Annotated in this window: 73 protein-coding genes and 4 pseudogenes; 57 read left to right on the forward strand and 20 right to left on the reverse strand. The window is 56.9% G+C overall.

Annotation, left to right across the window (positions count from 1 at the left end; genetic code table 11):
* Positions 1–368: 368 nt before the first annotated feature.
* Positions 369–1,082 (reverse strand): SIMPL domain-containing protein, encoded by a 714-nt coding sequence (locus QN399_RS19825; protein WP_322278198.1) that lies wholly within the window; start codon positions 1,080–1,082, stop codon positions 369–371.
* 263 nt (positions 1,083–1,345) lie between these two features.
* Between QN399_RS19825 and QN399_RS19830 the strand changes: the two genes are divergently transcribed.
* The 8 genes and pseudogenes from QN399_RS19830 (at position 1,346) to garD (ending at position 11,535) form a co-directional block, all read left to right on the forward strand.
* Positions 1,346–2,608, forward strand: a complete 1,263-nt coding sequence (locus QN399_RS19830; RefSeq protein ID WP_322278200.1) for an ATP-binding protein — start codon at positions 1,346–1,348, stop codon at positions 2,606–2,608.
* The gene (locus QN399_RS19835) at positions 2,601–3,161 is read left to right on the forward strand and encodes a response regulator transcription factor (protein ID WP_322177726.1); all 561 of its coding nucleotides are present in this window, start codon (positions 2,601–2,603) and stop codon (positions 3,159–3,161) included. The genes QN399_RS19830 and QN399_RS19835 overlap by 8 nt, the downstream gene beginning before the upstream one ends.
* 98 nt (positions 3,162–3,259) lie before the next feature.
* The gene (locus QN399_RS19840) at positions 3,260–4,996 is read left to right on the forward strand and encodes an ABC transporter ATP-binding protein/permease (protein ID WP_322278202.1); all 1,737 of its coding nucleotides are present in this window, start codon (positions 3,260–3,262) and stop codon (positions 4,994–4,996) included.
* A gap of 98 nt (positions 4,997–5,094) precedes the next feature.
* Positions 5,095–5,844: a FadR/GntR family transcriptional regulator gene (locus QN399_RS19845; protein WP_330201457.1), complete on the forward strand. Its 750-nt coding sequence runs from the start codon at positions 5,095–5,097 to the stop codon at positions 5,842–5,844.
* Positions 5,845–6,072: 228 nt separating this feature from the next.
* Positions 6,073–6,984: a 5-dehydro-4-deoxyglucarate dehydratase gene (kdgD, locus tag QN399_RS19850; RefSeq protein ID WP_330201458.1), complete on the forward strand. Its 912-nt coding sequence runs from the start codon at positions 6,073–6,075 to the stop codon at positions 6,982–6,984.
* Positions 6,985–7,046: 62 nt separating this feature from the next.
* Positions 7,047–8,492 carry an aldehyde dehydrogenase family protein gene (locus tag QN399_RS19855; protein ID WP_322278213.1) on the forward strand — a complete coding sequence of 482 codons (1,446 nt, stop codon included), beginning with the start codon at positions 7,047–7,049 and terminating at the stop codon, positions 8,490–8,492.
* Between the two features lie 105 nt (positions 8,493–8,597).
* A complete protein-coding gene (locus QN399_RS19860) occupies positions 8,598–9,971 on the forward strand; it encodes an MFS transporter (RefSeq protein ID WP_322278215.1) in 1,374 nt (457 codons plus the stop codon).
* Between the two features lie 11 nt (positions 9,972–9,982).
* Positions 9,983–11,535: pseudogene (gene garD, locus QN399_RS19865) on the forward strand (galactarate dehydratase).
* A gap of 108 nt (positions 11,536–11,643) precedes the next feature.
* Here garD and QN399_RS19870 read toward each other — a convergent pair.
* On the reverse strand, positions 11,644–12,525 hold the full coding sequence (locus QN399_RS19870) for a LysR family transcriptional regulator (protein WP_330201459.1): 882 nt from the start codon (positions 12,523–12,525) through the stop codon (positions 11,644–11,646).
* A 139-nt stretch (positions 12,526–12,664) separates the two neighbouring features.
* On the opposite strand from QN399_RS19870, the gene QN399_RS19875 reads away from it, so the two are divergent.
* The 6 genes from QN399_RS19875 (at position 12,665) to QN399_RS19900 (ending at position 21,932) form a co-directional block, all read left to right on the forward strand.
* Positions 12,665–13,813: a muconate cycloisomerase family protein gene (locus QN399_RS19875; protein ID WP_330201517.1), complete on the forward strand. Its 1,149-nt coding sequence runs from the start codon at positions 12,665–12,667 to the stop codon at positions 13,811–13,813.
* 13 nt (positions 13,814–13,826) lie between these two features.
* Positions 13,827–14,117, forward strand: a complete 291-nt coding sequence (gene catC / locus QN399_RS19880; protein ID WP_322177734.1) for a muconolactone Delta-isomerase — start codon at positions 13,827–13,829, stop codon at positions 14,115–14,117.
* A gap of 54 nt (positions 14,118–14,171) precedes the next feature.
* A complete protein-coding gene (catA, locus tag QN399_RS19885; protein ID WP_330201460.1) occupies positions 14,172–15,101 on the forward strand; it encodes a catechol 1,2-dioxygenase in 930 nt (309 codons plus the stop codon).
* A gap of 616 nt (positions 15,102–15,717) precedes the next feature.
* Positions 15,718–19,122: a PAS domain S-box protein gene (locus QN399_RS19890; protein ID WP_322278226.1), complete on the forward strand. Its 3,405-nt coding sequence runs from the start codon at positions 15,718–15,720 to the stop codon at positions 19,120–19,122.
* On the forward strand, positions 19,119–20,186 hold the full coding sequence (locus QN399_RS19895) for an HD domain-containing phosphohydrolase (protein ID WP_322278229.1): 1,068 nt from the start codon (positions 19,119–19,121) through the stop codon (positions 20,184–20,186). The genes QN399_RS19890 and QN399_RS19895 overlap by 4 nt, the downstream gene beginning before the upstream one ends.
* A gap of 60 nt (positions 20,187–20,246) precedes the next feature.
* Positions 20,247–21,932: a methyl-accepting chemotaxis protein gene (locus QN399_RS19900; protein ID WP_330201461.1), complete on the forward strand. Its 1,686-nt coding sequence runs from the start codon at positions 20,247–20,249 to the stop codon at positions 21,930–21,932.
* Between the two features lie 99 nt (positions 21,933–22,031).
* Here QN399_RS19900 and QN399_RS19905 read toward each other — a convergent pair whose 3' ends face one another.
* Together QN399_RS19905 and QN399_RS19910 are read right to left on the reverse strand one after the other, a co-directional pair.
* Entirely contained in the window at positions 22,032–22,304 is a 273-nt protein-coding gene (locus tag QN399_RS19905) for a hypothetical protein (protein ID WP_322278231.1), read from the reverse strand.
* Between the two features lie 194 nt (positions 22,305–22,498).
* Positions 22,499–23,143, reverse strand: a complete 645-nt coding sequence (locus tag QN399_RS19910; protein ID WP_330201462.1) for a metalloregulator ArsR/SmtB family transcription factor — start codon at positions 23,141–23,143, stop codon at positions 22,499–22,501.
* A gap of 98 nt (positions 23,144–23,241) precedes the next feature.
* Here QN399_RS19910 and QN399_RS19915 point away from each other — a divergent pair, with 98 nt between their 5' ends.
* Complete coding sequence (locus QN399_RS19915; protein WP_330201463.1) at positions 23,242–24,654, forward strand: MFS transporter; 1,413 nt, start codon at positions 23,242–23,244, stop codon at positions 24,652–24,654.
* Positions 24,655–24,807: 153 nt separating this feature from the next.
* Here the strand turns inward: QN399_RS19915 and QN399_RS19920 are convergent, their stop codons facing one another.
* The gene (locus tag QN399_RS19920; RefSeq protein ID WP_330201464.1) at positions 24,808–26,970 is read right to left on the reverse strand and encodes a methyl-accepting chemotaxis protein; all 2,163 of its coding nucleotides are present in this window, start codon (positions 26,968–26,970) and stop codon (positions 24,808–24,810) included.
* Positions 26,971–27,794: 824 nt separating this feature from the next.
* Between QN399_RS19920 and mhpB the strand changes: the two genes are divergently transcribed.
* The 29 genes from mhpB to QN399_RS20065 all read left to right on the forward strand — a co-directional run bounded on the left by mhpB (position 27,795) and on the right by QN399_RS20065 (position 60,969).
* A complete protein-coding gene (gene mhpB, locus QN399_RS19925) occupies positions 27,795–28,745 on the forward strand; it encodes a 3-carboxyethylcatechol 2,3-dioxygenase (RefSeq protein ID WP_330201465.1) in 951 nt (316 codons plus the stop codon).
* Between the two features lie 21 nt (positions 28,746–28,766).
* Entirely contained in the window at positions 28,767–29,624 is an 858-nt protein-coding gene (locus tag QN399_RS19930; RefSeq protein WP_330201466.1) for an alpha/beta fold hydrolase, read from the forward strand.
* A gap of 218 nt (positions 29,625–29,842) precedes the next feature.
* Positions 29,843–30,637, forward strand: a complete 795-nt coding sequence (gene mhpD / locus QN399_RS19935) for a 2-keto-4-pentenoate hydratase (RefSeq protein WP_330201467.1) — start codon at positions 29,843–29,845, stop codon at positions 30,635–30,637.
* 31 nt (positions 30,638–30,668) lie between these two features.
* The gene (locus QN399_RS19940) at positions 30,669–31,610 is read left to right on the forward strand and encodes an acetaldehyde dehydrogenase (acetylating) (RefSeq protein WP_330201468.1); all 942 of its coding nucleotides are present in this window, start codon (positions 30,669–30,671) and stop codon (positions 31,608–31,610) included.
* Between the two features lie 10 nt (positions 31,611–31,620).
* Complete coding sequence (gene dmpG, locus QN399_RS19945) at positions 31,621–32,637, forward strand: 4-hydroxy-2-oxovalerate aldolase (RefSeq protein ID WP_330201469.1); 1,017 nt, start codon at positions 31,621–31,623, stop codon at positions 32,635–32,637.
* Positions 32,638–32,737: 100 nt separating this feature from the next.
* Entirely contained in the window at positions 32,738–34,717 is a 1,980-nt protein-coding gene (locus QN399_RS19950) for a methyl-accepting chemotaxis protein (RefSeq protein WP_330201470.1), read from the forward strand.
* 274 nt (positions 34,718–34,991) lie between these two features.
* The gene (locus QN399_RS19955; RefSeq protein ID WP_330201471.1) at positions 34,992–36,032 is read left to right on the forward strand and encodes a YCF48-related protein; all 1,041 of its coding nucleotides are present in this window, start codon (positions 34,992–34,994) and stop codon (positions 36,030–36,032) included.
* Between the two features lie 34 nt (positions 36,033–36,066).
* The gene (locus QN399_RS19960; RefSeq protein ID WP_330201472.1) at positions 36,067–38,442 is read left to right on the forward strand and encodes an MMPL family transporter; all 2,376 of its coding nucleotides are present in this window, start codon (positions 36,067–36,069) and stop codon (positions 38,440–38,442) included.
* A 63-nt stretch (positions 38,443–38,505) separates the two neighbouring features.
* On the forward strand, positions 38,506–40,110 hold the full coding sequence (locus QN399_RS19965; RefSeq protein WP_330201473.1) for a DUF1302 family protein: 1,605 nt from the start codon (positions 38,506–38,508) through the stop codon (positions 40,108–40,110).
* Between the two features lie 17 nt (positions 40,111–40,127).
* The gene (locus tag QN399_RS19970; RefSeq protein WP_330201474.1) at positions 40,128–41,405 is read left to right on the forward strand and encodes a DUF1329 domain-containing protein; all 1,278 of its coding nucleotides are present in this window, start codon (positions 40,128–40,130) and stop codon (positions 41,403–41,405) included.
* Positions 41,406–41,560: 155 nt separating this feature from the next.
* Positions 41,561–42,658, forward strand: a complete 1,098-nt coding sequence (locus QN399_RS19975) for an alcohol dehydrogenase catalytic domain-containing protein (protein ID WP_330201518.1) — start codon at positions 41,561–41,563, stop codon at positions 42,656–42,658.
* 56 nt (positions 42,659–42,714) lie between these two features.
* Positions 42,715–43,254, forward strand: a complete 540-nt coding sequence (locus tag QN399_RS19980; RefSeq protein ID WP_330201475.1) for a cupin domain-containing protein — start codon at positions 42,715–42,717, stop codon at positions 43,252–43,254.
* Between the two features lie 447 nt (positions 43,255–43,701).
* Positions 43,702–44,700: an AraC family transcriptional regulator gene (locus tag QN399_RS19985; protein WP_330201476.1), complete on the forward strand. Its 999-nt coding sequence runs from the start codon at positions 43,702–43,704 to the stop codon at positions 44,698–44,700.
* A gap of 150 nt (positions 44,701–44,850) precedes the next feature.
* Positions 44,851–46,185: a Rieske 2Fe-2S domain-containing protein gene (locus tag QN399_RS19990; protein WP_330201477.1), complete on the forward strand. Its 1,335-nt coding sequence runs from the start codon at positions 44,851–44,853 to the stop codon at positions 46,183–46,185.
* 57 nt (positions 46,186–46,242) lie between these two features.
* Entirely contained in the window at positions 46,243–47,106 is an 864-nt protein-coding gene (locus QN399_RS19995; protein ID WP_330201478.1) for an alpha/beta hydrolase, read from the forward strand.
* Entirely contained in the window at positions 47,103–48,509 is a 1,407-nt protein-coding gene (locus QN399_RS20000) for an amidase (RefSeq protein ID WP_330201479.1), read from the forward strand. Before QN399_RS19995 ends, QN399_RS20000 begins: the two co-directional genes overlap by 4 nt.
* Before the next feature lie 110 nt (positions 48,510–48,619).
* Positions 48,620–49,609 carry an AraC family transcriptional regulator gene (locus tag QN399_RS20005; protein WP_330201480.1) on the forward strand — a complete coding sequence of 330 codons (990 nt, stop codon included), beginning with the start codon at positions 48,620–48,622 and terminating at the stop codon, positions 49,607–49,609.
* Between the two features lie 151 nt (positions 49,610–49,760).
* Complete coding sequence (locus QN399_RS20010) at positions 49,761–50,993, forward strand: styrene monooxygenase/indole monooxygenase family protein (protein ID WP_330201481.1); 1,233 nt, start codon at positions 49,761–49,763, stop codon at positions 50,991–50,993.
* 1 nt (position 50,994) lies between these two features.
* Positions 50,995–52,200: an outer membrane protein transport protein gene (locus QN399_RS20015; protein WP_330201482.1), complete on the forward strand. Its 1,206-nt coding sequence runs from the start codon at positions 50,995–50,997 to the stop codon at positions 52,198–52,200.
* Positions 52,201–52,213: 13 nt separating this feature from the next.
* Positions 52,214–52,705: a flavin reductase family protein gene (locus QN399_RS20020; protein WP_330201483.1), complete on the forward strand. Its 492-nt coding sequence runs from the start codon at positions 52,214–52,216 to the stop codon at positions 52,703–52,705.
* A 226-nt stretch (positions 52,706–52,931) separates the two neighbouring features.
* The gene (locus QN399_RS20025) at positions 52,932–53,960 is read left to right on the forward strand and encodes an FAD-binding oxidoreductase (protein WP_330201484.1); all 1,029 of its coding nucleotides are present in this window, start codon (positions 52,932–52,934) and stop codon (positions 53,958–53,960) included.
* Positions 53,961–53,970: 10 nt separating this feature from the next.
* Positions 53,971–55,293, forward strand: a complete 1,323-nt coding sequence (locus QN399_RS20030) for an acetylornithine deacetylase (RefSeq protein ID WP_330201485.1) — start codon at positions 53,971–53,973, stop codon at positions 55,291–55,293.
* 16 nt (positions 55,294–55,309) lie between these two features.
* The gene (locus QN399_RS20035; RefSeq protein WP_330201486.1) at positions 55,310–56,047 is read left to right on the forward strand and encodes an aspartate/glutamate racemase family protein; all 738 of its coding nucleotides are present in this window, start codon (positions 55,310–55,312) and stop codon (positions 56,045–56,047) included.
* A gap of 23 nt (positions 56,048–56,070) precedes the next feature.
* Positions 56,071–57,519, forward strand: coding sequence for an indoleacetamide hydrolase (gene iaaH, locus QN399_RS20040; protein ID WP_330201487.1), 1,449 nt, complete (start codon positions 56,071–56,073; stop codon positions 57,517–57,519).
* Positions 57,520–57,544: 25 nt separating this feature from the next.
* Positions 57,545–58,303 (forward strand): glucose 1-dehydrogenase, encoded by a 759-nt coding sequence (locus QN399_RS20045; protein ID WP_330201488.1) that lies wholly within the window; start codon positions 57,545–57,547, stop codon positions 58,301–58,303.
* Positions 58,304–58,340: 37 nt separating this feature from the next.
* Positions 58,341–59,300 carry a VOC family protein gene (locus tag QN399_RS20050; protein WP_330201489.1) on the forward strand — a complete coding sequence of 320 codons (960 nt, stop codon included), beginning with the start codon at positions 58,341–58,343 and terminating at the stop codon, positions 59,298–59,300.
* Positions 59,297–60,154, forward strand: coding sequence for an alpha/beta hydrolase (locus tag QN399_RS20055; protein WP_330201490.1), 858 nt, complete (start codon positions 59,297–59,299; stop codon positions 60,152–60,154). The genes QN399_RS20050 and QN399_RS20055 overlap by 4 nt, the downstream gene beginning before the upstream one ends.
* A gap of 2 nt (positions 60,155–60,156) precedes the next feature.
* The gene (locus QN399_RS20060; protein ID WP_330201491.1) at positions 60,157–60,594 is read left to right on the forward strand and encodes a lipocalin-like domain-containing protein; all 438 of its coding nucleotides are present in this window, start codon (positions 60,157–60,159) and stop codon (positions 60,592–60,594) included.
* A gap of 156 nt (positions 60,595–60,750) precedes the next feature.
* Positions 60,751–60,969: a hypothetical protein gene (locus QN399_RS20065; protein WP_330201492.1), complete on the forward strand. Its 219-nt coding sequence runs from the start codon at positions 60,751–60,753 to the stop codon at positions 60,967–60,969.
* A 206-nt stretch (positions 60,970–61,175) separates the two neighbouring features.
* On the opposite strand, the pseudogene QN399_RS20070 reads toward QN399_RS20065, so the two are convergent.
* Positions 61,176–61,510 (reverse strand): annotated as a pseudogene (locus QN399_RS20070) (hypothetical protein); the annotation flags it as partial.
* Positions 61,511–61,749: 239 nt separating this feature from the next.
* On the reverse strand, positions 61,750–62,610 hold the full coding sequence (locus QN399_RS20075; RefSeq protein ID WP_330201493.1) for a hypothetical protein: 861 nt from the start codon (positions 62,608–62,610) through the stop codon (positions 61,750–61,752).
* Between the two features lie 971 nt (positions 62,611–63,581).
* Between QN399_RS20075 and QN399_RS20080 the strand changes: the two genes are divergently transcribed.
* The 7 genes from QN399_RS20080 (at position 63,582) to QN399_RS20110 (ending at position 74,191) form a co-directional block, all read left to right on the forward strand.
* Positions 63,582–64,238 carry an inovirus Gp2 family protein gene (locus tag QN399_RS20080; RefSeq protein WP_330201494.1) on the forward strand — a complete coding sequence of 219 codons (657 nt, stop codon included), beginning with the start codon at positions 63,582–63,584 and terminating at the stop codon, positions 64,236–64,238.
* Between the two features lie 264 nt (positions 64,239–64,502).
* On the forward strand, positions 64,503–64,703 hold the full coding sequence (locus QN399_RS20085) for an AlpA family transcriptional regulator (protein ID WP_330201519.1): 201 nt from the start codon (positions 64,503–64,505) through the stop codon (positions 64,701–64,703).
* Positions 64,704–64,876: 173 nt separating this feature from the next.
* The gene (locus QN399_RS20090) at positions 64,877–66,796 is read left to right on the forward strand and encodes a class I SAM-dependent DNA methyltransferase (RefSeq protein ID WP_330201495.1); all 1,920 of its coding nucleotides are present in this window, start codon (positions 64,877–64,879) and stop codon (positions 66,794–66,796) included.
* The gene (locus QN399_RS20095; RefSeq protein WP_330201496.1) at positions 66,793–68,115 is read left to right on the forward strand and encodes a restriction endonuclease subunit S; all 1,323 of its coding nucleotides are present in this window, start codon (positions 66,793–66,795) and stop codon (positions 68,113–68,115) included. The genes QN399_RS20090 and QN399_RS20095 overlap by 4 nt, the downstream gene beginning before the upstream one ends.
* A 118-nt stretch (positions 68,116–68,233) precedes the next feature.
* Positions 68,234–69,292, forward strand: a complete 1,059-nt coding sequence (locus QN399_RS20100; RefSeq protein WP_330201497.1) for a PDDEXK nuclease domain-containing protein — start codon at positions 68,234–68,236, stop codon at positions 69,290–69,292.
* Between the two features lie 39 nt (positions 69,293–69,331).
* Positions 69,332–70,966, forward strand: coding sequence for an NUDIX domain-containing protein (locus tag QN399_RS20105; protein WP_330201498.1), 1,635 nt, complete (start codon positions 69,332–69,334; stop codon positions 70,964–70,966).
* Positions 70,967–71,008: 42 nt separating this feature from the next.
* Entirely contained in the window at positions 71,009–74,191 is a 3,183-nt protein-coding gene (locus QN399_RS20110) for a type I restriction endonuclease (protein ID WP_330201499.1), read from the forward strand.
* Between the two features lie 172 nt (positions 74,192–74,363).
* Here QN399_RS20110 and QN399_RS20115 read toward each other — a convergent pair whose 3' ends face one another.
* From QN399_RS20115 to QN399_RS20145, 7 genes are all read right to left on the reverse strand, one after another.
* Positions 74,364–74,693 (reverse strand): hypothetical protein, encoded by a 330-nt coding sequence (locus QN399_RS20115; protein ID WP_330201500.1) that lies wholly within the window; start codon positions 74,691–74,693, stop codon positions 74,364–74,366.
* 458 nt (positions 74,694–75,151) lie between these two features.
* Entirely contained in the window at positions 75,152–77,770 is a 2,619-nt protein-coding gene (locus QN399_RS20120; RefSeq protein ID WP_330201501.1) for a hypothetical protein, read from the reverse strand.
* 4 nt (positions 77,771–77,774) lie between these two features.
* Entirely contained in the window at positions 77,775–78,617 is an 843-nt protein-coding gene (locus QN399_RS20125; RefSeq protein WP_330201502.1) for a hypothetical protein, read from the reverse strand.
* Positions 78,614–79,552 (reverse strand): hypothetical protein, encoded by a 939-nt coding sequence (locus tag QN399_RS20130; protein WP_330201503.1) that lies wholly within the window; start codon positions 79,550–79,552, stop codon positions 78,614–78,616. The genes QN399_RS20125 and QN399_RS20130 overlap by 4 nt, the downstream gene beginning before the upstream one ends.
* Before the next feature lie 89 nt (positions 79,553–79,641).
* Complete coding sequence (locus QN399_RS20135; protein WP_330201504.1) at positions 79,642–80,670, reverse strand: GTPase-associated system all-helical protein GASH; 1,029 nt, start codon at positions 80,668–80,670, stop codon at positions 79,642–79,644.
* On the reverse strand, positions 80,670–82,034 hold the full coding sequence (locus QN399_RS20140) for a metallophosphoesterase (RefSeq protein WP_330201505.1): 1,365 nt from the start codon (positions 82,032–82,034) through the stop codon (positions 80,670–80,672). The genes QN399_RS20135 and QN399_RS20140 overlap by 1 nt, the downstream gene beginning before the upstream one ends.
* A gap of 1,194 nt (positions 82,035–83,228) precedes the next feature.
* Positions 83,229–84,104, reverse strand: a complete 876-nt coding sequence (locus tag QN399_RS20145; RefSeq protein WP_330201506.1) for a WYL domain-containing protein — start codon at positions 84,102–84,104, stop codon at positions 83,229–83,231.
* A 117-nt stretch (positions 84,105–84,221) separates the two neighbouring features.
* Between QN399_RS20145 and QN399_RS20150 the strand changes: the two genes are divergently transcribed.
* A complete protein-coding gene (locus tag QN399_RS20150; protein ID WP_330201507.1) occupies positions 84,222–84,476 on the forward strand; it encodes a hypothetical protein in 255 nt (84 codons plus the stop codon).
* Positions 84,477–84,487: 11 nt separating this feature from the next.
* Entirely contained in the window at positions 84,488–85,540 is a 1,053-nt protein-coding gene (locus QN399_RS20155; RefSeq protein ID WP_330201508.1) for an ADP-ribosylglycohydrolase family protein, read from the forward strand.
* Positions 85,541–86,142: 602 nt separating this feature from the next.
* Here the strand turns inward: QN399_RS20155 and radC are convergent.
* The 5 genes and pseudogenes from radC to QN399_RS20180 form a co-directional block, all read right to left on the reverse strand.
* Positions 86,143–86,640 carry a DNA repair protein RadC gene (gene radC, locus QN399_RS20160; protein ID WP_330201509.1) on the reverse strand — a complete coding sequence of 166 codons (498 nt, stop codon included), beginning with the start codon at positions 86,638–86,640 and terminating at the stop codon, positions 86,143–86,145.
* Positions 86,641–86,691: 51 nt separating this feature from the next.
* Positions 86,692–87,612 (reverse strand): annotated as a pseudogene (locus tag QN399_RS20165) (hydrolase or metal-binding protein).
* 95 nt (positions 87,613–87,707) lie between these two features.
* Positions 87,708–88,712, reverse strand: coding sequence for a lambda-exonuclease family protein (locus tag QN399_RS20170; protein ID WP_330201510.1), 1,005 nt, complete (start codon positions 88,710–88,712; stop codon positions 87,708–87,710).
* An 80-nt stretch (positions 88,713–88,792) separates the two neighbouring features.
* Positions 88,793–89,761 (reverse strand): DUF932 domain-containing protein, encoded by a 969-nt coding sequence (locus tag QN399_RS20175; RefSeq protein WP_330201511.1) that lies wholly within the window; start codon positions 89,759–89,761, stop codon positions 88,793–88,795.
* A gap of 55 nt (positions 89,762–89,816) precedes the next feature.
* Complete coding sequence (locus QN399_RS20180; RefSeq protein ID WP_330201512.1) at positions 89,817–90,146, reverse strand: hypothetical protein; 330 nt, start codon at positions 90,144–90,146, stop codon at positions 89,817–89,819.
* A 364-nt stretch (positions 90,147–90,510) separates the two neighbouring features.
* Between QN399_RS20180 and QN399_RS20185 the strand changes: the two genes are divergently transcribed.
* The 4 genes from QN399_RS20185 (at position 90,511) to QN399_RS20200 (ending at position 92,684) form a co-directional block, all read left to right on the forward strand.
* Positions 90,511–91,125 carry a hypothetical protein gene (locus tag QN399_RS20185; RefSeq protein WP_330201513.1) on the forward strand — a complete coding sequence of 205 codons (615 nt, stop codon included), beginning with the start codon at positions 90,511–90,513 and terminating at the stop codon, positions 91,123–91,125.
* Entirely contained in the window at positions 91,082–91,318 is a 237-nt protein-coding gene (locus tag QN399_RS20190; protein ID WP_330201514.1) for a hypothetical protein, read from the forward strand. Before QN399_RS20185 ends, QN399_RS20190 begins: the two co-directional genes overlap by 44 nt.
* Before the next feature lie 142 nt (positions 91,319–91,460).
* The gene (locus tag QN399_RS20195) at positions 91,461–91,694 is read left to right on the forward strand and encodes a WYL domain-containing protein (RefSeq protein ID WP_330201515.1); all 234 of its coding nucleotides are present in this window, start codon (positions 91,461–91,463) and stop codon (positions 91,692–91,694) included.
* A 30-nt stretch (positions 91,695–91,724) separates the two neighbouring features.
* Positions 91,725–92,684: a hypothetical protein gene (locus tag QN399_RS20200; RefSeq protein WP_330201516.1), complete on the forward strand. Its 960-nt coding sequence runs from the start codon at positions 91,725–91,727 to the stop codon at positions 92,682–92,684.
* Positions 92,685–93,173: 489 nt separating this feature from the next.
* On the opposite strand, the pseudogene QN399_RS20205 reads toward QN399_RS20200, so the two are convergent.
* Positions 93,174–93,344, reverse strand: a pseudogene (locus QN399_RS20205) (YkgJ family cysteine cluster protein); the annotation flags it as partial.
* Positions 93,345–93,409: the final 65 nt, after the last annotated feature.

Genomic DNA, 93,409 nt, shown 5'->3' on the forward strand with positions numbered 1-93,409 from the left:
ACGTACCGGCAGCAGGTGAATGGTTGTTTGCATGAGTGGGCAAACCCCGACTTCGCCGAAGGGCGTGGCGCTTTTGGCTTGGGCGACCAGATTGGCCAGATGACCGCGAGGGGTCATGAAATCGGTCATGGCTGGCCCCCGGCACGCTGCCAGAGGAAATCACCCAGTAAAGCAAGTTGTGGCTTTTTTGCCGTGGTCGAACTCATGCGCACAGTTCTTCGCGTTTATCGAAAGCGGCGACTATGGCGGGATTTTAACTTCGGGGATGTCGGCGGCAAGCGCGGCGACCGGTAGGATTTTTCCGGCGCAAAAAGCTCCGCCGGTTCAAGGGCAGGGCTTTTTGCGACCGACCGAGTGTCAGCTTTGCATCACTGCATCAACACTTCGATCACGCCATCGGCGTTGACACTGACCTGGCTGGTACCGGCTTCGACTTCCGGGGTGGGGGCGGACTCTGCGCGGGCGGCTTTCATCATCATGACGGGGGCGCGCTGGTATGGCTGCGGATAACCCGACGTATTGAGGTTCAGGTTGACCAGTTTGTAACCCTTGCCACCCAAGGCATCGGTCACCAGCTGAGCACGGTTTTTGAAAGCGGCGACGGCGTCCTTGAGCAGGGTGTCTTCGCTGGCTTTGCGCGTGGGAGGGGAGATGGCGAAGTCCATGCCGCCCATTTTCAAATCTTCCAACAGTTCGCCGGTCAGTTTGGAGAGTGCGGCAAAGTCCGCGCTCTCGAGGCGCAATTCGGAGCGTTCGCGCCAGCCGGTGATTTTCTGGCCTTTGTCATCATAGATCGGGTAGCTGTTGCGGCTGCCCTGACGAATCGTGATGTCTTTGACCTGGCGCGCCTGGCCGAGGGCTTTGTTCATGGTTTCGGTGATTTGTGCAGCCAGTTTGGCCGGATCCGTGTCCTGCGCTTCGCTGTACAGCGTGACCATCATCAAGTCGCGTTGGACTTCCTGGCTGACTTCGGCACGTACAGAAACCTGGTTGTAACGAACCTCTTCAGCCAACGCAGGCAGACTGGCAAGCGTTGTGGCGCCAAGGGCGAAGAGGGCGGCAGTGGGGCGAAGGCTGAACATAAAAACTCCTTGTTAACGAACCGGCTGCGACAGGTAACCGTCAGACGGAAAACTATAAGACTGTAGACGAACCATTCAGGTTCCGGCAGCCGTTTCCCTGTGGGAGAATTCATTCGTGAATGAGTCCGCTCCCACGCGGCCTTTTGTATAGAGGCGTTTGCGTCTTTTCAGCGTATGTGGCGCTTTGACGCAGTTTTCGCTGTTTTCACCTTTGCTTGGTTATACTCGCTGCGATTCGCCTGCAGCGCTCATCAGGAGAGCTCATGCTCGCCCCCGTTCAACTGCTTTCAGCTACCCGCCAGAACCTGTGGCGCCTGACCGTTATCCGTACTTTGGTACTGGCCGCGCAAGCGGGTTCGGTGGGTATTGCCTATTTGTTCGACTTGCTGCCTTTGCCGTGGCTGCCCTTGGCTGTCACCCTCGGGGTCTCCATGGTGCTGTGCGTGATGACGGCCATTCGCCTGCGCACGTCGTGGCCGGTTACCGAGCTGGAATACGCCGTACAGCTGGCGCTCGACATGCTGATCCACAGTGTGCTGCTGTATTTCTCCGGCGGTTCGACCAACCCGTTTGTCTCTTATTATCTGGTGCCGTTGACCATTGCTGCGGTGACCCTGCCGTGGCTGTATTCACTGACGCTCTCGGGCCTGGCGCTGGTCAGCTACACGCTGTTGCTGGTGCAGTTCTATCCGATGGGCACCTTTCCCATCGCCCGCGAAAACATGCAGATCTATGGCATGTGGCTGAGCTTTGCTCTGGCGGCGGCGGTCATTACTTTCTTCGCGGCGAAGATGGCCGAGGAGCTGCGGCGCCAGGAGCAGCTGCGTGCAGAGCGTCGGGAGGAGGGCCTGCATGATCAACAATTGTTGGCGGTCGCGACCCAGGCAGCTGGCGCGGCCCACGAATTGGGTACACCCTTGGCGACCATGAGCGTGCTGATCAAGGAAATGCGCCAGGACCATAGCGATCCGCTGTTACAGGAAGACCTCGGCGTGCTGCAAGAGCAGGTCCAACAGTGCAAGCAAACCCTGCAACAGCTGGTGCGCGCGGCTGAGGCTAACCGGCGATTGGTGATCGATGAACAAGACGTCACCGATTGGCTGGACCAAGCCCTGAACCGCTGGCACCTGATGCGCCCCGAAGCCAGCTATCGCTTCCAGCGCCTGGGCCAAGGCACAGTGCCAAGCCTGGCGCCGCCGCCGGACTTGACCCAGGCATTGCTCAATCTGCTGAACAACGCCGCCGATGCCTGCCCGGAAGGGCTGGAAGTACATCTGGGCTGGGACGCCGAAGAAATCTGCATCAGTATTCGTGACCATGGGGCGGGTGTGCCGCCGGCAATCGCCGAACAAATTGGCAAACCGTTTTTTACCACCAAAGGCAAAGGCTTCGGCCTCGGCCTATTTTTGAGCAAGGCCAGCGTGACCCGCGCAGGTGGCTCGGTAAAACTCTACAGTCATGAGGAAGGCGGGACGCTCACTGAGCTTCGCCTGCCCCGTGGCGCCCGAGGAGACAAACATGAGTGACGAGATCCAAGTGGAAGGCGAAGAGCTGCCGCATTTATTGCTGGTAGACGATGACGCCACCTTCACCCGCGTGATGGCGCGGGCTATGAGCCGCCGTGGTTTCCGCGTCAGCACCGCAGGTTCGGCAGAAGAGGGGCTGGCCCTGGCCTTGAATGACGTGCCTGAATACGCTGCGCTCGACCTGAAAATGAATGGCGACTCCGGTTTGGTTCTGCTGCCCAAGCTGCTGGAAATCGACCCGGAAATGCGCGTGGTGATCCTCACCGGTTATTCGAGCATCGCCACTGCTGTCGAAGCAATCAAGCGTGGCGCCTGCAACTACCTGTGCAAGCCGGCCGACGCTGATGATGTGCTGGCGGCCTTGCTGTCCGAGCACGCTGATCTGGATACGCTGGTGCCAGACAACCCGATGTCGGTGGATCGCCTGCAGTGGGAGCACATTCAACGTGTGCTCACTGAGCACGAAGGCAATATTTCCGCGACGGCGCGGGCGCTGGGCATGCATCGCAGGACCTTGCAGCGTAAATTGCAGAAGCGGCCGGTTCGGCGCTGAACGGGGACTGAACGAATGCCTCAGGACTTCGCGAAGCAGCAAGCCGATCATCTATGATCGGCCCGACGCGAGTTCTCTATCCCAATCGAGCCTGAATAATGAATCGCAACGCCGAGTATTCTGCGGTCAATGACGCCGTACGCGGAGAGTTCTTTCGCCGCGTCTGGAAGCTGATAACGCCGTACTGGCGCAGTGAAGAAAAGGGTATGGCCTGGCTACTGCTGGTCTCCGTGATCGCGCTTTCGCTGTTCAGCGTGGCGATCTCGGTGATGATCAACAGCTGGTACAAAGACTTTTATAACGCGCTGCAAGAGAAAGACCTGGCAGCGTTTACCCACCTGATTCTGTATTTCTGTGGCATCGCCACGGTGGCGATTCTGGGGGCGGTATACCGTCTCTATCTGACGCAGATGCTGACCATCCGCTGGCGTCGCTGGCTGACCGAACAGCACTTTACCAAATGGCTCAGCCACAAGAACTACTACCAGTTGGAGCAACACGGCTACACCGATAACCCTGACCAACGGCTGTCCGAAGACCTCAACAGTTTCACCACCAGCACCCTGAGTCTGGCACTGGGTTTGATCCGGACGGTGGTCAGTCTGGTATCGTTCTCGATCATTCTGTGGGGTGTGTCGGGCAGTATCGACCTCTTCGGCATCACGATTCCCGGCTACATGTTTTGGGCCGCGTTTCTGTATGCGGTAGTGGGCAGCTGGCTGACCCACAAAATTGGGCAGCGTCTGATCAAGCTGAGCAACCAGCAAGAGCGCTACGAAGCCGATTTGCGTTTCGCCCTGGTGCGGGTTCGCGAAAATGCTGAAAGCATCGCGTTCTCCAACGGTGAGCCTAATGAAAACAAGCGCTTGAGCGCACGCTTCGGCATGATCTGGAGCAACTACTGGAACGTCATGAAGGTCTCCAAACGCCTGACCTTCTTCACCGCGGGTTATTCGCAGATTGCCACCGTATTTGCTTTCGTCGTGGCGTCACCGCGTTATTTCTCCGGCGCGATCGAGCTGGGCGGTCTGATGCAGATCAACTCTGCATTCGGCAACGTGCAAGAAAACTTCAGCTGGTTCATTGATGCGTACACCACGCTCGCCTCGTGGCGCGCCACGTGTGACCGGTTGCTGAGCTTCCGGCAGGGCATGGCGGACAATGAAGCGCGCACCTCAACCATCAATTTGGACCGAGACGGTGATGGCCTGCATTTTGACAATCTGGCGCTGAACCTGGCGGATGGTCGTGAGCTGCTGGCTGGCGCCAACCTGAACATCGTTCGCGGTGACCGGGTCATGCTCAGCGGTCGTTCCGGCAGCGGCAAAAGTACCTTGCTGCGAGCGTTGGGCGGGTTGTGGAGCGATGGGCAGGGCAACGTGAAGCTGCCCGCCGAGCGTTATCTGTTTTTGCCGCAAAGGCCTTATTTGCCAATCGGCACACTGCGCGAAGCCTTAAGTTATCCACAGGCACCCGAAGCGTATCCCGTCGAGCGCTTTGCTCAGGTGCTTGAAATCTGCCGTTTGATGCACCTGGTACCGCGTCTGGATGAAAGCGATCACTGGCAGCGCATGTTGTCCCCAGGCGAGCAACAGCGTGTGGCCTTCTCCCGGGCGTTGCTCTATGCACCCAGCTGGCTGTACCTGGATGAAGCGACTTCAGCCATGGACGAGGAAGACGAGGCGGTTCTGTACCAGGCGCTGATCGACGAGTTACCGGACGTGACCTTGCTTAGTATCGGCCATCGCAGCAGTCTCAAACGCTTCCATCGACGGCATCTGCGGATTGACGGTGGGCAACTGCGCGAGCAATCTCATCCTGAATTGGTTGTTTGAAACCAATAATCTGAAACCGGCCGAGTTGTTACGAGTGTTGTCGTACAACTCGGTTGAGCTATCATGTGTTTTTTATCGCCTTGGGACAAATGTTCGACATGGATAATCAGAGTCCTGCGCCCCGCGTTCGCAGAAAGCACCGCAGCCTCGCTCAGGAATTGGTCACTGAACTGTCTGAACGGATTCGCGACGGCCAATTGAAGCGCGGAGACAAGTTGCCGACCGAGTCGGCGATCATGCAAGAGCAGGGCGTCAGCCGGACAGTGGTGCGCGAGGCGATCTCGCGTTTGCAGGCGTCCGGGCTGGTGGAAACCCGGCATGGCATCGGCACTTTCGTGCTGGATACGCCGAGCCCGAGCGGCTTTCGAATCGATCCGGCGACCATTGTCACCTTGCGTGATGTGCTGGCGATTCTTGAGTTGCGCATCAGCCTTGAGGTGGAATCCGCAGGATTGGCCGCGCAACGTCGCACCCCCGAGCAACTGGCCGCCATGCGTGCTGCGCTGGATGCCCTGATTGAAAGTGCGTCCCAGGCCGGTGATGCGGTGGCGTCAGACTTTCAGTTCCACTTGCAGATCGCCTTGTCCACCGGCAACCGCTACTTCGTCGACATCATGACCCATCTGGGTACCAGCATCATTCCGCGTACCCGAATCAATTCGGCGCGTCTGGCTCATGATGATCAACAGCACTACTTGAACCGCCTGAGCCGCGAGCACGAAGAAATCTTCGAGGCCATCGCCCGCCAGGACTCCGACGCTGCCCGCGCGGCCATGCGCCTGCACCTGACCAACAGCCGTGAACGCCTGCGTCATGCCCATGAACTGGCGGAACAGCAGCAGGCTTAATTCCTGTAGGAGCTGCCGAAGGCTGCGATAAGGCCGGAACGGCCTTCACACGATCAACCGTCGCAACCGGATGCAGTTTCCCTGGCCGCTGATCGGCCCTCACGCCCCCAAACCAAATTCCCGCACATTCCTGTTGAGTGATCTTATCTTAAGTTGTACGATGACGTACGACATCGGTTTGGAGCTGATGTGCTTCCTCCACATTTTGCTATCCAGGGTGTTCAAATAATGAGTCCACAAGAACTGAAGTCCATCCTCTCTTCCGGCCTGTTGTCCTTCCCGGTCACCGATTTCAATGCTCAGGGCGATTTCCATCGCGCGGGCTATATCAAGCGTCTTGAGTGGCTGGCCCCTTACGGCGCCACGGCCTTGTTCGCCGCTGGCGGCACCGGTGAGTTCTTCTCCCTGGCGGCCAGCGAATACTCCGAAGTGATCAAGACGGCTGTAGACACCTGCGCCACCAGTGTGCCGATCCTGGCCGGTGTCGGTGGCTCTACCCGTCAAGCCATCGAATACGCTCAAGAAGCCGAGCGCCTGGGCGCCAAAGGCTTGCTGTTGCTGCCGCACTACTTGACCGAGGCCAGCCAGGACGGGGTTGCCGCGCACGTTGAAGCCGTGTGCAAATCGGTCAATATCGGCGTGATTGTTTACAACCGTAACGTCTGCCGCCTGACTGCGCCGCTGCTGGAGCGTCTGGCTGAGACTTGCCCGAACCTGATCGGTTACAAAGACGGTCTGGGTGACATCGAACTGATGGTGTCGATCCGCCGTCGTCTGGGTGATCGTTTCAGCTACCTGGGTGGCTTGCCGACCGCCGAAGTCTACGCCGCGGCTTACAAGGCGCTGGGCGTTCCGGTCTACTCCTCGGCGGTGTTCAACTTCCTGCCGAAAATGGCGATGGACTTCTACCACGCCATTGCCCGTGACGATCACGCCACCGTCGGCAAGCTGATTGATGACTTCTTCCTGCCTTACCTGGACATCCGTAATCGCAAATCGGGTTACGCGGTCAGTATCGTCAAGGCAGGCGCGAAAATCGCCGGTTACGACGCAGGTCCCGTACGGACCCCACTGACCGACCTGACCCCTGAAGAGTTCGAAATGCTGGCTGCGCTGATCGACAAGCAGGGCGCGCAGTAAAAGTCGTATGAATCAAGGCCGCTGATCCGTCAGCGGTTTTTTGCCTTTTCAGGAGAATGTCCGTGTCTGATTCAAAGCGTTTCGATAACTACATGGGTGGTGAGTGGGTTGCCGGTGCGACCTACTCTTCCAACATCAACCCGTCCGATCTGTCGGATGTGATCGGTGAATACGCCCAAGCCGACGTGGCGCAGGTCAATGCCGCCATTGATGCAGCCCGCAGCGCATTCCCTGCGTGGTCGACGTCCGGTATTCAGGCGCGTAGCGACTCGCTGGACAAAGTGGGTAGCGAAATCCTCGCCCGTCGCGAAGAGCTCGGCACCTTGCTTGCCCGTGAAGAAGGCAAAACCTTGCCTGAAGCAATTGGCGAAGTGACCCGCGCGGGCAACATCTTCAAATTTTTCGCCGGTGAATGCCTACGCATTTCTGGCGATTACATCCCGTCAGTGCGTCCGGGCGTCAACGTTGAAGTGACTCGCGAAGCGCTGGGTGTGGTCGGACTGATCACGCCGTGGAACTTCCCGATTGCCATTCCGGCCTGGAAAATCGCTCCAGCGCTGGCCTACGGCAACTGTGTGGTGATCAAGCCTGCGGACCTGGTTCCGGGTTGTGCTTGGGCGCTGGCTGAAATCATCTCCCGTGCAGGCTTCCCGGCGGGTGTGTTTAACCTGGTGATGGGCAGTGGGCGTGTGGTCGGTGACGTGATGGTCAAAAGCCGCAAGGTTGATGGCATCAGCTTCACCGGTTCGGTCGGCGTTGGTCGCCAGATCGCGGTCGATTGCATTGCGCGTCAAGCCAAAGTACAGCTGGAAATGGGTGGCAAGAACCCGCAGGTCATTCTCGATGACGCTGACCTCAAACAAGCGGTCGAGCTGTCGGTCCAGAGCGCGTTCTACTCCACCGGTCAACGTTGCACCGCTTCCAGCCGCTTTATCGTAACGGCTGGCATTCACGACAAATTCGTTGAAGCCATGGCCGAGCGCATGCGTTCGATCAAGGTTGGCCATGCGCTGAAGTCAGGCATCGATATCGGTCCAGTTGTATCCAAGGCCCAGCTTGATCAAGACATGAGCTACGTCGCCATCGCGCAGGATGAAGGCGCACGTCTGGTAACCGGCGGTGAGTTGGTCACTTGCGACACCGAAGGTTACTTCCTGGCACCGACCCTGTTCGCTGACAGCACCGCAGAGATGCGCATCAGCAAGGAAGAAGTTTTTGGTCCGGTTGCGAACATTGTTCGCGTCGCGGATTACGAAGCAGCGCTGGCCATGGCCAACGACACCGAGTTCGGTCTGTCGGCGGGCATCGCGACGACGTCGCTGAAGTACGCCAACCACTTCAAACGTCATTCTCAGGCCGGGATGGTGATGATCAACCTGCCAACGGCCGGTGTTGATTACCACGTGCCGTTCGGTGGTCGTAAGGGTTCGTCCTACGGTTCGCGTGAGCAGGGTCGCTATGCGCAAGAGTTCTATACCGTCGTAAAAACCAGCTACATCGGTTCGTAAGTCGACGATCTGTAGACGCTGCCGCAGCCTTCGGCAGCGTCTACATGAGCCACACATAAAAATGTTTTACCCGCACAAAAAAATAATTAGTGGGAGTACATGCACATGCAACAGGCCAAGCCGACTCACGTCCGCTATTTGATTTTGCTCATGCTTTTTCTGGTGACCACGATCAACTATGCCGACCGTGCAACCATCGCGATCGCGGGCTCCAGCCTGCAAAAAGACCTCGGCATCGACGCGGTTACCCTCGGTTATATCTTCTCTGCGTTCGGCTGGGCCTATGTGGCTGGTCAGATCCCTGGCGGCTGGCTGCTCGACCGTTTCGGTTCGAAAAGAGTCTATGCCTTGAGTATCTTCACGTGGTCGCTGTTCACCGTGCTGCAAGGTTATGTCGGTGAGTTCGGGGTCTCGACCGCCATCGTTGCGCTGTTTATGCTGCGCTTCCTGGTCGGGCTGGCTGAAGCGCCATCCTTCCCCGGCAACGCCCGCATTGTGGCCGCCTGGTTCCCGACCGCCGAACGCGGCACGGCCTCGGCCATCTTCAACTCTGCGCAATACTTCGCCACCGTGTTGTTCGCGCCGCTGATGGGATGGATCGTCTACACCTACGGCTGGCAGCATGTATTCGTGGTCATGGGCGGCGTCGGTGTCGTGTTCTCGCTGATCTGGCTGAACGTTATCCACAGCCCGCGCAATCACCCAAAGATCAACGAAGCCGAGTTCAACCATATCGCTAACAATGGCGGCATGGTCGACATGGATCAAGACAAAGGCAAAGGCGCCAGCGGCGGTCCGAAGTGGGATTTCGTGCGTCAGCTGTTGACCAATCGCATGATGCTTGGCGTTTACCTGGGCCAATACTGCATCAATGGCATCACTTACTTCTTCCTGACCTGGTTCCCGGTGTATCTGGTTCAGGAGCGTGGAATGACTATCCTCAAGGCGGGCATTATTGCTTCGCTGCCTGCCATCTGCGGCTTTATCGGTGGGGTGCTGGGCGGGATCATTTCCGACTACCTGTTGCGTAAAGGTCACTCCCTGACCTTTGCTCGCAAGGCGCCGATTATCGGTGGTCTGCTGTTGTCGACCACTATCGTGGCCTGTAACTACGTTGATATCGAATGGATGGTGGTCGGCTTCATGGCGCTGGCCTTCTTCGGCAAAGGCGTTGGTGCGCTGGGTTGGGCAGTGGTGTCCGACACCTCGCCGAAACAGATCGCCGGTTTGAGCGGTGGCCTGTTCAATATGTTCGGCAACATCGCTTCAATCACTACCCCGATCGTGATTGGCTACATCATCAGCGCCACCGGCTCATTCAAATGGGCTTTGGTGTTCGTCGGCGCCAATGCGCTGGTGGCGGTGTTCAGCTACCTGGTGATCGTCGGGCCAATCAAGCGTGTCGTCTTGACCGAGCCGCCAGCCAAGGGGCCTTTGACCGGTGACAACGCCGGCACACTTTCTCAAGCAAAATCCTGAGGAAAACCGTGATGAACCTGATTCAACATGCCGACTCGCCGCGCTACATCCGCTTGCATGAACTGGATAATGTGGCGGTTGTGGTCAATGACCAAGGCGTCCCGGCCGGTACACGGTTCGATAACGGCCTGGTGACCCTCGATAACGTGCCGCAAAGCCACAAGGTCAATCTGGTGGACATCGCCGAAGGCCAACCGGTGATCCGTTACGGACAAACCATCGGTTATGCCTTACAAGCGATTCCGCGTGGTAGCTGGGTGAGAGAAGACCAACTGCGCATGCCCACCGCGCCACCGCTGGACAGCTTGCCACTGTCTACCGAGGTGCCTGAAAAACAGGCGCCGCTGGAAGGCTTCACGTTTGAAGGTTATCGCAACGCCGACGGTACCGTCGGTACGCGCAATATCCTCGGCATCACCACCACCGTGCAGTGCGTGACGGGGGTGCTCGATCACGCAGTCAAACGTATCCGTGATGAGTTGCTGCCCAAGTACCCGAACGTCGATGACGTGGTGGCGCTGACTCACAGCTATGGCTGCGGGGTGGCGATCACCGCGACTGATGCTTATATCCCGATTCGCACCGTGCGCAATCTGGCGCGCAACCCGAACCTGGGGGGGAGGCGCTGGTGATCAGTCTGGGCTGCGAGAAATTGCAGCCGGGGCAGGTGATGCACGAAAACGACAGTTCGGTGGATCTCGATGACCCCTGGCTGTATCGCCTGCAGGACTCCAGCCATGGCTTCGTTGAAATGATCGAGGAGATCATGGACATGGCTGAAGCCCGTCTGAAAAAGCTCGACCAGCGTCGTCGCGAAACCGTGCCGGCGTCCGAACTGATTCTGGGCATGCAGTGCGGCGGCAGCGATGCGTTCAGTGGTATCACCGCCAACCCGGCGCTGGGCTTTGCTTCGGATCTGTTACTGCGGGCCGGGGCGACGGTGATGTTCTCCGAAGTCACGGAAGTGCGCGACGCCATTTACCTGCTGACTTCCAGGGCCGAAACCAAAGAAGTCGCGCAAGAACTGGTTCGTGAAATGGACTGGTACGACCGTTACCTCGCTAAGGGTGAAGCGGATCGCAGCGCCAATACCACGCCAGGCAACAAGAAGGGCGGGTTGTCGAACATCGTCGAGAAGTCCTTGGGCTCCATCGTCAAGTCCGGCAGCAGCGCAATCAACGGCGTGCTCGGCCCTGGCGAACGGTTCAAGCGCAAAGGACTGATTTTCTGTGCGACACCGGCCAGCGATTTCGTCTGCGGTACGTTGCAACTGGCAGCAGGGATGAACCTGCATGTGTTCACCACGGGACGCGGCACGCCCTATGGTTTGGCCATGGCGCCGGTGGTGAAAGTGTCTACTCGCACCGAGCTGGCCCAGCGCTGGCCGGACCTGATCGACATTGATGCCGGGCGCATCGCCACGGGGCGCGCGAGCATCGAAGACCTGGGTTGGGAGTTGTTCCACTTCTACCTGGACGTTGCCAGCGGCAAGAAAAAAACCTGCGCCGAAGCGCTCCGGCTGCACAACGACATCACTTTGTTCAACCCTGCACCGATTACGTGATATCGCATCAACCCTTTCGCGAATAAATGCGCCCACGGAGGCTGTGCAGGGGCCTGGTGGGGCGGGGTTATTCGCGATATAGAACTTCCCACAGGGGCAGCGGCAGACTCACTTCACCAACAACTCATCAATCAAACTCAAACAATGAGTCAGGCTGGGGGTTACATCACCCATGCGTCGGCTGAGGATGATGGGTGAGGTGGCGTTTGATTCGAGCAGGGTGGTGTAGCCAATGTCTACCCGGTGCAGCAATTGCACTGAGGCGGGCACCAGGGTGATGCCGATGCCGGCGCCTACCAGACCAATCGCCGTCTGCATTTCGTTGGTCCACTGCGCGACGTTGATGCTCAGGCCATGAGCGGCGAACAGCGCCAGGATGTGGTCAGCATAGCTGGGTCGCGGGTTGCCGGGATACAGCACAAAAGGCTCGCGTGCCAGTTGCGCGAGTGTAGCGGGCCCCGCGAGCAGCGGATGGCCTGCGGGGAGGACGGCGACAAGCCGGTCTTCGGTGAGGATGCGTTGATGGATCGCCGGATCGTCGATGTGAATTCGACCAAAACCGATGTCGATGCGTCCGGCTTTCAAGGCCTGCACTTGCTGCAGAGTGGTCATTTCCGACAGCCCCAGTTCCAGATCAAGCTGCTCATCGCTGCGCAGTCGACGAATCAACTCTGGCAACACGCCATACAGGGTCGAAGGGGCGAAGCCGATGCCCATCCAGGTCTTCTGGCCAGCGCCAATGCGTCGAGTGTTGTCGCAAACGGTGCCAAGTTGATTGAGCAGGGTATGAGAGTGTTCGTAGAAATAACGCCCGGCCTCGGTCAGGCGCAACGGGCGACCGCGCTCCAGCAATACAACCCCGAGTTCATCTTCGAGCTGTTGGATTTGCCGGCTCAACGGTGGCTGGGCGATGTGCAACCGCTCTGCGGCACGGGTGAAGTTCAGGGTCTCGGCGAGTACCTGAAAGTAACGCAGATGACGAAGCTCCATAGGGACTCCTTGGGCAGCGCCGCGAGAAGGGCTTCTGCATACCTTTAAAGTATCGAACGAGACTAATTCTATATTGGAAAGGGTAAAAAGGTCGGCTCAATATCAAGTTCGAAAACAAAAGAACCTGATGGGTATTGAAATGACCGTTACCGTGATCACGTCGCTGGAGACGATTATCGTCGACCTGCCGACCATCCGCCCGCACAAGCTGGCCATGCACACGATGCAGAATCAGACACTGGTGGTGATTCGGGTGCGCTGTTCCGACGGTGTTGAAGGCGTCGGCGAGTCCACCACTATAGGTGGCCTGAGCTACGGCAACGAAAGTCCGGAAAGCATTAAAACCAACATCGACACCCACTTGGCACCCCTGCTGGTGGGCCAGGATGCGGGCAATATCAACGCCGCCATGCTGCGCCTTGATCGCGCCGCCAAGGGCAACACTTTCGCCAAATCCGGGATTGAAAGTGCACTGCTCGATGCGCAAGGCAAGCGTTTGGGGATGCCCGTCAGCGAACTGCTCGGTGGCCGGGTCCGCGATGCGTTGCAAGTGGCCTGGACCCTGGCCAGTGGCGACACTGTGCGTGACATTGCCGAAGCCGAAAAAATGCTCGATATCCGCCGCCACCGGATCTTCAAATTGAAAATCGGTGCCGGAGAAGTACACAAGGATCTGGCCCACGTTATCGCGATCAAACACGCCTTGGGCGACCGCGCCAGTGTGCGGGTCGACGTCAATCAGGCGTGGGATGAAGCCGTGGCAATCCGTGCTTGTCAGGTATTGGCCGACAATGGCATCGACCTGATCGAACAACCTATTTCGCGCAATAACCGTGCGGGCATGGCCCGCCTGAATGCGCGCAGCCCGGCACCGATCATGGCCGATGAATCCATCGAATGTGTTGAAGATGCCTTCAACCTGGCTCGCGAAGGCGCAGCCTCGGTGTTCGCCCTGAAAATCGCCAAGAACGGCGGCCCACGTGCGGTGTTGCGTACAGCTGCAATCGCCGAAGCGGCAGGTATCGGTCTGTATGGCGGTACCATGCTCGAGGGCGGCATCGGCACGCTGGCTTCTGCTCACGCGTTCCTGACCCTTGCCAAACTGACCTGGGACACCGAGCTGTTCGGGCCACTGTTACTGACCGAAGATATTTTGACCCAACCGCTGGTGTATCGCGATTTCCAACTGCACGTTCCACGCACGCCTGGCCTGGGTTTGAGCCTGGATGAAGAGCGCTTGGCGTTCTTCCGCCGTGACAAGACGTCCACTGCTATCAGCCTTGCCTGAGGAGGCCATCAACATGTTGTTCCACGTAAAAATGACCGTGAATATCCCCCTCGACGAGGACCCGGAAAAGGTCGTCCGGCTCAAGGCTGAAGAAAAAGCGCTCTCCCAGCGTCTGCAGGAATCCGGCAAGTGGCGACACATCTGGCGCATCGCCGGGTTGTACGCCAACTACAGCGTGTTCGACGTCGACAGCGTTCAGGAGCTGCACGACCTGCTGATGCAATTGCCGTTGTATCCGTACATGGCCATCGAAGTGAATGCCTTGTGCCGTCACCCTTCATCCATTCGCGAAGACGACCGATAGCCGACTCCCGTGCTTGCGTGCTTCCTAATAAATACAAAATTTGAGGCTCTGATAATGACTGTAAAAATTGCTCAAACCGAAGGCGTCCAGCAGTTCCTCAAGGAAGCCAGTGGTCAGCTCAATGACGCGGGTAATCCGAGGGTCAAGACGCTGGTGCATCGCATCCTGAAAGACACGGTAAACATCATCGAAGAGCTGAGTGTGACCCCGGAAGAATTCTGGAAAGCGGTCAACTACCTGAATGAACTCGGTGCTCGCCAGGAAGCAGGCTTGTTGGTTGCAGGTCTTGGCCTGGAGCACTACCTCGACTTGGTGATGGACGCCCAAGACGAAGAGGCCGGCAAGTCAGGTGGCACGCCGCGCACCATCGAAGGTCCGTTGTATGTGGCTGGTGCTCCCCTGAGCAAAGTCGAAGCGCGACTGGACGATGGCACTGATGCCGGTACCGTGTTGTTCATGAAAGGCCAGGTCAAGGATCTGGACGGCAAGCCAGTCGCTAACACCATTGTCGATGTCTGGCATGCCAATACCGGGGGTACGTACTCGTACTTCGACGGCACGCAATCGGAATTCAACCTGCGTCGCCGTATCGAGACCGATGCCCAAGGCAACTATCGTTTTCGCAGCATCGTGCCGTCGGGTTACGGCTGCCCACCGGACGGTCCAACGCAAAAGCTGCTCGACCAATTGGGGCGCCACGGGCAGCGTCCGGCGCATATCCACTTCTTCATCTCGGCCCCCGGTCATCGCCACCTGACGACCCAGATCAACCTGTCAGGTGAGCAGTACCTGCACGACGACTTCGCCTACGCCACACGTGACGAGCTGATCGCCGACATTCGCTTCAGTGAAGACCCGGCTGCCGCGCGAGCCCATGGTGTCGAAGGCCGCTTTGCCGAAATCGCCTTCGACTTCACCGTGCAATCCTCCGACACGACCCAAGAGCAGGGGCGAATGGAGCGGGTGCGCGCGCTGGAAAGTTGACAGGCGGGTTTAAACTGTAAAAAAACAGGTGCTTCGGCGCCTGTTTTTGTAGGTGCCAGGTATGTGCACTTAGGCATTGGATTGCACATGACATACTTCATGGCAATAGGCATAGCTTGCTGGCAAAGTTGCCGTATCACAGGGTCGATTATCAAGGCGGCCAAGTGCGGAACCGGAGGAAACGGTATGACTTTATTCGGGCAACGTTACATTGATAAATGCTCTTGATAGGCAGCTATCGGTTAGAGGAGGCGTCAAGGCTTAATTTGATTAGATCAAAGTACTATAGACGAAAGGTGTGCCCCCAGAAAGGTGTCAATGCTACACGCATTCTTCAAGGATATTTTTAATTAAGTTGATATTTTTCAATGGGTTGTGTAGATCTTATTTTAACTCGATTTTACGCAACGAGACCGGTGACTGCCCATATGAGTGAAGGCGGTGGCACGTTTAGCGATGGACACAATAGCGAATAGCCCTTCTAATGACCTGACATTGTACAGGGGGAATGTATTGGCTAATCCGTCTAGCCCCTCCTGGTGTGGTTCGACGAATTGATGTTGGTACCCAGTCATTGATAATAATAACGCTCGGTGAATTCTCTACGGAGATGTCGTTGCTTGTAACGCGCCTCGATTTAAAAGGATTCGAGGTTAGTGAGTGTCGCAGTCTCAAATTACTCCCCGCTCCATCGGGCCGCCAAGAGGTGCTGCTGACAGAGCAGTCGTGGCTCAGTACACGCTCATTAACCGAGCGAGGGGAGTTAAGTGAACGCGCACGCGATGCAGCCGAGTGGATTGTGTTATCCGACGCAGCGGATAGCGTCCCGGATCAAATTGAGTGGCTGCGACTCGGGGTCAGTCTTTTTTTCCAGTGCCCGCTGGATGTCGATGGTGTCGTTTCTCTCATCGAAGCCGCTCAGGCTCGATGCAACGCACAGCCATTGCGCGTCATTTTGCTTGACTGCGATCAGTCAAGCTTGACCTCCAAGTCAGAAGCCTTAAGAGATGTCGGTGTTAATGTTTTCTCCACCTCCGACCCGCTGGCGGCGTTAGACGCCGTTAATCATTTCAAACCGGACGTTTTGGTGGCGAGCGCTCATTTGCCCTCCCTATCAGCCGGGGAACTCTTGGTCATTGCACGGCAACGACCTGACAACGCTTTATTGCCCATCATCTTTTTAACGAGAAGCGCTGACGTTGAGGCGATGCCGCAGGCCAAGGTGTCGAGCGGCGTTTGTTTTCTGACCGAGCCTGTCGGCTTAGCGTTATTGGTGGCGACCCTCACCTCGCAAGCGTTGGGTTATCGTTCTGTAAAAAGTGCTTTTGTTCGCGTACGCGAGGATGCACTTCGAGCGCGTGTCCGTCTTAAAGCGTTGCGTTCCGCGATCGATCAACATGCCATCATTAGCGTCGCGGATGGCGCTGGCAATATTGTGCATGTGAATGATCGCTTCTGTCAGATCAGTGGTTACAGCCGGAAGGAGTTGCTGGGAAAAAATCACCGGCTGATTAAGTCAACTGTTCACGACTCAACCTATTATCAAGCGTTGTGGGGAACCATCAGTGCCGGTAAAACATGGCGCGGCGAACTGTGCAATAGAGCCAAAAATGGTGATGCCTATTGGGTTGAGGCAACGATCATCCCTTTTTTAGATGCTGCCGGAAAACCCGTTCAATACATGTCCGTTCGCACGGACATTACCGCATTGAAATGCAGTGAAAACGCGCTGCGCTTAAGCCACGAAAGGCTTCGCTTAAGTCAGGAAGTCACCCATATCGGTACCTGGGACATGAACCTGGCGAACGGTGATGTCTCCTGTTCGGACCGAACCTTACAACTTTTTGGCTATCCGGCAGGGATACTAAAGAGGGACTACGGTGACTTTCTCATCGCGGTGCATATTGATGATCGTCAAAACCTGACCCGCATCATTAACGCCAGCATTGAAAACCGCTCATCCTATGAAGTTGAGTTTCGAGTCGTGTGGCCAGACAACACGGTGCATTGGCTGCAAGAAAAAGGGGCTGTTGTCAGTGACGAGACCGATGGCGCTCTTCACATGCTGGGTGTTGTGCAAGATGTTCACGTGCGCAAGATGGCCGAAATTGCGTTAGCAGAAAGTGAAGTTCGCTTTCGCGGGGCGTTCGAAGCTTCTGGTATCGGCATGGCCTTGATCTCATTGTCAGGCGCTTGGTTGTTGGTCAACAGCGCCTTGTGCTCAATGCTCGGTTTTAGCGAGGATGAACTACTCGCCACCGATTTCAAAACCTTGACCCACCCGGATGATATCGCGGTCGATCAAGCTTTTTTAAGCCAGTTTCTCAGTAGCGAAATGTCAAACTGGCAGCACGAAAAGCGTTACTACGCCAAGGGTGGCCGGGTTGTTTGGGTGTTGCTCAATATTTCGGTAGTGCATAACGACGACGGGCAGTACGTCCATTTCGTCTATCAAGTGCAGGACATTACGGCGCGCAAAATTGCCGAGCAACGCTTGGCCCTGTTTCGCAATGTGTTTGACGCCAGTGGTCAATGCGTCAGTATCACCGACGGTCAAGGGCTGATTATTTACCAGAATAAGCGGCATGCTCAAGAATTAGGCTATTCAGACAAAGAGTGTATCGGGCAACCGTTTACTTTTTTTCTGCCCGAGAAGACTGCAGGGACCTACATCACTGAGCTGTTAAGTTCAGCGGCTGAGGGTAAAGACTGGGTGGGGTATATTCCCATTCGCCGCAAGGATGGCAGTGTCTATATCTCCGCCAGCAGCATTGGTTTCGTCAGAGGCGAGCGAGGGGAACTGCAGAATTTATTTAACATCTTCACCGACTTTAGTGAAGAACTGGCCCGTCGCAGTGAACTCGCCGACGCCAGGAAAGCGGCGGATCAAGCGAACCAGGCTAAATCTGATTTTCTCTCGAGCATGAGCCACGAGCTGCGCACGCCAATGAACGCCGTCCTCGGTTTTGCGCAAATGCTCGAATGCGACAGTGACCTGAACGCTGATCAGAAAGACAGTGTCCAGGAGATTCTAAAAGGCGGTAAACACCTACTGGAACTCATCAATGAAGTGCTTGATTTAGCCAGCATTGAATCGGGGCATGTCAGCCTCTCACTCGAGACAATAGAGCTGGGCAGCCTGTTCAAGGAGTGTTGGAGTTTTATCCAAATTCTGGCGGAAGCAAAGCACATTACCTTGCATTTCAATGTACCCGCGGGGAGCGTCGTGTGTGCGGATCGAGTGCGGTTGAAACAGGTCCTTTTGAACCTGCTTTCAAACGCCGTTAAGTATAACCGTGAGGGCGGTGATATTAGCGTCGGTGTACAGTCTGTTGACGATGACACACTTAGAGTCACGCTGACGGACACGGGAATTGGCATTCCATCTGACCGTATCCACGAACTTTTTCAACCCTTCAATCGACTGGGCGCAGAACACAGTGATATTGAAGGTACCGGTATCGGGCTCACTATTTCTCGTCGTTTGATAGCGTTGATGCGTGGGACGGTCGGTGTTGTCAGCGAGGAGGGGGTTGGTACGACCTTCTGGGTTGAGCTGCCTACTCAATCCACAGAAGAGAGGCCCGATTCGAATAACAACGTCGGCAATACAATGCCCGTTGGCAATGAGCCCTCGCGCCAAGAGTGTGTGCTGTACCTTGATGATAACCCAGTCAATATAAAGTTGATGGCGGGCGCGTTTGCAAGGCACAGTCATATACACTTGGTGACCGCAGCCACACCACAGTCAGGTCTTGAGTTGGCGTTAGCCTATCGGCCTGATGCGATACTTTTAGACCTGAACATGCAGAACATGGACGGCTATAAAGTATTCAACGTACTGGAAGGGCGCTTTGAGAAAACGCCCATTATCGCGTTGACGGCTAATGCCATGCCCCATGACATCGAAAAAGCCCTTTCCGCCGGCTTCGCCAAATGTCTCACCAAACCCATCGACTTCGGCCTGCTCATGAGCACGGTAGAAGGCTGTTTGGCTGACAGTAAGGAGGCTCAGACATGAGCGTACAGCCCACGAACCATTCCTGCATTTTTGTCATTGACGATGAGACGACCAACCTCAAACTGCTGCACAAAATGCTAGTCAGTGAGGGGTATTCCAACCCGGTCTTGATACAGGATTCGCGCCTGGTTCTTGACCGCTATAAGGCGTTACAGCCCGATCTGATTTTGCTCGACATCAATATGCCCCACCTGGACGGTTATCAGGTGATGGAGCAGCTTAAAGCGCTTGATGATCCCTTGTTGCCGCCCATCATCATGTTGACCGCTCAGTGCGGCCAGGACTATCTGCTGAAAGCGCTTGCGGCGGGGGCGCGGGATTTTGTCATCAAGCCCTTTATGCGTGTCGAGCTACTGATGCGTGTGCGTAATTTGCTGGATGCTCATTTGGCTCATCGATTAGTGCACGGGCAGAAAGCAACGTTGGAACGCATGGTGCAGCACCGTACGGATGCTCTGTACCAGGCACGGATACAGGTTGTGCATTGTCTTGGTCGTGCCGCGGAATACCGCGACAACGAAACGGGACTGCACATTGTCCGAATGAGTCTGTATTCGGCACTGCTGGCCAAGAGCATGGGATGGTCTGACAGCGAGTGTGAGCTATTGCTGCACGCCAGCCCGATGCACGATGTCGGCAAGATTGGTATTCCGGATTCGATTCTGCTCAAGGCCGGCAAGTTTGAACCCGAAGAATGGGAGGTGATGAAAACCCACGCGGCGATTGGTGCGGAAATTCTGGAACATGGAGATTCAGAGTTACTGTGCCTGGCACGTGTTATCGCGTTAAGCCATCACGAAAAATGGGACGGTAGTGGCTACCCCAACGGGCTGGCGGGTGAAGCCATTCCTGAAGCAGGGCGTATCGTTGCGGTGGCCGATGTCTTCGATGCCTTGGCTTCAGCACGTCCCTATAAGAAAGCCTGGCCGGTGGAGGACGCGGCCGCGTACATCGGAGACAATGCCGGCAAGCACTTTGATCCGACAGTGGCCGAGCACTTTTATAAAAACTGGCCCGCTATTCTGGCGATTAATAACAGTCATATGGAGCCACAGGAGCCCTAGGCATTTGCGTTAACAGATTCGATTACGTGCGCCATTATTAATAACTAGAAGGGGTCTTCCATGCTCACTAATTTGCGGTTGAGAAGTAAGCTGTTGCTGCTAACGCTGGTGCCCATTTGTGCGCTGGCTTTTATCGTTTGCGCGATCGTCGTCCAGGCGTTGCAGACGCTGGCGGATCAACAAGAAACCCAGACCCGCGAGCGTCTGATTGAAGATCATCGCGTCGAAATAAAGCAATATGTAGAGTTGGCGATGAATGCCATCGCACCTATTTATGACCGGTCGGATAATAACGACATAACGGCGCGTGACGAGGCAGTCACCCTACTGAAACGTTTAAACTACGGTAAAAGTGGTTATTTCTGGGGATATGACAGTCATGCTGTACGTATTTTTCAAGGCAACACCAATGATAAAATTGGTCAAAGTTTCTATGAGTTCAAAGATCCCAATGGCGTGTATGCAATTCGCGAGTTGGTGAGTGCGGGGCGAGACAATAGTCACTATGTCAGCTACAGTTTTCTCTTGGGTGATAGCAATGTGTTAGTGCCGAAAGTGGGGTACTCCCTGTCCCTCCCCAAGTGGGACATGGTCATCGGCACGTCCGTCAATCTTGATGATGTAGAGGTGCAAGTAAAAGCCGCGCGCAGTAAATTTGATACCAGCTTTCACAACCTCTTGATGGTGATGATCGGCTCTGCGGTGGGTCTACTTGTCTTCATGGCGGTGCTGGCCGTCATGATGAGCAGCACCTTGCTCAAGCCACTGTTACGGATTAAACGCAATCTGGACGATATGGCTTCTGGCGAGGGCGATTTGACTCAGCGCTTGCTGGTGACAAGCCAGGATGAGCTGGGGGAACTGGCCAACTCCTTTAACCTGTTCGTTGCAAAGATTCATGTGTTGGTACAACAGGTCGCGGGCACTACCGGCAAACTCTCCACGCTCGTCACGGCCGTGACCAATCAGGCGCATCGTTCCGAGCAGGCGATCAGTGCTCAGCGCCATGAAACTGACCAGGTTGCCACTGCCATCAATGAAATGTCCGCAGCCGCCCATGAAGTTGCTCACAGCGCTCAGCAAGCTGCCGACGCAGCGAGCGAGACTGACAAGGAAGGGCAGACGGCCAAGCAAGTCGTGGATAAAAGTATCGCCCAAATCCATCAGTTGGTGACCGAGGTTCGAGGCTCCAGCGATACCATGGAAACATTACGTCAGGATGTGCAAAGCATCGTGAGCGTTCTGGACGTGATCCGTTCGATTGCCGAGCAGACCAATTTGTTGGCGCTCAACGCGGCGATCGAAGCGGCGCGAGCGGGTGAAGCGGGACGTGGCTTCGCGGTGGTTGCTGACGAAGTACGCGCCTTGGCAAGCAGGACCCAGCACAGCACGGGTGAAATCCAGGTAATGATTGATCGTTTGCAAACGGCCACCAGCAAAGCTGTTGCGGCCATGCAGCATGCCAGTCAGATGGGAGAGGACACTCAGGAGCACTCCAATCTTGCCGGTACGTCGCTGGACGCCATGGCTCATTTGATCACAACGATTAACTCGATGAATGCCCAAATTGCCAGTGCTGCGGAAGAGCAGACCGCAGTCGCTGAGGAGATCAATCGTAGCGTTCACCAGATAGCTGTCGCCGTGGACAGTGTCGCAATCGACGCTGTAGAAGGCGCGCAGACAGCCCGTGAGCTGAGTAGTCTGGGTGCTCAACTGCAAGGGTTGGTGGGGCAGTTCAAAGTTTAAGCAAGGGGTGCAACAACACGCGGCCAGTTATCGTGGCGAGCCCCATCACCTGCTGCCTGGAGCAGAGTTGATGGGGCTCGCCGCGACTTGCTGTTCGCCTTAATGGCTCTGGGCTTTTTGCAGTGCCTGGGTCGTTAGAGAAATGCATTCTCGCGCGCCTTCATCGTTGTTCCTGGCGAGGGCTGCTTCGGCTCTATGGATGGTGGTCTCGACATCGCCCTTCAGTTGCTCGTTCAATTGGGGATTGCTCACCAGAGCGTCTCTGACTTTTTGCAGGTTTATCTGGCACAGGCTGCTTTCGTTCCCGGCAAACACCGGGGCCACCAATAGTGCAGTGGTAAGGAACAATCCAGTCATTACTACGCGCTTCATGGACATCTCCTTGAGCATGGGGGCTCGGCGGACGCGGCGTAATCTGCGCGGGTCGCCGGGATTGGATACAGGCTCTGATCCATTGGACCGAAGCGCATCGATTATAGCGATACGCAATTATTTCCGCTTGAACTCAATCCCTACCAGTTTGCCATCTATGAATTTAAGGTATCGGTAACCGTTCATAGAAAACGTCACGACGTGGTCGTTCGAATGCAGGCAATGCGGTAGACGCAGCGTCGTGCGTCGCTGAGTAGATGCTCTTCCCGGATAACCGTCGCGCCCTGTCCGGCGATTTCCTGAAACAGCTGCAACTCGGAACGGCAGAAGCCTTGGCATGTGCGGGCGGCTGCACAAATCGGGCAGTGGTCTTCAACCAGCAACCAATCCTTGCCGTCGCGCTCGACGCGCGCCATATATCCTTCCTGTGTGCGAATCATCGCTAACTGCTCCAGTCGCTCCTGCAAGGAGTCGCCAGTACAGACTTGTTGATAGCTCGCTCGCGCTTCCACTTCGCGTTGCGCAATCAAGCGATCCAGACCTTCGTCCCCAAAAATCTGGCGCACCGAACCAATCAACTGCACGGTCAATTGGGCATGCGTATCAGGGAAGCGGCCGTTACCGGCCTCGGTGAGCACCCAGTTCTGGTGGGGGCGACCGACGCCGGATGCTGCTTCCAGTCGACCTTCGATCAAGCCCGCTGCTACCAGCTTTTGCACCTGCTGACGCGCCGCCTCGGCAGTCATGTCCAGGGCTTTGGCAATGGCTGCGTTTGAAACGGAGCCCTTGGTTTTGATGAAGAACAGGATGCGATCCGACGTTGGCAGTGAATCCGACATATCAAAGCTTTCACTTGTGTAATTCAATGTAGCCACCTAATATCCAAGCCAATGCTTGGATATTAGGCGTTGGTTGTCCACTTGTCGAGGGAATGAGAATGCACACAGATTCACTGACTGTCACCGCTTGGGGTGACTTGCTGCGAGGCAGAAATGGTGTGCTGGCGCTGGCACTGATGGGGGGCGTGGCGCTGCATGCGATCAACGTACACATTGTCACTACGGTGTTGCCATCAGTGGTGCAGGACATTGGAGGACTCGACTGGTACGCCTGGAACACCACGCTCTTCGTGGTGGCCTCCATTGTCGGTGCGGCGCTGTCTGTCTGGCTGCTGGCGGTGTTGGGTCAACGGGGAGCCTGTGTTACGGCGCTGGCGGTGTTCTCCGTGGGGTCGGCCGGTTGCGCACTCGCCACTTCAATGCCCTGGATGCTGGCAGGTCGCAGCGTGCAGGGTCTTGGTGGCGGCACCTTGGCTGCGCTCAGTTATGCGTTGATTCGGGTCGTGTTCGAGCCGCGGCTATGGCCACGGGCTGTGGCACTGGTCTCTGGTATGTGGGGGGTGGCCACGCTATGCGGACCGGCATTGGGCGGGCTGTTCGCCGAGTCGGGACATTGGCGCTGGGCGTTCTGGACGCTGTTGCCGGTGGCGCTGTTGCAAGGGATGCTGGTGATCGGGCAATTGCGCCCGATGGGTGAGCGGGAATCCTCCGTGGATAGCACGCCTCGCATTCCTTTCATGCAGATCGGGCTGCTGGCAACCTCCGTGCTGGCCATCGCTGCGGGCAGCTTGTCGGCGGCCCTGATTTGGCAGTGCTTTGGTATCGTCGCGGGTCTGGCCTTGGGTATGAGTGCCGTCGTGTGTGATCGGTGTGCCACGGTGCGCTTGCTGCCTGTCGGCGCGACCGCTATCGGCACGCCGCTGGGCGCCGTCTATGCGAGCGTGGCCCTGCTGTTGATCGGTACCACGACGGAAATCTTCGTGCCCTATTTCCTGCAGAAACTGCAGGGTCTGACACCGCTGGCGGCAGGCTATCTGACTGCGGCGATGGCGGCTGGCTGGAGCATGGCGTCGCTGTTTTCGTCAGGCCACGGCGGTGTTACTGCAGCGCGTCTATTGCGCGCCGGTCCAATGCTTTGTGCCGCCAGCTTACTGGTGCTGGCAATACTGATGCCGGCGGTCGACGACCTGCCTGCAGGTATACGCACACTTTTCTGCGGTCTGGCGCTGGCCGGTTTGGGTGCGGGGGTCGGCATTTGCTGGCCTCATCTGCTGACCCGCGTTTTGACCCTGGCGCCACCCGGTGAAGGCGGCATGGCGTCTGCCGCAATCACCACGGTTCAACTGTACGGCATGGCCATGGGCGCGGCTGTCGCAGGATTGGTTGCGAATGCGGCAGGGCTCGGCGGGCAGGACGGCATCGCGGGCACGCAGTCGGCTGCCGTGTGGTTGTTTGCCAGTTTCGCTTTGGCACCGGTGTTGGCCATGCTGCTGGCTCGTCGGATAGGTTAGCGCGTCGACAGGCATGGAAGGTTCGAGCCTGTGCCGCGACTGAAAAATGGGGGCTAAAATCGGCCCCCGAAAATACAGACTAAGACCGGCAAGTCTAAAAAACCGGTTTGAAAGTGGGCAAGGTGTGTACGGGTGAATTGTTCAGCGTCGCCCCTAAGTGTTTTTTATTTTGAAACGGTTTAATACACGTTGCATCACTGACGCTCGCTCCGAAAGATCTTTGGCAGCCAAAGCGCACTCGTGTGAGTTGGATTGGTTTTGCTGGGTCACTTCATCGATCTGCTCAAGGCCGATACTGGCCTGCCGCAGACCGGAAGCCTGCTCGCTCGACGCCTGGTAAATCAGCGACACCAGACTGGACACCGCGCTGGTGCCGCTGACGATATTTTTCAGCGACTCGGCGGTGCGCCCCGCGATAATCATGCCGCGCTGAGTCTTGGTGGAGGAGTCGGCAATCAGCGCCGCTGTTTGCTGGGCCGCCTCAGCGCTACGTGCTGCCAGGCTGCGCACCTCATCGGCCACCACGGCAAAACCGCGTCCAAGTTCTCCGGCTCTGGCGGCTTCGATCGCCGCATTCAATGCCAATAGATTGGTTTGTGCAGCGATGTTGTCGATAGTTGTGATGATCGCAGTGATGTCTTTGCCTGAGTTGTCGATCTCGGCCATGGCGGCGATCAACTCACTCATCAGTTTGTCGCTTTCGCCTGCGTCGGCCCGTGAAGCCTGGGATTGCTCATCGGCTTTTTTGGCGTTGGCGGCGTTGTCTGTGGTCTGCGCCGCCATCTGCGTCATCACGGCGCTGATCTCGGTAATGGACGATGCGGAATTGGACGCGCCATCGGACAACGACTGGCTCAAGTCGGTGACCTGTGAGGAGCTGCCGGTAATCCGGGTCGCACTGACCTGTACTTCGGAAATCAGGTTGTTGAGATTGCTGACCATTTTCTCCAATGACTTGCCCAAGGTATCGTGCGGGGACGACAGCCTGACTTCCAGATCCAGGTCCCCTTCGGAAATACGTTCGGCCACCCGAACCTGGCGCTGCAGGCTTTCCGACATTTCGTTCAAGGCAGAAGACAGATGTCCCACTTCATCCTCGGATTGCTGAACCAGCCGACGCGAGAAATCCCCCAGGCTGATGTTGGCGGCCAGTGCTGCGGCCTCGCGGATCGGCCCAACGATTTTCGCCGCGGCAAACCACAGCGCCACCAGGGCCAGCAGCGAAATGGCCAACCCCACTGACACCTGCCAGACACTGCTGTTGGCACTGCGCGATTGCAGCTCTTGCTCAAGGGCAATCGCCTGACTCATGACCACCGCTTTGGGCAGCCGAATCAGGACCGCCCAGGGTTTGCCCGTGCGTCCCAGCTGGATCGGCATCAGCACTTCGATGTCCTGAGTCTCCTTGTTGAGCTGGCCGTCACCGCGACCGCTCTGGATATCGCCCAAGGTCTTTTCCCAGCTCTTGGGTAACAGCGACTTGATGGACTGGCCGATAAGTTCCGTGCGTTGACTGTCTGCAACCACCAACCCCTGGTTACTCAATATCGACACCGAGCCTTTGCCGCCATACAGGTCTGCGGACATCTGCTCGCTGAGCTTCTGAATGAAGGCAATGTCGAAGTCGGCGCCGACCACACCGTAGAATTTGCCATTGGCCACGATCGGCACCGACAGGGTGGTCAGCCAGACATTCTTGCCCTGCACCACATAAGGGATCGGGTCCAGCACGCTCTCCTTTAGGGTGTCGCGAGGGCCGGAGTACCAGCCGCCCTTGGGCACACCATTGGGGTGACGTTCCTGGGAGTCATACTCGACCAGCGGCTGCACCGCGACATGGCCGTCGGAACTGCGTGTCCAGTAAGGTGTGAAGCGGCCGGTCAGGGGGTTGTTACCCTCTTGCCCATTGCGAAAAGCCTGATCCTGCCCGTCCAGCGCATCAGGCTCCCAGCATGAATAGGTACCGTTAAAGTCAGGATTATCCTTGAGGACACTGAGCAATACGTTATTGATCTGCTCTCGCCCGAGTGAAAGCGGGCTTTGCAAGGTCTTGCTGGCAGCAAAGGTATTGGCCATGGTCCGTGCCGAATCCAATGCATTTTGCAACTTGGCCTGAATGGCGTTAGCCCTGGACTCGGCAAGGTTCTGCACTTCACGGATGGTCGACGTTTCAATAAGTGCCGACACTTCGCTCGCGACGAATTGGTCATTGGCCCTGGAAGAAAAAAGCCCGTATACAACCAGGCTTGCCGACGAAACAAGCAGGCATATACCTGCGGTGGTGCAAATCCTGGCTTGCAGTGATGTGAATTTCATGGTTTCCCCAGCTCGCTTTTGTTGTGACTAACGTCAAAGATGAAAGTGCCGAATGCACTTGCTCGCCCTGGCAGATAACGCTCAATCATTTGCTGCTTACACCCGACCTCCGGCGAAAGAGAAACACTCAGCGCAGGCGGTTCGCAGCGTGGCAGCTAAGTAGTCAGGGTCCATTGACTTTAGTTTTACGGTGTTGGGAAATTTGATAAATAAGCATTGCCCGAATACGCTCTACACCCTGTCCAGGCAGATCGCCGGAAAGACATTATTTAATAACATGTAAAAAGATTGTGAAAGCATTATCTGTATCGCTAGTTATCTTTTGCTGCAACCTTGTATCGATTCAGATTAATACGGGAATGTTAGTCAGCTAACCTATAGGGGGCTCGGTTTTTAGTATTAGTGAGGTCTTGTACTTTGGTGCAGGTCTAACGTTTTATCATGAACAGGCGGGGTCTGAATAAACGGCGACTTTTCGACGAAAGTTAAGGTTCGAATGCAGTTGGGTGATTATTAAATCTGTACTTAAGTACGGTATTCGCTTGTTCGAAGTTGCGCTCTGTCCTCCCCTTGGGATTCTCTGAATAATGGTTGTCATTTCGACTGGCGGCGCGGTGACAATGAAATAGCCGATAGATACGTCATTTCCCCCCACGGGCATCAAACCCTCAGCGCGCCCTTTGTGCAGTTTCGTGCGCTGATGGGATAACGCGGTGCTTCAATGGACTGCTGGTTTTTTACCTCGGACCTATGCTCAGGCTCCAGTCAATCACGGGCATTCCAGTGATTCCCGCGGATCAGTTGAGCGTGAAAGTGAGAGTGAAATGAGCGCCTATCTACATTGCCTGTCGCATACACCATTGATGGGACATGTGGACCCTGCTGCCGCTGTTCTGGATGAGGTTGCCAGCGTTGTCGAGGCGGCCCGGCAGCGCATCGCGGCCTTCAACCCGGAACTGGTCATTTTGTTCAGTGCGGATCACTACAACGGTTTTTTCTACGACGTGATGCCGTCGTTCTGCATTGGCATGGTCGCCCATGCCATCGGTGATTTTGGCACTCTGGCCGGACCGCTTGCTGTCCCCCAGGCGTTGGCGGAGAGCTGTGCTGAATCAGTTCTGTGTGACGGTGTTGATGTCGCTGTGTCGTACCGAATGCAGCTTGATCATGGTTTTGCTCAGCCGCTAGAGATGTTGTTTGGTGGCTTGCAGGAAGTGCCGGTGATCCCGGTCTTCATCAACTCGGTGGCAACCCCGCTGCCAAGTTTTCAACGTGCCCGGCTGTTGGGCGAAGCCTTGGGCCGGTGGGCGCAATCACTCAATAAACGCGTGCTGTTTCTGGGCTCGGGCGGACTGTCTCATCAGCCTCCGGTTCCGGAGCTGGCGAAGGTTGAGGGGTTAATGGCCGATCGGCTCAAAGGCAGTGGCCGCTATCTGCCGGCCGATGAGCGCGTTGCTCGTACGCAGCGAGTGATCCTTGCGGCACAGCGTTTCGTAGAGGACCCGACTTCGCTGCACCCGCTCAATCCCGAGTGGGATCAGGGTTTTCTTACGTTGCTTGAGCAAGGTCGGCTGAGTGAGTTGGACGCTATGACCAATGCCGAGCTGTCGGTCCTGGCCGGCAAGTCTTCCCATGAAATCAAAACCTGGGTTGCCGCCTTCGCGGCCCTGGCGTGCTTCGGCCCGTATCAGGCGAGCGACCGTTATTATCGTCCTGTTCCAGAGTGGATCGCCGGGTTTGGCTCGCTGAGCGCCAAGCCCGTTGTCCACGTCTGAGAACCATTCAGAGAGTACCCCATGAGTCAGTACAGCGAAGGTGAAACCAGTCGCTTTGCCATGATCAACGACGAAGGCCTGAGCCTGAATATTCACTATCACGACTGTGGTGATGGGCAGGAGGTGGTGGTCATGCTGCATGGATCCGGACCTGGAGCCAGCGGCTGGTCGAATTTCAGTCGTAACGTCGAGCCTCTGGTGCGGGCTGGCTACCGAGTGTTGCTGATGGACTGCCCCGGCTGGAGCAAGAGTGACACTATTGTTTGCACCGGGTCACGTTCAGCGCTCAACGCGCGGGTGCTCAAAGGGCTGCTGGACAAGTTGGGTGTGTCGCGTGCTCATTTGATCGGCAACTCCATGGGTGGGCACAGTGTGGTGGCTTTCACTCTGGCTTATCCCGAGCAGGTCGGCCGTCTAGTGCTGATGGGCGGTGGTACGGGGGGAGCCAGCCCATTCGTGCCGATGCCGACCGAGGGCATCAAGTTGTTGCAGAAGGTTTACCGTGAACCGACCCTGGCCAACTTGCAGCAGATGATGGACGTCTTTGTCCATGACAGCGGTGACCTGACACCCGAACTGGTGACGGGACGCCTGGAAAATATTCTGCAGCACCGCTACCACCTGGAGAGCTTCACCAGGAGTCTGGACTTGAACCCGCGTCAGTTCCCCGATGTGTCCATGCATTTGGGTGAGATCCGCGCACCGACCCTGATTATCTGGGGGCGTAACGACCGTTTCGTGCCGATGGACACCGGGCTGCGCCTAGTCGCCGGTATCCCCAACAGCGAATTGCACCTGTTCAACAACTGCGGTCACTGGGTGCAGTGGGAGCATGCCGAGCGCTTCAATCGCTTGGTGTTGGACTTCCTCTCTAGCTGAGGATGATGAGCACTTTACCTGGCCGTTGCCCAAGATGAATGGCAGGCGAACAGCCTCAACTACACCTCGGGCACCACCGTGGCGCACACCTCAACAGGCGTGGCAACTGGCTGCCAATCGGTAATTTCAGCGCTGGTGGGATAACGGCGTAACTCACGGGATCGCTGACCCGCTGGCGTATTCCTAACATCATCCCGACAACTAAGCGCGAGGTGAATATGAGCGTGACCCAACAAACCCTGGAGCAACTGGCTGGTGCCTTGCGCGATGCCGAACGCACGGGTGAGGCGATTGCCCCGTTGCGTGAGCGGATCGGTGAAGACTCTGGTGAGGCGGCCTACGCTATTCAGCGCCTGAACGTCGCCCATGCAGTGGCCGCAGGTCGGCGTGTGGTGGGGCGAAAAATCGGCCTGACCAACCCCAAAGTACAGGTTCAACTGGGAGTTAATCAGCCGGACTTCGGCACCTTGTTTGCCGACATGTGCTATGGCGACAACGAAACCGTATCTATTGGCGCTGTACTGCAGCCGAAGATCGAGGCGGAAATTGCCTTTATTCTGGACAAGGCTCTACCACGTGCCGACACCACTTTTGCCGATGTGCTCGATGCCGCCGCCTGGGTACTGCCCGCGTTGGAGATTGTAGGTTCCCGAGTGCAGGACTGGAACATTCGCTTTGTCGACACCGTTGCCGACAACGCCTCCAGCGGTTGCTTTGTATTAGGTGGCCCGGCCGTGCGCCTGGCAGGCGTCGATCTGCGCAAAGCAGTGATGAACATGACCCGCAACGGTGAGCTGGCCTCCAGTGGCAGTGGGGCCGAATGCCTGGGGCATCCGCTTAATGCCGCAGTGTGGCTGGCCCGTACCATGGCGAGTCTGGGCGAGCCGTTGCAAGCCGGCGACATCATCCTCACTGGCGCCCTCGGGCCGATGGTGGGGGTCAGCGCGGGTGATCGTTTCGAGGCCGTGATCGAAGGTATAGGCCAGGTCGCAGTCAACTTTTCGGCCGAGTGATCGGCAGGCTCAACGTTAAGAGCACATCACCATGAAGAAACTCAAGGTTGCCATTATCGGCTCGGGAAACATTGGTACCGACCTGATGATCAAGATTATGCGCCACGGCAAGCGCTTGGAAATGGCCGCGATGGTCGGCATCGATCCCAACTCCGATGGTCTGGCACGTGCTGCGCGTCTGGGGATTGCCACGACCCACCAAGGTGTAGTCGGGTTGACCCAAATGGACGAGTTCAAGGACATTGACTTTGTCTTCGATGCCACCTCCGCCTCGGCCCACGTGAAGAACGACGCAATCCTGCGTTCGATAAAACCAGGCATTCGCCTGATCGACCTGACGCCAGCGGCCATTGGTCCGTATTGCGTGCCAGTGGTCAACGGCGCTGAGCATGTCGACAAGCTCAACGTGAACATGGTCACCTGTGGTGGCCAAGCGACCATTCCGATGGTGGCGGCCGTCTCCCGCGTGGCCAAGGTGCATTACGCCGAAATTATCGCCTCCATTGCCTCGAAATCCGCCGGCCCAGGAACCCGTGCCAATATCGACGAGTTCACCGAAACCACCAGCAAGGCCATCGAAGTGATCGGCGGTGCCGCCAAGGGTAAGGCGATCATCATCATGAATCCGGCCGAGCCGCCGCTGATCATGCGCGACACCGTGTTCGTGCTGTCCGAGGCTGCTGATCAGGCGGCCGTGCAAGCCTCCATCCTGGCGATGGAACAGGCAGTCAACGCTTACGTACCGGGTTACCGTCTTAAGCAGCAGGTGCAGTTCGACGTGATCCCCGAAGACGCGCCGCTGAACATTCCGGGCCTGGGCCAGTTCTCGGGTCTGAAGACTTCCATCTTCCTGGAAGTCGAAGGGGCTGCCCACTATCTGCCGGCGTATGCGGGCAACCTCGACATCATGACCTCCGCCGGCATGGCTACGGCCGAGCGCATGGCTGAAAGAATGCTGAGCGGTGAGGCCTGAGGACATGAGCATGACAGACAAGAAACTTTATATTTCCGATGTGACCCTGCGCGATGGCAGTCACGCCATTCGTCATCAGTACTCAATCCAGAACGTGCAGGACATCGCTCGCGCACTGGATCAAGCCAATGTCGATGCTATTGAAGTCACTCACGGCGACGGGCTGCAGGGTTCGAGCTTCAACTACGGCTTCGGCGCCCACAGCGACCTGGAATGGATCGAAGCGGCGGCGGACGTGATCGAAAACGCCAGAATTACCGTGCTGTTGATTCCCGGCATTGGCACTGTGCACGACCTCAAGGAAGCCTACAAAGCCGGCGCGCGTTCAGTACGTGTAGCCACGCACTGCACCGAGGCGGATGTCTCCAGGCAACATATCGAATTTGCCCGGGAACTGGGCATGGACACTGTGGGCTTTCTGATGATGAGCCACATGATCGAGCCTGAGCAGTTGGCCGCTCAAGGCAAGCTGATGGAGTCCTACGGCGCGCAATGCATCTATATGGCTGACTCCGGTGGCGCGATGAACATGCAGGATATTCGTGCCCGCATGCGTGCCTTCAAGGCCACGTTAAATCCCGAGACTCAAACCGGCATGCACGCCCACCACAACCTCAGCCTCGGTGTGGCCAACTCCATCACTGCGGTGGAGGAGGGTTGCGACCGCATTGACGCAAGTCTGGCGGGCATGGGGGCGGGTGCTGGTAATGCACCGCTGGAAGTTTTCATCGCCGCTGCCGAGCGTCTGGGCTGGAATCACGGCACCGACCTGTACCGTCTGATGGACGCCGCCGATGATTTGGTGCGTCCGTTGCAGGACCGCCCGGTGCGGGTCGATCGCGAAACCCTGGCGTTGGGCTATGCCGGTGTGTACTCCAGCTTTCTGCGTCATGCCGAAGTGGTGGCCGCGAAGTACGGCCTGAAAACCCTCGACATCCTTGTTGAGTTGGGACGTCGACGCATGGTCGGTGGTCAGGAAGACATGATCGTTGATGTCGCTCTGGATCTTCTCAAGCAGCGTGCTTGATCCCTAGCTCCTTTATGCCGTGCCTGTCACGGCTTTTTTTTGCGAAGAAACTTCATAGGCACTCGCAGTGGTTCAGCCCCGGCCGAGAAGAGGTGTCCCGATGCTGTCCAACTTGTCGATGACGAAAAAGCTTTTACTAACGGTCCTGCCCATCACGCTGTTGATTTACGTGGCCACCGTGTTGCTGGTCTATCAGTCGAGCAAAGGTTCCACCGAAAAGCTTGCCGAAGTGGCTGTGGAGGCGATTGCTCAGCGCCAGGCGACGGATATCAGCGGCTATTTCAATGCTTCGCTGTACTCGGCGCGTAACACCGCCCAACTGTTGGGCTATGAGTTGATCGACGGCCAGTTGCAGGATCGACGCATCGCTGACCAAATGATCGAATCCTTGCTTCGCAGCACGCCTCAGGCCACTGCCATCTGGTGGGTGCCGAGTGGCTCGTCGCAAGATCAGGCGGTGCTCTGGCTGCGCGACGGCCAAACGCTCAACCCTGGTTTGGATGATCAGCGCCAGGCCCTGCTCAGCGCCCTCGGGCAGAACGCTGGCGAGCGGGAAAGTGTGATCCCGCTGCTGCACCTGAGCAGCGCCGGTGGTGACAGGGTGGTGATCGCCGTGCTGGTTCCGGTGCGTGACAATGGTCGGGTAGTTGGCAGCTTTGGCATCGGCCTGGATGCGGCACAGTTGCAGAAGCGGGTTGCCGAACTGCGTCCGCTGGAGGTCGGACTGGCGGTGTTGATTGCCCATGATACTACCCTGGTTGCCCACCCGGACCCGAGCAGGGTGGGTCGCACGCAAGCTGAAAGCGAGGGTGACTTCCTGGGTGATCATCTTAAAGTCGTCACCGACGCGGTACGTGGCGGCGTCGCAATGACGCTGCGTTTTATCTCGCCGGCGATGGCCGAAGAGGTGTTTATGCTGGTGACGCCGGTGACTATCGGGGATACCGGTACGCCGTGGTCGCTGGGGCTCGCTTTTCCCAGTTCGGCGCTGCTCGGAGGGGTCAAGGCGCTGGCCTTGCAGCTTATTCTGCTCGGTGGATTTGCCGCATTGGCGTTGGGCGCTACCGTGCTTCTGCTGGGGCGTGCCTTGTCGCGGCCGCTGGAAGCCGTGGTGCAGGCCATCCAGCAGCTGGCATCCGGTGAGGCTGACCTGTGCTTGCGCCTGCCGGCCAGGGGCGATGATGAACTGGCGACGCTGGCACGCGAGTTCAATCACTTTCTCAGTGCAATGGCTGATCTGGTGTTGGAGATCAAGGGCACCAGTCTCGCGCTGCAGAAAACCTCCTCCGAGTTGCAGGAAGAGAGCTGCGCGTCTGGACTGACGGTGGATGCACAGCGCGATGAAGTGGGGCAGTTGGCGACCGCTATGCAGCAGATGGCGGCGACTATCGAGGAGGTTGCCGGCAACGCCGGGCAGGCGGCTCAGGCCAGCGGCGAGGGCGATCAGGCCGTCGCACGGGGGCAAGCCACGGTGTCCAGCCTGGTGGAGGCGATCAACCTGGATGCGCAAACCCTCGAGCACGTTTCCGGCTTGGCCACGCAGCTGGATGAGGCCAGCCAGTCGATTGGCACCATCGTTGCGGTGATCAGCAATATTGCCGATCAGACCAACTTGCTGGCGCTCAACGCGGCCATCGAGTCTGCGCGAGCTGGCGAGCAAGGCCGCGGTTTTGCCGTGGTGGCGGGCGAAGTACGGGCATTGGCGCAGCGTACCCACATCTCAACCGAGCAAGTGAACCGCAGCGTCAATTTGATTCAGGCGCGCACACGCACGGTGGTCGACATCATCGTTCAGAGCCGTAGCGCCTCGCAGGCCAATGTCGTCAGCGCGCGAGAGGCCAGCGATGCCTTGCAGACGCTGTCGCAGGTGATCGGCCATATGCGTCATATGAGTCAGCAGATCGCCACGGCCACCGAAGAGCAGGCGACCACCAGTGAGCTCCTGTCGCGCAGCCTGGTGAGTATCGCCGACTCGGCTGAAAGTGCTTCGCAGAGCGCTCGCCTGGTCAATCAGCGCAGTGGGGATCTGGATAAAAGCGCCACACGGCTCAACGCTTTGGTCAGTCGTTTCAAACTCTGAATCCGCCCGGTGGTGCGGTGTTTCACACCGCCGTGGCCGCTCTCGTAATCATATTCAAGCTATTGATTTAAAACGAAAAAATAAATAAATACGAGCGGCTTTTAATGGCGCTCGTACGCCCCTGTGCAGCGATGAAAATTGACTCGGATCATTAACTTGCACTGGGCGGATAAGCCAAGCAGTAGACGGATAGTCCGTGGGGGCATGGACACCTAATGTAACCGCTAGCTTCGTTATCAGCTTCCGGATAGCGATTTACGTATGGATCAGTCCCATGTCGAACCTTTCTACCAGTGAACACATCCTCACGCAGGTTCCTGCGTCGCACATCGGTGCGCGTCTGCTGAAGCTCATCATGATGCTTCTTCCGTGGACCATCATCGCCGCGCTGTTGGGGGCTGGGCTCTTTATCCGTCCACAGCCGGTGGGCGGTACTGTCGCTGCGTCCGCACTTGAGCGTCGCGATCAGTTCTATGGACTGGCAGAGCTGCCGGGGGGAGTCGTACTGGCCAGTGGTTCCTACGGCAAGATCCTGTCGATCAGCCGGGATGGCCAGATCCGCCGCTTGAGCACTCCAACCCGCAACACCCTGCAGGACATAGCCGTCTGGGATGCCGAGCATGCCGTGGCGGTAGGTAATGACGGGGTAGTCCTGTTCAGTCTTGACGGTGGGCTGCACTGGAATCAGGCGGCCGATGTACCGCGCTCGGCAACCGCCAACAAGCTCAACCGTGTTCGCATCGGTGCCGGGGGACTGGCCATCGCCACTGGCGAGATGGGGGCGGTGTTGATCAGTCGCGACTTTGGCCGCAGCTGGCAGCGTCTGCGTGATGAGGAAGATGTGGCGTGGAACGACGTAGCAATTCTTGGCAGCGGCCAACTGGTGTTGGTGGGCGAGTTCGGGCGCGTGCTGCTCGGCAACCTAGAGACCGGGGAATGGCGAGGGGTTGAGTCGCCACTGTCCAGCTCGCTGATGGCGTTGACGTTTCGTGATGCGCAGCACGGCATGGCCGTCGGCCTGGAGGGCGCCGTCATGGAAACTCGCGACGGTGGGCAGCACTGGGAAGTGATAGACGTCGGTCTGCGCGATCACCTGTTTGATGTGGCCTGGCTGCAGGAGCAGGGCGTTTGGTTTGTCACCGGTGCTCTGGGGCGTTGGGCCAGTGGCGATGCCAAGGATTGGCAATCCGGGACCCTCGATGCACAGAACCTGTCCTGGCATGTACGGGCGCTGCCCGTGGCCGACGGCATTTGGCTGGCGGGTGCCGACATCGGTCGCTGGCACGGCAAGGTCTGGTCCCTGCTGAAGCCCTGAACCCCTAGTTGCCTAATCCAAGCGAGAGCATTCCATGATCGAACGTATAGCCGAGTTCTGCATCCGGCGCGGTGCCTGGGTTGCCAGTGGCCTGTTGTGTATGACTTTGGTGTTGGGTTGGTTCGCCCTGCACATTGAGGTTCGCACTGTATTTGAAGACATGCTGCCGTCACGGCACGAATACGTGCAGACACACGAGAAGTTCAAAGACACATTCGGCGGCTCAAACATAGTCACCATCATGTTTGAGGTCGATGAGGGCGATATTTTCCAGACTCCGGTATTGGAAAAAGTCCGTGAAGTGACGTTGGGGCTGCGTGAAGTCTCGGCGGTCAACCCGTACCAGATCACCTCACTGGCCTCGAAGAAACTCAAGGAAGTGCGGGCGTCCACTGCCGGTATCGAAAGCCTGCCGCTGATGTGGCCGGATCTGCCAGCCAACGCCGACGCCATGGCCGCGCTCAAGCAGGCTGTGCTGCGCAACCCGTTGGTCTACGGGCCTTATGTGTCCAAGGATATGCAGGCGACGCTGATCACGGTCGACTTCATCGACGATCAGGTCAACTACAGCAAAGTGTTCCAGGAGATTCGCACCCTGATTGCCAGCGTCGATGATGGCAAGGTGCATATCCGCGTGGTCGGCGACCCAATGCTTTATGGCTGGGTGGGCCACTACCTTTCGGAAACTTTCCTGCTGGTCGGCATAGCTCTGCTGGTCACTCTGGTCATGCTGTTCGTCCTTCTGCGTACGTGGCGCGGGATGCTGTTGCCGCTGCTCGCCGGTGCCGTCAGTGCCTCTTGGGCATTGGGCATCTGCCACCTGCTGAACATCAGTTTCGAGCCACTGGTGATCGTGGTGGCGATGCTGATCACTTCGCGGGCCGTGTCGCACTCAGTGCAGATCGTCAACCGTTTCGATGATGAGTTGCAGCTTTTGCCTGCTAACGCGGACACGGCCAAAATCGCGGCTCGCGTAGCGTTGTCCGACTTGTTCAGGCCAGGCATGCTGGGGGTCATTGCTGATGCGGCGTGCATGGCGGTGGTCGCCCTGAGCCCGATTCCGATGCTGCAGAAACTCACTGTTCTTGCGGTGGTGTGGGTGCTGACCCTGACCGTCAGCGCCGTGATTCTGACCCCAGTGATGCTCTCGTTTATCCGCAGGCCGCACGGGATGGTGCATCCGCTCAACTGCATTCCAGTGCTGAGTAAGGTGCTTGACCTGGCGACCCGCGTGAGCTTGTCACGCGCTCGTTACGTGGTGTTGGCCAGCACCTTCGTGGTGGTGGTGTGTGCTGGTCTTTATTCGCTGAACCTGAAAATCGGTGACGCCAATCCTGGTTCACCGATTCTCTGGCCGCAATCGGAATACAACGTCGATTCGGCGGCAATCAACAAGCGCTTCGAAGGCGTGGACCGTATGTTTGTGGTGCTGGGTGAAGACGGTAACCAAGGGCTGATGAAGAGCAACGAAGCCCTGCACGCGATGAACAGCTTTCAGCGTTTTATCGAGGCACAGCCTGAGATCGGCGGCTCGATTTCGCTGGCCGATGTGCTGCCACAAGTTAATGTCAGCCTGCGCGAAGGTAACCCGCGTTATCTGGAGTTGGGCGATACCAGCGCGATCAACGGCAGCCTGGTTGCCATGCTCGACTCGGTATCCGAGCCAGGAGATATCTCGCGCTTTGCTGACGAGCAGTATGCCAACGGCGCCGTAACCCTGATGTTCCGGGACCGTCAGGGCGAGACCATCCGCACCGCCATGGCTCGGATCAAGGAGTTCATCGCGCAAAACCCGCTTGCCCAGGGCCAGTGGCACCTGGCCGGTGGCCTGATCGGAGTCATGGCAGCGGTCAACGAAATCATCCTCGCCAGCCAGATCGAAGCCATTGCGCTGGCCCTGATGGTGCTGGCTCTGATCTGCACTGTGGTGTACCGCTCCTCGATGGCCGGCATGGTGTTCATGGTGCCGGTGATCATTTCCAACATGCTGACCTTCGCCTTTATGACCTGGAAGGGGATCGGCATGAGCATCAATACCGTACCGGTCGCGGCCTTGGGGATTGGGCTTGGTGTGGATTACGCCTTCTACATCGCCGATCGCATCAAGGAAGAAATCGCCATCGGCAAAAGCGCCGAGGAGGCCGTGCGTATTTCTCTGCACTCGTCCGGTATGGGCGTGATCGTGACCGCCAGCGTGCTGATCCTGGCCACCCTGTTGTGGTGGGCTTCGTCGCTGCGCTTCCAGGCTGAGATGGGCCTGCTGATGGCGATCTGGCTAAGCGCTTCAGCATTCTCCGCGCTGTTCGTCATGCCTTCGCTGATCTACGTGTTCCGCCCTCACTTCATATTTGGTGAGCACAAACAGACGCCAGTCGCCAGTCAGCCGAACGCAAGGATTGAGCTGGGTTGAGGCGAAAAACAATAACAAGAGCACTCATTCAATCGCTGCCATCACTTATTGGGGAGTACATCCATGAGCAAACTGATCCGGGGCATGCAACCGCTTACCTCGTTCAACAGCATCGCGACGGCTATCGCACTGGGCGTGGTTGCCACTCCAGCGCTCGCTGACGATACCTTCACTTACGACGGTTACCTGCGCCAGGAAATGTCGTGGAACATGAAGAACTGGGAAGACACCCCTGGTTATAACGACCGCGGCAAGCTGTCGATGATGCGCAGTACTGCGCGCCTGAACTTGCAGTGGAAACCCAGCGACGACTTATCTTTCGTCGCCAAGTTGCGCGGGGTGCGGGAGGTAGAGACCAGCTTCCTCAAGCACCTGGAGAAAATGGGCGCCAATAACTATCACGAGGCTGACGGTCGCGGTGATATCACCGACCTCTACGACAAAACCGAAATCCGTGAGCTGTACGTGGATTTGCCACTGGGCGAACGCACCAGGCTGCGCTTCGGTAAACAGCAGATTGCCTGGGGCGAGACTGATTTCTTTGCTGCCAACGACCTGGTGCACGGCTTCGACGATACCTGGCGCTCGTTTTTGGAGCCTGCCAACGAAGAGTTGCGAAAAACCAACATCATGGCCAAGTTCAACATCGATGTGCCGGAGTACAACGGCGGCGTTGAACTGTTTGTGCGTCCGGGTTGGGACCGCAAGAATGACATCGGTACCGAAATCGACATCTACGGTGGTCGCTGGTCGAGTCAGCCATATGCGGGCGTGGATTTTCGCAATATCGACCCGTACAACTACAAAAGCAGTGAAGGCAGTGTAAATGACGTAACCGGTGGTATTCGTTGGAGCGGCCTCTACGGTGATACAAATTACTCGTTGTCGTACCTGAAAACTTACTACAACGCGCCGATTCTAAACCCTTCGAACAACCTGGCGTTGTTCGGTATGCCAGGGGTTCCCTCCGGCGCGACCTCAACGGGCACTGACCAGACACTTGGTCTGGCCGGTGAAATCATCTACCCGCTTGTTGATATCTTCGGCTTCACCGCCAGCCGTTACTCTGATTTGGCTGATGCGGTGTTCAGTACCGAGGTGGCCTATATCAAGGATGCGCCGTATCAGTTTGAAGCCAAGACCCCGACCATGCTTAGCCAGTACATCGCGCCAGGCTTCGATGGCTATACCAAGAAGGATGTCGTTGCGCTGATGCTGCGCATGGACAAGAACATCGCCGCCACCCAAACCTGGCTGGGCACTGAAAAACCCATGTTTTTCTCCGTGCAGCTGTTCGACAAGTGGGTGCAGAACTTCGATAAAAACGACCAACTGCTGTACAGCGTGGGCTGGGGTGGCAAGGTCAAGGAACATTCGGCCATGGGGACCACGATCTTTGACCTGAGCTACGCAAACGGGCGTGTTCGACCACAGCTGGTTCTCGGTGCCGACCTGAGCAACGGTGGTGGTTTTGCGGTGCCGTCAGTGACCTTTGAGCTGTCCAGCAAAGTTCGCTGGAAAGTTGAATACGACGCTTTCTGGGATAACGGGTCTCACGATTCCAAGAACTGTCAGCCGGGCAATCTGGCGACGTGTGACACCACCACCCTGTTTGGCTACTTCCATAACCGCGATCAGCTGTACACCAGCCTGACCTACCTCTTTTAAGTCCAATCGGAGATTACATGATGGCTATGTTTTGTCATGCTCTACGCACCCCGTTTCTGGCGGGCCTGATCACTGCCATCGGCAGCCTGGCTAGCCTGACCATGGCTGCCGAGGTACCGGTGGGCATGGTTATATCGGCTGCCAACCTCGACCAGATCAAGGGCAATACCTTCGAAGGTCACACCATCGCCAGTCTGTTGACCGAGAGGATGGAATGGCGCATCCGCAACGATGGCTGGAAACTGCCGCTGGCCGCTTCCAAGGAAGTACCGCTGGACCCCCGCTGGGTCAAAGCGTCCAATGCCAACGCAGGCAAGACCTCTATCAACCGGCAGGAATGCCGTATCGACGGTTGGGGGGCAGGCGCACCGTTCCCGAACATAGACATGAAGGACCCTGAGGCGGCCGAGAAGATCGTCTGGAACTGGCACTTGGGTCAACTGGTAGGCGATGTCTCGCAAGTACCGGGTTACACCCAAGTACTGATCGATGGCAAGAAAGGCGTACATGCCGAGCCGGTGGCTGAGTTCACCCGTTACGCCATGAAGGGGCGCCTGACGGGTGGCAGCACTGTTGAAGGTGATGGCAGTGAGCGCGGTCGTCAGCTGCTGTACTTCAAGTCTCCGTCCGATATGAAGGGGCTGGGCACTTACACCGTGATGTATGACTCGGCGAAAGTGAACAGCGTGTGGGCCTATATCCCGGCTGTTCGCCGCGTGCGCCAGCTGTCTGGAGGAGCCTGGATGGACCCGGTGGGTTCATCCGACCAGTTGCAGGATGATCTGGAAATCTTCAACGCCCGTCCATGCTGGTACCCGGAATACAAACTACTGGGTAAGCGCAGCATTCTGGCGGTGACCGCGAGCAAGACCGGAACCGATATCTGGAACAAGGAAGGTAAAACGTTTGCCGAACGTTATCCGATTCTGCAGAACGAGCCACCTTACTGGAACATGAACGGCAACAACTACGAAGTGCGTGAAGTCTACGTCATCGAAGCCATTACTCCGTCCATCCACCCCTACAGCAAAAAGGTGCTCTACATCGATGTGAAATACCCGCGTATTCACTACGGTGAGGCCTACAACCGCAAGGGCGAGTTCTGGAAGTTTATGGAGTTTCACTCCTATGCCAACGTCACCGATGGCGATATCCGTACCACCGCAGGGGCGGTCATTGATTACCAGCGCAACCACGCGACTGTCTCGCTGATCGACACCTCCAGTTGGCGTACCAACTTCGTCGCCAAGCCTACCGACTTTTCGTTACAGGCATTGCAGGGCGCGGGTCATTAACGCCTGACGGTCCATCTTTATGTGCGTCCGTTGCCCGGACCCTTAGTGGTTCGGGTAATGGATGAAGCCCCGGTTCAGTACTAACAGAACAATAATAAAGCGGTCGCCCCGGCCTTGCGCCGTTTCTGCGACCTGAGGAGTGTTGTGTGTCGTTGATGCAAGCAGCCCGTCTTCACGAAATAGGCGGTCGATTTATTGTCGACCATATCCCTGTCCCCACTCCCGGCCCTCACGATGTGCTGATCAAGGTCGCGGCCAGTGGGATCATTCCTAACCTGAAAAACGTCACCACCCATTTCCCTGAGTGGTATCCCTTTTTGCCGTTGCCCGAGCTGCCAGCCATTTTTGGCCTGGACTCGGCCGGTACGGTGGCGGCGGTCGGGTCCGCAGTCACTGTGTTCAAACCTGGAGATCGGGTCTACGTCAATCCGGGCATCGGTTGTGGCGAGTGTCGCTGGTGCCGTGAAGGTGAAACGCCGCGTTGCCAGGCCTATACCTTCATGGGTTACTTCGGCTTTGGGCCAGGCTCGCAGCAGGTATTCAAGCGTTATCCCTACGCCGGTTATGGCCAATACATGACGGCCCATGGCAACAACCTGGTGCGTCTGCCTGAGTGTCTGAGCTTTGCCCTCGCCACCCGTTTTGGTTATCTGGGTACGGCTTATTCGGCAATCCGCAAGGCGGCCCTGCGCCCTTCGCAGAGCGTTCTTATTCTTGGCGCAAGCGGAACCCTCGGCGTCGGTGCGACCCTTCTTGCCCTGGCATTCGGTGCTGCGCGGGTCGTGGTAGTCGCCCGCGATGCTGACGCCCTGAAACGGCTCAAGGCCCTTGATCCTGGGCGTGTCGTCCCGGTGCTGATAGGGGACGGCGTGATTCATGAACAAGTGCTGGCGCAGGTGCCGGGCGGCGTTGATGTGATGCTCGATACTCTGGGTGCCAAGGCTCCCGCGCACTTGTCGGTGGATGCCATGCAGGCAGTCGGCCGTGGCGGCCGGATTGTACAGATTGGTGGCGTGGCCGGTCCTATCCCGATTGATCCGCACCCCTTTATGTGTGCGCAACTGCAATACATTGGCTCACTGTGGTTCACCACCGCAGAGGCAGAGGAAATGGCCCGCATGGTCGAGTCCGGTATCCTCGATCTGTCGCTGCTCGAGTCGCACGCTTATCCGCTGGAGCGCCTAAATGACGCGCTGGATGATATCCAGACTCAGGGTAATGGCTTCAGCAATTTCCACATCGCCCACCAATAATCGAGTGCTGGCGGCGGCACAGCGGTGCGCGTCGCCCAGCCACAGTGGAGAACCCCATGATGCGTGCACAACGTGTAGTGACCGGGCATGACGCCCAGGGTCGTTCCTGCATAGTCAGTTCCGGTCCGGTTGCAGGCGATGAGTCCTTCACCCATATCCCGGGTTTTAGTGCAGCCCTGTTCTGGAAGACCGATGCGCAACCGCAAGTCGGTGGCGGGGCGCCAGATCCCTTGAGCCATGTGACCTCGGTGTTGCCTGTTGTGGCGGGCACCAGCGTCATGCTGGTGAGCTTCCCGCCGGAATCGACCGAGGTGCCGGTGGATGCCGATCCACTGGCCGCAGATGAGATGAATGCACGCGTTCCGGGTCTGGCGCAGACCTTTGAAGCTGATGCGCCGGGCTTTCACCGCACCGATACCATTGATTACGGCGTCATTGTCGACGGCGAGTTGACTTTGCTACTTGATGACGGGGAAAGCGCCTTGCTCAAAGCCGGTGACGTGGTTGTGCAAATGGGTACTCGACACGCCTGGCGTAACACCGGTAACAGTCCTGCACGGGTGATGTTCGTCATGGTCGGTGCCACGCGTCGTTGATGTTATCTCCGGTCATTTTCAAGGAGGAGCTGTGAGGGTTGGCCAATTGTCCAAGCGGCCAATAAGCACTTGATTCGAGTGGGTTATTTGCAGGGGGGGCCGCGGATAGCGTGACGTTCTAAAGTGGGTGTCTCATCGGTCGTTTTAAATACCTATTTTTGAGCGGTCAGGCACGTTAAATGCTTGGTTCAGGGGGTAGTTATCCATACCTGAGCCAGGTGATACCAAATGGTGAGGCGCGCAGGGTTTTTGCGAGGTGATTGCCTCGTTCCTTGCGGTGATTGCACCTCGCTGCGCACTGAAACTGTGCGTATTTGCTCTGGGATGGTGGCAAGAGGTTCAGCCAGCGACTGCGATAACAAGAATGATCTGCGGCACGTACTGTGGATCTTATAAATCGTGTGATATCGCGATCTGGATGCCTGGCCAGGTCGTAGGGGGTTGTACATGGAACAGCTTAGTTTCCGTCCGGTCACTGCTCCTGAGGCTGTACTGGCGCGTTACGAAATTTGTCGAACCCGTGACCTTGAGGAGGCCCGCCAATGCGGAGAAAAAATATTCTGCGAAAACCACCTCTGTAATCTGGATTCAAAAAGCTCGCTAAACGCCAGCATTTTTTACCGTCGGGCGGGTGGTATCGGTATTGGCCGAATGAGTTACGGAGGTGCGTTGACCATCAAACCGGGGGTACTCGATACCTTTGCCTTGATCCAGATGCCGATTCGCGGTGAGGAGCAGATTCAGCTAGGCGAACAGAAAGTGCTGTGCAACCCAAGCATGGGCACGGTGATCAACGCCCACACGAAATCACTGATCAACCACCGTCCCAACACAGAAAAACTGATCATCCGTATTGAACGCAGCTTGATCGAGCAGCATTGCCAGCAGTTGCTGGGCCGCACCCTGGCCAAAAACATTGAATTTGAGTCTGCCATCCCGATCGCTACCGAATCGGGCGCACGCTGGTTGCGTATGGTGAGCTGGGTGTATGACTGCCTTTCGCTGGATGACGAGCTCTCGCCTTTGATGTCTGCCCAATTGGAAAGTGGCCTGGTTCACATGCTACTGACCAATCAACCACACAACTATTCGGCGGAGATTTTGGCCGACGTCCCCTCGCTTGCGCCTTCGTTCGTCAAGCGTGTCGAACGCTACATCGAGGACCACGCGCACGAACCGATTACCATCGTCGACATGGCTGAACACGCTGGCGTCAGCAGTCGTTCGTTGTTCACGGGATTTCGGCGTTACCGCGATACATCACCCATGCTGTACCTCAAGGAAATACGTCTGCGTCGTGTCCATGAAGAGCTGCTGCGGCTGAGTTCGGGCGGCGAAACGGTAACAGCGGTCGCCTTCCGCTGGGGGTTCAATCACCTAGGGCACTTCACCACTGATTACAAACGTCGCTTCGGCGAAAGCCCTTCTGCAACCCTGGCGCGCTGAGCGCGCCGTCATATCTGCAGGCCTTGCATCTTTTTGCGCTGGAAGGATAAGCGAAACGGTATCGGGATCGTCAGCCCTCCTGGAGGTTCTTAGGATGACTGCAACAGCGCCGCACGGGGCGGCGCCGATCCTGTTAGCAAGGGAATCAGTATGTCCGAGCAACCTATCATTCGTCGGCGCATCGTCAAAACGGGTATCAGCGATGCCCGTGTCAACAACTCCAAAACACAAAGCCAATACCAACCTTACAAAGATGCGGCCTGGGGCTTTATCAATCACTGGTATCCAGCCCTGTTCACCCATGAACTGGCCGAGGACCAGGTTGAAGGTATCCAGATTTGTGGCGTGCCAATTGTCCTGCGTCGCGTCAATGGCAAGGTCTATGCGCTCAAGGACCAGTGCTTACACCGTGGTGTGCGTCTTTCCGAAAAACCTATGTGCTTCACCAAGAGCACTATTTCTTGCTGGTACCACGGTTTTACCTTCGATCTGGAGAGTGGCACCCTGGTGACCATCGTCGCCAACCCGGACGACAAACTGATTGGCACCACCGGTCTCACTACTTACCCGGTGCAAGAAATCAACGGCATGATTTTCGTATTCGTGCGAGAAGACAGCTTCCCCAATGAAGATGTGCCGCCGCTGGCAGACGACTTGCCGTTCCGTTTCCCGGAAAATAGCGAAGCCTTCCCGCACCCGCTGTGGCCTGCCTCGCCGAGCGTACTGGATGAAAATGCCGTGGCTCTGGGCATGCACCGCACCGGCTACGGTAACTGGCGTATTGCATGTGAAAACGGCTTCGACAACGCTCACATCCTGGTGCACAAGGACAACACCATTGTTCACGCCATGGATTGGGTGCTACCGCTGGGCCTGTTGCCGGCCTCCGACGACTGCATTGCCGTGGTCGAAAATGAAACCGGACCTAAAGGTCTGATGCAATGGATGTTCACCGAGAAGTGGAAGCCGGTGCTGGAGAACGACCTTCTGGGGCTGAAAGTGGATGGCCTCAAAGGACGCTTCTACCGGACCTCCGTTGTTCTGCCGGGCGTGCTGATGGTGGAAAACTGGCCAAGCGAGCACATGACCCAGTACGAGTGGTATGTGCCGATTACCGACGACACCCACGAGTATTGGGAAATCCTTGTGCGAGTGTGCAACACCGATGAAGAGCGTGAGAAAAACCAGTATCGCTACGACCGCGTTTACAAGCCACTTTGCCTGCACGGTTTCAACGATTGCGATTTGTACGCCCGCGAAGCCATGCAGAATTTCTACACCGACGGTACCGGTTGGGACGATGAGCAACTGGTGGCGACCGATATCTCCCCGATCACTTGGCGCAAGCTGGCTTCGCGCTGGAATCGCGGTATCGCTAAACCGGGACGTGGTGTTGCTGGTTCGGTGAAGGATTCCAGCCTGATCTTCAAGGACACCGCCGACGGTCATCGCCCAGGCTACAAAGTCCGTCAGATCGAGGACTGAGGTGACCGAGCCAGCGTTTTTCACCAAGCGCTGGCTCACTTTTTGGTGGAGCCCCCTATGCCCAAGTTAACCCCTCCAGTCAGTCAGTTTGTGTCGGTCGATGGCGTTCGTCTGCATTATCAGGTCGTTGGCCAGGACACCCCTCGATTGCCGATCATATTTACCCATGGTGGTGGTCCGGGCAGCACAGCCTGGAGCAATTTCCGCCTGAGTGCTGAGACGTTCGCGACTCGGCACCGTTGCTACTTCCTCGATTTTGCCCAGTTCGGCCGCTCGGATATGGTTCCGGTTCACGGGCCTCTGTTAGGTTGGCATGCACGCAAATTGTTGGGTTTCATGGACGCTCTTGGCTTGGAGCGCGTGCATCTGATCAACCAGTCTCTTGGTGGCGCGGTGGCTTTGCGCCTGGCCGCGGACTCTCCGCAGCGCGTTGGCCGGTTGATCAGTATCGGCGCGCAGCCCGTCGATCGCGGTGTACTGCAGCCGCTGCCGCTGTTCAGCAAGCACGCCGCGACTTTGATGAGTGACTACTACCTCTCTGATGGGGGGCCGAGCATCAGCAAGATGCGTGTGCTGCTGGGACGTTATGAGCTACACAACGATGAGCTGCTGGACGACGAAAACCTGCGCCTGCGTTTCGAGGCCAGTGATAACGCCAGCTTTATCCAGCTGCTGCAAACCCCTGGTGCATTTGGCGAGTGGGAAAGTCTGCTGCCAGTGCTTGATCGGGTTCAGGCACCCACCTTGCTGTGCTGGGGCCTTCATGACTGGTTTGGCAGCGTCGATGTGCCGATGATGATGCTCAATCGCCTGCCCGACGCCCGTCTGCACGTATTCGGCAACGCTGCCCACCACCTGCAGAGCGAGTGCCCTGATGAGTTCAACCGCCTGGCCTTGAGCTTTATCGGAGCACACGAATGAACCTGCCAAGCGATCTGCATTACCTCGAGATGCACGAGCTGTCGCTGCTGATCCGCAGTCGCAAGCTGTCGCCGGTGGAGGTTACCGAGGCGCAGCTGGCCCGCATCGCCGAACTGGACCCAGGTCTGCACAGCTACGCCAGGGTCACCCCGGAGCTGGCCTTGCAGCAAGCGCGAGAAGCCGAGCAAGAGTTGGCTAATGGCACCTGCCGCAGCCCACTGCATGGCATTCCGGTGGCGTACAAGGATCTGTTCGACACGGCCGGTGTGGTGACCGCAGCAGGCATGCCCTTGCACGCTTCGCGTATCCCTGATCAGGATGCCACCGTTGTCTCCCGTTTACGTGAAGCCGGCGCGGTAATGCTGGGCAAGCTGCAAATGACTGAGGGTGCTTTCGCTATCCACCACCCGAACATAACCGCGCCGAACAACCCTTGGCACCCAGGGCATTGGACCGGTGCGTCGTCCAGCGGCTGCGGCGTAGCCACCGCTGCGGGACTGTGTTACGCCTCAATCGGTAGCGATTCCGGCGGCTCGATTCGCTTCCCCTGTGCCGCCAACGGCCTGACCGGGTTGAAGCCGACCTGGGGGCGAGTCAGCCGTCATGGTGCCTTTGAACTGGCCGCAAGCCTCGACCACGTGGGGCCAATTACCCGTAGTGCGCGTGATGCGCTGTTCCTGCTTTCTACTATCGCCGGCCATGACCTGCTTGATCCCACCTCCCAGCCCAGCGTGTGCCTGGAGGTTCCCGGGATCGATGACAGCTTTCGCGGGTTGCGCGTTGGCATTGACGAAAGTTGGCTCAGCGATGGCGTGGACCCGGTGATTCAGCAGGCGTTGCAGCAGATCATGGCGATGATCCATGCCGGTGGCGGTAAGTTGCTGAGCATTCGGATGCCCGACACCCGCGCCGTCAGCCAGAATTGGGAGGCACACTGCGGCGTACAGACCGCTGTGGCGCATGCCGATACCTACCCGCTGCACGCCAGCCAGTACGGCCCGGCGTTGCGGCGGCTGATCGACGGCGGGCGCGAGCTGAGCGGCATGGACTATCAGCGAATTTTGTTGGAAGCACAGCGATTCACCGGGCAGGTCGAGATGCTGTTGTATGAGCTGGACCTGCTGCTGGCTCCGGTGCAGCCCTATGCCGCGCCGACTCACGAGCAACTGTCCAGCCTGGCATTGGACCCTGAGGCCAACCGCCGCCTGATCCAGTTCACTGCACCCTTTAACGTCAGTGGCCACCCCTGTATCAGCCTGCCGATTGGCCTGACCGAAGGCGGTCTGCCGATGGGTGGTCAGTTCATCGGTCGTAAAGGGGGCGAAGCCACGCTGTGCCGCGCGGGTATGGCGGTGCAGCGGGTCAGCGATTGGCATCGGCTGCGGCCGCAGTGCCTAAAGTGAGGTTGCGTCGATGATTATGCCCGCTCCGTCTGTCCAGCCGCTGAACTGTTCGGATCAGCGCTACGCCATGGGCGTTCGCGAGGAGTGGGTATGAGCGAAGGCTTATCGATGTGACCCTCGCGACCGAGCGGCTTGAGTACCAGCACCTGCAGGCGCTGCGTTCGCACGATCTCGACGAGGTGCGCGATAGGGTGTCGTCGATGTTTTGCGAACATCAACTGCTGGTCAAGGGTGGGGAGCGGCTCAATTACCGCCACGCGCACCTGCGCACTGGACGGCTGAGTTTCAGCCAGATGAGCTACGGTGCCCAAGTGAGTGTAGCTCCCGGTAACTTGGGGGAGTTCTACCTCGTGCAGTTGCCGCTGGCTGGCAGCGACCTGCAGTGTATTGGCGGCCGTGAGCTTTACAGCAACCATCGCTACGGCTCCGTGCATGCGCCGCACGAAGTCCTGGAAATGAACTGGAGCCGTGACTGCCGTAAGTTGGTGGTGCGTTTCGATCGCGAGGCGCTGGAGCAGCACGCGGCCAGCATGTTCGGACGCAGCCTGTACAAGCCCTTGGAATTTCATCCCACCATGAGCCTGGATCACCCGGCCTGCGCTGCCTGGAGCAGCAGCGCGCAACATATCTTTGCCGAGATGCAACGCTCGCCGCAGTTATTTGACCTGCCTTTGATCCGTACCCAGTTCGAACAGACGTTGATGACGACGCTCCTGAGCTGGCAGCCGCACAGTTTACGTTGCGAGCTGGAGCAGACCATGCCGCGTCTGTTGCCTCGTCATGTCAAAGCTGCAGTCGATTACATGCAAGCTTACCCGGAACAGCCCATCACCATCGAGACCCTGGCGGCCGTCAGTGCAGTCAGCGGACGCACGCTGTTTGCCGGGTTTGAAAAGTTTCTCGGTTTGAGTCCCATGCGCTATCTGCGTGACATTCGTCTGGAGCGCGTGCGCCAAGATCTGCTCGACCCCGGGCAGCCGTACAGCGTCACCGAAATCGCCACACGCTGGGGTTTCTTCCAGCTTGGGCGACTGGCCGCCGAGTATCGTCGGCGTTACTCCGAGACACCCAGGGAAACGCTGGTTCGTTCGCGAGGGTAGGGGGCATGTCGGGCAGGGACCCTCTGCGTTAATTCCCGCACTTTATGCATACCCTCTGCGCAATGCGCATATTGCCTATGCCTGCACTGCTCCACATTGGCTGCACGGACTGCATCGCGTTGTCCGGACTACCACAATGGAGCGAAATCCCATGAGAACGATCACAATCGTCGGTGCCGGGCAGGCAGGTCTACAACTTGGTATTGGTTTGCTGCAACAAGGCTACACCGTCAACCTTATTTCCAACCGTACCGGTGAGCAAATCGCGGCGGGCAGGGTGCTGTCCAGTCAGTCAATGTATGACATGGCGCTGGGTTTTGAGCGTGAGCTGGGCCTGGCGCTGTGGGACGACATCTGCCCACCCACTGTGGGTGTGCACTTGCGTGCGGGTAACGGCGAAGGTCTGGGAGTGGACTGGCGGGCCCGTATGCAGGCGCCTGGTCAGTCGGTAGATCAGCGTATCAAGATGCCACGCTGGATGGACGAATTTCAAAGCCAGGGCGGCAACCTGATTATCGAAGAAGCCGGTCTGGCCGAACTTGAGCGTTATGCCGACAGCAGCGATCTGGTCATCGTGGCCAGTGGCAAAGGCGAGATCGGCAAGTTGTTTGAGCGTGACGCCGAACGCAGCGTGTTTGATCGTCCGCAGCGCACCATTTCATTGACCTACGTGCACGGGATGCTTCCACGTAGCGACTACAGCGCACTCAATATCAGCATCAATCCGGGCATTGGCGAATACGTCAATTTCCCCTGCATTACCCATACCGGCCCCGGCGATATCATCAACCTGGAATGTATCGAAGGTGGCCCGATGGATCGCTGGGGCGAGGTCAGCACCCCGGCCGAACACCTCGAACTGGCGGTGGAATTGATCCACGAATTCTTCCCCTGGGAGGCTCCGCGCTGTGAAAACCTGCGCCTGACCGACGAACTCGGCACGCTGGTAGGCCGCCTGACGCCCACTGTACGCAAGCCGATCGGTGTACTGCCCTCTGGGCGCACCGTACTCGGCATGGCCGACGTGCTGGTGCTCAACGACCCCATTACCGGACAGGGCTCAAACAACGCCAGCAAGTGCGCCAATGTGTACATGAAGGCCATTCTCGAACACAGCGAACTGAACTTTGACGACAACTGGAAGCAGGCAACCTTCGAAAGGTACTGGGACTATGCCCAGTGGGTAGCGCGCTTCACCAATACTCACCTGTTACCTCCACCGGAATCCATCATGCGGGTGTTCGCAGCCTGTGCGCAAAACCCGCAGATTGCCTCAACCGTGGCCAACGCATTCGACGATCCAAAGACCCTCCGGCCCTGGTACTACGATGTGCAGGAAGCCGAGCGCTTCATCGAAAGTTTTCCAGTGGCAGAGGGCGTCTGAGATGGGGGCTTTCATCTCTGGCCGCTGGCGTTTCTCCGGCATCGCTACAACGCTGCTTTTAGCGGGCGCACCCTGTCACTTTGCTCAGGCCACTCAGGGCACTTTCCCTCATGGTTACGGGGTTAAATCCGAGGGCATGGGCGGCGTGGTGCTGGCCCTGCCTCAGGACGCGCTGGTTGGCGCGTCGAACCCGGCCGGCATGGCTTGGGTCGGTGATCGAGTGGATGCCGGGGTCGCCTTTCTGAAGGTCGACAACGGCGTGGAGTTTGCCGGCAATACCATCAGCGGTAGCGCAGACAATGATCTGTACATCATTCCCCAGCTGGGTGTGAACCACATGCTCGATGAGGTCAGCAGTGTTGGCCTTTCGGTGGTGGGTAACGGTGTTGGCACGGACTATAGCCGTGAAAGCAACGTGGGCGGCCTGCAGAGTCCAGGCTCAACGCTCCAGCAGATGGTTGCGACCCTTAGCTATGCACGCAAGATTTCCGAGCGACACAGCCTAGGCGTGGGCCTGTTATTGATCCGACAGCAGCTTGATATCGACGGCACCAGCAGTATCGGCTTGCCGGAAGGGAGCGACGAGTCCTACGGCGGCGGTTTGCGCGTGGGCTATCTGGCGCGCATCACCGATGAGTTGAGCTTCGGTGCCAGCTATGCGACGCGTGGCTACATGTCAAAAATGAAGCATTTTGACAAGCTGTTGGCCGAGGGTGGAGGCCTCGATATGCCCTCCACCTATGGCGTCGGGCTGAGCTACAAACGCGGTGACTGGACGCTGGCTGCCGACCTGCAAAAAATTCTCTGGAGCGATGTGAAGGCTTATGGAAACCCCGGCGTAGGCCGTGCCACGGGGGCTCCGGGCGAGAGCGATGGTCCTGGTTTCGGCTGGCGCGACCAGACGGTGTACCGCGTGGGTGTGGCGTACGAAGCCACGCGTGATCTGACCCTGCGCGTGGGCTACAACGACGCGAACCAACTGCTCGATAGCCGCGACGGTTACCTCGGCACGCTGGCGCCCGCCGCCAACCATCGCCACGTCACGCTGGGTACCACCTACCGTCTGGGCGGCGGCAACGAGGTCTCGTTCGCCTATGCGCGATCGTTCATGGACAAGGTTAATGGCGATGGCCAGGGACCGGATGCAGTGAGCTCGCCTTACATGAGCCAACACTGGTTTTCGCTCAGCTACGGCCTGGCGTTCTAAGGGGGATGTTTGAATGATTGATACCACCGCTTTACGTCAGGCCCTCGGCCACTTTGCCACCGGCGTCACTGTCGTGACGACCCGGGATGTCCGGGGGGAGCCCATCGGTGTGACGGCCAGCAGCTTCAACACGGTTTCGCTGGACCCACCGCTGGTGCTCTGGAGTATCGGCCGCAACGCCTTGAGTTATCCGGTGTTCTCGGAGGCCGAACACTTCGCCATACATGTGCTGGGTGACGAGCAGGAGGCGTGGTCGAACCGTTTCGGGCGGGCATCAGAGGCCAAGTTCAGTGGCCTGGACGTCGGCGAAGGCGTTGGTGGTGTGCCGCTGCTGAGCGGCTGTCCAGCGCGTTTCGAGTGCCGTATCGAGCACCGCTATGAAGGCGGCGACCACCAGATTCTGGTCGGGCGAGTGCTGCGGATGGAGCTGGGGGCGGAGGATGCCCGTCCGCTGTTGTTCCATCGTGGGCGGTACGCCGGGCTGGACTCATTACCGAGGGGGTGACGCTATTCAGCCCTTTTCACGGCAGCCAGCGATGGCTGCCTTTTTTACAAGAAACTGCGCTCTTGGGATAACCGCGTAGCTCAAAGGAGCGCAGTCAGCTGCTGCTACTTCCTAATATCGAGAGCATGACCAGCCCCCTCCGGAGCGCTGGTGGTTTGCTACCACCACGCTCCAGCACGGCTTCGCCAGAACCACGCAATTCCCGTACTCCGGTGGAATCCTGTTTATGAATGAACCAGTGCATCAAGTCACCCTGAACTTCGCCGATGGCGTCACCCGCAGCTTCAGCGTCGCATCGAACAGCAATATTCTCGATGCCGCCATCGAAGCGCAAATGCCGGTGCTCTTCCAGTGCCGCTCCGGCAGTTGCTCAAGCTGCATCAGCACCCTGACAGAGGGCGAGGCGCTAACCCGCCCGGGTGCCAGCTCGACCTTGCTGGCCAGCGAGTTCGCTGCCGGCCAGCGCCTGCTATGTGTCTGCCAGGCCGAGTCCGATTGTACCTTCGACCTCGGCTACGGCAGTGAAGTTGGGTCCAGTGCGGCGCATGAAGTACACGCCTTTATCGACTCGGTCGAACGTATCGCCAGTAATGTGATGCGCGTGACTCTGGAATTGGCCGAAGGCGAATGGATGGAGTTCCGCCCGGGCCAGTTCATGCAAATTGTTGTGCCAGGCCTTGGCGTGTTGCGCAGCTACTCGCCGGCGAGTACCCAGCAGAGCTTGCCAAAGATGGAGTTCCTGATCCGCCTGATCCCCGGTGGGGCGATGTCCGAGTTTCTGGAGTCCGCGGCCGAGTCCGATCAGGTCTTGAACCTGAGCGGTCCTTACGGTGCGTTCTTCCTGCGTGAGGAGCACAAACGTGCGCCGCATATTTTCGTCGCGGGCGGCACTGGCCTGGCGCCGATCCTGTCAATGATCGACGCGCTGCGTCAGGGCAGCGGGCGCAAGCCACCGATGCTTCTGACCTTCGGCTGCGCGGTGCCCGAAGCGCTGTTCTCGCTTGAGGACATTGAGTTGCGTCAGCAATGGTTGCCGTCCCTCGAGACGCGCATCTGTGTCGATCGCGAAGCCACTGAAGGCCTGCATCAGGGCAGCCCAGTCAGCGCATTGCGAGAAGGTGACATCAATCATCCTGACGCCGTGGCTTACCTGTGCGGCCCGCAGCCCATGATCGACGCCGCCACCAAGCGCCTGATCGAGCTGGGCATGAAGTCGCAAAATATTTTTGCCGAACAGTTTGTCGCCAGTAATTGAGGAAGTGCGCATGAAACCTACGACTTCACTCCCGTTTTCTGCCCAGCAGGATCAGTGGTACGAGCAGGCCCGCGCCAGACTCAACCCGCGGCGTCTCAAGCAGCTTTTGTTTGATATCAGCAATATCCACAGCCCGACGGGTGCGACCCGTCAGGCCAGCGAGTTCATGAGTCGCCACCTGCAAGGCATCGGCATGAAGTCGCGCTACTACCCGATGAGCGACATTACGGGCAACGTGGTAGGTGAACGCCGTGGCAGTGGTGGTGGCGCAACCGTGTTGCTGTATGCGCCCATCGACACCCACCTGGACCGTACTCCCGGTGAGGAAATGCTCACCGGCGAAGGCCAGGAAGCCGACCTGCAACCCTTCGCGCAGATGGTCGATGACTGGGTGTTTGGACTCGGCTCATCGAACCCCAAGGCGATGATTGCGACCTTGACCGAAGTGGCCACCGCGCTGATTGAAGCGGAAGTACCGCTGCGGGGTGACTTGCTGCTGGGTATGGCCGACGGCGGTATGCCGGTGGACATCAGTGCGCGTCACGCGGGTATGTCCAATGGCGTGATTCATCTGCTCAATCGCGGCATGTACCCGGACTTCGCCATCATCATGAAGCCATGGAACTGGGTCTACCACGAGGAACCGGGCATGGCCTGGTTCAAGCTCAAGGTCTACGGCACTCTCGGCTATGCCGGTGTGCCGCACGACATTCCGGGTTTCCGCAGCTCCGTGGTGCCTTCAGCCACGGTTATCCAGGAGCTGCAGCAGTGGATTCTGGCTTATACCAAACGCAACACCAGCGGTGTCATCGAGCCACACGGCTGGATCAGCGGTGTACGCGGAGGCGATGTCGAACGCCCGGCGTTCCCGAGCGCGGTCACTGAAATCTTTTTCGACGTGCGTATTAATCCGCGCGTCAGTCCCGGTGACGTCAAGGCGCAGTTTGCTGAATTCGTCGACGACCTCAAGGTGCGCTTTCCTGCGCTGGATCTGGGCTGGGAAATGTACGGCTCGGTACCTGGCGGTACCACTGATCCGCAGAACTGGATCATCCAGTCATGCAAGCGGGGTTGGGAGTTCATTGAGCAACGTCCACATGGCATGCCCGACATGCTCGCCGGTCAAACGGATGGTGCAGCGCTACGCCGTTATGGCGTGCCGACCGCGCGTATCGGTTGGCCGTGGCCCGCGACCGGCGCACCGTTGCCGGTGGCCGAGGGTTTGGGCGGCATGGGCGCGACCTATGTCCCTGATCTGATGCCCTGCGCCGAGAAGATTCTCTACGCGTTGATCGACACCCTGACGCGTCCCCGCCACGAACTGGGCCTGTGAGCACGAGGAGCCAATGATGAAAAAGCGCATCAAGATGATTTTCCCGGTTCCGATGAGCGAGGCCACGCGTCCGCTGGTGGAATCTCAGCTGCCAGCTTCGCTGATGCGGCCCGACATTGACGTGAGCTTTGTAGGCGCGGGCCAGGTGATGACCCTGGCCGACAGCTATTACGACATGGCGCTGATGGAGCTGGCGGTGATCGAAGCCGGGATCAAGGCTGAGGAAGAAGGCTACGACGCGGTGTGCGTGAATACCGTCAGTGATTCAGGCCTGTCTGCGCTGCGTTCGCGCTTGTCGATCCCGGTACTGGCACCGGGTATCGCCGCGTTCCATACCGCCTGCATGCTCGGACAGAAGTTCAGCATCCTGACCATGTGGCCGCGTTGGTACCCGCTGTATCGCAAGACACTCAAGGAATACGGCTTGGAATCGCGTCTGGCCTCGATCCGCTCGATCGATGTGCGCCCCGACACTGAGGCGTTGCTGGAAGGTAAGGAGGAGGTGGTCTTCGCCAAACTACTGGAAGCGGGACGGCTTGCCATTGAGCAAGACGGTGCCGATGTGATTGTGCTCGGCTCGACCACCATGCACCAGTCACATGCCTATCTCGCCCAACATCTGCCGGTGCCAGTGCTCAACCCCGGGCTGATTGCTTACAAGATGTGCGAAGTGCTGCTCGACCTGGGTCTGTGCCACAGCAAGGTCGCCTACCCAAGCCCGGAACAGAACAAGGACGCAGCCTTCAGTCGCTGAAGCCTGCGCCAAGGAGTGCTGACATGACAGTGTTTGAATCTGCAAAAGTTCACGTTTCGACCGATCTGACCATCGCCGAGGCGTCTGAGGCTTTTCGCAACGGCGTGCTGAGTAGCGTCGAGCTGGTCCAGGCGTGCCTGAAGCGTTCTGAGGAAGGCAAGTCGCTCAATGTGTATGTGACCCTCGACAGCGCGGGAGCTTTGCAGGCCGCCCAGGCCGCCGATACTGCACGCAAGGCGGGCGAGCCGCTTAAGCCGCTCAGTGGCATCCCAATTGTCATCAAGGACAACATACACGTCGCGGGGCTGCAGTGCACCGCAGGCTCGCCGGCTTTCGCAGGCTTTGTGCCGAGTGAAGATTCGCCCTGCGTGCAAAAACTGCGTGAAGCCGGGGCGATCATTCTCGGCAAGACCAACATGCATGAGCTGGCTTTCGGTGCCACGGGCTATAACGGTGCGTACAACACTGGCGTTGAGGTGGGCGTGCGCAATCCCTACGATGGCACGCGTATCGCTGGTGGCTCATCCTCTGGCAGCGCCGCAGCATTAGGTGCACGTATGGCCCTGGCGGCATTGGGCACCGACACCGGTGGCTCGATGCGCATTCCGCCAGCCCTCAATGGCTGCGCTTCGTTGCGCCCAAGCGCAGGGCGCTACTCCGACCGTGGTGTTATCCCGATTGCCCGCAGCCGCGACACGGTCGGACCGATGGCGCTGTGCATGGCCGACGTAGCGCTGCTCGATGGATTGATCACAGGTGAGTACGCAATGCCATCGGTGGTGCTGGGCGAGTTGCGCTTAGGCGTACCGAGCGAGTTTTGGGAAAACCTCGATGAGGACACCTATGAGCAAGCCGTGGCCGCAGCAGAAAAGCTGAGCGGCCACGGCGTGACCCTGGTGCCCATCAAAGATGCCGGCCTGCATGCACTGAACGAGCCGGTGGGTTTTCCCGTGGTGATCCATGAGGCCTACGACTGCATGGTCGACTACCTGCGCGACTACGGTCATGCCATGACCATCGAGCAGCTCGCCGAGAAAATTCACAGCCCCGATGTGCGCTGGATTTATGACCACTGGGTACTGCCACGCAAAATGCCGGTCGGCGATCAGTTGGTGGATGTTGCACCGGCTTATCAGGCTGCGCAGAACGGTGGCCGTCAGGCGCTGCTTGAGCGTTACCAGATGCTGTTTGAGCTGCACCAGCTCGACGCGCTGCTGTTTCCCACTACGGCAGTAGTGGCTCCATTGGCCAACGACGAGGTCAACCAGCCAAGCATCTTCGAGCGCCTGATCCAGAACACCGAGCCGGCCGCCAGCGCGGGTCTGCCGTGTATTCAGTTGCCGGTAGGGCTGGGTAGCCGAAGCGGTTTGCCTGTGGGCATGGAGTTGGACGGTCCACCCGGTTGCGACCGCCGCCTGCTGGCTATCGGTCAGATGCTGGAAGGCCTGTTTGGCCGAGTACCACGCGCTTGAACCGTGTGGTCCGAGAGGAGGCGTTATGAGTCAGGGCAGTCTATGGCGTGACAAGGTGGTGATTGTGACCGGGGGCGGCAGCGGGATAGGCCGCGATGTTTGCCTGGCGCTGGCACATGAAGGCGCACGCGTGGTGATTGGCAATCGCACTGCACAGACTGGTCAGGCGGTGCTCGAGAAAATCCTAGCTGACGGTGGTCAGGCGTTGTTCCGTGCCACGGATGTGTCCTGCGCGGCGGATTGCCAAGCCTTGGTAGCGCTGGCCATGAACACCTACGGCCGCCTCGATGGCGCATTCAATAATGCGGGTCTGCAGCGCGACTTCAACGCTGTGCATGAGACCCCGGTGGAAGACCTGTCCGAGGTCATCGACATCAACCTCAAGGGCGTGCTGTACATGATGAAGTATGAGGCGGCCGCGATGCTCAACGGCCATGGCGGCGCCATCGTTAACAACGCCTCGATCTTCGGCCTTAAGGCGATGTCCAGGACCGCCTATTACGTTGCCGCCAAGCACGGAGTTGTCGGGGCAACCCGCGCCGTAGCGCTGGATTACGCGACTCGCGGCATCCGCGTCAATGCCATCTGCCCCGGCCCGATCAAAACGCCAAGTTTCGACCGTGTCACCGGTGGCGACGAACACATGTATGACGAAGGCGTTCCCATGCACCGCATTGGCCGTCCCGAGGAAGTGACCACGGCGGTGCTATGGCTGCTGTCGGAACAATCTTCTTATGTAACGGGCACGACCCTCTCGGTAGATGGCGGCATGTCGGCCGAATGAATCGTCCTGATCAGCAACGGTCAAAGGAGAACAATAAATGATCAATGCTTTGAGCTACGTGGTGGTGCAAACCCCGCACCTCGACGCCTGGATAGAACAGGCCCGGCACCACATTGGCTTGCATGTCGACGTGGTCGAACCTGATGTCTGTGTGCGCTTGCGTGCAGATGAGAAGGTTCAGCGCTTGCTGGTCAGCGCCTGCAAGGGGGAGGCGACCATGGGCATGGGGTTCGGAGTGCTCGATGCCGCCGCTCTGGAGAGCACCCGGCAGGCCCTTGAGGATGCAGGTTATCCGACCACCGAGGGTACCGCTGAAGAGCTACGCCTGCGGGGTGTGGCGGGCATGGTGCACTTCACCGATCCAGACGGTCTGCGCCTGGAAGTTGCCTACGGTCTCGCCGATGCCACGACTCCGTTTGTACCGGGGCGCCCTCTGGGTGGCTTCCGTACCGGCGACATGGGCTTGGGGCATGTTGCATTGATCACCGCGCACTTCGATAAGCTCAGTCACCTGTACCGCAACGTATTGGGTTTCAAGGTGAGCGACCACACCCATGCCCCCTTTCGCGTCGAGTTCCTGCACTGCAATCCGCGCCATCACACCCTCGGTCTGGCACACACCGGTGGTCCGGCGAAGATCTACCACCTAATGCTCGAGTACAACGATTTCGACGACGTTGGGCGCGCCTACGACATGGCCCTGGTCAACCCCGAATGCATCGGGGTCACGCTGGGTCGTCATATCAATGACCACGTCACCTCCTTCTACTTGAAGAACCCGGACGGCTGGATGTTCGAGCTGGGTTGGGCCAGCCGCACCGTCGGCCCGGACTGGGAAGTCGAGGAGCTGCAAGGCATGAGTCTGTGGGGCCATGACCGCTCATGGCTGCCGGACGACAAGCGCGAAGAAGCGCGACAAATCCTCAAGCGTCTGGCCGATCAGGGCGTGCGTGCCCCAGTCGTGACCACTGCGCAAACCGCTAAGGCCAAACAATGACTGCACACTCTCAAGCCGCCTCGCCGGAAATTGCCAACCGTATTCAAATTGGCGAATGCACCCTCAACTATCACGACCAGGGCGAGGGCGACGTCATTCTGTTGATCCACGGCTCCGGACCAGGCGTGACCGGCTGGGCTAACTGGCGCGGGGTGATTCCAACCCTGTCGCAGCGGGCGCGGGTCATCGCTCCCGATATGCTCGGCTTCGGTTACACCCGTTGTCCGTCGGAGTGGAAACTGGACCCTGCCATTTGGGTGCAGTCGCTGATCGGCTTGCTCGATGCGCTGGACATCAAGCAAGTGTCCATTGTCGGCAACTCCTTCGGCGGTGCCATTGCCCTGGCGTTAGCCAAGGCCTATCCGCAGCGCGTACAGCGCTTGGTGCTAATGGGCGCTGCTGGCCTGTCGTTCCCGATTACCGACGGACTGGACAAGGTCTGGGGTTATCAGCCGTCGTTGCAGGCGATGCGCGGGCTGATGGAGGTGTTTGCCTACGACCATGGCCTGATAAACGACGACCTGGTCAGCATGCGCTATCAGGCGAGCATTCGCGACGACGTGCAAAGCCGTTTCGCCCAACTGTTCCCCGCCCCGCGCCAGCAAGGCGTGGAGATGCTTGCCCTGGCCGAAGATGATTTACGCGCGTTGCCACACCAAACGCTGCTGATCCACGGTCGTGACGACAAGGTCATTCCGCTGGAGTTGTCCGAGCGCATGTTGCGCCTGATTCCCCATTCCCAGATGCACGTGTTCGGCGAATGCGGGCACTGGGTTCAGATCGAAAAGGCCCAGGCCTTCAACCGCCTACTGGTCGACTTTCTGGTCGACCAATCGGCCAGTGCAGGAGCATGACCATGAATCGAGAAACTATTAAGGGCCGCTGGTCCATCCAATCCTGGGAGCAGCTGTACGACGATGGCCGGGTGGTGTGCCCAATGGGTACTGAGCTGGAAGGCTTTATTGAGTACAGCGACTTCGGCATGTTTTGCGTGGTGGCCAAGAAAGGCCGCGAGCTATTCCTGACAGGTGGCCAGTGGTCGGCCGAGGACGCCGAGAAGGCAGCTGCCTACAGCAGTTACCTGACTTACGCAGGTGACTTCGACGTTGCAGGCAACACGATCACCCACAAAGTGCGCTACAGCATCTTCCCCAATTGGGTCGGTGGCAACCAGCTCCGTACCGCCGAACTTAATGGCGATACCCTGTCGCTTACCGCACGTCTTGAAGAGGGAAGCAGCGAAGCCCGTACCGCGCGCTTGATGTGGACGCGTGCCACGGTTGTGCCAAGCTGATATATGTTCGGCGCGCAGCGTGTTTGCGTGCCGAATTTTCTGCTTCCGCCCATCCCAAAAGCCCACCAGATCATCTCTACCCCGGAGATCTTTCAGGAAAGCTACAAGACCACTTGTTGTCGGCATGACTCCGCGTAAGGATTGCTCTGCAGACTCATGGGCAAGCAGTTATCTAGCTTTGACCGTTTTTCTGCTTGGCTTGCGCAAGTGAGAGCTATGGGTAGGGGGAATACCAATGGGAATACCAAACCGCCTGAAACTCAAAAAATATGGAAAGCCCCCAAAAGCCTTGAAACTGCCGTATTCACTGAATTTCAGGCACAAAAAAAGACGTCCGTGGACGTCTTTTTTTGTGGATTTGGTGGGCCGGGGTAATCTGAACTGTTTGTGTAAACTACTGATTTAAAATAACAATATCGGTTTTGTTTTTATTGTGGAATACCATTTGGAATACCGTTTTTCCTGGCATAGCCCAGTCGATGGCCTACGACTAAACTGGTCTTATTATGGCCCTTGCCTCGATCGTGCAGGATTCGAACCTGCGACCCGCAGCAGATGCAGGCGCTGCGGGCACACGGCTGCTGAATTGATGCCGGGGCATTATGCCAGGCCGCTATGATTTCAATTGGACATTTATATCGAAGCGCTTTACGTGGGGGCATGTTCAGTTGCGTGCTATCGCATCGAGCTGATTTGGCTGTGTACTGACGTGTCAGTCCCTGGGCAAGCACTGGCGGACCAGCTCGTTGATATTTCTCGTGACTATCGCGCTGCTGTGGGCTGTGCGGCTCACAGAAATAGATAGCCACACCGGTCTTCAATCTCGGGTGGTGCTGATCATCTCGGCACGCTGGGTGCGCTTATCCAATGTGCCTGAGCGTGGCCTACGGACCATCTTGCCTTGGCGTAAGCAGATACAGCTCCTTTAAGCGAGATCGTAGATCGCAGTGAGGATCGTCTCGCGGCTGCCAATGAGCTTCTGCTTGATTAGCGACTTGGCTTTTCAGTCGTGGGAAAACATTTGGCGTGGTTTGGCGTTGGTCTCGGAGCACTGCGCAGTAAGGCTTTAAATCCTAAAGGTGAGCGGGGGAAGGGCATGTGAAGAATAGAGCATTGACTAGGATGCGTTATTCTCGGAGTGGCTGTGGCGATGGGTTAAGAGCCGTCTTTTAGTCGTTTCAGCATTTCTGGAATATAGAGATTTTTCTCGGTTTCCATTTTTAACAGTATGTCTAAAATTCTGGCGCGGCTTAACTCGTGATCGTCGGCAAATTTGTCTAGGCGTCTTATTGCTTTGTCTGAGAGGATAAAGTTGTATTGACCTTTGTCAGTTAAGCCTTGGCGATATTTTTGCTGGCTCCAGCTTTTTTTAATTTTGTCAATGTACAAAATTGTCTGGTGGTGATTGAATTTTGAGTGGTCGAAATAAATCAAGAGATCTTCGTAGTTTTCAATGGGAAGATACATCGACATTTCGATCGAAAGAAGTGTTTCTAGTTGAATGTTTTTATTTAACCACTTCCCTGCTAATAAGCATTTTTGGTTCTCATCTTCGAACCATTTAAATTGCTTGTCTCCCTTTTTGTGGTCGGTCCAGTCGTGCTTTAGAGTATGTAAAAGTGCTTCTTTTTGTAGGCGGCTGACATCCCATACGTCAATGCGTGCAATTAATAAGGCTGCGTCAGGCAAGTATGATAGGCATAGGTCAAACTGTTGATCTATATAGTTTTTGGTTTTTGAGTTTAGCCATATTATTTGTCGTTTTCCTTCGTCTATCCAATCAAAGTATTTTGCTGGAAGAAACTCTTCGCTTTTTCTCTTACTAATGAACTCGGCAAGATCGGGGTCGTTGGACATGATGCTCGCCATTTCGGCCCGCGCTCCCGGCTGATCTATATGGCCGAGTGATTGCTTGTGACGATTTACTAGTCGATGCCACAACCAAATATCATATCTACGGCCGTAGTTTGTTTGATTAAGTATGTATGCTAAATCATAGTCGGAATTTATTGCCATGTCGCCTCCATTCTCTAGAGGTTTTCTATATCATTTTTTGAATGGTTTTGGAAGTGTTTATTTGTGTTTTAATTGGTTTTGTAGCGGTTCTCTAGTAGATAATTTTTATGATAATCCTCAGTTGTAATGGGTTTTGTATAGGTTTAGCGAACGGTATGGCACGAAGGAGCGCGGATCTTAAGGGGGAAGCATTAGAGCGGCATGCTCAGTTTGAAGTCGTGCTATGTACGTATCAATTGCCGGCTTGTCCGCCAAAACGGTCGATTAATCCTTAGGGGCTCCTGCGCGTAGACAGGTCGAAGTGCATCCGGATTAGGGTGGAAAGGCTAGAGGCGGTAGGTGAGGCTGGTTAAGTTTTACCGCGCTGACCATGCTTTGAATGAATAAGAAAAGCCTGATGCATTAGAGCTGTTCACAGCCAGGGCAGTCATCGACTTGACTGGCCTATCTCAATCAGCCATTTACGAATCCATATCGAAGGATGTTATTCAATCCGATACCGTTGGCCGGCGGGCGTACAGGATGACTGGAGAGTCAGAAATAGGGAGGTTAAAAGAACGTGGCTGTGAACTGGAAAGTCGCTATCGGTAGTCTTGGTGGCAAGAGATTCAATGGTTTTTTACCAGAGCGTTAATTCTCTTAGCTCTGATGTGTTATGGGTTATTTTCGTAGGTGTTTCAGTGGCGTAGATGTGGGCGTGTTTTCGGTATTGGTAATATGCTTTATATGCATATCTATTTATGAAAGGCTCTAGTATCTATTTCTAGTGTGCCAATAGTCTACGCTTTTTTGTGTTATTGCTTCTTGTTAGGTTAACTGACTTTAAGTGCTGACTGTCGTCAGTATATGGCGATGTGCGAAGGGTGCAGGGTGATTGCTTAACGTGCCGCAGTCATAGTGCTCGGTCTGCTAGGAAGTAAAAATGCACTGGATGTGCTCATGGTATGAACCCACATACCTGGAGCACCAACATGATGCGTCATCCTAAGAATACTAACCTTATCCTCCACAGAGATACGACATATCAAGGCTTGGCTGTGCAGGGGGGAAAAGGTCCTTTCATCAGTCAATACCTGGACCGCCTCTACCGGACGATGGAGCGAGCGCTCACCCAATATCCCCGCGTGTTTACATTCAGGGTTGATCTACGACTTCCTAATGATACTCGGCTACCTGATTACGTTTTTACCAACGAAGTGATCGATCGTTTCATTGAGTCGTTCAAGGCCAAGATTAAGCATAACCGTGGTCAAGCTCGACAGCTGAACAAGTACGCTCATGATAGCAAGGTCCGCTACGTGTGGGCACGGGAGCTGGGGCAGCATGGTAAGCCTCACTATCACTTGGCAATCCTGCTCAACCGAGATGCCTTCACGGCCTTGGGTAAGTTTGAGGTCGGCAGGGACAACATGTTCAATCGCCTCGTAGAGGCTTGGGCCAGCTCCTTGGCGTTATCTGTAGAAGCTGTCAAAGGATTGGTCGAGATTCCTACTAATCCGTCCTATCACCTGAATCGTGGTGAGCCGGAAGGGCAGGCTGCGTTCTTCCACCGTGCGAGCTACCTATGCAAGTCCGCGACGAAAGCCTTTGGTGATGGCAGTCATGGTTTTGGGTGCAGCAGGAGCTGAGTGCTGCAGATGGTGTACGCGAGTGTTCATCGTGTCGTTGACTGCCTTGGTGCGAGCCAAAGGCGGTCTATCGGCCAGTGCGTGCCTATGACTGGCAGCTATATCTGTTCGGCCAGTCACAGGCCGCCATGACGGCTCACGGGCAAATGATTCGAAAGGATGATTAATCACTTGTCGAACTGGAGCACGCCGCGGGCTGGAAGGTTAAACCAGTATTTCTCTACCAGCCCCTCAATCCTCTGGACGCATAAGAGGATCCAGTTCATGAGAATCATTCGCCTACAAGACGTTAAATATTCCACCGGCCTAGGTCGGTCCACAATCTACAAGTACATCAGCGAGGGGAGCTTTCCGAAGCCAGTGTCATTGGGCGATAGGGCTGTCGGCTGGGTTGAAAGTGAAGTGATAGGTTGGGTCATGGCCAGAATTGAGGCGCGAGATGTTCACGAGTCTCTCACGGCGTGATCAACTGATTGGCTAAGATTCTTTTCGCGGGTCAGGGCCATCGCGCTGGCTCTGATTTGCTCAAGCAGTTAAGGTTCGGCTATTCGTAATAAAGCATTGCAGAGAAGCTATTGGTAGCCAGTCATTTGCTGGCTAAGCCTTCGTGCAATCCCCCTAGACAAGGATTCTCCCGCGTGAACCAGCAAAACCTAGCCGACTTCATTTGGAGCGTGGCCGATGTGCTGCGTGGCGATTTCAAGCAGTCGGAGTTCGGGCGCATCATCTTGCCGTTCACCGTGCTACGCCGTTTGGAGTGTGTGCTGGAGCCAACCCGTGACAAGGTACGCAGTCAGTATCAGGCCATGCAGGCCAGCGGTGTGGACATGGACCTGATTCTACCTGCAAGTGCTGGCGCCACCTTCTATAACGTCTCCCAGTTCGCCCTAGCCAGTGTCGGTTCCACCAGCACCCGCGCGAACCTGGAGGACTACATTGCCAAGTTTTCCGCCAACGCCCGTCAGGTGTTCGAGCACTTCGCCTTCGATGGTTGGCTGGAGAAACTGGAGAAAGCCAATCTGCTGTACCTGGTGACGCAGAAGTTCGCCAGTATCGACTTGCACCCTAACGTCGTCAGCAACCACGAAATGGGCTTGGTGTTTGAACACTTGATCCGCAAGTTTGCAGAGTCGGCCAATGACACCGCCGGGGAGTTTTTTACCCCGCGTGATGTGGTGCGCCTGGCCACCACCCTGATCTTCGCACCTGACCATCAGGCCCTGAATGGCGATGGTGTGGTGCGCACCATTTACGACTGCGCCGCCGGTACGGGTGGCTTTCTGTCGTCAGCCATCGAGCAGGTTATCGAGTGGAATCCCAACGCTCGCTTGGTCCCCTATGCTCAGGAATTGAATCCCGAGACTTACGCCATCTCGGTGGCAGACAAATTGATTCAGGGTTATGACACCAAGAACATCAAGCTTGGCAACACCCTGTCCAACGACCAACTGCCCCATGAGCAATTTGACTACTGCCTGGCCAACCCGCCGTTCGGCGTGAAATGGGAGAAGGTGCAAAAGCAGGTGCAGGATGAGCAAACCAGCCTCGGTTTCGCTGGGCGCTTCGGTGCTGGCCTGCCACGGGTGGGTGATGGTTCGCTGCTTTTCCTGATGCACCTATTATCCAAACGTAAGCCCACTGACCAAGGCGGCACTCGCATCGGTATCGTGCTGTCTGGCTCACCGCTGTTCAATGGCGGTGCCGGTTCGGGCGAGTCGGAGATACGTCGTTGGATTCTGGAGAATGACTGGCTGGAGGCGATTATCGCACTGCCCAATGACCTGTTCTACAACACTGGCATCGGCACCTATATCTGGGTGCTGTCCAACCACAAGCCCGCCTCACGCAAGGGGCAGGTGCAACTGATCGACGCGACGGCCATGCACGTACCCATGCGCAAGAGCCTGGGAAGCAAGCGCAAATTTCTCTCTGAACAGCAGATTGCCGAAATCGCCAAACTGCACGAGGCCGGTGAAAACGCAACGCACAGCAAGGTGTTTGCCACTACCGACTTCGGCTATCGCCGCATCACTGTCGAGCGTCCGTTGCGCCTGCGTTTCTCGGTGACACCTGAAAAGCTCGCGACGTACCAAAACACCAAAGGTGCTGATCAAGCCGACGCTTTCGCCAAGGTCGAAGGCAGCGTCGACAATCTGCCAGCCTTTCTCAAGGTTGCGGGAATCAAGAAGCTCGGTAAGGCCGCACTGAAAGCGGCGCTGGCCTGCTTTGGCGAGCGTGATGCCGAGGCCCAGCCGGTGCTGGACGACAAGGGCAATGTGCAGGCCGATAGCGACTTGCGTGAAAACGAGAATGTGCCGCTCAATCAGTCCATCGACGATTACTTCGCTCGCGAAGTGCTGCCCCATGTGCCGGATGCCTGGATCGACACCAGCAAGGTGGATGCGAAGGATGGGCTGGTCGGCATCGTTGGTTACGAAATGAACTTCAACCGCTACTTCTACGTTTACCAGCCGCCGCGCGCGTTGGCTGAGATTGATGCAGATTTGGAGGCCGTGGAGGCCGAGATCGCCGCGCTGCTGGGCGAGGTGACAGCGTGAGTGATTACAAACCGTATTCGGCGTACAAGGATTCCGGGGTGGAGTGGTTGGGGCGGGTGCCGGAGCATTGGCAAGTTAAGCAGTTTAAATATGTGGCCCCCCATATCGGTAGCGGCAAAACACCTTCAGGTGGTGCCGAGGTTTACCAGGACACTGGAGTGCAGTTCCTGCGCAGTCAGAATGTTTACGAAGATGGTCTGCGATTGGATGACGTTGCTTTCATTACCTGTGAAACAGATGAGGAAATGAAGGGGTCACGGGTTAGACCTGGCGATGTACTACTTAACATCACAGGTGCTTCAATTGGTCGTTCCTGCCTCGTGCCACAGTTTTTTGAGCCAGCTAACGTGAACCAACATGTTTGCATTATTCGGACGGCGAAGGCTTTAGATTCGAAATGGATATCGCTTTGTCTTCCAAGCAAGGCTGTTCAGTCACAGATTGACTCCTCTCAAAATGGAGCTGGTCGAGAAGGACTCAATTTCGAGCAAATCGGCAACATGAGCTTTGCCCTACCTCCCAATAATGAAATCGAAAAAATTTCAAGCAGCGTCGACCGCGAAACTGCCCGTATTGATGGGCTGGTAGCGAAAAAAAACCGCTTTATCGAACTACTGCGTGAAAAGCGTCAGGCGCTGATCACCCATACAGTCACCAAGGGCCTTGACCCGAACGTGAAGATGAAAAACTCTGGTGTGGAGTGGTTGGGGGAAGTGCCGCTGCATTGGGATGTACTCGGCTTCCAGCGGTGTGTTTTTATCGCCGAGGGACAGGTTGATCCGGAGGCCCCGCCCTATCGCGAGATGGTGTTGATCGCACCGAACCACATTGAGTCCGGCTCAGGCCAAATCCTCTATACGGAGACGGCAGAAGAACAAAGCGCCGAGAGTGGGAAGTATCTCTGCCAGGAAGGTGATGTTGTTTACAGCAAGATTCGCCCTGCTCTAAGAAAAGTATGCATAGCTCCAGAGATAGGCTTGTGCAGCGCTGACATGTACCCAATGCGCGGTCACTCTGGGATGAGCAATCAGTTTCTTTTCTGGTTCCTACTCTCAGAACCATTTTCTGCATTTGCTGTTCTAGAAGCTGATCGTGTCGCAATGCCGAAGATCAACCGTGAGTCACTAAATGGCGTCCAGCTACCTAGGCCACCTCTCAACGAGCAGACAGATATAGTGGCTCATCTGGCGCTTGAAACCGCAAGGCTCGATAATTTGCGAAGCACAACGGAGCGCAGCATCACCCTCCTCAAAGAGCGCCGCTCCGCCCTGATCACCGCCGCCGTCACCGGCCAAATCGACTTACGGGAGGCAGTATGAGCCAAGGGTACAGCCTCCGCTTGTTTCTGATGGACGGCGCGCTTACTGGTCTTGGCCATACATACGCGGCCTGGCAGGAGCAGCAGTTGAACAATGTGAACCCCATGCCGGAGGTGCCATGAGTCAAGCCCCGCCGCTCCATCTGGACACGCAGCTACAACCGTTGCTCGGCAGTCTGGCCGGGCTGATTCGACAGGCCCGTCAACAAGCGTTGCGTGCCGTGGATGTGTTGCAGGTACAAACCTGCTGGGAGATTGGCCGTTATATCGTCGAGTTCGAGCAGGGCGGTGAGGCGCGTGCGGTCTATGGCAAGAAACTGTTGCCGACCCTGGCCAAGGTGCTGAGTGCTGAGTTCGGCAAGGGCTTTGACGTCACCAATCTGCGCCATATGCGTGGTTTCTTCCTGGTTTTTCCAAAGTACGACGCACTGCGTCGCGAATTGAGCTGGACGCATTACCGCACGTTACTCAAGGTAGACAGCGACACAGCCCGGCAGTGGTACATGACCGAAGCGGCCACGCAGAATTGGAGTACCCGTGCACTGGAGCGGCAGATCGGTACGCTGTACTACGAGCGCTTGCTGGCCAGTCAGGACCGTACCGCTGTAGAGCTGGAGGCCGTGAGCAACGTGCAGGCACTGGGTAAAAGCCCCCGTGAATTTGTGCGTGACCCGGTACTGTTGGAGTTTCTCGGTTTGCCGAATGCGGGTGCTTTGCTGGAGAGCGACCTGGAGCAGGCGCTGATCGACCAATTGCAGGGGTTCTTGCTGGAGCTGGGCAAGGGCTTCGCCTTCGTTGCGCGGCAGCAGCGCATCAGTACCGAAAGCAAAGACTTCTATATCGACCTGGTGTTCTACAACTATCTGCTCAAGTGCTTCGTCATCTTTGATCTCAAGCGCGGTGAGCTGACCCATCAGGACATTGGCCAGATGGACATGTACGTGCGTATGTATGACGACCTCAAGCGCGGCCCGGAAGATGGCCCCACGGTCGGTATCATTCTTTGTGCCCAGAAGGATGCCTCGGTGGTGCGCTATTCAGTCTTACAGGGCAATGAGCAACTGTTCGCCAGCAAGTACAAGCTGGTGCTGCCTACCGAGGAAGAGTTGCGTGCCGAGCTGGATCGCGAGCGGGCCTTGCTGGTTGGGAACCCATCTTTGGAATTGGATCAAGATTGAAGCAGCGGCTCTTTGAGCCATCTGAGTGGGCGATCATATATGTCATTGAGCATTGCAAAGGCCGGCGCCTATGGTGGCGTCTTGCTGACCCACACCGGGCAGATCTTGCTGCGTGAACCTTCGAATCATTTCGACGGTTATGTTTGGACGTTCGCTAAGGGAAAGGCAGAGCTGGGCGACTCTCCTGAGCAGACTGCATTGCGCGAGGTTAGGGAGGAAACCGGCTATGAGGGCGAAGTTATCGATGTGCTTCCCGGCGTCTTCAAGGGCGGTACGTCCACAAATGCCTACTTCGTCATGCGTCATATCGGGTCGCAAGGGCCTCTGGATTGGGAAACCTGGAGTACCCGGTGGGTGAGTTTTGAGGAGGCTCAGCGGCTTATCGAGCAGACCACCAATAGCATTGGCCGCATGCGCGATCTGGCCGTGCTGGTAGCTGCGAAGGTGTGGTTCGATGCCAATCGGAGGGAGGTGCTACCGAATACCGATACTTGCAAGCCAGCGACCAAAAATGACTGGAACTCTCAGGAGATGCCTGCTCGTTACTCCACGCTGGCCTTGGAATTCACGCTAAATACCGAGGACGCCATCGCCATTCGACTGGGATTTATTCCGAGCAAGATGGAAGAGAAGTGGTTCGCCTATTTTGCCGACAACACGTTGTATCAGCACCGCAGTTGGACGGGCTATTGCATCGACCAGATCCACTTTGTGACGTATGCCGGAGGTCTTCGGGCGACTCACGCCGAGGTGAATCGTGATCCGGAGCAGTACGAGAGTACCGATGATGCGGAGGACCTCCGACGTATCGAGATGATGGTGCGTGGGTTGGCAGAGCTCAACCAGATGCCGCCCCAGCCATCCAGTGTCCCGTCGGCTATCCAGCTGGCCAGCCAGCCTAACTACCTCGGCAAACCCGAAGTGGTTCATCAGCTCTTGGCAGGCTGGTTTGAGGTCGTGTTGAAATGCATTGTCAAGGAAGCAACACCTGCAGACAGGCATGAGCTGATGATATCTCTGGTGCGTATCATGACCGAAGACAATACCGGCTATGTGAGGATGCCCGGCTGGCACACTGCGGATCAGTTGGGTAAGAGCCTTGTGAAGTGCTTAGGTTTGGATGAGGACTACTGTGCTGGCGAAAGCCTCGCCATGATCGTCTCCGAAGGGCTGGCTGCGGTCGATCTGGCGGTCCGGAAATTGAGCGAAACCATGTTTCTGCAGGTGATTGACGAGGCTACTTGGCAGCAACGGCACACGGAGCTTCTGTCCTACGTGGTATCGGTGTTTCTTGGCACGGAATCCGTGCTGTTTCCCGGCAAGATTTTACAGCAGATGGCTGAACCGCATGGGAAAGCTACGTCGAAGTCGTTCGATGAGCTGCTGGCCGAGTTGAACGGGATAGGCAAGCGACTACCGGCCTTCAAGTTTGTGGATATCGCAGTGCAGGCAGGAACGGTCTTGACCTTCAAGCTGAACGCGGCCGTGCAGTGTGTAGTTGCTCAGGGTAACAAGGTCGAGTTCCAAGGCCAGGTTGTCAGCTTGTCCAGAGCGGCTGTGCTTGCGTTGCAGCAGGCAGGGCGAAAAGTTAAGGCGGCACGCGGACCAGATTTTTGGTTATACATGGGCATCTCTCTGACGGATTACCGAACGATGATGCAGGAAGAGAGCTGAGGCGCTTTCGCTGTTCGCTCTCCACATTCTCAAGGATCAGACATGTCACACATCCACCACGAATGCGAACTTGAACGCCACATCGTCGAGCAACTGACGGCCAGCGGTTGGCTGGTCGGCAAGTCCGCTGATTATGACGCGGCGCGTGCGCTATTTTCTGAGGATGTGCTCGGTTGGCTAGAGGACAGCCAGCCCGAGGCAATGGCTAAGCTGCGTGCCATGAATGGCGCAGGCACCGAAAACGTCGTGCTGGATCGCTTGGTCAAACAGCTGGAGAACAAGATCGAGGGCGGCACTATTAATGTGCTGCGCTACGGCTTTGCTGTCGCGGGTGGTGGAACATTGGCCATGAGCCAGGGCCTGCCAGAGGATGGTCGCAACGAAACTGTGATTGCGCGCTATGCCGCTAATCGCCTGCGCGTGGTGCCACAGCTGCGCTATTCGCTTGACAAAGCTGACGAGATCGACCTGGCTTTCTGCATCAACGGCATTCCCGTGGCGACCGTGGAGCTGAAGACCGACTTCACCCAGTCAGTAGAGGCCGCGATGCAGCAGTACCGCATGGACCGCAGGCCTGAGCGCAAGAGTGGTGGTCTGGAGCCGTTGCTGACCTTCAAACGAGGGGCGGTGGTGCATTTCGCCATGAGCGACAGCGACATCCGCATGACCACCAAGCTGGCAGGTGACTCGACGTTCTTTCTGCCATTCAACCAAGGCAATGATGGTGCTGCTGGAAACCCGCCAGGCGACAACGGCAGCTATCCGGTGAGCTACCTCTGGGAACGTGTGCTCCAGAAAGACAACTGGCTGCACATTTTCCATCGCTTCGTGTTGCAGGAGCGCAAGGAAGCCCAGGACGTCAACGGTAAGACTTACTTCAAGGAAGGCCTGATCTTCCCGCGCTTTCACCAGTGGGAAGGTGTGACCAAGATGATTGACGCCGTGCGCATCGAAGGGGCGGGACAACCCTACCTGATCCAGCACAGTGCTGGCTCGGGCAAAACCAACACCATCGCCTGGACCGCGCATTCACTGATCCGTGTGCGCCGTCCGGATGGCGAACCGTATTTTCATAGCGTGATCGTGGTGACGGACCGCCAGGTGCTGGACCAGCAACTGCAGGAGGCTATCCAGCAGATTGAGCATCAGGCTGGTGTGGTGTGTGCCATCGACCGCCAGCAATCCAGCTTGCCCAAGAGCCAGCAGTTGGCCAAGGCGATGCTGGAGGGCGTGCCGATCATTGTCTGCACCCTGCAAACCTTTCCCCATGCGCAAAAAATTATTCTCGGTGAACAGAGCCTGCGCGACCGTCGCTTCGCCATCATCATTGATGAGGCGCACAGCTCGACGGGGGGCAGTACCGCCGATGATCTGCGTTATGTACTGACCGGCCAGAGCGAGGCAGAGTGGGAAAAGCTCTCCAAGGAAGAGCGTCTATCCGTGTGGCAGACCTCGCGCAGCCGCCCCGGTAACGCCAGCTACTTTGCCTTTACCGCTACGCCCAAGCATTCAACCCTGAGCTTGTTCGGTCGCCCGCGCAACTCGGCGCTGCCGGTGGGGCAGGATAATCCTCCGGCACCGTTCCATCTCTACACCATGCAGCAGGCCATTGATGAAGGCTTCATCCTCGATGTGTTGAAGAACTACACCAGTTACAACGTGGCGTTCAAAATCGGCAGCGAGTTTGTCGATGACACGCGGGTGGACGAAAAGAGCGCCCGGCGCAAGCTGGCCAAGTGGCTGGCGCTCAACCCGGTGAATGTCGGGCAGAAGGTCGAGTTGATTGCCGAGCACTTTCGCAAGAACGTTGCGCACCTGCTCGGTGGTCAGGCCAAGGCCATGATTGTGACCAGCTCCCGTGCCGCAGCGGTCAAGTATCACTTGGCGTTGCAGGACTACTGTCATCGCAAGGGCTACAACAACGTGCAGGCCATGGTGGCCTTCTCTGGCGAAGTGCCCAACAGTGACGTAGAAGAAAGCGGCCTGCCGACGGATCATCAGTTCAGCGAAACCAACCTGAACCCAGGCCTCCATGGCCGCGATATGCGCAAGGTGTTCGATACACCGGATTACCGGGTGATGATTGTCGCTAACAAGTACCAAACCGGCTTCGACCAGCCCAAGCTGGTCGCCATGTACCTGGACAAAAAAATCTCCGGCGTCGAGGCGGTGCAGACACTTTCACGCCTGAACCGTACCTTCCCCGGTAAGGACAAGACCTACGCCATCGACTTTGCCAACGAGGCCGAGGAAATCCTCGCGGGGTTCAAAACCTTCTACCGTGATGCCCAGGTGACGGACATTCAGGACCCGAACATCGTTTACGACATCAAACAGCGGCTGGATGGCATGTTCATTTATGAGCAGGCCGAGGTTGAGGCGTTCGGCAATGCCATCGTCGATCTGAGTGTCACGCACCAGAAACTCTACTCACTGACTCAGTCGGCCACCGACCGCTTTAATGGCAAGTTGAAGACACTTAACGATGCCATCGATCAGTGGGAAAAGGCGTGGGAGTCCGCCCATGACAGCGGCGACGACAAGGGCATGCAGTACGCCGACGTGCAGCGCGCTGAATACTGCAAGGCGCGTGACGAGCTGATGGTCTTCAGTGAGAGCCTGACTGCGTTTGTGCGTGCCTATGAGTACATCGCGCAACTGGTGGACTTTGGAGACCCTGCTTTAGAAGCCTTCGCCAGCTATGCACGACTGCTGCGCAAGCGCCTGAAAGGGATCAGTGCCGAGCAGGTCGACTTGGGTGATCTGAAACTCACCCACTACAAGATCAAGAAAGGCGATGATCTGACCGGCGTTGGCGTGCTGGCTGAGGTTCCTGGTTTGTATGGCATGACCGACAACGGCCTGCGCGAAGCACGCGACCGCGAGAAAAAATACCTCACCGAGCTCATCGAGAAGCTCAACAATGCCTTTGGCAAGGACATCACCGACACTGATCAGGTGGCCTTTGCCGTGCATGTATCAGAAAAGCTGCGCAGCGACAGCGTGGTCATGGCCCAGGTGCAGAACAACACCATGGATCAGGCCATGAAGGCCGACCTGCCGACGAAAGCCATTCAAGCGATTGCCGGTGCCATGAGTAGCCACGCCAGCATGGCCACCAAGCTGCTGAGCGACGAGGCGACGCGGGATGTGTTCCTGACGGTGGTGTATGAGTTGCTGAAGAAGGATGCTGGGGCAGACTTGCTGAGTTCGAGCAGGGTCTAAGCTTTCAGCAGCCCAGACCAAAAAAAGAAAATAGCATTTAGGCAGACAGGAGGCACTTCAGCCTCCTGTCTGCCTTATGCCGTTTATCCGACTCGGGGAGGGCGCCCTCAGCATGGCTCGTTCCGAAGAGTGCTGATCTTGTCCTGTGGGCTGCTCCTTGCTGGTTTTTTATTTAGAAGCCACGCGCGATATGACTTCGCGTCCATTTGTGCCGACAATCCATGCAAGCGAAATCCTGCGTCACCTCATGGTCCGTGACTGTTACCTGCCGCGATTTTCGGTTGCCCGTCAGGCGATTGTTCACAATCTGCTCCACGGATCGCACTTGATAGATATCTTCCCGGTAGCCGGTGAGCTTTATCGCACGATGATGACAGTGCGGGCACTCTTTGTTTTTCTGTAGTTCTATCCAGAGAATTTGCACATGTGGCACAAGCCAACTCAATGAACTCAGCAGCCCGGCCATGATCGCCAGATCGGTCGCACTGCTTGAAAAACTCACTTTCCAGAACACCGGAATTAGGTGCGAAATTGCACTCCACTTGACCGACTGATTGCATCGGTACTGACCACTCGTTTGCATTGCACTTGACCAAGCGTTTGCATTCGATCTGACCACCGATTGCATCGGATTTGACCAGCACGCTTAGTAACCATGATCGGCTGAGACCTGCGCATTGCTGCCGGTGGCGCAGACAGGCAGAAATCGGCCCAGAGTGTGTAAAAACGCTTCGCCAAAATTGAAGTGTGCGCGTCTACGTTAAATCTGAAATTTATCGGCACGTCAGCAGATGTGGATTTCGCGTAGGAGCGCGATTTTCAGTCCGGTTTTGAGTACCTGTCGCGCTCAAAAACGTTTTTACACAGCCTCGGCCAGAAGCAGCCGGTCGTGACCGGCATAGAACGACCAAAGGCGGACACTCACGGAACACCCGTTAACTCATTCTCCTAGCGGTCGAACTAGTAGCCTCTGTCTGACTTGATATCCGAGATTTTCCGCTCGACCATCCGCCGATCATTATCATTTAGGCGGCCTAGATCATTCTCGATCAGCACAAGATATTTCTCGCCACCATATGACTTGGCTACTTGCTCTAGGATTCTGGCCACGTCGCTGCATCGATGCGCAGTCAGAGCTAGATCACCGGCTTTCCATGAAGACGACATGAATGCGTCAACTAGCTCACGGCGCGCCGTCCTGCAGCGATCCCAATCGAGGAAGGGGACAAATTTTAAGAGATCAGGCACGTCGTCAGAGTTTGCTAGCTCCCTATAAAGCAATGGGTATAAGGCTGCGACCAGCAGCGAGACAGGTTGGTGCCGGGCACGAAGCAACAATGGCATCAGCAATCCAGCTGCAGTCAGTAAAGTCTTACGCGATGCTTTTTCCGCATCGAACATGAGATTTGCACAGGCTTCGCTGGACGCCTCATCCAAATCGATGCCTTGCCGCGCCTGCAGCGCAAAGGCAACCTCATCAACAGCCTCAACGATACGTTGACGTGCAGCCGGAGGGGCCTTCTCGTAGACGATAAGATTCCGGCGCGCGACCTCCATATCGATGCTACGCCCTAATCCCGCGTTTGCTACCCATCTGCCATCAAGTCGTGCGCCAAGAATGCCGAGCAGCATAGGTAGGATATCGCTTTCGTCACCATCGAAACGGTTACGCAAACATCTTCCTATTACGCGTTCGGCGACCTCAAACTTCCGGGCATCGTTGATCCTGGGAATCACTGAACTAATGACGCGAGTGTGCGTGTTCATTGGAAGGCTATCCTGCATTGCCATCCGCACTAACACGTCGGCAGAATCTTCAGGAGGGAGATCTAGAACTCGTTCAACAATCGTCGGGGCAGAGAGCAGCTCTGCAAACTGTCCACTGTCGGCGCGCTCAAGCACCTTCAAAAGCATCTTCGTAGACGTAGTTTTGGACAGACGCTTCTCCCCCATAAGCCAAAGCACATCAGTCTCGACGGGATCGATCGACTGGGAGAGCAGTGCGTCCCTTTGCACTGAGGCTTCTGAGGACATCAGAACATCGCGGATGAGTGGCAGTCCTCGGACCTTGCGTGCGTGTTCGATAAGCATGGAGCAGAGTCGCTTGGCTTTGAAGCCGTTGGCCTGTCCCAACCAATGTAGTTCGGCGGCTACGGCCAGGGAGTCCAGTCTTGTGATTATCTGCTTGGCAGCAACAAGCTGCCAATCATCGATCAGAAAGGGAAGCAGCATCTTGCCTGCCTCATCTGCCAGTTCCCGGTCGACCGCGGTTAGGACTTCTCCCATCCTCTTGAGAAGCCCATCATCCTTCGCGACCCGACCGGCCAAGTCACCACCCTGAGCGACAAGTCTCGCAAGAATGTCCATGGGCGCATTGAGCAGCGCCTGTTCGACGTATGCGTCCGATCCCTGGCCAAGACCTGCTGCAATGCTGGGGATCAGACCGACGATAATCCCCTTAGGATCGGGCTGGCTCAAAAACGTTATAGCACCATCGGGAGCTTGCCCAGCGAGCTGCCCGGCGAGCTGCTCCACCGCGACCTTGCTCGCTTGCATGTAATGTCCCTGCATCTTTCGTGCGATCGCTCCGACGAACTCCCAAGCGTCGTTGGTGGGTAGAGTACTTGCAGCCCGATGAGCGGCCTCGGCCAGCAGAGGTTCCAGTACCTTGACTGCTACTTCATTGCTGACCATCCCCGAATTGGCAATATCCAATAGCCCTAGTACAGCGGTGGGAGTTTGATGCAATTTTTCGAGAAGTTCGTCCCAAAGCAGTGCAATACGCAAAGCTGCTGCGCTGTCCGCATCACTGCCACTCAGCAGGTTGATTTCCCGATCGGATAGTAGCTTGGGCAGAGGCTCCTCAAAGACACGGCGTACTAGCGCTCTTGTCCACCTATGTCGGTTTTTCTGAAACGATCGGCCATCCACACGACGGCCTGGCCAGTCACTGAACTTGGCCTTGGCAGTCATCGGTGCAAAGACGAGATCGAGGTCGCGACCTCCAATCTTTCGGGGAGAAAGTGCGAATGTCGACAGTGCGAACCGTCGCCGCATGTCGGGCCAAAGCGCAGTGAGTAAGCGCAAGGCGATCAACTCGGGATCTGGTGCATCGAATACCACTACCGGCTTCGCATCTTCAAGAAAAAGTGCCTCGAGCAATTCTCCTGCATTAACAGGAGAAGCGGAAGGAAGGCACTCCTCAAATGATTCTTCCAACTCAATACGCGCCGCATCTTGCTCGGTAGGCAACTCGGCGGAGCTGAGAAGACGAAGGATGGGTAGGAGCGGCGGTTTGAGTGACCAGAACTGCGCATCAATCAATACGCTCATGGTACGGACGCAGCCCGCCCGGGAAACGGTGTGATCCTGCCATGTTCTGGCGATAACGTAATAGCTTCCGCTAGGCAGCGGGTAGGCCGACAGATAAGGCGGGAACAGCTCTTTGGGGCGTAGGGGGCCGGCCACGTCCGAAAGGCGATCTATAACCGCCTGATCGTCCTTTGACAATATGGCTGACGAAGCAAGCAACTGGTGCCCCTTTCGATAGCCGTGGATTTGGACTTCCGCAGTAATCACAGGATTAGAGGCCTACTGCCCAAGCGATGGGAAGTGTGATATCGGGGTCCTTCCTCCAGCCATTTTGCTCATTTACCGCGACCCACCCATGACCATCGGGCCCTGCCTTAAGAAAGGCTTCCCGGTAGGCAGCGTCGTGCTCCAGGTCGCCACCAACGCTACTTAGACCAAAGATCCGAACATCTAGGCTCTCCAAGTCGGTCAACTTACCTGCGACGAGAGGGTACTCTCGTTCAATATAAGCGAAGGGACCCCGTTGAAATTTTTCGGCATCAACTAAATCCCACGCGGAGACGACTACGGACAGGCGGGGGCGTGCGCCATCCTCGCGGTTGGTGAGCGAAACCTCCAGGAAGCGGATTAGCTCGCAAAGCATTACTTGCGTGGGAAGGCTCGGCTCCTCCTCGCCTCCGAACCTCTCTAACAGAGTACGTGACGTCACCCAATCGAGAGGCCGAACGTCTTGGTCCGAGCCGACCCTCACGAAGAGCAAAGCACCATCGGCTCGCTTCAGTTCGGTCATCCAGTCTGAGTCGATCTCGCTATTGATAACTGCGTTTCGCCATAGTTCGCCTGAGATATCTGGCACAACGATCCTGGCTTGGGGTCCCTCTTCCGTCGCAGCGACAACGACCTCGAAGTCTCGCCGTGCATCGCTGTGCTCCGTGCGCGGCGCGAACTCTCCCGCAAAGATATGATCGGTGATGTCGAGCACGAAGTTGATATCATCAGGCTGGTCCGCAGCATGCAAGATTCCACTTCCTGCATCGAGCACCCGCCATAGAGAGCCGATGTAATTGGTCTTTCCTGAGTCAGGACCGCCAAGCAGTACAATTGAACGGCTCATTGGCTGCTCCTGTAGCTTAGATATGCACGACCACCCTCAACCGGTTTGGTCGAACGCCAGAAGGGAGGGCGGTCAGGCACTGTGCCGACGGTCAGGTTGATTAGTTCGGCTAGGCCAAATCCTGCTGGCACATTTTCCGGCTGATCAGAGAAGGGGGCGACGCCCACGATCTCGACCTCTGCACCGCGTCGGTTGAGTTCGGTCCGCAATCGCCCAGCAACATTATCTTCGAGGACATGCAAATCGCGATGAGTTACCGCCACAATCAATCGTGGCGTGCGACCTTCGAGCATGGTTTTCAAACGTGCAGCGAGCTGCCCCACCCGAGCTATAAGTCCATGACGCTTCTCGATGTCCGCGAGCGAACGGCCATCTAGAACGATCCAGATAGCTCCTGCCGACTTCAAGAACTCCAGCCGATCTGATCTTGCCGTACTAACGAGCATCTGCGTCCATTCCCCTGGCACGTCGGGAAGCGCCAAGTCGACGCGCCGCCCGTCCGAGCGTCTGATGAGGCGAAGATGCAGGAAACCTGGGCCATGATCGTCCGCTAATTCGGTATGAACCGTCATCTGTTCTGGCGCCCTGCCATCGTTCCAGTCTCGGGCGCCGCGCGCAATCTCCTCAAAAGCCGTCAGACTCTTGCTGTCGGCGAATGACCAACCTTCTAACTTGGCGTGCGATATCAGCAGGTACAGACTGGCCAGACATGCCGTTTTGCCGGACTCCGGATCGCCTAGGATGCCAACCACGTTGACATACCGGGTGCCCATCATCGCATTCAAATCTTCTAGTCCTAGCGCACGGCTGGAGGGAAACGCGCTGGCACGGTCTGGCTGTTCAAGCACCGCTGCGCCCAACCGATCACCGAACTGCGATGAGATTTCGCCGTTGCTTCCAACATCCGCTGACGGCAGGTTAGCTGCTTCGTTCACGGAACGGTTGTCGCAGGTTAATGGGTCCCGCTCGAGCGCACAGGTCCCTGTCTCGTCAACAGTGCATCCCTCGAATGTGCACGATCCGCTCATAGCTTGGCCGGGCCATGCGATATCAATTTGGCGAACCCGGCCTCCAGCAACGCCCGCTCGCCCCACTCCGAAACTGGCCGTTTCACGGTCGCACCCGCGCCGTTCGCCTCACCTGTAGCCAACGCATGAAGGAAAGGGAAAACGGCAGGATAGCTGGCGACACTGCCCTCAATGAAAGCCGCGCCGAGTAGCTCTCGATCATCACCAATGGCCGCGAGTAATTCCGGCAGATCAATTTCTGTATTTTGGTCCAGCGTCCGTAAGACGATCTCACGATGCACCTCGCAGGGAAGGCGGCGAAGCATCCTTGCGCCTTCGATGCCGGCGGCAACAATCCGTGTCGGTTCGGCGATCGCGGATAGCTGTCTATTTAGTAACCGACTGCGACCAAGTTGAGCCCACCACAGGAAATCCAGTTCTTCACGATCCAGGGCCGCATTGCGACGGAGCGCCTCAATCGTCTTGGCCAATGCATCAGCAATATTGTGGGTCGGTAAACCATCTTCACCAATTGCAATATTTACGATGGAGGGATCGGGGACGTCCGCTCGCTCTCTCGCTGCCTCAGCCGACGTCGTGCTCCACTTAATAGCCGCGTCCAGAACCTCGCGACGGAGCTTTTCGCGTCGGTCGGCTTCCAGTACCGGTTGATACGCAAGGACGGACCACAGCGCTGCAGCATAGAAATCGACGCTCGAGTATCCCCTAGTACCTGGGGTGGCACCAAGTATGGAAATCATCGCCATGCCAGCACATACGCTCACATCGAGTGGGCGCTCCTCATACAGGTACGAGGCGGACTTCTTTTGGATTGCTTTTTGGACTTCCTCGCCCAGTGCGGCCGATGGCTTGCCGTCGCCGTTCAGAGCTACGGCAGCATCCGCCGCCTTGGACAGTATTTTGGAAACGGATGACTCTTTTCCCCAAGCTGTTGCAAGGTTAGTTGCTGCAGTGCGGCGAGAATTCACATCGTCATCACTCACGCTGACGCTGGCAATCCGCATGTGAACCGCAATATTCTCCATCACTGTACTCCGTCCTTTCTCTCGTCAATAACCTGATTGATCATCTTCTCGACTTCACCCAGCTTTCCATCCCGCACAACCCGGTCCAACAGTCTTCTTTCCAGACCCTGCGACATTGGCTCATCGAACTTTTCCGGAATAGCTTCCAGCGCTACGAGGATGCGTAGACGCTCCCCTTCGAGTAGGTCTCGGAAGAACCTGAGCCGGGCGATCTCGTAACCTTCTACCGACGGTGGCATGAGCATTGGCTCCCCATCCGAAGATTCCATTGGGACCATCTCGATAGTCGGCTCCACGGAGAGTGCGTTTCCTTCCGCGGGCGGGACATCTCCAGGTTGAGCCGTTGTAGGCGCGCCCTGGCGATCCACCTCGCGAAAGGATGGGCAGCCCAACCGATAGTTGGGACTCCCACCACCCAGACGCTGGTTATCAGCCTCGAAGCAAGTTCGCTGCGCGCTCCATGCCCTGGGATGAATCGTCACCGACAAACCATCTATTTCCTCGTCCCAGTCGAATTCAATTATGTTGTAAGTGAAGGTGTAGACGGAGTCAGACTTAAAGGGAACGGTAGCGCCGGCGGCGAGCATCATTAGGTCGCAACCTTGTTCAACATTGTCGACAGATACCCTCGGGTTGTGCTCATGGCCCGAAATAAAAACCCGTGCCCGGCTTCGGATGTAATCCCGAACCTGATCTTGATCCTTGTACCAGCTCAGAGGGTGGTGAACGAGGACAACATTCTCCACTCCATCTGCGCGGGGGATGGTGAACTGCCGAGCACCAATCATCAGCTCTGGATGCTCATCGCGCTCTTTACCATGACAGAGGAGAGAGGAATTGAACCGGATGAAGCGGATTGCTCGTCCAGGTGCAAGCGTCACTACCATCTCGGAGGCATAGGCAGCCTCGTCATTGAGGGGGCAATCATAGCCGAAACTGAAGCTGCCATAGTCCTTGAAACGGGCGAAGAGTGCAGCCCGGGTCAATGGGTCACTCAAGTACGCCTCGTACTCCGAAGGCCCGCCAGTTCGAATGTGATCGAGAATGCTTCTCACAGCCGGCGATAGCATTGTCCGGTCGAGATCATGGTTGCCCGGCACCATCTGAACACAGCTAATTTTTACGCCTATGCTCGCTGCCAGTTCATCCAACCATTTGCCAGCCTCATCGTATTCGGCCTTTGTTCCCGATTGGGCAATGTCGCCGGTTACCAAGATGCCGTGGGCAGCCCCTCCCGCAATCTTCGAGACTACCTCCCTGGCATCCGCGATCAATTGCTGCTTCACGTCAGCATGAATGTGTACTCGATCATCCCTTTCTTGACCGAAATGGATATCGGACACATGAACAAAGACTGCTGACATTTGCGCTCCTTACTCTGCCGCCTGTAAATACAACGGCAATTTCTAACATTTTCAGCGGCTTCTTGCGACGAATTACAGGCTAGGCCCCTGCATTTTCCTCAAAGCTGCTGATAGTGATTCTCGCGGATGGGCAAACATTGGCAAGGAGAGCCAGTCATAACTGGAAGTTTCGGATGCAGGGTGATGACGTGACAGTCGACTTGCATTAGCACGGGTTAAGTATGAGCGAGAGCTTGGGGCGCATCACTCATTCCGATAGCTCACTCCTGAGTAAATTAAGGCGTTGCTCCGCTCGTCCGTAATGGGTGATTGCGGCCCTTTGTGACAGTCCGGTTTTGGCCGATCTCTGCCAGTCGCCAACGGCAGCTATGGGTCGATTGTGTTGAAAAAGTCGACCCCGCCTGGCCGCCCATGCATTGAGCGGTGAAAAAGCTTTTTTTGCGCGCTGCTACATGAAATCTGAGCTCAGAACCCTCTGCGCAAAGCAAGGATTTCAATCTAAAGCGCATACTTTTCTGCCGTGGAAACCGAAGCCGACTTTTTCAACAGAATCGGTCGTTCTCAGCCGGTCGTCACTACGGCGTGTGCTGGTCAAGTCGAATGCAAACGGTTGGTCAGCACGGATACAATTGACTGGTCAGTGGCAATGCAAATGGGTGGTCAAGTCCATGCAATTACGCATCAGGCACAACCCACCGAGGATAGGCGCCAACCTGCATAACCGACTCAAAGAGAATCGGCCGTCAGATAACCAATCCGTGGTGCAATCGTCCGACGGTAAATGGGATCTGAATTGCCCCTTGCGCGATACTCAAGGTTTGAGATTGTTTCTGCTCAGCAACGCGGACTAGATCGAAGTGCTTGGGCCGCCCGTTATCCGCGCACATGTACGAGATGCGCTCCGTCGTGCAGTGAGTTTTTACGCTGATGATTGATCCTGTGTACTGAGCGGGAGATGCAACTGCTCAGTCATACAGCAAGTGTTCAACGCCTCAGATTCTCCACCCAGATCTTCTGCGCCTCAGGCTGGGAATCTCCAGCCTACCACCCAGCATCCCGAAGTGAGTCTCGATGATCGCCTCCTGAGCCGACATAAGACGCTCGTCCGGAATAATCATCACCGGCACTCCGGTGTTTCACTGGTAATCGAGCGATCGACTCGGGGCAACACGCCTTCGACCAGATGCTTGAGGATTAGTCATGCATGAGCCAGGGTCGCAGCTCCTTTAGGTTGGTTACCACGATTTGCTGTGCCTCGGGGTTGGTGGCCTGGTTTCTCGGGTCGATCTGATAGCGTTGCAATACATACTTCACCAGCGCCCTGCGACTGGGCACCACTAGCTGACCATCAATCATGCCGAAGTCGGTCTCGATGATTGACTTCTGAGCCGCGTTCAATCGCCCATCGGCTGCAAAGATGACCGGTATCTCGGTGTTCCAGTCTTCATCCAGCTCACGAGTGTTTGGCGATTCGTCGAGCAAATCCGGCTGGCCTCGTAGGCGGCTGAGTACAAAGTCGCGGTACTGGCCGTTCCTCTCGCAGTAAGCCCGCACATGCCAGCGCATACCAGTGTAGACCAGCGTGTGAGGGGCGATGAGGCGAATTTCCACGTTAGGGGTGTTGAGCGACACGTACTCGGTTTCCAGGCGCAGGCCATCGCGACAGGCCTTGAGCAAAGGGCGCAGGACCTCCGGCCGAATCGGCCGATCCGGTACTTCCAACACCTTGGTGTGGGCATAGGCTAGTGCCAGGCCTTCGATGTGCGGAGCCCGCTCGTTGTTCTGATAAAGCAGGTGCAGATAAGCGCTGGCGCTGTCATCGATGAATAGCGGTTTAAACGCCTTGCTCGGCACATAGCCTTTTATTTGTTTGTCATATGTAAGGTTTTTAGGCGCATGTTCATTGATGTAGGTGTTGATGTCTTTCGACGCCTGCTGCCGGCTGATACCGAAGCTCTGGATCAGGTGGCCCGTGGTCAGCCGACCTTCCCACCAGACGACCGTTTCGATCAAACGATAGCGAAGTGCCAGGTCCCAGCGGACTTGTTCGATGGATTGCTTACGTTTCATGTCCCCTCCATGTGCGCGAATTCTTTACCTGTATAAGTCTACATTGTAGACCTGTCGTCAGATGCTACATATCTTGTTCCTGTCTTCGAGACTTCTCGAACTCATCAAGGAAACAAAATGGACGCGTTGGACGTGGTTTCTACAGGTGCTTTGATGTTACTGGGAGTGATCCTGCTAGTGCTGGTAATGCAGATCCTGAGGTTACGCGAGATCTGTCAGATGATGCTCGGCTGCCAAAAGATTGAACGCTGGGCGAGCATCTGGGAAATGGAGAATAAAGAGCTGCGTTCGGCTTTGCGAGCGGAGAAAGCACATGTCGAACAGCTCAAGGGGAAGGTGGTGATTTTGCAGGCACTGGTACCGGCAGCGTGAAGAGTAATGACGTGAACCGACTCGACAGAATCAAAGGTTGTTTGCTCGGTGGCGCCGTTGGCGATGCATTAGGCGCTCCGGTGGAGTTCCTTGAATGGCCTGCCATCGAAGCGAAATTCGGCCCAGGCGGTATCGTCGATTTTGCTCCGGCTTATGGCCATATCGGCGCAATTACTGATGACACCCAAATGATGCTGTTCACCGCCGAAGGCCTGCTGCGTGCTTTTGTGCGAGGTAGTCTGGGGCATACCTGCCACGTGCCCAGCGTCATTCATCATGCACTGCTGCGCTGGCTGATGACCCAGGACTGCCAGTCTGCAATGCAAGTGAGCAGAGACGGCTGGCTGATCGCCGAACTCCCCCTCTGGTCCCGTCGTGCCCCTGGCACTACCTGTCTGAGCGCCCTCAAGGCCAGCCCCCGACTTGGCATGCTGGCAGACAATGACAGCAAAGGTTGCGGCGCAGTCATGCGCGTCGCGCCCTGCGCCTTCTTCGCCAACGCCTTTGAATATGCCTCCGAATCCGGCCGCCTGACTCACGGGCATCCTACGGGGTACATGGCGGCAGGACTGTTCGCTGACATTCTCCAGCACATGGTTGATCGTCAAGGCAGCCTGGAACATGCGGTGACGGAAAGCCTGGCCAAGCATGGTCAGAAAGCGGGAATGGAAGAAACCCGCAGCATGCTCGAACGTGTGTTGTTCTTTTTCTACGAAGGCTATCGGCCTACACCGCAACGCATAGCACATTTCGGAGCGGGATGGGTGGCGGAAGAAGCACTGGCCATCGGGTTGTGGTGTGCCCTCAGCGCTGGCTCCTTCGAACAAGGTGTGATCAACGCTGTGAACCACAGCGGGGACAGTGACAGTACCGGGCTGATCGCCGGGCATCTACTGGGTATTCAATATGGCCCCGCCGCGATCCCTGCACGCTGGTATGAAAAGCTGGAATTGCGCGACGTCATCGAACAAGTCGCTAAGGATATCGAAAGAGTGCCTCGGGATTTTTGTGGGTATGGCGGGGAGTTTGATCAGCAGATCGAGTACGCCTATCCCGGTCACTGAGAGGACTGATGGTAATGAATTGTGAGCACGTACTCGGAGATTAGCGATGCCAATGCCGCCTAGGCCTTTTGCGTTTGTGTGTGTGTCGCGGGCCATCAAGGCATAGCGCACCAGTTTTTGATCTGGGATGTCGACAATTGCATAGGCGCCGCTCGGACTTGGCACAAAATGAGTGCTTGGCTGAAGTGAATGTTGCCTAAGTAGGCGCTGATTTATTCGGTTTTTTACCCCTGAAATGCTCTGGAGGCCTTGATTTGTCAGGGGGCAACAACAGGTTTTTTGAATAAATCAGCGCCTCCCTAAACGGAAGTCGCGAAGAGCTTCGCCTCACCGGTTGGAAGCTAGAGTTGACCCGGTAGCTTACTCGTAGGTTTACGGCTATTAGACAGAGGCACTCTGATTGAGTGTTCTCGGCACGACTAAAGAAAAAAGCTAGGCCGACTGCGGGCGCCCTTAGGCGTCGGGAGGTCATAGTTTCGATTGCAGCAGAAGCTGAGTACAACCGCTGGATCACGACAAAAAATAAGTGAGGGGAGTTACCCTGCCGATGACCGCCCTAGCATCAGCAAAGGGCAGTCTATCGGGTGGTGTGAGCCTAGGAGCTACAGGTAACCTCGTTCGGCCAACGACACGCAACCTTCATGGCCCACAACCACATGATCCAATATTTGGGTGCCGACCATGTTCAGAGCGTTCTTGAGGGTGGTGGTCAGCGTGCGATCGGCTTGGCTGGGCTCCGGGTCGCCGGAGGGATGATTGTGAACCATAATTACGGCGGCGGCGTTGTGCTCTAGGGCGATCTTGACCACTTCCCGTGGGTACACGCTGGCACCATCCAGCGTGCCCCGGAATAGCTCCCTGAAGCCTATTACCCGGTGCTTGGTGTCGAGCAGTAGCAAAGCAAAGACTTCGTACTCGTGGTACTGCAGCAGTGTTTGCAGGTGACTAAAAACCTGCTTGGGCTCAGTCAGTGCCCGGCCTTTAGACAGACGACTCATCGCCAGTTGTTGAGCCATCTGCAGGATGTCAGCCTCGGTGACCGGGGATTCCATGACATAGGTACCGGTCGTTTCACCGGCTCTGAGCTTGTGATATTTCATGTGGGTATTCCTGTACGAATGCGTGAGAACGGAGGGATTTGAGAAACCCGGTTACTGGACGGTGGGCTTGCCGTTGTGCCGCGTGGCTTGCGACACCAGCTTTTGGGCGAGTGAGGGTTTGGCAGGCGCTGCCAGTTGGGCTTAGTGTTCTATACGGCTGGGCTGATCTTCAATGACGGGGAAGAGCTCCTCGACGATGGCGCCGGTGTCCTCCTCGCTGTCTTCAAAGGCCCCATTGTTAAAGCCCTGCCGGGCCGCGTGATCCAAGGCGCTCTGGTCAAAGCCCGCGGCTTGCCGGGTTTCCTCCAGTTGCTTGGCTTCCAGTAAGGCATCTTCTAGGCTCAGCCCGCTGCGTACCGTGATGTCCACGTAGAAGATCGGAGTGCCATGACTTTGGCGGGTGGATTTACCGCGCAGACGCAAGTCCAGCGGCAGACAGGCCAGGCGATCGCCGGAGATGGCTTGCAGGTAATGCAGGCGTGCAGCCAGAGTGCGAATGCTGTTAAAGCCGGTGGTGCGAAAGACAAAGCTGCCCAGCGGATCGTCATCGCCAATTACGACGTTCAGCCGGCCATAAGGCTTGCAGGCATTGCCTTGAGCCAGTGAACAGCCATCCGGTGAAGGGCAGGGCAACGACTGGATGCCGTCCTTGGTCAAACGCTTGCAGGTCTCGCCATTGCCGACGCACAGTGGTCGTCCTGTAGTGCGGTCGAACAGGCTGTAGTCAGCCCGAAAGTTGAGGTCGGGCTCGTTGAACAGCAGCCGGATCGGAATGCTGCGCAGCTTGCCTTCCTGGCCATTGCGCAGCTCCTCGTTGAGTGGATGCAGTAACCAGCCGTCGCGGCTCTGTACTTGGGAGGTGAGGGTGAATTGATCATCCTTTTCCGGCAGACGCTTGCCGTTCTTTTCGACGACCTTGCCGATGGAAATGCGACCGAGTACGGGCGGTGTTATCGCCAAGCCTTTGAGCATGATGTGACTCCTGCGTCTGAAAAAAAGCCACCGAGGCCGCGTGAACGGGCAGGGTGGCATTGAGGGGAGGGGATATCTGAATAACCGGCACGCGTTCACGTCAGCAGAAAACGCCGACTGCCGGTTTTGCTGGTCGAATAGCGCACATTCAGATAGGGCTTGTCTTTCAGCAAGCGCGGTATGTCCAGTGCCACGCTGTCCTTGGCTTTCTTCCAGGTAACTCCACCGGTTTCGAACAGCGCACGACTGGCATCGCCCATGGCTTGCTGCAAGGTCTGCTTGAGCTGGGCTTCCTGGGTTTCCTGCTGAGCAATCGAGTCGCGCACCTTTTGTAAGTCGGCAAAGGTGGCACTGAGTCGAACATCCTGACTGAAGTCCAAGGTGTGTCCGGCGTCCTGCGGGTACAGGCAGCGCAACGCCTGATCCGCTGAGGTAGAACCATCAGCCGGTGGCGGCGTGTCGCTGACGACGTAATCCCAGAACAACCGCTCCAGGTCGATCAGTCGGGCAATCATGGAATCATCCCGTTCAATCCGATGGATTTCCAGGTGTTGCCCGCCTAGGAGTGCCGCCACATCCGCCGCCTGCTTACCGGTGACTGCGAGTTGGTGCATGACCTGTAACTGCACATATTCCGGCACGCCCTCTTTCCAGAGGCGTGCACCGTTGATGCCGGCAGTTTTGCATTCAAGGATTTGTACATCGTCGGCGCCGATGACCTCGCGGTCGATGTTGGCCAGCATCCAGGGTAGTTTAGGATCAGGATGCTGCAGCACGGCATTGATGCGTCGTACCCGATGACCACTGCGCTTGGTGTAATGCGATGCGACAATCGGCTCCAAGATGTTGCCCCAGTAAGCAGGGCTTTCCTCATCATGCGGGTCTAGCTTTGGTAGTAATCCATCACGCCCGGTTTTTTCCATCCACAGCTCAAGCTGGGACTTGTAGGGGTTAAGGCCCACGGCAGCGGCGGCATCCGAGCTGCCTATACCTTGTTTGCGCACGGCCAACCAGTCCTCGCGCGGCAGTTGTTTTGTGCCCACCAGGCGCAATGCCGGACGGGGTTTGCTGCTGGGTTGTTGTAGAGTTTGCGTGCCCATGATGTTTTCCTGTGCTGCATAAAAACGCCCAGCCAGCAGAAGCTGACTAGGTGCTTTAATAGTTGAGTAGGTGAGTTGAGCTAGGCGGCGAGTTGTAGTGCTGCCTGCAGGGCGCGTTGTTTGATGACAGCACCTTGGCCAAACCAGGCAGAGTCCATGCGGTATTCAGTACTTCGGGCACGTCGTTCATGATCGACATATTCGGTCACGGCGTTGAGCAAGCCCCACGCAGTTCCTTGAGCTGATTCAAGCGTCGCTCCACGACCTTGGCCTTCATACAATCCTTGGACTTTGCGCAGCGCCCGCTCGTTGGGAAGTACTGCCGGTAGCGGACTGTTAGGACTGGCATCACACAGCACGTTCATGAAAAAGCCCATTGCTTCATGCCACTGCACCTTGCGTTCAGCCAGTGCGCGCATGCGGTATATGAAGGAATCCCATTGCGAGACAGCAATACCCAGCTGCTTTTTCACTGCCTGCGGATCGAAGCACGTATTGTGCGGCACCTTGATCGCGCGGGTAGTGCCATCCAGGGCGATGGTCAGAGTGTTATTGCAGACCACCCGCACAGTGGTTGGGGTCGCGGTGGTGGCCAAGGTACCGTCACAGGAGGTGGCCAGCAGCAGGTAGCCATTCACCTGGTCGTTGCCCTTCAACGCCATGCCTTGTCCAGTACGGGCCAGTGCCCAGAACTTGCGACCGCCTTTGAGCACTCCAGCGGTTTCCAACTCGTAGCCCGAAACCTCAGTCAGATCCCGGTAGAACTCCAGCACTTCACGCGGCTGCACAACTTGGTAGCGGTTGGAGACCACCGACAACGGGGCCTTAGTGTCGGAGCGATACAGCACCTTCTGTTCAGGGAAAGAGTGAATCGATCCAAGAGCACCGATGCTCTCGGATTTGAAATGCACCGGGCTGTCCTGGATCTTCCAGTCCATACCCGCTTCACGCTGCCAGACTTCCAGCGGTTGTTTCGGGGAGAGGCGACTGCCCAGGCCGTGCCAGGGAGTAGCGCCAACGTAAGCCATTTGTTCAATGAGATGAGCCATGAGAAAGATTCCTGCGGAATGAATGGAAAAGAGCGTGGCTTCAACAAAGAACGACTTAACGGTTGATGCTGAAGCTGTAACCGCATTCCAGGCACTGATAGTTATCCAGCACCTTCTTATCAATCTGTTCACCCAGCGTGGCCCCGGCGATCCCGCCGGCAGCACCACCAAACAGCCCTCCAAGTATGACGCCAGCGATACTGCCCACAGCGATCCCAATAGGCCCGCCGACTATGCCGAGTATTGCACCGGCTTCCGCACCCGACAGGGCTCCGGCGGCCCCACTGACTGCACCACCTGCAGCGCCAATCAAACCACCCGTTTGCTTACCAATATTTTTCGTGACGACTCGTCCAGAGTTGCAGCTTGGGCAAGGGGTATACATATGCAGATCCTCAAGTGATGAGCGTTTCGAGTAAAACGCAGGCATGCCAAAGCCCCTACCGCAGTTGATTCCGGTAGGGCATTCACAGAGGTGATATAGGTTTGAAAGAAACTGTAAGTTAAAAAATAGGCTGGTAGCCTGCGGATTCAGGCCACCAGTGCGAGCTATTTGAACATAGCGCCTTGGCCGGACCAGACGTAGTCCATTCAGTATTCCGGGCATGTCGCTTGGTCGATGGTAGTTATTAAATCCTGCGTGGCTGCCAGCCTGAGAAATGATCCTCAAAAAAAGACAAAGTCCAATTGCCGCTAGGTTCAATCGAAACGATGCTGATGCGGTATCTCATAACGTACATCGCTCCGAAATGGAGTTCCTCGGTGAGTTGCTAAACGCGTTCGGTCGGCTGGATTTTGTGCCGGTAGCGGATGGGCAGATTCACCGCTTCGACGTTCCGGGTGACCGACACGGCAGCAAAAACGGCGCCTATCAGCTTTTCCTTGACGGCATCGTCTCGGGTTGGTATGGCACCTGGAAAGATGGCGGCAACTGGCAGAGCTGGAGCAGCCGCGCGCCGGCCGGCCCACTAGAGGCCGAGCAGGTGCGCCAGCGCGTTGAGCGGGCCAGGCGCCACCAAGAGGCCGCCGAAACTGCCCTGCGGCTATGGCGTGATGCTTGGCCCGCCGACCCCAATCATCCTTACTTGGTCGCCAAAGGCTGCCTCCCCCACCGCTTGCACCAGCTTGATAACAAGTTGCTGGTGCCGCTGTACTACGCGAAGCAGTTGGTGAACCTGCAACGCATCTTCGCGGACGGCACCAAGTGGTTCCTTAGTGGTGGCAAGGTCAAGGGCTGCTATTCGCCCCCTCGGCCAGCCGCTGACCATCTGCGAAGGCTGGGCAACCGGAGCCACCCTCTACGAGGAAACCGGCACCGCCGTGGCCTGTGCCATGAATTGCCACAACCTGCTGCCATTGGGTAGGCATCTACACCAGCGCTATCCGGATGCCGTGCTGATTATTGCCGGCGACGACGACCGCCAGAAAGAAGGCAACCCTGGCAGAACGGCAGCCACCGCCGTGCTCGGCTGTGATCTGGTGTTCCCGCCCTTGCCGGATGATGTGCCGCTGGAACTGAGTGATTTCAACGACCTGCGAAACTGGAGGGCAAGGTAATGAAAGTCGTGAACATTACTGGTTCAGTAGGCAACAGACGGGCCCTGAAACTCAAAATGTAATGGCCATCTGCTATTGAATTGCCGTTAGGCAATCCCAATCAATACATGGTGCTCCTCAGTCAGACGGAAAATTCTGCACCATGCCTCCAGCGAACAATTCGCCTCAAGGTAGCGCGGCGTCCTTTACCATTAACTTCGCAGACACGGATCTGGTCGAGCAACTGGACGACGGGCAGTTAATCGTGCGTTGCCAGGTCAACCATGCCAACCAGCTACTGCCACTTGTTCGCTACTGGATTCCCCATGTACATATTCTTGAGCCCGTCTGGCTACAGCAGAAGCTGCGCGATGAGCTGACTGATTATTTGCCTTGAAAGCCCGACACAACAAACAGGATGAACGTTATGAACCAATACGTGAAAAAAACCACCGACGACGAGGATTTGCTGGCGCTGATTTCCGACGACGAGGATGTGCGTTTGGCAATGGTCAGGCGCGAAATCCTTGGCGCCCATGCGCAATTATTACTTGCCCGCGACGAATCCTGGAAGGTGCGTGAAGCTCTGGCCAGTCGGGAAAACTTGGGCGAAGCGGCACAACTGAACCTGAGCAGTGACGACGAATCCTGGAAGGTGCGTGAAGCCCTCGCCGGCAGGGATAACTTGGCCGAATCGGTACAACTGAAGCTGACCTTCGACGGGGAGGAGGATGTGCGCCTGATACTGGCTAAGAACGAAAACCTTGGTACCCCTGCGCAACTACTGCTTGCCAGCGACGAGTCCTGGAAGGTTCGTGAAGCTCTGGCCAATCGGGAAAACATGGCCGAAGCGGTACAACTGGAGCTGAGCTGCGATGACGACTACGATGTGTGCGTAGCCTTGGCCGGCCGGGATGACTTGGGCGAAGCGGCACAACTGAACCTGACCCACGATGACAACTCGAATGTGCGCGAAGCCCTGGCCGGCCGGGATAACTTGGTCGAAGCGGTACAACTGAACCTGGCCCGCGACGACGACTCCGATGTGCGTCTGGCACTGGCCAGGAACGAAAACCTCGGTGTCCTTGCGCAACTACAGCTTGTCAGCGACGAATCCTGGGGGGTGCGCGAAGCCCTGGCCGGCCGGGATAACTTGGCGGAAGCGGTACAACTGAAGCTGACTCGCGACGACGACTCGGATGTGCGCGAAGCCCTGGCCGGCAGGGATAACCTGGCCGAAGCGGTACAACTGAACCTGGCCTGCGACGACGACTCGGATGTGCGTCTGGCACTGGCTAGAAACAAAAGCCTTGGCGCCCCTGCGCGACGACTGCTTGCCCAGGACTCAGACGCGGATGTGCGCGAAGCCCTGGCCAAGAAAGTATGACTGGGCGTGCCCATGGTGATGCCTTAAACGCTACTCACTGAAACAGTACTTGCTCATACAGCGGTAGAAGCTTGGATGGAACACCAATTGGCTGGGCGGAAGCCAGTGTTGAGCGCAAACAGTTGCGCAATCTGCTGGAGAGAGTCGCCTTTCTGCCAGCGCTCCCACATCAGCGTTTTCTGGGTTTCGGTGTAATGAATCCGAGGTCATTGCTTCATCTGCAACACTTCTCCTCCTGCTGGCGCAGTATCTAGTGTGTTGCATCCACAGGTTGAATCCACAGTCCAGGCTGTGTGAAAACGTTTTAGAGCAAGTTTGACAGTCAGAGCCGAAACGAAAATAGCATTCCTACGTAAATTTCAGGTCTGTTGACTAAACAAGCGCCGACAGATTTTACGTAGCAACGCAGACTACAAAACGGCGCATGCGTTTTCACGCAGCCTGGACCCGAAGCGGTTTTTCAGCACGTCTAAGCGATCTGTGGCAGAGCTACCCCTCTGCCTGGCTCTGCAGTAGCCGACAAACCTCGACATTCACTTCCACGAACACCTCCCAGCTGTATCGCTGCGCGTAGTGCATCCGGTACTGCCGGTCCACCCGGCAGATATCCGGCCGCGTCTCGTAGATCAGACAGCGCTTGTCGGCATCACTGTAGTGCCGACAAGCGCCGGCCCCCCCATCAAGATACCCTGTTTGTTACGCCAGAAGAACCTTGCGGCAACAAA

The sequence above is a fragment of the Pseudomonas sp. 10C3 genome, assembly GCF_036346185.1.
Lineage (GTDB): Bacteria > Pseudomonadota > Gammaproteobacteria > Pseudomonadales > Pseudomonadaceae > Aquipseudomonas.

Bases quoted from the DNA above. Each gene is read 5' to 3' on its own strand.
- QN399_RS19920 (WP_330201464.1), bottom strand. From the start codon at position 26,970: ATGAAATTCACATCACTGCAAGCCAGGATTTGCACCACCGCAGGTATA.
- QN399_RS20055 (WP_330201490.1), top strand. From the start codon at position 59,297: ATGACTGCACACTCTCAAGCCGCCTCGCCGGAAATTGCCAACCGTATT.
- QN399_RS20180 (WP_330201512.1), bottom strand. From the start codon at position 90,146: ATGTATACCCCTTGCCCAAGCTGCAACTCTGGACGAGTCGTCACGAAA.
- QN399_RS19975 (WP_330201518.1), top strand. From the start codon at position 41,561: ATGCAAGCAGCCCGTCTTCACGAAATAGGCGGTCGATTTATTGTCGAC.
- QN399_RS20050 (WP_330201489.1), top strand. From the start codon at position 58,341: ATGATCAATGCTTTGAGCTACGTGGTGGTGCAAACCCCGCACCTCGAC.
- QN399_RS20140 (WP_330201505.1), bottom strand. From the start codon at position 82,034: ATGTCAGCAGTCTTTGTTCATGTGTCCGATATCCATTTCGGTCAAGAA.
- QN399_RS19980 (WP_330201475.1), top strand. From the start codon at position 42,715: ATGATGCGTGCACAACGTGTAGTGACCGGGCATGACGCCCAGGGTCGT.
- QN399_RS20100 (WP_330201497.1), top strand. From the start codon at position 68,234: ATGAGTCAAGCCCCGCCGCTCCATCTGGACACGCAGCTACAACCGTTG.
- QN399_RS20150 (WP_330201507.1), top strand. From the start codon at position 84,222: ATGGACGCGTTGGACGTGGTTTCTACAGGTGCTTTGATGTTACTGGGA.
- QN399_RS19955 (WP_330201471.1), top strand. From the start codon at position 34,992: ATGTCGAACCTTTCTACCAGTGAACACATCCTCACGCAGGTTCCTGCG.
- catC (WP_322177734.1), top strand. From the start codon at position 13,827: ATGTTGTTCCACGTAAAAATGACCGTGAATATCCCCCTCGACGAGGAC.
- catA (WP_330201460.1), top strand. From the start codon at position 14,172: ATGACTGTAAAAATTGCTCAAACCGAAGGCGTCCAGCAGTTCCTCAAG.
- QN399_RS20000 (WP_330201479.1), top strand. From the start codon at position 47,103: ATGAACCTGCCAAGCGATCTGCATTACCTCGAGATGCACGAGCTGTCG.
- QN399_RS20110 (WP_330201499.1), top strand. From the start codon at position 71,009: ATGTCACACATCCACCACGAATGCGAACTTGAACGCCACATCGTCGAG.
- QN399_RS19990 (WP_330201477.1), top strand. From the start codon at position 44,851: ATGTCCGAGCAACCTATCATTCGTCGGCGCATCGTCAAAACGGGTATC.
- QN399_RS20030 (WP_330201485.1), top strand. From the start codon at position 53,971: ATGAAACCTACGACTTCACTCCCGTTTTCTGCCCAGCAGGATCAGTGG.
- QN399_RS20170 (WP_330201510.1), bottom strand. From the start codon at position 88,712: ATGGGCACGCAAACTCTACAACAACCCAGCAGCAAACCCCGTCCGGCA.
- QN399_RS20185 (WP_330201513.1), top strand. From the start codon at position 90,511: ATGGAGTTCCTCGGTGAGTTGCTAAACGCGTTCGGTCGGCTGGATTTT.
- QN399_RS20020 (WP_330201483.1), top strand. From the start codon at position 52,214: ATGATTGATACCACCGCTTTACGTCAGGCCCTCGGCCACTTTGCCACC.
- dmpG (WP_330201469.1), top strand. From the start codon at position 31,621: ATGACAGACAAGAAACTTTATATTTCCGATGTGACCCTGCGCGATGGC.
- QN399_RS19970 (WP_330201474.1), top strand. From the start codon at position 40,128: ATGATGGCTATGTTTTGTCATGCTCTACGCACCCCGTTTCTGGCGGGC.
- QN399_RS20060 (WP_330201491.1), top strand. From the start codon at position 60,157: ATGAATCGAGAAACTATTAAGGGCCGCTGGTCCATCCAATCCTGGGAG.
- QN399_RS19870 (WP_330201459.1), bottom strand. From the start codon at position 12,525: ATGGAGCTTCGTCATCTGCGTTACTTTCAGGTACTCGCCGAGACCCTG.
- QN399_RS19825 (WP_322278198.1), bottom strand. From the start codon at position 1,082: ATGTTCAGCCTTCGCCCCACTGCCGCCCTCTTCGCCCTTGGCGCCACA.
- QN399_RS19840 (WP_322278202.1), top strand. From the start codon at position 3,260: ATGAATCGCAACGCCGAGTATTCTGCGGTCAATGACGCCGTACGCGGA.
- QN399_RS19900 (WP_330201461.1), top strand. From the start codon at position 20,247: ATGCTCACTAATTTGCGGTTGAGAAGTAAGCTGTTGCTGCTAACGCTG.
- mhpD (WP_330201467.1), top strand. From the start codon at position 29,843: ATGAGCGTGACCCAACAAACCCTGGAGCAACTGGCTGGTGCCTTGCGC.
- QN399_RS20085 (WP_330201519.1), top strand. From the start codon at position 64,503: ATGAGAATCATTCGCCTACAAGACGTTAAATATTCCACCGGCCTAGGT.
- QN399_RS20125 (WP_330201502.1), bottom strand. From the start codon at position 78,617: ATGAGCCGTTCAATTGTACTGCTTGGCGGTCCTGACTCAGGAAAGACC.
- QN399_RS20195 (WP_330201515.1), top strand. From the start codon at position 91,461: ATGCCTCCAGCGAACAATTCGCCTCAAGGTAGCGCGGCGTCCTTTACC.
- kdgD (WP_330201458.1), top strand. From the start codon at position 6,073: ATGAGTCCACAAGAACTGAAGTCCATCCTCTCTTCCGGCCTGTTGTCC.
- mhpB (WP_330201465.1), top strand. From the start codon at position 27,795: ATGAGCGCCTATCTACATTGCCTGTCGCATACACCATTGATGGGACAT.
- QN399_RS19915 (WP_330201463.1), top strand. From the start codon at position 23,242: ATGCACACAGATTCACTGACTGTCACCGCTTGGGGTGACTTGCTGCGA.
- QN399_RS19895 (WP_322278229.1), top strand. From the start codon at position 19,119: ATGAGCGTACAGCCCACGAACCATTCCTGCATTTTTGTCATTGACGAT.
- QN399_RS20105 (WP_330201498.1), top strand. From the start codon at position 69,332: ATGTCATTGAGCATTGCAAAGGCCGGCGCCTATGGTGGCGTCTTGCTG.
- QN399_RS20035 (WP_330201486.1), top strand. From the start codon at position 55,310: ATGAAAAAGCGCATCAAGATGATTTTCCCGGTTCCGATGAGCGAGGCC.
- QN399_RS20175 (WP_330201511.1), bottom strand. From the start codon at position 89,761: ATGGCTCATCTCATTGAACAAATGGCTTACGTTGGCGCTACTCCCTGG.
- QN399_RS20065 (WP_330201492.1), top strand. From the start codon at position 60,751: ATGGGCAAGCAGTTATCTAGCTTTGACCGTTTTTCTGCTTGGCTTGCG.
- radC (WP_330201509.1), bottom strand. From the start codon at position 86,640: ATGAAATATCACAAGCTCAGAGCCGGTGAAACGACCGGTACCTATGTC.
- QN399_RS20015 (WP_330201482.1), top strand. From the start codon at position 50,995: ATGGGGGCTTTCATCTCTGGCCGCTGGCGTTTCTCCGGCATCGCTACA.
- QN399_RS19930 (WP_330201466.1), top strand. From the start codon at position 28,767: ATGAGTCAGTACAGCGAAGGTGAAACCAGTCGCTTTGCCATGATCAAC.
- QN399_RS19940 (WP_330201468.1), top strand. From the start codon at position 30,669: ATGAAGAAACTCAAGGTTGCCATTATCGGCTCGGGAAACATTGGTACC.
- QN399_RS20200 (WP_330201516.1), top strand. From the start codon at position 91,725: ATGAACCAATACGTGAAAAAAACCACCGACGACGAGGATTTGCTGGCG.
- QN399_RS19830 (WP_322278200.1), top strand. From the start codon at position 1,346: ATGCTCGCCCCCGTTCAACTGCTTTCAGCTACCCGCCAGAACCTGTGG.
- QN399_RS19860 (WP_322278215.1), top strand. From the start codon at position 8,598: ATGCAACAGGCCAAGCCGACTCACGTCCGCTATTTGATTTTGCTCATG.
- iaaH (WP_330201487.1), top strand. From the start codon at position 56,071: ATGACAGTGTTTGAATCTGCAAAAGTTCACGTTTCGACCGATCTGACC.
- QN399_RS19960 (WP_330201472.1), top strand. From the start codon at position 36,067: ATGATCGAACGTATAGCCGAGTTCTGCATCCGGCGCGGTGCCTGGGTT.
- QN399_RS20075 (WP_330201493.1), bottom strand. From the start codon at position 62,610: ATGGCAATAAATTCCGACTATGATTTAGCATACATACTTAATCAAACA.
- QN399_RS19875 (WP_330201517.1), top strand. From the start codon at position 12,665: ATGACCGTTACCGTGATCACGTCGCTGGAGACGATTATCGTCGACCTG.
- QN399_RS20010 (WP_330201481.1), top strand. From the start codon at position 49,761: ATGAGAACGATCACAATCGTCGGTGCCGGGCAGGCAGGTCTACAACTT.
- QN399_RS19845 (WP_330201457.1), top strand. From the start codon at position 5,095: ATGGATAATCAGAGTCCTGCGCCCCGCGTTCGCAGAAAGCACCGCAGC.
- QN399_RS19985 (WP_330201476.1), top strand. From the start codon at position 43,702: ATGGAACAGCTTAGTTTCCGTCCGGTCACTGCTCCTGAGGCTGTACTG.
- QN399_RS19835 (WP_322177726.1), top strand. From the start codon at position 2,601: ATGAGTGACGAGATCCAAGTGGAAGGCGAAGAGCTGCCGCATTTATTG.
- QN399_RS20135 (WP_330201504.1), bottom strand. From the start codon at position 80,670: ATGGAGAATATTGCGGTTCACATGCGGATTGCCAGCGTCAGCGTGAGT.
- QN399_RS20045 (WP_330201488.1), top strand. From the start codon at position 57,545: ATGAGTCAGGGCAGTCTATGGCGTGACAAGGTGGTGATTGTGACCGGG.
- QN399_RS19950 (WP_330201470.1), top strand. From the start codon at position 32,738: ATGCTGTCCAACTTGTCGATGACGAAAAAGCTTTTACTAACGGTCCTG.
- QN399_RS20145 (WP_330201506.1), bottom strand. From the start codon at position 84,104: ATGAAACGTAAGCAATCCATCGAACAAGTCCGCTGGGACCTGGCACTT.
- QN399_RS19995 (WP_330201478.1), top strand. From the start codon at position 46,243: ATGCCCAAGTTAACCCCTCCAGTCAGTCAGTTTGTGTCGGTCGATGGC.
- QN399_RS20080 (WP_330201494.1), top strand. From the start codon at position 63,582: ATGATGCGTCATCCTAAGAATACTAACCTTATCCTCCACAGAGATACG.
- QN399_RS19965 (WP_330201473.1), top strand. From the start codon at position 38,506: ATGAGCAAACTGATCCGGGGCATGCAACCGCTTACCTCGTTCAACAGC.
- QN399_RS20025 (WP_330201484.1), top strand. From the start codon at position 52,932: ATGAATGAACCAGTGCATCAAGTCACCCTGAACTTCGCCGATGGCGTC.
- QN399_RS19905 (WP_322278231.1), bottom strand. From the start codon at position 22,304: ATGAAGCGCGTAGTAATGACTGGATTGTTCCTTACCACTGCACTATTG.
- QN399_RS19910 (WP_330201462.1), bottom strand. From the start codon at position 23,143: ATGTCGGATTCACTGCCAACGTCGGATCGCATCCTGTTCTTCATCAAA.